The sequence below is a fragment of the Hydrogenophaga sp. SL48 genome, assembly GCF_021729865.1.
Taxonomy (GTDB): domain Bacteria; phylum Pseudomonadota; class Gammaproteobacteria; order Burkholderiales; family Burkholderiaceae_C; genus Hydrogenophaga.
On the sequence record NZ_CP063400.1, the window covers coordinates 1175064 to 1290406 of the forward strand.

The 115343-nt window shown below is 65.4% G+C and carries 98 protein-coding genes, 6 tRNA genes and 1 riboswitch (1 of these 105 only partly in view); of the genes, 59 read left to right on the plus strand and 45 right to left on the minus strand.

The genetic code is table 11. From position 1 onward, the window contains the following. Together dnaE and IM738_RS05670 are read left to right on the plus strand one after the other, a co-directional pair. Window positions 1-2363 carry the 3' portion of a DNA polymerase III subunit alpha gene (gene dnaE, locus IM738_RS05665; RefSeq protein ID WP_236964924.1) on the plus strand. 1204 nt of this gene lie to the left of the window's left edge, so the window shows 2363 of its 3567 coding nt (coding positions 1205-3567); the start codon falls outside the window, past its left edge; its stop codon occupies window positions 2361-2363. A 113-nt stretch (window positions 2364-2476) separates the two neighbouring features. Continuing rightward, window positions 2477-4705, plus strand: coding sequence for an ATP-binding protein (locus tag IM738_RS05670; protein ID WP_236964925.1), 2229 nt, complete (start codon window positions 2477-2479; stop codon window positions 4703-4705). A gap of 10 nt (window positions 4706-4715) precedes the next feature. Here the strand turns inward: IM738_RS05670 and tolA are convergent, their stop codons facing one another. The 19 genes from tolA to IM738_RS05765 all read right to left on the minus strand — a co-directional run bounded on the left by tolA (window position 4716) and on the right by IM738_RS05765 (window position 22961). Further along, window positions 4716-5645 carry a cell envelope integrity protein TolA gene (tolA, locus tag IM738_RS05675; RefSeq protein WP_236964926.1) on the minus strand — a complete coding sequence of 310 codons (930 nt, stop codon included), beginning with the start codon at window positions 5643-5645 and terminating at the stop codon, window positions 4716-4718. 3 nt (window positions 5646-5648) lie between these two features. Beyond that, the gene (locus IM738_RS05680; RefSeq protein WP_077335179.1) at window positions 5649-6092 is read right to left on the minus strand and encodes a biopolymer transporter ExbD; all 444 of its coding nucleotides are present in this window, start codon (window positions 6090-6092) and stop codon (window positions 5649-5651) included. A 4-nt stretch (window positions 6093-6096) separates the two neighbouring features. Then, window positions 6097-6801 carry a protein TolQ gene (gene tolQ, locus IM738_RS05685; RefSeq protein ID WP_236964927.1) on the minus strand — a complete coding sequence of 235 codons (705 nt, stop codon included), beginning with the start codon at window positions 6799-6801 and terminating at the stop codon, window positions 6097-6099. Between the two features lie 31 nt (window positions 6802-6832). Next, window positions 6833-7249: a tol-pal system-associated acyl-CoA thioesterase gene (ybgC, locus tag IM738_RS05690; protein WP_236966254.1), complete on the minus strand. Its 417-nt coding sequence runs from the start codon at window positions 7247-7249 to the stop codon at window positions 6833-6835. 104 nt (window positions 7250-7353) lie between these two features. Continuing rightward, on the minus strand, window positions 7354-8574 hold the full coding sequence (locus IM738_RS05695; protein ID WP_236964928.1) for a pyridoxal phosphate-dependent aminotransferase: 1221 nt from the start codon (window positions 8572-8574) through the stop codon (window positions 7354-7356). 15 nt (window positions 8575-8589) lie between these two features. After that, window positions 8590-9096 carry a transcription antitermination factor NusB gene (gene nusB, locus IM738_RS05700; RefSeq protein ID WP_236964929.1) on the minus strand — a complete coding sequence of 169 codons (507 nt, stop codon included), beginning with the start codon at window positions 9094-9096 and terminating at the stop codon, window positions 8590-8592. A gap of 2 nt (window positions 9097-9098) precedes the next feature. Continuing rightward, window positions 9099-9563, minus strand: coding sequence for a 6,7-dimethyl-8-ribityllumazine synthase (ribH, locus tag IM738_RS05705; RefSeq protein ID WP_236964930.1), 465 nt, complete (start codon window positions 9561-9563; stop codon window positions 9099-9101). 64 nt (window positions 9564-9627) lie between these two features. After that, window positions 9628-10269, minus strand: coding sequence for a riboflavin synthase (locus tag IM738_RS05710; RefSeq protein WP_236964931.1), 642 nt, complete (start codon window positions 10267-10269; stop codon window positions 9628-9630). A gap of 99 nt (window positions 10270-10368) precedes the next feature. Continuing rightward, complete coding sequence (gene ribD, locus IM738_RS05715; RefSeq protein WP_236964932.1) at window positions 10369-11514, minus strand: bifunctional diaminohydroxyphosphoribosylaminopyrimidine deaminase/5-amino-6-(5-phosphoribosylamino)uracil reductase RibD; 1146 nt, start codon at window positions 11512-11514, stop codon at window positions 10369-10371. Window positions 11515-11518: 4 nt separating this feature from the next. Beyond that, window positions 11519-12028 carry a type IV pilin protein gene (locus IM738_RS05720; RefSeq protein ID WP_236964933.1) on the minus strand — a complete coding sequence of 170 codons (510 nt, stop codon included), beginning with the start codon at window positions 12026-12028 and terminating at the stop codon, window positions 11519-11521. Window positions 12029-12038: 10 nt separating this feature from the next. Further along, a complete protein-coding gene (locus IM738_RS05725; RefSeq protein ID WP_236964934.1) occupies window positions 12039-16304 on the minus strand; it encodes a pilus assembly protein in 4266 nt (1421 codons plus the stop codon). A 17-nt stretch (window positions 16305-16321) separates the two neighbouring features. After that, window positions 16322-16858, minus strand: a complete 537-nt coding sequence (locus IM738_RS05730) for a pilus assembly PilX family protein (RefSeq protein ID WP_236964935.1) — start codon at window positions 16856-16858, stop codon at window positions 16322-16324. Between the two features lie 89 nt (window positions 16859-16947). After that, window positions 16948-17943: a PilW family protein gene (locus IM738_RS05735; protein WP_236964936.1), complete on the minus strand. Its 996-nt coding sequence runs from the start codon at window positions 17941-17943 to the stop codon at window positions 16948-16950. Between the two features lie 2 nt (window positions 17944-17945). Then, window positions 17946-18584, minus strand: a complete 639-nt coding sequence (gene pilV, locus IM738_RS05740; RefSeq protein WP_236964937.1) for a type IV pilus modification protein PilV — start codon at window positions 18582-18584, stop codon at window positions 17946-17948. Between the two features lie 13 nt (window positions 18585-18597). Further along, window positions 18598-19173: a GspH/FimT family pseudopilin gene (locus tag IM738_RS05745; RefSeq protein ID WP_236964938.1), complete on the minus strand. Its 576-nt coding sequence runs from the start codon at window positions 19171-19173 to the stop codon at window positions 18598-18600. Window positions 19174-19364: 191 nt separating this feature from the next. Further along, complete coding sequence (locus IM738_RS05750; protein ID WP_236964939.1) at window positions 19365-19910, minus strand: GspH/FimT family pseudopilin; 546 nt, start codon at window positions 19908-19910, stop codon at window positions 19365-19367. 148 nt (window positions 19911-20058) lie between these two features. Beyond that, window positions 20059-20508 (minus strand): transcriptional regulator NrdR, encoded by a 450-nt coding sequence (gene nrdR / locus IM738_RS05755; RefSeq protein WP_077335205.1) that lies wholly within the window; start codon window positions 20506-20508, stop codon window positions 20059-20061. A 22-nt stretch (window positions 20509-20530) separates the two neighbouring features. Continuing rightward, window positions 20531-21775, minus strand: a complete 1245-nt coding sequence (gene glyA / locus IM738_RS05760) for a serine hydroxymethyltransferase (protein ID WP_236964940.1) — start codon at window positions 21773-21775, stop codon at window positions 20531-20533. A 51-nt stretch (window positions 21776-21826) separates the two neighbouring features. Continuing rightward, window positions 21827-21982, minus strand: a riboswitch (ZMP/ZTP riboswitch). A 67-nt stretch (window positions 21983-22049) separates the two neighbouring features. After that, window positions 22050-22961 carry a transglycosylase SLT domain-containing protein gene (locus tag IM738_RS05765; RefSeq protein ID WP_236964941.1) on the minus strand — a complete coding sequence of 304 codons (912 nt, stop codon included), beginning with the start codon at window positions 22959-22961 and terminating at the stop codon, window positions 22050-22052. A gap of 724 nt (window positions 22962-23685) precedes the next feature. Between IM738_RS05765 and IM738_RS05770 the strand changes: the two genes are divergently transcribed. Continuing rightward, window positions 23686-26454: a DUF349 domain-containing protein gene (locus tag IM738_RS05770; RefSeq protein WP_236964942.1), complete on the plus strand. Its 2769-nt coding sequence runs from the start codon at window positions 23686-23688 to the stop codon at window positions 26452-26454. Window positions 26455-26525: 71 nt separating this feature from the next. Here IM738_RS05770 and IM738_RS05775 read toward each other — a convergent pair whose 3' ends face one another. From IM738_RS05775 to IM738_RS05800, 6 genes are all read right to left on the minus strand, one after another. Continuing rightward, window positions 26526-27386, minus strand: a complete 861-nt coding sequence (locus IM738_RS05775) for a zinc-dependent peptidase (RefSeq protein WP_236964943.1) — start codon at window positions 27384-27386, stop codon at window positions 26526-26528. Window positions 27387-27405: 19 nt separating this feature from the next. Beyond that, window positions 27406-28224 carry a UDP-2,3-diacylglucosamine diphosphatase gene (locus tag IM738_RS05780; protein ID WP_236964944.1) on the minus strand — a complete coding sequence of 273 codons (819 nt, stop codon included), beginning with the start codon at window positions 28222-28224 and terminating at the stop codon, window positions 27406-27408. Between the two features lie 29 nt (window positions 28225-28253). Continuing rightward, window positions 28254-28760 carry a peptidylprolyl isomerase gene (locus IM738_RS05785; RefSeq protein WP_236964945.1) on the minus strand — a complete coding sequence of 169 codons (507 nt, stop codon included), beginning with the start codon at window positions 28758-28760 and terminating at the stop codon, window positions 28254-28256. 2 nt (window positions 28761-28762) lie between these two features. Further along, window positions 28763-29488, minus strand: a complete 726-nt coding sequence (locus IM738_RS05790) for a peptidylprolyl isomerase (protein ID WP_236964946.1) — start codon at window positions 29486-29488, stop codon at window positions 28763-28765. Then, window positions 29488-30900 (minus strand): L,D-transpeptidase family protein, encoded by a 1413-nt coding sequence (locus IM738_RS05795; RefSeq protein ID WP_236964947.1) that lies wholly within the window; start codon window positions 30898-30900, stop codon window positions 29488-29490. The genes IM738_RS05790 and IM738_RS05795 overlap by 1 nt, the downstream gene beginning before the upstream one ends. Before the next feature lie 89 nt (window positions 30901-30989). Further along, a complete protein-coding gene (locus IM738_RS05800) occupies window positions 30990-31955 on the minus strand; it encodes a nuclear transport factor 2 family protein (protein ID WP_236964948.1) in 966 nt (321 codons plus the stop codon). Window positions 31956-32331: 376 nt separating this feature from the next. On the opposite strand from IM738_RS05800, the gene cysS reads away from it, so the two are divergent. The 8 genes from cysS (at window position 32332) to IM738_RS05840 (ending at window position 39513) form a co-directional block, all read left to right on the plus strand. Continuing rightward, the gene (cysS, locus tag IM738_RS05805; RefSeq protein ID WP_236964949.1) at window positions 32332-33717 is read left to right on the plus strand and encodes a cysteine--tRNA ligase; all 1386 of its coding nucleotides are present in this window, start codon (window positions 32332-32334) and stop codon (window positions 33715-33717) included. After that, window positions 33717-34367: a DNA-3-methyladenine glycosylase family protein gene (locus IM738_RS05810; RefSeq protein ID WP_236964950.1), complete on the plus strand. Its 651-nt coding sequence runs from the start codon at window positions 33717-33719 to the stop codon at window positions 34365-34367. The genes cysS and IM738_RS05810 overlap by 1 nt, the downstream gene beginning before the upstream one ends. A 44-nt stretch (window positions 34368-34411) precedes the next feature. Then, complete coding sequence (locus IM738_RS05815; RefSeq protein WP_236964951.1) at window positions 34412-35401, plus strand: acetyl-CoA carboxylase carboxyltransferase subunit alpha; 990 nt, start codon at window positions 34412-34414, stop codon at window positions 35399-35401. 43 nt (window positions 35402-35444) lie between these two features. Further along, window positions 35445-36395 (plus strand): tRNA lysidine(34) synthetase TilS, encoded by a 951-nt coding sequence (tilS, locus tag IM738_RS05820; protein WP_236964952.1) that lies wholly within the window; start codon window positions 35445-35447, stop codon window positions 36393-36395. 100 nt (window positions 36396-36495) lie between these two features. After that, window positions 36496-37776, plus strand: a complete 1281-nt coding sequence (locus IM738_RS05825; protein ID WP_236964953.1) for an aspartate kinase — start codon at window positions 36496-36498, stop codon at window positions 37774-37776. Between the two features lie 59 nt (window positions 37777-37835). Further along, a tRNA-Ser gene (locus tag IM738_RS05830) sits at window positions 37836-37928 on the plus strand. A gap of 347 nt (window positions 37929-38275) precedes the next feature. Next, window positions 38276-38839 (plus strand): peroxiredoxin family protein, encoded by a 564-nt coding sequence (locus tag IM738_RS05835; protein ID WP_236964954.1) that lies wholly within the window; start codon window positions 38276-38278, stop codon window positions 38837-38839. After that, window positions 38836-39513, plus strand: coding sequence for a TetR/AcrR family transcriptional regulator (locus IM738_RS05840; RefSeq protein WP_236964955.1), 678 nt, complete (start codon window positions 38836-38838; stop codon window positions 39511-39513). The genes IM738_RS05835 and IM738_RS05840 overlap by 4 nt, the downstream gene beginning before the upstream one ends. 231 nt (window positions 39514-39744) lie before the next feature. Here IM738_RS05840 and IM738_RS05845 read toward each other — a convergent pair whose 3' ends face one another. The 3 genes from IM738_RS05845 to IM738_RS05855 form a co-directional block, all read right to left on the minus strand. Then, window positions 39745-41277, minus strand: coding sequence for a methyl-accepting chemotaxis protein (locus tag IM738_RS05845; RefSeq protein ID WP_236964956.1), 1533 nt, complete (start codon window positions 41275-41277; stop codon window positions 39745-39747). Window positions 41278-41520: 243 nt separating this feature from the next. After that, entirely contained in the window at window positions 41521-43053 is a 1533-nt protein-coding gene (locus IM738_RS05850) for a CYTH and CHAD domain-containing protein (protein WP_236964957.1), read from the minus strand. Window positions 43054-43201: 148 nt separating this feature from the next. After that, on the minus strand, window positions 43202-43657 hold the full coding sequence (locus tag IM738_RS05855) for a hemerythrin domain-containing protein (RefSeq protein ID WP_236964958.1): 456 nt from the start codon (window positions 43655-43657) through the stop codon (window positions 43202-43204). A 255-nt stretch (window positions 43658-43912) separates the two neighbouring features. On the opposite strand from IM738_RS05855, the gene IM738_RS05860 reads away from it, so the two are divergent. Next, window positions 43913-44449, plus strand: a complete 537-nt coding sequence (locus IM738_RS05860) for a dihydrofolate reductase family protein (RefSeq protein WP_236964959.1) — start codon at window positions 43913-43915, stop codon at window positions 44447-44449. Window positions 44450-44502: 53 nt separating this feature from the next. Next, window positions 44503-45027 carry a TetR/AcrR family transcriptional regulator gene (locus tag IM738_RS05865; RefSeq protein WP_236964960.1) on the plus strand — a complete coding sequence of 175 codons (525 nt, stop codon included), beginning with the start codon at window positions 44503-44505 and terminating at the stop codon, window positions 45025-45027. 96 nt (window positions 45028-45123) lie between these two features. Here IM738_RS05865 and IM738_RS05870 read toward each other — a convergent pair whose 3' ends face one another. Then, window positions 45124-47436, minus strand: a complete 2313-nt coding sequence (locus IM738_RS05870; RefSeq protein WP_236964961.1) for a S8 family serine peptidase — start codon at window positions 47434-47436, stop codon at window positions 45124-45126. 632 nt (window positions 47437-48068) lie between these two features. Between IM738_RS05870 and IM738_RS05875 the strand changes: the two genes are divergently transcribed. The 5 genes from IM738_RS05875 to IM738_RS05895 all read left to right on the plus strand — a co-directional run bounded on the left by IM738_RS05875 (window position 48069) and on the right by IM738_RS05895 (window position 57353). Continuing rightward, window positions 48069-50000: an AsmA family protein gene (locus IM738_RS05875; protein ID WP_236964962.1), complete on the plus strand. Its 1932-nt coding sequence runs from the start codon at window positions 48069-48071 to the stop codon at window positions 49998-50000. Between the two features lie 308 nt (window positions 50001-50308). Beyond that, window positions 50309-51544, plus strand: a complete 1236-nt coding sequence (locus IM738_RS05880; protein WP_236964963.1) for an efflux RND transporter periplasmic adaptor subunit — start codon at window positions 50309-50311, stop codon at window positions 51542-51544. A gap of 72 nt (window positions 51545-51616) precedes the next feature. After that, complete coding sequence (locus IM738_RS05885; RefSeq protein WP_236964964.1) at window positions 51617-54799, plus strand: efflux RND transporter permease subunit; 3183 nt, start codon at window positions 51617-51619, stop codon at window positions 54797-54799. Continuing rightward, entirely contained in the window at window positions 54799-56247 is a 1449-nt protein-coding gene (locus IM738_RS05890; protein WP_236964965.1) for an efflux transporter outer membrane subunit, read from the plus strand. The genes IM738_RS05885 and IM738_RS05890 overlap by 1 nt, the downstream gene beginning before the upstream one ends. Window positions 56248-56444: 197 nt before the next feature. Then, entirely contained in the window at window positions 56445-57353 is a 909-nt protein-coding gene (locus tag IM738_RS05895; RefSeq protein WP_236964966.1) for a DMT family transporter, read from the plus strand. Between the two features lie 171 nt (window positions 57354-57524). Here the strand turns inward: IM738_RS05895 and IM738_RS05900 are convergent, their stop codons facing one another. The 3 genes from IM738_RS05900 to IM738_RS05910 all read right to left on the minus strand — a co-directional run bounded on the left by IM738_RS05900 (window position 57525) and on the right by IM738_RS05910 (window position 60232). Next, the gene (locus IM738_RS05900; protein WP_236964967.1) at window positions 57525-57977 is read right to left on the minus strand and encodes an RNA-binding S4 domain-containing protein; all 453 of its coding nucleotides are present in this window, start codon (window positions 57975-57977) and stop codon (window positions 57525-57527) included. After that, window positions 57964-59427 (minus strand): sensor histidine kinase, encoded by a 1464-nt coding sequence (locus IM738_RS05905; RefSeq protein ID WP_236964968.1) that lies wholly within the window; start codon window positions 59425-59427, stop codon window positions 57964-57966. Before IM738_RS05905 ends, IM738_RS05900 begins: the two co-directional genes overlap by 14 nt. A 115-nt stretch (window positions 59428-59542) precedes the next feature. Continuing rightward, complete coding sequence (locus IM738_RS05910; RefSeq protein WP_236964969.1) at window positions 59543-60232, minus strand: response regulator transcription factor; 690 nt, start codon at window positions 60230-60232, stop codon at window positions 59543-59545. Window positions 60233-60527: 295 nt separating this feature from the next. On the opposite strand from IM738_RS05910, the gene IM738_RS05915 reads away from it, so the two are divergent. From IM738_RS05915 to IM738_RS06000, 18 genes are all read left to right on the plus strand, one after another. Beyond that, window positions 60528-61490 (plus strand): Bug family tripartite tricarboxylate transporter substrate binding protein, encoded by a 963-nt coding sequence (locus IM738_RS05915; RefSeq protein WP_236964970.1) that lies wholly within the window; start codon window positions 60528-60530, stop codon window positions 61488-61490. Window positions 61491-61571: 81 nt separating this feature from the next. After that, window positions 61572-62108, plus strand: a complete 537-nt coding sequence (locus IM738_RS05920) for a tripartite tricarboxylate transporter TctB family protein (protein WP_236964971.1) — start codon at window positions 61572-61574, stop codon at window positions 62106-62108. Between the two features lie 30 nt (window positions 62109-62138). Beyond that, window positions 62139-63632 (plus strand): tripartite tricarboxylate transporter permease, encoded by a 1494-nt coding sequence (locus IM738_RS05925; RefSeq protein WP_442908487.1) that lies wholly within the window; start codon window positions 62139-62141, stop codon window positions 63630-63632. Window positions 63633-63844: 212 nt separating this feature from the next. Next, the gene (locus IM738_RS05930; protein ID WP_236964972.1) at window positions 63845-64528 is read left to right on the plus strand and encodes a response regulator transcription factor; all 684 of its coding nucleotides are present in this window, start codon (window positions 63845-63847) and stop codon (window positions 64526-64528) included. Window positions 64529-64535: 7 nt separating this feature from the next. Then, entirely contained in the window at window positions 64536-65600 is a 1065-nt protein-coding gene (locus tag IM738_RS05935; RefSeq protein ID WP_236964973.1) for a sensor histidine kinase, read from the plus strand. Beyond that, a complete protein-coding gene (locus IM738_RS05940) occupies window positions 65593-66654 on the plus strand; it encodes an ABC transporter ATP-binding protein (protein WP_236964974.1) in 1062 nt (353 codons plus the stop codon). Before IM738_RS05935 ends, IM738_RS05940 begins: the two co-directional genes overlap by 8 nt. A gap of 59 nt (window positions 66655-66713) precedes the next feature. Then, window positions 66714-67736, plus strand: a complete 1023-nt coding sequence (locus IM738_RS05945) for an ABC transporter substrate-binding protein (RefSeq protein ID WP_236964975.1) — start codon at window positions 66714-66716, stop codon at window positions 67734-67736. Window positions 67737-67760: 24 nt separating this feature from the next. Beyond that, entirely contained in the window at window positions 67761-69953 is a 2193-nt protein-coding gene (locus tag IM738_RS05950) for an ABC transporter permease (protein WP_236964976.1), read from the plus strand. A gap of 14 nt (window positions 69954-69967) precedes the next feature. Continuing rightward, a complete protein-coding gene (locus IM738_RS05955; RefSeq protein WP_236964977.1) occupies window positions 69968-71014 on the plus strand; it encodes an ABC transporter ATP-binding protein in 1047 nt (348 codons plus the stop codon). Between the two features lie 165 nt (window positions 71015-71179). Next, the gene (locus IM738_RS05960; protein WP_236964978.1) at window positions 71180-71821 is read left to right on the plus strand and encodes an HAD family hydrolase; all 642 of its coding nucleotides are present in this window, start codon (window positions 71180-71182) and stop codon (window positions 71819-71821) included. 107 nt (window positions 71822-71928) lie between these two features. After that, entirely contained in the window at window positions 71929-73413 is a 1485-nt protein-coding gene (locus tag IM738_RS05965) for a sigma-54 interaction domain-containing protein (RefSeq protein ID WP_236964979.1), read from the plus strand. A gap of 199 nt (window positions 73414-73612) precedes the next feature. After that, window positions 73613-74770 (plus strand): substrate-binding domain-containing protein, encoded by a 1158-nt coding sequence (locus IM738_RS05970; protein ID WP_442908514.1) that lies wholly within the window; start codon window positions 73613-73615, stop codon window positions 74768-74770. A 166-nt stretch (window positions 74771-74936) separates the two neighbouring features. Then, window positions 74937-75698, plus strand: a complete 762-nt coding sequence (locus tag IM738_RS05975; protein ID WP_236964981.1) for an ABC transporter ATP-binding protein — start codon at window positions 74937-74939, stop codon at window positions 75696-75698. Then, window positions 75695-76432 carry an ABC transporter ATP-binding protein gene (locus IM738_RS05980; RefSeq protein ID WP_236964982.1) on the plus strand — a complete coding sequence of 246 codons (738 nt, stop codon included), beginning with the start codon at window positions 75695-75697 and terminating at the stop codon, window positions 76430-76432. The genes IM738_RS05975 and IM738_RS05980 overlap by 4 nt, the downstream gene beginning before the upstream one ends. 85 nt (window positions 76433-76517) lie before the next feature. Further along, window positions 76518-77504, plus strand: a complete 987-nt coding sequence (locus tag IM738_RS05985) for a branched-chain amino acid ABC transporter permease (RefSeq protein WP_236964983.1) — start codon at window positions 76518-76520, stop codon at window positions 77502-77504. Between the two features lie 115 nt (window positions 77505-77619). Beyond that, a complete protein-coding gene (locus IM738_RS05990) occupies window positions 77620-78720 on the plus strand; it encodes a branched-chain amino acid ABC transporter permease (protein ID WP_236964984.1) in 1101 nt (366 codons plus the stop codon). After that, on the plus strand, window positions 78717-79631 hold the full coding sequence (locus IM738_RS05995) for an alpha/beta fold hydrolase (RefSeq protein WP_236964985.1): 915 nt from the start codon (window positions 78717-78719) through the stop codon (window positions 79629-79631). Before IM738_RS05990 ends, IM738_RS05995 begins: the two co-directional genes overlap by 4 nt. A 1016-nt stretch (window positions 79632-80647) precedes the next feature. Next, a complete protein-coding gene (locus IM738_RS06000) occupies window positions 80648-81637 on the plus strand; it encodes an IS5 family transposase (RefSeq protein ID WP_236961435.1) in 990 nt (329 codons plus the stop codon). 461 nt (window positions 81638-82098) lie between these two features. Here the strand turns inward: IM738_RS06000 and hemH are convergent, their stop codons facing one another. Beyond that, entirely contained in the window at window positions 82099-83190 is a 1092-nt protein-coding gene (gene hemH, locus IM738_RS06005; protein WP_236964986.1) for a ferrochelatase, read from the minus strand. A gap of 19 nt (window positions 83191-83209) precedes the next feature. Between hemH and IM738_RS06010 the strand changes: the two genes are divergently transcribed. Together IM738_RS06010 and IM738_RS06015 are read left to right on the plus strand one after the other, a co-directional pair. Continuing rightward, a complete protein-coding gene (locus IM738_RS06010; RefSeq protein WP_236964987.1) occupies window positions 83210-84013 on the plus strand; it encodes an HAD family hydrolase in 804 nt (267 codons plus the stop codon). 14 nt (window positions 84014-84027) lie between these two features. Continuing rightward, complete coding sequence (locus IM738_RS06015; RefSeq protein WP_236964988.1) at window positions 84028-84678, plus strand: glutathione S-transferase family protein; 651 nt, start codon at window positions 84028-84030, stop codon at window positions 84676-84678. A gap of 3 nt (window positions 84679-84681) precedes the next feature. Here IM738_RS06015 and IM738_RS06020 read toward each other — a convergent pair whose 3' ends face one another. The 4 genes from IM738_RS06020 to IM738_RS06035 all read right to left on the minus strand — a co-directional run bounded on the left by IM738_RS06020 (window position 84682) and on the right by IM738_RS06035 (window position 88540). Continuing rightward, a complete protein-coding gene (locus IM738_RS06020) occupies window positions 84682-85149 on the minus strand; it encodes an SH3 domain-containing protein (RefSeq protein WP_236964989.1) in 468 nt (155 codons plus the stop codon). A gap of 143 nt (window positions 85150-85292) precedes the next feature. Then, window positions 85293-86657 carry a hydroxysqualene dehydroxylase HpnE gene (gene hpnE, locus IM738_RS06025; RefSeq protein WP_236964990.1) on the minus strand — a complete coding sequence of 455 codons (1365 nt, stop codon included), beginning with the start codon at window positions 86655-86657 and terminating at the stop codon, window positions 85293-85295. Window positions 86658-86898: 241 nt separating this feature from the next. Then, window positions 86899-87765 (minus strand): presqualene diphosphate synthase HpnD, encoded by an 867-nt coding sequence (hpnD, locus tag IM738_RS06030; RefSeq protein ID WP_236964991.1) that lies wholly within the window; start codon window positions 87763-87765, stop codon window positions 86899-86901. A gap of 61 nt (window positions 87766-87826) precedes the next feature. Continuing rightward, window positions 87827-88540, minus strand: a complete 714-nt coding sequence (locus tag IM738_RS06035; RefSeq protein WP_236964992.1) for a Crp/Fnr family transcriptional regulator — start codon at window positions 88538-88540, stop codon at window positions 87827-87829. 400 nt (window positions 88541-88940) lie between these two features. Between IM738_RS06035 and IM738_RS06040 the strand changes: the two genes are divergently transcribed. Further along, a complete protein-coding gene (locus tag IM738_RS06040) occupies window positions 88941-89750 on the plus strand; it encodes a sensor histidine kinase (protein WP_236964993.1) in 810 nt (269 codons plus the stop codon). Here the strand turns inward: IM738_RS06040 and hpnC are convergent. After that, window positions 89725-90660: a squalene synthase HpnC gene (gene hpnC, locus IM738_RS06045; protein ID WP_236964994.1), complete on the minus strand. Its 936-nt coding sequence runs from the start codon at window positions 90658-90660 to the stop codon at window positions 89725-89727. The two genes, IM738_RS06040 and hpnC, sit on opposite strands and share 26 nt — an antisense overlap. Window positions 90661-90878: 218 nt before the next feature. Between hpnC and IM738_RS06050 the strand changes: the two genes are divergently transcribed. The 13 genes from IM738_RS06050 to IM738_RS06110 all read left to right on the plus strand — a co-directional run bounded on the left by IM738_RS06050 (window position 90879) and on the right by IM738_RS06110 (window position 104126). Next, entirely contained in the window at window positions 90879-91985 is a 1107-nt protein-coding gene (locus tag IM738_RS06050; protein ID WP_236964995.1) for an efflux RND transporter periplasmic adaptor subunit, read from the plus strand. An 8-nt stretch (window positions 91986-91993) separates the two neighbouring features. Next, window positions 91994-95149: an efflux RND transporter permease subunit gene (locus tag IM738_RS06055; protein WP_236964996.1), complete on the plus strand. Its 3156-nt coding sequence runs from the start codon at window positions 91994-91996 to the stop codon at window positions 95147-95149. A gap of 86 nt (window positions 95150-95235) precedes the next feature. Next, window positions 95236-95322 (plus strand) — tRNA-Leu (locus tag IM738_RS06060). Between the two features lie 68 nt (window positions 95323-95390). Further along, window positions 95391-96701, plus strand: coding sequence for a trigger factor (gene tig, locus IM738_RS06065; protein WP_236964997.1), 1311 nt, complete (start codon window positions 95391-95393; stop codon window positions 96699-96701). A gap of 192 nt (window positions 96702-96893) precedes the next feature. Further along, window positions 96894-97511 carry an ATP-dependent Clp endopeptidase proteolytic subunit ClpP gene (clpP, locus tag IM738_RS06070; protein WP_236964998.1) on the plus strand — a complete coding sequence of 206 codons (618 nt, stop codon included), beginning with the start codon at window positions 96894-96896 and terminating at the stop codon, window positions 97509-97511. Between the two features lie 152 nt (window positions 97512-97663). Then, on the plus strand, window positions 97664-98929 hold the full coding sequence (gene clpX, locus IM738_RS06075) for an ATP-dependent Clp protease ATP-binding subunit ClpX (RefSeq protein WP_236964999.1): 1266 nt from the start codon (window positions 97664-97666) through the stop codon (window positions 98927-98929). A gap of 82 nt (window positions 98930-99011) precedes the next feature. After that, the gene (gene lon / locus IM738_RS06080; RefSeq protein ID WP_236965000.1) at window positions 99012-101444 is read left to right on the plus strand and encodes an endopeptidase La; all 2433 of its coding nucleotides are present in this window, start codon (window positions 99012-99014) and stop codon (window positions 101442-101444) included. An 88-nt stretch (window positions 101445-101532) separates the two neighbouring features. Beyond that, window positions 101533-101608 (plus strand) — tRNA-Gly (locus tag IM738_RS06085). A gap of 73 nt (window positions 101609-101681) precedes the next feature. Then, window positions 101682-101755 (plus strand) — tRNA-Cys (locus IM738_RS06090). Between the two features lie 24 nt (window positions 101756-101779). Beyond that, window positions 101780-101855: transfer RNA gene (locus IM738_RS06095), tRNA-Gly, on the plus strand. Window positions 101856-101996: 141 nt separating this feature from the next. Then, window positions 101997-102085, plus strand: a tRNA-Leu gene (locus tag IM738_RS06100). A gap of 43 nt (window positions 102086-102128) precedes the next feature. After that, entirely contained in the window at window positions 102129-102752 is a 624-nt protein-coding gene (locus IM738_RS06105) for a DUF6806 family protein (protein WP_236965001.1), read from the plus strand. 75 nt (window positions 102753-102827) lie between these two features. After that, a complete protein-coding gene (locus IM738_RS06110) occupies window positions 102828-104126 on the plus strand; it encodes an MFS transporter (protein WP_236965002.1) in 1299 nt (432 codons plus the stop codon). 12 nt (window positions 104127-104138) lie between these two features. Here IM738_RS06110 and murI read toward each other — a convergent pair whose 3' ends face one another. Together murI and IM738_RS06120 are read right to left on the minus strand one after the other, a co-directional pair. Then, window positions 104139-104966 carry a glutamate racemase gene (murI, locus tag IM738_RS06115; protein ID WP_236965003.1) on the minus strand — a complete coding sequence of 276 codons (828 nt, stop codon included), beginning with the start codon at window positions 104964-104966 and terminating at the stop codon, window positions 104139-104141. Next, complete coding sequence (locus IM738_RS06120; RefSeq protein ID WP_236965004.1) at window positions 104963-106516, minus strand: fumarate hydratase; 1554 nt, start codon at window positions 106514-106516, stop codon at window positions 104963-104965. Before IM738_RS06120 ends, murI begins: the two co-directional genes overlap by 4 nt. A gap of 132 nt (window positions 106517-106648) precedes the next feature. Here IM738_RS06120 and fumC point away from each other — a divergent pair, with 132 nt between their 5' ends. Next, complete coding sequence (fumC, locus tag IM738_RS06125) at window positions 106649-108034, plus strand: class II fumarate hydratase (RefSeq protein WP_236965005.1); 1386 nt, start codon at window positions 106649-106651, stop codon at window positions 108032-108034. Window positions 108035-108097: 63 nt separating this feature from the next. Here fumC and IM738_RS06130 read toward each other — a convergent pair whose 3' ends face one another. Then, window positions 108098-108697: a TIGR00645 family protein gene (locus IM738_RS06130; RefSeq protein ID WP_236965006.1), complete on the minus strand. Its 600-nt coding sequence runs from the start codon at window positions 108695-108697 to the stop codon at window positions 108098-108100. Window positions 108698-108900: 203 nt separating this feature from the next. Between IM738_RS06130 and acs the strand changes: the two genes are divergently transcribed. Next, on the plus strand, window positions 108901-110895 hold the full coding sequence (gene acs / locus IM738_RS06135; RefSeq protein WP_236965007.1) for an acetate--CoA ligase: 1995 nt from the start codon (window positions 108901-108903) through the stop codon (window positions 110893-110895). A 124-nt stretch (window positions 110896-111019) separates the two neighbouring features. Here acs and IM738_RS06140 read toward each other — a convergent pair whose 3' ends face one another. Further along, window positions 111020-111247 carry a hypothetical protein gene (locus IM738_RS06140; RefSeq protein ID WP_236965008.1) on the minus strand — a complete coding sequence of 76 codons (228 nt, stop codon included), beginning with the start codon at window positions 111245-111247 and terminating at the stop codon, window positions 111020-111022. Window positions 111248-111554: 307 nt separating this feature from the next. Then, complete coding sequence (locus IM738_RS06145; protein WP_272907802.1) at window positions 111555-112382, minus strand: IS1595 family transposase; 828 nt, start codon at window positions 112380-112382, stop codon at window positions 111555-111557. Window positions 112383-112478: 96 nt separating this feature from the next. On the opposite strand from IM738_RS06145, the gene IM738_RS06150 reads away from it, so the two are divergent. The 5 genes from IM738_RS06150 (at window position 112479) to IM738_RS06170 (ending at window position 114492) form a co-directional block, all read left to right on the plus strand. Beyond that, on the plus strand, window positions 112479-112658 hold the full coding sequence (locus tag IM738_RS06150; protein ID WP_236965010.1) for a hypothetical protein: 180 nt from the start codon (window positions 112479-112481) through the stop codon (window positions 112656-112658). A gap of 471 nt (window positions 112659-113129) precedes the next feature. Beyond that, window positions 113130-113390: a type II toxin-antitoxin system prevent-host-death family antitoxin gene (locus IM738_RS06155; RefSeq protein ID WP_236965011.1), complete on the plus strand. Its 261-nt coding sequence runs from the start codon at window positions 113130-113132 to the stop codon at window positions 113388-113390. A gap of 9 nt (window positions 113391-113399) precedes the next feature. After that, window positions 113400-113816, plus strand: a complete 417-nt coding sequence (locus IM738_RS06160; RefSeq protein ID WP_236965012.1) for a type II toxin-antitoxin system VapC family toxin — start codon at window positions 113400-113402, stop codon at window positions 113814-113816. A 16-nt stretch (window positions 113817-113832) separates the two neighbouring features. After that, window positions 113833-114207 carry a helix-turn-helix domain-containing protein gene (locus IM738_RS06165; protein WP_236965013.1) on the plus strand — a complete coding sequence of 125 codons (375 nt, stop codon included), beginning with the start codon at window positions 113833-113835 and terminating at the stop codon, window positions 114205-114207. Then, on the plus strand, window positions 114208-114492 hold the full coding sequence (locus IM738_RS06170) for a hypothetical protein (RefSeq protein ID WP_236965014.1): 285 nt from the start codon (window positions 114208-114210) through the stop codon (window positions 114490-114492). A 12-nt stretch (window positions 114493-114504) separates the two neighbouring features. Here IM738_RS06170 and IM738_RS06175 read toward each other — a convergent pair whose 3' ends face one another. After that, a complete protein-coding gene (locus IM738_RS06175) occupies window positions 114505-114747 on the minus strand; it encodes an AbrB/MazE/SpoVT family DNA-binding domain-containing protein (RefSeq protein ID WP_236965015.1) in 243 nt (80 codons plus the stop codon). 282 nt (window positions 114748-115029) lie between these two features. Continuing rightward, complete coding sequence (locus IM738_RS06180) at window positions 115030-115335, minus strand: c-type cytochrome (RefSeq protein ID WP_272907803.1); 306 nt, start codon at window positions 115333-115335, stop codon at window positions 115030-115032. Between the last annotated feature and the right edge of the window lie 8 nt (window positions 115336-115343).

The window sequence follows — 115343 nt, forward strand, 5'->3', positions numbered from 1 at the left end:
TCCTGAACCCGGAACGCGTCTCGATGCCCGACTTCGACATCGACTTCTGCCAGTCCAACCGCGACCGCGTGATCGACTATGTGAAGGACCTCTACGGCAAGGACGCCGTGAGCCAGATCGCCACCTTCGGCACCATGGCCGCGCGCGCGGCGATCCGCGACGTGGGTCGCGTGCTCGATTTTTCCTACGGCTTCTGCGACGGCATCTCCAAGCTGATTCCCAACAAGCCGGGCATGTCGGTCACGCTGCAGTACCCGCCGGTTCCGAAGGTGGACGGCGACAAGAACAACTACGCCATCGAGATGGAGCCGGTGCTGGCCGAGCGCATCCAGAAGGAAGAAGACGTCAAGACCCTGATCGAGCTGGCGCAGAAGCTCGAAGGCATGACCCGCAACATCGGCATGCACGCCGGGGGCGTGCTGATCGCACCGGGCAAGCTCACCGACTTCTGCCCGCTCTACATGCAGCCCGGCAGCGATTCGGCCGTGAGCCAGTTCGACAAGGACGACGTGGAGGCCATCGGCCTGGTGAAGTTCGACTTTCTGGGCCTGGCCACGCTGACCATCCTGGAGATCGCGCGCGAGTTCATCATGCAGCGCCACAAGGGCCAGGAGAACTTCCGCTTCGAAGATATCCCGCTGGACGACCAGCGCGTCTACGCGCTGTTCTCCAAGGGGCAGACCGAGGCCGTGTTCCAGTTTGAAAGCCGCGGCATGCAGGGCATGCTGCGCGACGCCAAGCCCTCGCGGCTGGAAGACCTGATCGCGCTCAACGCCCTCTACCGACCCGGCCCGATGGACCTGATCCCCAGCTTCGTGGCGCGCAAGCACGGGCGTGAACCCATCGAGTACCCGCACCCGCTGGTGGCCGAGATGCTCTCCGAGACCTACGGCATCATGGTCTACCAGGAGCAGGTGATGCAGACCGCGCAGATCCTGGGCGGGTATTCGCTCGGTGGCGCCGACATGCTGCGCCGGGCCATGGGCAAGAAGAAGGCCGAGGAGATGGCCGAGCACCGCGCGATCTTCCGCGCCGGCGCGGCCAAGAACGACATCAGCGAAGAAAAGGCCGACGAGGTCTTTGACCTGATGGAGAAGTTCGCGGGCTACGGCTTCAACAAGTCGCACGCCGCCGCCTATTCGCTGCTGGCCTACCACACCGGCTGGCTCAAGGTGCACTACACCGCCGAGTTCTTCTGCGCCAACATGACGGTGGAAATGGACGACACCGACAAGCTCAAGGTGTTGTGGGAAGACGCGCAGAAGATGGGGCTCGCGTTCGAGCCGCCGGACGTCAACCGCGGCCGCTACCGCTTCGAGCCGGTGACCGACAAGCTCATCCGCTACGGCTTGGGCGCCGTCAAGGGCACGGGCCAGCAGGCCATCGAGGCCATCGTCGCGGCACGCGAAGGGCGGGGCGAAGGCCCGAACGGCGGCGAGTCAGGCCCGTTCACCAGCCTGTTCAATTTCTGCCTGCGCGTGGACCGCCAGCGCATGAACAAGCGCACCGTGGAGGCGCTGATCAAGGCCGGCGCTTTCGACGCCCTGCACCTCAACCGCGCCGAGCTGCTGGCCTCGGTGGACGTGGCGTTTGAATACGCCGCGGCCACCCAGGCCAACGCCAACCAGGGCGGTCTGTTCGACATGCTCGGCGGTGACGATCACGGCTCCAGCACGCAGGAACCCGATCTGGTGCCCACCACGCCCTGGGGTGTGAAGGAACGCCTGACGCTGGAGAAAACGGCCATCGGGTTTTATTTCTCGGGCCACCTGTTCGACGAGGTGCAGCGCGAGGTGCGGCGCTTCGCGCGCACCGCGCTGAGCGATGTGAAGGAGAGCCGCGACCCGGTGATCCTCGCCGGCATCGTGACCGACTTCCGCATCATCAACGGCCAGCGCGGCAAGCTCGCGCTGTTCAAGATCGACGACCGCACGGCGGTGCTGGAGGTCAGCGCCGACGAGAACCTGATCAACCTGCACCGCAACCTGCTGAAGGACGATGAGCTCATCGTGGTGCAGGCGGTGGCCCAGCCCGACCGGTTCTCGGGCGGCCTGCGCCTGAAGATCCAGCACATCTGGGACCTGGCCTCGGCGCGCTGTCGCTTTGGCAAGTACCTGCGGGTGGCGGTCAACGGGCACCCGCCCGCCGTGGCCGAGCTGGTCAAGGCCTTCCCGCCCAGGCGCGAGGTCACCGAGCTGGGCGAGGTGGCGCGCGGGTTGCCGGTGCGGCTGTCGCTGCTGCGGCCCAGCGCGCAGTGCGAGCTGCAACTGGACGACCGGGCGCTGTTTTTCCCCACCGACGCTGCCCTGGCGAGCTGGATGGCGCAAGCGCACGACCGCCGGGCCGAGATCGTGTTCGACTGAGCGCGCATGAGGTGGTTGGCCGCTCCAAATAGGCGGGATGCGCCAACCCTGTCACGCAAAGAGCGAGGTCCTCGTTCAAGGCGGGTGCCAGGATGCCGATGAAACTGACATCCATGAAACTCCAACACAAGGCTTGGGCGCTCGTGCTCGCCATCGTCGGCTTCGCGTCCCTGGGCGCGATGTTCGGTGCGCGCCACATCGTCGCCGACTCATTCAGTCAGCTGGAAACCGAGCGGGCCTCGCGAGAGGGCGAGCGTGCGCGCCGCCTGCTCCACCAGCAGTTGATCGGCCTGTCCTCGACCGTCAAGGACTACGCCCAGTGGGTGGAAGCGGTGCGTTTCGTTCAGGGTCAGGCCCCGGCCTTCATGGACGAGAACTTCGACGAGTCCAACATGGGTTACCTGCGCATTTCGGAACTGATGGTGTTCGACAAGCGGGGGGCGTTGAAGGCCAGCATCACGCTGAACGCCGACGGCGAACTGGGGACCGTGCCGGCCGAGCGGGCCTCGCGGTACTTCGAGTCGATCGCGCCGATGGTGGCCGATGCGAGTGGCCAGACCACGCTGCAAACCTACCAGGCCGAGGCAGGCCAGCTGGAGATGCTGGCCGCTGCCCCGATCCGAGACCCCGACAAGCCCGGGGATTCGCCACACGGGGCCATCCTGATGGTGCGCCATTTCGACGATGTCGAGCGCCAACGCTTCAGTGAGGTGCTGATGGTGCCTGTGACCCTGTCTTTTGATGCGCCCAATCACCACGGAACCACGGACGCCCACCTGGTGCCTGCCGAGGACAGCCGCGACGAGCTGCATGCCGTGGTGCAGGACGCGGAAGGCCGTGCGGTCGTCGAGCTCGTGCTGCGCCTGGACCGCGACCTGGAGCGGGTGGGCAGCGCCCTGGCGTGGAATGGCATGGTCCTGGCCGTGGCGGGTGGCTTGCTGGCCAGCGTGTTGCTGGTGGTGCTGCTGGACCACTTGATCCTGCGGCGTTTGCAGCGCCTTCTGGGCGAGGTGCAGGGGATCACCGAGCGAGGGCCGACGGCCGCCGGTCAGGTCGCGGTGGAAGGTCAGGACGAACTCAGTCGCCTGGGCGAGGGGGTGAACGAGCTGCTGGCGCGTGTGCGCAGCGACGCACAACACCAGCAAGACGCCCATGAGCGCCAGGAGGCGCTGCAGATCCAGCTGATGCAGAGCCAGAAGACCGAGGCACTGGGCCGGTTGACCGGCGGCATTGCGCACGATTTCAACAACTCGCTGGCCGCGATCACGGGCTGGGTGCGGCTCGCGGCCGAAGACGTGGGCCCGGACCACCCCAGCCAGGAGGCGTTGCAGCAGGCGCTCAAGGCCGCGCGTTACGCCGACGGCCTGATGCGCCAGCTGCTGGCGTTTGGCCGGCAGTCGGCGCCCAAGCTGCGGCGGCTGCGTTGGTCCAGCCTGATCGAGGACACCCGCCAGATGGTGGCGTCGGGGCTGACGCGCGATTGTGAACTGACGGTGGACTGTGCGCTGGACGACGACGAGGTCGATGCCGACCCGACGCAACTGCAGCAGGTGCTGGTGAACCTGCTGATCAACGCGGCGGACGCCATGAAGGGAAACGGGCGCATCGAGCTCGCGCTGAACGCGCTGGTGCTTCCGACCGACCCGGATCTGCCCCCGCCGCCGGGCGTCTCTGCGCTGGAGCCGGGGCGCTACATCGTGCTCAGCGTGCGCGATCACGGGCCGGGCATTGCGGCCGAGCACCTGGACCGTGTGTTCGAACCGTTTTTCACCACCAAGCCCAAGGGACGCGGCACCGGCCTGGGCCTTTCGGTGGCGCAGGGCATCATGGCGCGCCATCAGGGCGCCATCGGTCTGGTCAGCGGCGCCGACGGGACCTGCTTCTACCTGTACCTGCCCGCCAGCCGGCGCGACGAGGCGATCGCACCCGTGACCTCGCCCGGTGAGCCCGCGAAGGGGCGACAGCTGCTGTTTGTGGACGACGACCAGTCGGTGCGCCACGCCTGGAGCGCGCTGCTGGAGCGCAAGGGCTGGCACGTGACCCGCTCGCGCGACGGTGAAGAGGCGTGGGCGCAGTTCTCGCAGACCGGCAAACGGTGGGACGTGGTGCTCACCGACCAGTCCATGCCCAGGCTCGACGGCGTGGGGCTGGCCCTGCGCATCCATGCCACGCCCTCACCGCCCCCGGTGGTGCTGATGAGCGGTCATGTCGATGAAGTGAGCCCAGAGCATCTCAAGACGCTGTTCACCGCGGTGCTGCACAAGCCGGTGGACGCGGCCGAACTGGATAGGGTGTTGCAGGGGGTGGTGCAGAAATCGGACGTGGTGACGAGACCGGCCTGAACCGCGGGCCTCAGTCCGTGGGCCGGACCACCACGATGATGGGTGAGGGGACCCGGCCATCCACGTCGCGAGGCAGCGATCCGGTGCGGTCGATGGCCTTGAGGGCCGCATCGTCCCAGGCGGCGTTGCCGCTGCTGTCGACCACGCGTCGGCTGGTGATGGTGCCGTCGGACAGTGCCCGCACTTCGATCTCCGTCCTGAGTGAACGCGGGAAGTCTTCGGTGTAGCGGATGTTGGGGCGGATGCGGGCAGCGACCTTGGAGCCGTAACCTGACGACGGTCCGCTGGACTGCTGGGCAGAGCCGCGCGCCTCGGGGCCGCCGCTGGCGCCGGCCTGACCCATGATGCGGCGCATCTGGTCTTCGCGATCGGCCTTGGCGGCGGCTTCCGCTTTGCGCTCCCGCTCTGCCTGGAGTTTTTGCTCCTGCAGCTTCTTTTCGGCCTGCTTCTTGGCGTCTTCCTTCTTTTTCGCGTCGGCGAGCTTCTTCTCTTCCTGCTTGCGCTCCAGCGCCTCCTGCCTCTTTTCTTCGGCCTTCTTCTTCAGCTCTTCGGCCCTTTTCTCTTCGAGCTCGCGCTTCTTCTCTTCCTGCTTTTTCTTCTGCGCGGTCGCGATGTCGGCCTGCTTCACCACCGGTTCGGGAGGGGGCGGCGCGGGCTTGGGTTCGGGCCTGGGCGCTGGTTTCGGCTCGGGTTTGGCCTCTGGCTCGGGCGGCGGCGGCGGCGGCGGCGGGGGTTGCACGGCGCGCGGCGCGGCCTCGCGCGGCACGGCCGACCAGAGCTCGGCCTCGAAGCTGACCGGCTCTTCGTCCTTCTTCCAGTGCACGCCCCAGGTGAGCGCGGCCATCAGCAAGGCGTGCGCGACCAGCGCCAACCCCACGGGCACGGTCCAGCGGCCGGAGCGCGGCGGTTTGAGGTCGAGGGCGTCGGTGGTGACCTGCATGGTTCAGCGGCTGGACTGCACGGCCAGACCCACGCGCTCGACGCCCGCGCGCTTGAGCGTGTCCATGGTCTTGACCACGGTCTCGTACTTGATGCCCTTGTCGGCGCTGATCACCACCGGCACCTTGGCGGGCTCGGCGTCGCCAGCGGCCGAGCCTTGCAGGCGGCTCACCTCGCTGGCGAGTTGCGCCATCTTGATGCTGGGGCTGCTTTTGCTCGACGAACCCAGCCGCACCTGGATCGACTCGTCCTTGTCGATCACCACCTGCACGAAGCTCTTGGGCTGGACGTCGGCCTGGCCCACGCTGGGCAGGCTGATCTGGCTCGGTGAAATCAGCGGTGCGGTCACCATGAAGATGATCAGCAGCACCAGCATGACGTCGATGAACGGGACCATGTTGATCTCGTTCTTGGTGCGGCGCACGCGCCCGCGTGAGGTGGCGGCCATGGTGTCAGTGTCCCGATGCGGTGGCGTGGGGCGCCTGCTGGCCCAGGTTGCGCTGCAGGATGTTGGAGAACTCTTCCATGAAGGTCTCCATGCGGTTGGCCACGCGGTCGATGTCGGTGGCAAAACGGTTGTAGGCGACCACCGCCGGGATGGCGGCGAAGAGGCCGATGGCGGTGGCCACCAGCGCCTCGGCGATGCCGGGTGCGACGGTGGCCAGCGTCACCTGGGCCAGCGCGGCCAGGCCGGTGAAGGCGTGCATGATGCCCCAGACCGTGCCGAACAGACCCACATACGGCGCCACCGAGCCGACCGTGCCGAGGAAGGAGAGGTTGGTTTCCAGGGCGTCCAGTTCGCGCTGGAAACTCGCGCGCATGGCGCGGCGGGCGCCGTCGAGCAGCGAACCGTTGTCGGTGATGCGGCGCTCGCGCAGCTTCTGGTATTCGCGCATGCCGCTGGCGAAGATGCGTTCCATCGGGCCGCCGTGGCGCGCGCTCTGGGCGGCGGCCGCGTAGAGGTCGTTGAGGTTGGCGCCCGACCAGAACTCGCGCTCGAAGTCCTCGTTGTGCGAGTTCACGCGTTTGAGGGCGAACACTTTGCGGATGATGGCGGCCCAGCTGATGATGGACACCAGGCCGAGCAGGACGACCACGGCTTGAACCACCCAACTGGCGTTGAGCAGCAACTGGACAATGGAAAGTTCTTGGGGCATGTTGGCGTTGCGGTTGGGACTGGTTCAGGGGTCAATGGTTCCCGGCGGACAGCGCTTGGATGACGCTGGCGGGAATGCGCTGGGGTCGTAGGGTGGCGGCGTCCACCCAGCCGATGCGGATGCTGCCTTCGCAGAGCACCGTGGGGGCCGCGCCGTCCTGTTGCAGGACGGCGCTTTGTTCGATTGTGAGCGAGGCTTTGCCCGATTCGGTCACGCGCGCGGTAACCAGAAGCAAATCGTCGAGCCGGGCAGGGCGGTGGTAGCGCAGCTGGGTGCTGGTCACGACGAACATGCCGCCGACCTGCTCGCGCAGTGCGTGCTGCTCCACGCCCAGGTGGCGCAGCCACTCGGTGCGGGCGCGCTCGAAGAACTTGAGGTAGTTGGCGTAGAACACGATGCCGCCGGCATCGGTGTCTTCCCAGTAGATGCGCACCGGCCAGCTGAAGATCGCCCCCACGCTCCCCGCTGCGCTGGGGTCGCTGCCCCCCGAGGGGGCTGGCCCTGCCTTGGGGCGGCCCGGCGGCTGGGCCGGAGCTGCGAGCAATGGCTCGCTCACAGCGCAGCCTCCAGACGGGCCACGGCCTCCTGCAGCTGGGGCAGGGCGTTGGCGGTGGAAAAGCGCAAATAGCGGCCGGGGTCGGCGAGGCCGAAGTCGCGGCCGGGTGTGGTGGCCAGCTGGCAGCGGCGCATCAGCTCGAAGGCCAGCGCCCAGCTGCCGCCTTCGTCGGGCCGGCTGCCCTGCGGCGGGATGCTCCAGCGTTCGCACAGGCCGCGCACGTCGGCCCAGGCGTAAAACGCGCCGTCGGGCATCACCGGCACCGTGAGGCCGAGCCGGTTGAGCGCGGGGATGAAATGGTCCCGGCGCGCTTTGAACTCGGCGCGTCGCCGTTCGTATTCCGCCAGGCTCTCGGGCGCGAAGCAGGCCAGCGCCGCGTGCTGTGCGATGGTGCTGGCGCAGATGAACAGGTTTTGCGCGAGGCGCTCCACGGCAGGCACCAGCGCGGGTGGCAGCACCAGCCACCCCAGGCGCCAGCCGGTCATGTTGAAGTACTTGGAGAAGCTGTTGATGCTGATGACCTGATCGCCCAGCCCGTCGGGCAGGCCGAGCGCGCTGTGGCCATAGGCTTCTTCGTAGGACAGACCGAGGTAGATTTCATCGACCAGCGTGACCCCGCCTTGGTCGCGCACGAAGCGCGCGATGCGTTCGAGCTCGTCGCGGGCGATGGAGGTGCCGGTGGGGTTGGACGGCGAGGCGAGCAGCACACCGCGCGTGGCCGGCCGCCAGGCCGCTGCCACGTGCTCGGCGCTCAGCTGGAAGCGGTCTTCCGGCCCCGAAGGGATCAGCACCGGCGTGCCCTCGGCGGCCTGCACGAACTGGCGGTTGCAGGGGTAGCAAGGGTCGGGCATCAGCACCTCGTCGCCCGCTTCGATCAGCGCCAGGCAGGCCAGCTGCAGCGCTGCCGAGGCGCCGGCCGTGACCACGATGCGGCCGGGGTGAATGTCCAGCCCGAAGCGGCTGGCGTACCAGCCGCTGATCGCTTCACGCAGGGCGGGCAGGCCGGTGGCGGGGGTGTACTGGCTGCGCCCGTCGTGGATGGCGCGCTCGGCGGCGGCCTGCACCAGGGGGGGCGCGGTGAAGTCGGGCTCGCCGATGTTCAGGTAGATCATGGGCCGTTGCCCGGGCCGCGCCTCGCGGGCCATCTCGGCGGCGGCCTTGGCCAGCTCCATCACATAGAAGGGTTCGACGCGTTGGGCGCGTTGTGAAATCCGCATCGGTCTGGACCCGCCTCAGGCAGGTCGCGAGGCCGGCTTGCGCGCCGGCGCGGGCGACGCGGCCACCTCGTCGGGACGCAGCTGCGACGCGATCTTGTGCAGCACGCCATTGACGTACTTGTGACCGTCGGTGCCGCCGAAGGACTTGGCCAGTTCGACGCACTCGTTGATCACCACGCGCCACGGCACATCGAGGCAGTGCTGAAACTCGTAGGCGCCGATCCACAGCACCGCGCGTTCGATCGGGGAGAGTTCGACCAGCGGCCGGTCCAGCAGCGGCGTGATCAGCGCATCCAGTGCACCCGCCTGTTCCACGCAGCCGTGCAGCAGCGCGTCGTAATGCACGCTGTCGGCCTTGTGGAAGCCTGCGAGGTCGCGGGTGAACGCGTCGATGTCCCCCGCGTCGTTGCGGCCCACCATGTGCTGGTAGAGGGCCTGCAGGGCGAATTCGCGTGCGCGCGTGCGGGCCGATTTGTCGGCGGCCTTGCGCGGCTTGGGGGTCAGGGCGGTGGGTTCGGTCATGTTCATGCGATGGCGTCGAGCAGGTGGGCCATCTCGATGGCCACACGGGCAGCGTCGCGGCCCTTGTCCACCTGGCGGGCCACGGCCTGTTCCAGGTTCTCGGTGGTCAGGATGGCGTTGGCGATGGGCGTGTTGGTGTCCAGCGAGACGCGGGTGACGCCGGCCCCGGACTCGTTGGCCACGAGTTCGAAATGGTAGGTCTCGCCGCGGATGATGCAGCCCAGCGCGATCAGCGCGTCAAAGTCGTCGCGCTCGGCCAGCGCCTTGAGCGCGATCGGCACTTCCAGCGCGCCGGGCACGGTGACGTGGGTGATGTGCTTTTCCAGCACGCCCAGGGCCAGCAGCTCGGCATGGCAGGCCTCAAAGAGCGCGTTGGTGATGCCTTCGTTGAAGCGGGCCTGCACGATGCCAATGGACAGCTTCTTGCCGTCGAGCAGGTTGGAGGTGCCTTTGTCTGCGCCAAACATGGGTGGTTCTCTCGGTGGTCGGTGGGGTGAATGGGGGTGAGTGTTGGCGTGGCCGGTGCCGGGTTCAAGCCACGCTGGCCGGGGTGGCCGTGGCACCCAGCATGCGTTCCACGTAGCGCGCCACGGTGTCGATCTCGAGGTTCACGGCGCTGCCTGCCGTCAACTGCCCGAGCGAGGTGTTTTGCACCGTGTGGGGAATCAGGTTGATGCTGAACTCGCAGCCGGCGGCGCTGTCAACGAAGCTGTTGACGGTCAGGCTCACCCCGTTGACGGTGATCGAGCCCTTGTAGGCGAGGTACTTGCCCAGCGAGGCGGGTGCCATCACGCGCAGTTCCCAGCTTTCGCCCACCTGGGCAAACCGGGTGACCTGACCGACACCGTCCACATGGCCCGACACGATGTGGCCCCCGAGACGGTCGTTGGCGCGCAGGGCTTTTTCCAGGTTCACCTGGCGGCCTTGCTCGGACAGGCCGGCCGTGCGCGCGAGCGATTCCGCCGAGATGTCGATGGAGAACCGCCGTTCGGCGGGGTTCAGGGAGGTGACAGTCATGCATGCGCCGTTGAGCGCGATGCTGTCGCCAAGGGACACGTCGTCCAGGTAGCCCGGCGGCGCCTCGATCGAGAGACGCTTGCCGTGGTCCAAAGAACTGCCCTGGGCGTGGAGGTCGGCGATGCGCCCCACGCCGGTGATGATGCCGGTAAACATCGGCGTATTTTCGCAGGGTTTGGGCCGGCTTCCTCTGGGCCGCCCAACGAAAGGTGAAAAGCGCGCGGGGAAGCGCGGCCAGAGGGCCCGCGAAAGGGTTCAGGCGCGCAGAAAACCGTCCCGACCGCGCACCCGTGCCACGATGCGGAGGTCGTCCCCCACCGGGTCCACCGAGTGAAAGGCCAGCGCGAGGCCCTCGTTCAGCGCCTGCAGGGGCCCGAAGCCCGCGATGCCCATGCCGCCGATGCCCAGCAGGGTGGGGGCCAGGTAGAGCAACAACTCGTCCACCAGCCCTTCGCGCACCCACGACCCATTGAGCTTGTGACCGGCCTCCAGATGGAGTTCGTTCACCTCGCGGTGGGCCAGGTCGTGGAGCATGGCTTTCAGATCCACCTTGCCCTGGGGGTTGGGCAGGGCGATCACGGTGGCGCCCAAGGCCTCCAGCGCCCGCTGTCTGCCCGGCTCGGGCTCGGCGCAGTAGATGAAGATCTTCCGGGTCAGTCCGTGGGCGGGCGCCGCAAACAGGCGCGCGGTCAGCGGCGTTTCGAGCCGGCTGTCCACTATGACCAGGTGCGGCTGGCGCGGCGTGTCCACGAGTCGCACATCGAGCATGGGGTCGTCTTCCAGCACGGTGCCGATGCCGGTGAGCACCGCGCAGGCACGGGCCCGCCAGGCGTGTCCATCGGTTCGCGCGGCTTCGCCGGTGATCCATTGGCTGACGCCATTGCCCAGCGCCGTGGCGCCGTCCAGCGATGCCGCCACCTTCATGCGCACCCACGGGGATTTGCGGACCATGCGGCTGAAGAAGCCGATGTTGAGCTCGCGCGATGCCCGGGCGGCGTCGCTGTCGGCCGCGAGCACCTCCACCTCCATGCCCGCCGCCCTCAAGCGTGCAATGCCCTGGCCTGCCACCAGCGGGTTGGGGTCGAGCGTGGAGACCACCACCTTGCCGACCTTGGCGGCGATGAGGGCGTCGCAGCACGGCGGCGTGCGGCCATGGTGGGAGCAGGGCTCCAGTGTCACGTAGGCCGTGGCGCCAGCGGTGGACTCGCCGCGCGCTTGCGCATCGCGCAACGCCATCACCTCGGCGTGCGGGCCGCCGGCTTGCTGGGTGTGGCCGGCGCCGATGACTTCCCCGCGGGCACTCAGCAGCACACAACCCACACGAGGGTTGGGATTCGACAGGCTGATCGCCCTGCTCGCCAGGTTCAGGGCCACTTGAATGTGGCCTTCAGCCAAGCGCATGCGATCAGGAAGCCTTGAAGCAGTCGGCTTGCAGTGCGAGCAGTTCGGTGTCGCTGAGGCCGGTGAGTCCGGTGATCGACTTCACTCCCGTGTTGGTGACCCTCAGGTTGCCGCAACGGTCATTCGCCATGCTGCCAGTGCGCGTGGCTTGGAGAGTGAAGATGGACGCAGAGGTCGCTGTCGTGGTCGCCACCACGGCGTCGTCCTCGATCAGCTGGATGTTGTAGGCAGCGGTGCCAGATCCAGCACGTGGTGACGTGGCCAGACCAGCAGGAAGCGTGACACCCGTAAAGGTATCTCGCGCACTGAAGAACCGTCGCATGTACTGCTCCGCCTCCATCAAGGCGCGTTGCGCATCGGCCCGACGCGACTTGGCCACCGATTCCTGGTAAGAGGGAATGGCGATCGCGGCCAGGATGCCGATCACGGCCACCACGACCATGAGTTCGATCAGGGTGAAGCCACCTTGGGCCCGGCGTGGCGCCGGCGCACGGCGAGGAAAGGTCAGGGTCATGGTCAGGGTCTCAGTTTTCGGGCGGGGCACTCAGCTGGAACTGGGTGCGGCTCCAGCCCGTGGTCGGGCAGAACACCCCGGCGCCGAGCGGCGTTTCCCCGGTACCCAGAATGATGCCTCGCATGGTCCGGCACTTGGGGGCTCCCCCGGTGGAGCTCAGTGCGGATTCGCCAGCAGCTTCATCGGCGGCTTTCTGCATCCGGTCATTGACGGTTTCGGTCACCTGGGGGTCGCTGGGATCCCCATTGTCCGTTTGCGGTTCGTCGGGCAGTGCGGTGCCATCGGCCCGCGAGCGGAAACGGCTGACAGAGATACCGCGTGTGAAGCCCCCCTGGGGCGCGTAGGCCACGGCATAGGGATCCAGGCGGCCATCGCCGTCGACATCGAACGATTGGCTGAGTTCGGGCGAAGCCGACTGGGCATTCACGATGTAGACATAGTTTCCAGGCAGGTCGGCGACGCTGCACATTTCTCCCGAGGCAGGCGGCCGAAGAACGGTGGTGGTGATGATCACGCTTCTCCCGAAGTTCTGGACATCGGCGATGGACCGTTCCCCCGGCTGCAGCCCGGCATCAGTCTGGTAGACGTTTTGCATGCGGATGAACCAGCCGCGCTGGGTGTCCCAGTCGATTTGGGGTGTTGCGTCGCTCTGGATGCCGTAGTACAGGAAAGCAGCCCCCGCCGCCTGCGAACTCGGGTCAATGGTGCGTTCTTCCAGCTGCGTCAGGGTGACCGGGTTGAAGGGTTCGCCATTGAGCATGCTGCCGTCAAGGGTCTGTCGGTCCCAGATGCCGTAGATCGCCTGGCCGTCCAGATCCTGCAGATGGTCTTCTTCCAGCATGATGCCCGTGGCAAACACCACGATGAACCCGCCCTCCTCATGGGCCTGCCAGGCTGGGGAGCCGTAGATGGGGCGGTTGCCCGGCACCGTGAACAGCGGCCTGCCATGCTCCACATGCCAGGTGCTCGGATCGCCCGACAGGTTGAACTTCCACAACTGGCCGTTGGCGTCGCCGGCGTATGCAGCCACCACGCGCGTGTTGCTGCCGTAGCTGCGCAGCAGCGTCACGCCGCTGAGCCCGTCTCCAGCCGAATAGCCCGAGGGCAGGGGAATGGTGCGGATGACCTCGCCGCTCACGGCGTCCAGCACGACCAGCCCGGCCTTTTCACCATTGGGTTCACCGTTGTAGTGGCCGTTGTTGACCGCCACGATCCAGCGTCCACGCTGGGCGTTCGTTGCATCCGACAGGTCTTCGGTCTGACCGCTGCGGGCCGAATTGGACATGTAGCCGGCGGTGACATCGCTGCCATCGGCGCCATCGATCACGTCCGGACCGGTTTCCCAGAGGAAGTCTGCCCGATCAGGAATGCGGTTCGGCGTCACCCCGGGCTTGATGGGCGAGTTGACGGCGTACACCAGTCTTTCACCCCGACCACCCGTGCCAATACCCAGGTGGCGCCAGGCCCTCCATTCGGTGGATGCCGTGAGGCCGTCGCTGTCGGCTTTGCGGCGATCAAAGATGTCGTTTTCCGTGATCGGACCATCCAGCACGTACTCGAAGTTGTATGGCTCCGCAGCGAAGTTCAGCATGCGCCTGAGGCTGCGGCGCGGCATGACGGCGGCCAGTTCGGTGCCCGCAGCCGCAGAGAACGCGTGCATGGTGCCCGCGTTGGTGGCCACGTACAACGACTTGGGGTAACCGCGCTTGCGGTTGGTGTAGTCCACATAGCTGCCACGTCCGTCGACGCCGCCACTGCCGTCCTGGTCGTAGGCGTAGTCCCGGGCATCGCCCATGAAGACGGCCGGTGGGTTGACCATGGCCGCGACGCGTGAAGTCCGCTGACGGAACAGATGGCCTTGGGCATCGAGCGCCGTGTTGTCACCGCGCAGGTAGTTGATGAAACGGTCGTTGGTGGGAATCCGGCCAGCGTCGGGGCCGGTGGCGAGTGCATCGCGGACGTCGGTGGGCAGGCCGCTGAACGCTCCCATGAAATCGACGGGCTGGTTCAGGTCGTGCATGGTGAACACACGTCGAGCGGCGTGGCCCGGCATCAGCTGGTTCGCAGACCACACCGTCACACCGGTTTCGCTGCCATCGGCGGCCAGCTGACGCGCCTGAATGTCGCCCGAGTTGTCCATGGTGCGGTAGGACACCGTGTATTTGAGGCGACCCGCCAGCGTGCTGTTGTCTCCACCACCGGTGTTGACCGAGACGCCGGCGTCCCGGCCGGACGCGCTCAGGATCTCGGCCAGGATCGTGTTGAAGATGGATTTGACGTCGTCGGCCGAACGGGCGCTGAACGAGCGGGCACCACCGGTGTAGCCGGCATGAATGAAGTCGTCCACCCGCGTCTGGAGGTCGTTGTTGGAAATGAGGTCTCCCGTGGGGAATGGAGGGAACACCGTGGGCGCCCCTGACCCGTAAAGCGTGTAGTTTGTCTTGTACTGTTCGATCTGATTGAAAGTCAGGCCGGTGCCGGTCGCTTCGCCGGATGGCTCGATCAGGTAACCCACCGTGTAGGTGGTCATGTTCTGCCAGAACGTCGGTTGCCCGGGGCGGGTCTGGATGTTGTTGTCCAGTCCTGCCGGTTCTGCACCTGCTCTCATGTCCTCGTGCCAGTAATACCGGGCCGTGATGTCGGCCAAGCCGCCAGTGCCCGTGCTCGGGAAGGGCACATACTGAAGGCGACCGGCCAAGGTGTTGATGCCACTCTTCATGTACTGAAACGACTCGGTGGTTCCATCCGCTCGGGTCCGGGTGAACGTTTGGAGACCGTTGATGTTGTCGTAGTCAAGTCCCGCCGCTGTGGGGCCCCACGGCGTACCAGACGACCATCCGCCGTCAGAGAACAGCAGGTTGAAGGAGCGGCGGCAGTTCATTTCGGGGCTGCTGTTGGAGGTGGGGTCGGTCCGCCACGCGTATTCCGTCACACCGTTTCGCCGGCCGTAGTAGTCAGCCGCCCGCTCCACGGCATTGTGCAGTGGCGTTCCCCCCTGGGACACCATGCCGTTGAGCCAGTTGAACAGGTTGTTGTTGTCGGTCGAACCTCGGCTGAGCGGCCGCACACCACGCGACAGCGTGACCGGAGAAGTCGCCCCGGGCGGTGTGACCAGCGGGCTGCTGTGGGACTGGTTGATCGGCATGTAGCCGATGCGCAGCTCGTTGTCGAGTTTGGACGGGTTGTTCGGCGCACCATTCGCATCGGTGTCCGCGAGGGCCAGTCCGATGGCCGTGCTGGTGGCCAGCTGCCGGTTGCTGTAGTAGCGGTACCAGTTCAGGATGTTGGTGACTTCCTGGGCATTCGTGCATGTGTTGGCTGTGCAATCCGTTCGGGTATTGGGCGTGGGAATGACGTGGGTGGCGGTGCCACCGTAACTGACGTTCACCCGTGTTCGCGCCCCGCAACCGATGTCCTGCCCAGCCCCATCTTTGACGACCAGGGAACAGTAGGCGTAGGTGAATGCCGGCGAAGCCGCCGTGGCCGCTGTGTAGGCGATGTGCTCGGGAATGCGCCGTGTGTTGGACAAGGTGTACCGCGAGGTGAAGCCGGTTGGAGTGCTCGGGCTGTTGACCACACCCTGGAAGTTCCTCGTCGTGCCATCGTCGTCATACATCGAGTGATACACGCGGTAGTCGTTGGGTGCCACATCCCGCTGAAACACCTGGTAAGAAAAGGCAGCGCTGGCCACGTTGGACACCCACACCACATTGTCTGAGGGCACCAGGGCAACGCCACTGCCATTGACCCGCGGCAGGTATCTCGTTCGCGGGTTGTAATAGACCGGGTTGACGTCGGCCGAGCGCTGGGCGGACCAGTTCCAGTAGGTGCGAGCAGGCGAGGCGGCGACCGACCAGGTGGTGCGGGCTTCGATGCGCCAGCGGGACCCATCCCAGTACCTTCGGTAGCAGGTGTAGTTGCCCGCGTTGTAGATCGCGTCGCCACCGATGCCGGCGTTGAAATTTGTTGCGTTTGTCGAATTGACGTTCGAATAAGGGCTGGGGCATACCCGGGCCGGCACGTTTTCGAAATCATTCGTGACGTTGTAAGTCTCATGGTAGGTGTACGCCATGGACCCCGAGTTGTCCAGCGCGACCATCAGGTTGGGCTTGGCGCCCGACTGGTTGGTCAGCAGCGGACGGTTGGCAGGCTGGGCCCACGCTTGCGAACCCAGCAAGACCGCGCTGCAAAGGGCCACCGACAGGACCAACCGGTGGACGAAGGGCAATGTGAACAGGGTCTTCATGGGAACCTCGCTGATAAGTCTTTGTTTCATTCGGTCTTGACCAGGCGTCAATCGACACCACCGGTGGCAGACAGCACGGGAACGGTGGGGGTCAGGATCGATTGCAGCCACACCTCTGAGCCGGCGCTGAGGGTGCCGTCGCTGGCGATGGTGGCGTCGCTGGACAGCCCTCGGGTCGTGACCAGGAAGCGGTCGTTGACCAGGGCCTGGATGATGCAGGAAGGGCTGTTTTTCAGTTCTGCGTTGGACTGCACATTGGAGTTGTAGGTCGCGGTCAGGGTGATGAGGTTGGCAGCGCCGGTGGCCCAGTTGCTCTTGGTGTTCCATGCGCCCGACCTGATCGCGGTTTCGTCGTCGGCCGTGAGTTCTGTCGACACAATCTTGCCCGCGTCGGTGGCGTAGCTGGAGCCCCCGTTTTCCGCTGCGTCAATGGCCACCCGCTCGCAATAGCGCAGGGCGTCTTCGGCGGACGTGCGCGCCACCTGGTTGGTGCGCATGTTGTTCGAGAACTGCTCGAAGGTGGCGGAGTTGCGGGCGGCCAGCAGGCCGGCGAACGAGATGATCAGGAGCATGATCAGTGCCATGGGAAGCACGATCCCACGGGCACTGCCGGGACGGGGTGAAAGCAGGGTGCGACGCATGACAGTGTTTTTCCGTGGGTGAACGGTGGGATTCAGTTTTCGTACAAAAACGCCCATGGGTCTTCGCCGCTCACGTAGTCAGACGGCAGGCCGGGGCGCATGTTGCGCAGCTGGATGGTGGTCACGTAGGCACGGCGCAGGAAGCGGTCGGTGGCCGTCTGTTCGGTGCCATCGCAATCGATGTAGCTTCCGAGGTCGTTGATGCTGTTGTCGCCTGTGGGAGCGGGGCGGGCCGTGCGTGCCAGGATGCAAATGCGCAGGGCGGCGACCCGGGACCAGTTGGTTGCGGTCGCGCCGAGCACGGCATGGTCCGCACCGACGTAGCCGGCCACCTGATGGGGAAGGGGGTTGCCAGCCGTCGGCGCGGCGGTGACAGCGTATTGAACCTGCAGGTCTTCGATGTTGGGGATCAGGGCCGTGGCATTGCCGAACCCCGAGCCGGTTCGCCCCTGGCAAAAGAGAGAAGGCGTGCCGTCGGCGTCATTGGCAATGTAGTAACGGTTGTCGGCCAGGGAGAGGGGGGTTGCTGAGGCCGCGCCTTCTGCCGAAGCATCCCATGCCGTGATGCCTTCATGAGCGCAGTTGCCGGGTGACCGCACGCCAGTTGCGTCGGTGACGAACTGGCTGTTGAGCAGCGATGCTTCGTAGCGCACGGCAATGGCATCGGGCCCGGATCCGGTTGCATCACAGGCCAGCGCTTCAAATGCTGTACCCGCGGCATTGTCGGTGAAGCCTCCGTCACACCCGCGAACGGCCCGCCCGGGAAACAGCCTGGCTCCGCTGTTGTCCACATTGGAAAAGCCCGTCAGGCGAATCTGCTGCTGCAGCAACTCCAGCGCCAGAGCGGCGTCTTCGTTCATCTGTGATTCAAGCGTGCTGCTGCGCGAGGTGGTGGACGTGTTGACGTAGATGACGCCCACGGCCCCCATCAGGAAGAGGCCGATGGTCATCGCGACCATCAGTTCGACCAGACTCAGGCCGCGTTGGGCGCGTGCACCCGGCCGGCGTGATGTTGAGAGTTTTGTCATGATCACAGGCCCACCTTGAAGTACATGCAGCTGTATTCCAGCTTCTCGGACGTACTGAGGTTGTCGGGGCAGTTCTCTTTTGCCGCATCGAACAAGGAGAAGTTGCCTTTGTCGTCGTCCACATCCGCTGCGGCGGCTTGCGGCTCTTTCCAGATGAGCCAGACATCCAGGTTCCGGGTCGCAGCGGTCGGTGTGCTGATCACGACGGCGTCGCCCTGGGGAAGCCGGTTGCGAACGCTTCGAAGGAACTGGTCGATATCGGCTGCGGCGAGGGCATCGGCGACCGTGGCGGCATTGGTGGCATCAGCCGGGTCGAGGTCAAGGTTGGCGTCGAGGACCGTGACGGCCGTGCTCTCGAAGTCGTCGGTTTTGGCGATGTCGTAGTTCCCTCGGTCGTAGCCATAGACGTTGACCCGGGCCCGATCGGCGTAGTCGTTCACGAGCGCCAGGCCGGTGAGGCGCATCTGCGACACCTTGTTGTAGCTGAAGGTGGCGCCCGAGAGGCCTGCCACGCCCAGCAGCCCGACCGACACCAGCAGAATGGCGACCAGCACTTCCAGCAAGCTGGACCCGGACTGCCTGTGGGCGGACGTGACCCTGGCGCCCAACAGGGACTTTTTGACGGTGAATGTAGACATCATGGTGCTTTCAGGCTCACGGCAACTCGGTGGCGACACTGGCGCGGCCCACCGTGGACACACTCACGTTGTTGACCTTGGTGGCCGACGTTGCACCGCTGGGGGTGACGGTGAGGGTGGTTTGTCCTGTGGTGGCCCCGGCGGCGGCACCTGCAGCCATCAGGCCATTGGGCATGAATTGCAGGAACGTCACCCCTGCCGAACTCACCAGTGAGGCGATGCCGCTCTGGGCGGAGGTCACCTGGACGACTCGTTCGCCGGCATCGTAGGCTTGATCCGTGGCGCCGTCATCGACGAACACCATCCATCCGTTGCGCCACTCGGTGCTGTCGGTGCAACTGGTTCCGTTGGAGCTGGGGCAGAGCATGAGCTTTCGCGACGACTTGATGGCTTCCGATCGGGCGAGTTGCAGGCTGGTCGTCAAGGCGCGGGTCGCACTGTCACGTCGCCATTGACGGACCGTTTCGCTGAAGTCAGGGAAGGCCAGCGTCGCCAGCACGGCGACCAGTGCCACAGTCACAAGCAGCTCGATCAAGGTAAACCCTTGCTGGCCTGATTGAGACGATTGGATGGGGGAAGGCAGGTGTTTCAATTGGCGGCTCCGTACTGCAATGTAGCGGCCACCTGACGCCATTCCTGAGCCGTGCTGACGCGCGGTCGTTTTCCGCCTCCTGAGCGGTATAAAGCATTCACTTTCTCCGGGTGCCATGGTGAGTGGTTGCCGCGTGTCTTGGTGCGATTTTTTGCAGCATCCCGACCCCCTGAACGTCCCACCAAGGTCGCTCAAGAACCGGCCGTTGATTCAGATTGACTGATTCGGATCCGCCCAATTCGATTGACGATGATTTTCTGACTGGTCCCGATTCTTGGCGTCACCTCCAGTGTTGCCATGCCAGACGCCATCATTCCCGTCGGCAGGAATACAAAACGTTGTCTGGATGCATTTCCCTCAAGGCTTTTGATTCCCGTGAATCCTTGCGATTGGGCAATCAGCTTGTCGTTGGAGTCGAATTGACCATTGATGTCAATGTCTTGAAAAACCAGCCATCCGGACTTCCATTCTTTGTCAGACGCAGGGCTGCAGCTGAGCCCATTGCTGCTGTTGCACATGACCACCCGGCGAGACCATCGGATGGCCTCCGACCGGGCCAGGACCAAGTGGTCCGTGACGGAACGTGTGGCCATGTCTCTCTGCCAGACGGCGAGCAATTTTCCAAACTCAGGAATGGCGATCTGCAGCACAACCGCCAACAGGGCGGTGGTCACCATCAACTCAATCAGACTGACGCCTGATGAAGGACTTGTTGTCGCCAAACTTGAGTTTTTCATCCCTGGGTCCCGAATGTGATGTGTTCGGACCCATTATTTCCGGTTGCGCACGCCAAACAAGGTTGTGCTGCATGGCAGTCCGAGGATTCATCCCCAGGACGAAGGACGATATCAACAGGCGCGCGAGCGAACCTCGGCTGATGCAGATCTAACGCCGGACCTCATCCACCAATGCCCGGAACTCATCGATGTCTTCAAAGCTGCGGTAGACGCTGGCGAACCGGATATAGGCCACTTTGTCGAGCTTCTTGAGTTCGCGCATGACCATTTCACCCAGGCGGGCGGCGGGAATCTCCCTGACGCCCAGGTTCAGCAACTTTTCTTCGATGCGCTCGATGGCGGCGTCCACCTGCTCGGTGCTCACAGGGCGTTTGCGCAGCGCCAGCGCAAACGAGGCACGCAATTTGGCCGGCACATAGTCAACGCGTCGACCATCTTTTTTCACCACGGCCGGGAAGCTCACTTCCGGCCGTTCGTAGGTGGTGAAGCGCTTTTCGCAGTGACCGCACTGGCGCCGGCGGCGGATGAAATCCGCGTCTTCGGACACTCGGGTCTCGACGACCTGGGTTTCCAGATGACCGCAGAAGGGGCATTTCATCGCGCGACGTCGCCAGCCGCCATCACTTGTAGACCGGGAAGCGGGCGGTCAGCGCGTTCACCTTGGCGCGCACGGTCTCGATGTTCGCCGGATCGCGCGGATTGTCCAGCACGTCGGCAATCAGGTTGGCGGTCAGGCGGGCTTCTTCGTCCTTGAAGCCACGGGTGGTCATGGCGGGGGTGCCGATGCGCACACCGCTGGTGACCATGGGTTTTTCCGGATCGTTCGGGATGGCGTTTTTGTTGATTGTCATGTGGGCGTTGCCCAGCACGGCTTCGGCTTCCTTGCCGGTGATGCCTTTGGCGCGCAGATCAACCAGCATGACGTGGCTCTCGGTGCGGCCGCTGACGATGCGCAGACCGCGCGAAACCAGGGTTTCGGCAACGATGCGTGCATTGGTCAGCACCTGTTGTTGATAGGCCTTGAAGTCAGGCTGCAGCGCTTCCTTGAAGGCGACGGCCTTGGCCGCGATCACATGCATCAGCGGGCCGCCTTGCAGGCCGGGGAAGATGGCGCTGTTGATGGCTTTCTCGTGTTCGGCTTTCATCAGGATGATGCCGCCGCGCGGGCCGCGCAGGCTCTTGTGGGTGGTGGATGTCACCACGTCGGCGAATGGCACCGGGTTGGGGTACACGCCTGCAGCAATCAGGCCGGCGTAGTGGGCCATGTCGACCATGAAAATGGCGCCCACGTCTTTCGCCACCTTGGCAAAGCGCTCGAAGTCGATGCGCAGGCTGTAGGCCGATGCACCAGCGATGATGAGCTTGGGCTTGGTTTCGTGTGCCTTGCGCTCCATGGCTTCGTAGTCGATCTCTTCTTTGTCGTTGAGACCGTAGGAGACCACGTTGAACCACTTGCCGCTCATATTGAGCGCCATGCCGTGGGTGAGGTGGCCACCTTCGGCCAGGCTCATGCCCATGATGGTATCGCCGGGCTTCAGGAAAGCCAGAAAGACGGCCTCGTTCGCGGATGCGCCGCAATGCGGCTGCACGTTGGCCGCGTCGGCGCCAAAGATCTGTTTGACACGGTCGATCGCCAGTTGCTCGGCCACGTCCACGTATTCGCAACCACCGTAGTAGCGCTTGCCCGGGTAGCCTTCGGCGTACTTGTTGGTGAGCTGCGTGCCCTGGGCAGCCATCACGGCCGGCGAGGCGTAGTTTTCACTCGCGATCAGCTCGATGTGGTGTTCCTGGCGCGCGTTTTCCAGCTGGATGGCCTTGAACAGCTCAGGGTCGGTTTGCTCGATGAGGATGTTGCGGTCGTACATGGTGGCAGTCTTGGGTAACGTGGATCCCCATGGTCCGGTGTTTCCGGATGTGGGGGCTGCCCAGGCGAACGGCTGAACGCCCTTTGCCGGGCGGTACGCTTCCCAGTGGTTATCCCGGCCGCCGCGATGTCGCAGGGCAGGGGGGCCACGTCAGCACGTTGACTCCAAGAGCTTGGAGAGTGCCTATCGCCAGTTGCGTACGGCGCTAGTTTATCCGAGAGATGCCCAGCCTTGTACGCCGACCCAGCGGCAGGTATCGCTGGCGACTAGGTGATCAGGAGCTGGACAGATCGTTCGCGGCAGCGGGATCCGATGGAAGAACAATGGCCCCTTCCACCGGCACCGACTCCAGAAAACCGGTCTGCGTGGGCAGAGTGAGCTCGGGCTCGACCGGTGCCGGCGCCGGGATGGCGGAAAAGACCGGGAATGAGGTGGGCATGGGTTTCCCCAGCGCCACGCTCCGGATGCGCAGGTGTTCGGCCATCACCTTGTTGATGTAGCTGCTGCCGTCGGTGGTCACAGCCCCCACATACAAACGCAGGCCCCCTTCGATGGAACCGGCCTGCTTGATGCAGTCCTGCAAGACCTTGACGCCCACCCGCAGATTGGAAAGGGGGTCAAACGCCGCCATCTGACCGCCGAAGTCCTCGTATTTGTCCGAGTGCACCCGGGTCAGCACCTGCATCAGACCCTGAGCACCCACGGGGCTCTGGGCGTAGGGGTTGAAGCGTGATTCGATGGCCATGACGGCCAGGATGAGCGTCGGGTCCAGGCGAACCTTTTCACCCACCGTGAAGGCCTCAGCCACCAAGGCACTCAAGGGCTCAGGGGCCACCCGGTACTTCCGGCTGAGCCAGTGAGCCACATTGGCCTGCTGTCTCGGCAGCTGGTCAGGGGTGACCGCCGCAACGCGCTCGACCGTTTCCGGCTCAAGGGTTGGTTGCTCAATGACCATGCCTGTGTCTTGGCGCTGAAGCAGCCAGTCCAGGGCCTTTTGTTCCACGCTGTCACGCAGATCGCCGCGAGCGGCCAAAGCAATGATGCCGACGGCCAGTGCGCAGCCGAGCAGCGCCATGCCGTTGTGAGTGAACTCAACAAAACCGCGGTAGATGTCGGAAAGTGCGGTGCGGAGGGTGGCCGAGGCAACTGAGTTGCTCTTGGAGAGGCCGAAGGCTTGCGTTGTCATGTGTTCGCTCCTTGCAGGGCTGTGCCGACCGTGTGAGGTGGAGCAGCTGGATGGGGCGCCATCGATGGCAAGCCCTTGGGGCTTGCGGTCGCTTGTATCGGTGTCAATGGCGGTGCGGGTTTACCCTGAACGGGTAAGCGGAGCGAATGGTAGGTGCAGGCAAATACCAAGTCAATGTTTTAAACGTCGTTTAAAACAATTATTTGTTATATGAATGATTTTGTAGTGCACTTGGTCACAGTTTGCTAGCGCCAGCCTCAATCTGGCTGAGGTCTTGCCGATGGTCGGGAATAAAGTACCGTTGATCGGCTGTACGTCTGTGTGCTCGGGAGTGCCGGTCCTCACGGAGGCGACTTTCCCGGTGGGAGGAGAAACCCCATGTAACGACGTGGGTGAATGCTTGATGTGCGAGTGATTCGAGCGTAATCTGTGGCTGTCGGTCATCACGACCGGCATACAGCCAGCAAAGCGGTGCAGCCGCCCACTGGCCCCAACGGGAGCAATCTGTTGCTTCCAGGCTGGAGAGACATCCAACTCCCTCCGCCAAAACCGACGGCAAGTGCAATTTGCCCGCCGTCAACCCCGGTGGGCTTTGCCCGCCGGGGTTTCTTTTTTGGGGGCATACGGACAGAAAGGGCGTACCCAGCCACACCGGTGACAATAGGGTGGTTTGTCCATGACACCGGCATGGTGCTGGCATGTCCTCTTTCTTCGAACCACCTGTATGTCGCTGTTCTCCCTGCGCAAGAACCCTTTCCAGTCCAACACCCCCGAGCCCGCTGTGAACACGCCTGCCCCCTCCAAAAATTCTTCCGCTGCTCAGCCACATCCCCTTGATGCGGTGACCGGAGGGGCTTTTTCTGCACCCACATCGGGTGAGCGGGCTGCCCGTATCCGAGAGTGGTTGGCCACCGAGCCAGGGCTGGAGCAGATGAACGAGGTGTTCAAAGAACTGTCCCAGCGCGACCGCGGCGCGGCCAAGCCCCTGAAAGAGAAGCTGGATGAACACAAGCGGCAGAAGGCGCAAGAGCACATCGCGGTGGAATGGGCCCAGAAGGCCGAGAGCCTGATTGCTCAGCCCCGACTGAATCTCGCCGATGCCATGGCCTGGCAGCGAGATGCCGCCAGAGCGGGCGCGCCTTTGTCGCGTGAGCCCCTGGCCGGGCTGAAGGCATCGCTCGCCGAGCGGGTCAAAGCGATTGAGGACCTGCAACACCGGGTGCAAGTGGAGCGTGAGTCTGCGGTGTTGATGGCTCAGCGCATTGAGGTCCTTTCCACCAAGCCGTGGCGTGAAGCCCAGGCGAGCGCGACCGCCTTGCAAGCGGATGTCGTGGAGTGGCAGCGCCAGGCCAGCGGCTTGGCAGACGATGCCCAGTGGCCCAGCGTGGAGACCAAGTTCCCGCCGATGCTCGATGCCTCGCGCAGCCAGCTGCAACTGGTGTGGGACGCTTTTGAAGCCGCCCTGGCCCAGGCCGTGGCGGCTGACGCCGACGCCAAGGCCCCACTGCCCGCCGTGCCCGTGTGGGCCGATGAGCTGCGCCTGGCGCGCGGTGAGGCGGCTGCGGTGCCGGCCGAAAAGGCCGCACACGATGCGCAGGCCGCGCAGGAGCGGCGCGCCAAGGTGTTGTCCGAACTCGACCGCGCCCTGGGCGTGCTGGAGCGCGAACTGGCCGAAGGCCACGGCAAGGCCACGCCCAAGGCCGCGGCCGATGTGCGCGCGGTGCTCAAGTCGCACAGCCGCCTGATCGGTCCCGAACTCGAAGCCCGCGCCCATGCCGCGCTCACGCAGGCCGGCGATCTGGAAGACTGGCAGCGCTGGCGTGCCGACCAGCTGCGCGAAGAGCTGGTCAAGAAAGCCGAAGCCCTGCTGCAGGCGCCTGAAGGCCAGCGCATCGGTGGACGCAAGATGCAGGAGACCCTGCGCAGCCTGCGCGACCAGTGGAAATCCACCGACCAGGGCGGTCAGGCCAACCACGCGTTGTGGAAGCGGTTTGATGAAGCCTGCACCGAAGCCCACAAAGTGGTCGAAGCCTGGCTGACCCAGGTGCGCCAGCAGGCCGATGCGCACAAGGCGCAGCGCCTGGCCATCATCGAAGAACTCAAGGCTTGGACGTCCGCCCACGCCGGCAACACCGACTGGAAAGCCCAGGTGCGCGAGTTGCATGCCTTCTCCGAGCGCTGGCGCGAGGCCGGCCACCTGAGCGAAAAGGCGTTTGCCGAAATGCAGCCGCTCTGGAAAGACGCCATGCACGCGGCGCATGCCGGACTGGATGCTGCGCAGGCGCAGAGCATCGCGCGCCGCCGTGCGCTGATCGAAGAAGCCACCGCCCTGGGCGCTGCGCCGCAGCTGCGCATCGACGCTGTCAAAGCCCTGCAGCAGCGCTGGCAGGCCGAAGCCCACGCTGTGCCGCTGGAGCGCAAACAGGAACAGAAACTGTGGGAAGCCTTCCGTCAGCCGATCGACGATGCCTTTGCCCGCAAGAGCAGCGAACGCGAGAAGGCCGCGACTTCGTTGAACGCGCATGACCAGCGGGTTCTGGAGGCTTCGCAAGCGGTGGATGCCGCCATTGCCAGCGGCGACGCTCAGCAGATCCGTGCAGCGATGGCTGCGCTGGAGGCCGCATTGCGGGGTCAGGCGCTGGCTGCGGCTGCTGCACCGGCCTCCGAAGCGGCAACCCGGACCGTTGCAGGCGTTGTGTCCGTTGCTGCAGGGCCCGCTGCGGTTTCCGCAGACGAGTCGCCTGTGGCTGATGCAGGTGAGTCGGCATCTGCGGACGAACATGTCGAGGCTGCCGCCGTCGAAGCTCTGGTGCCAGCCAAACCCGCCGCGCCACCGAAGAAGATCGTGGCCGTGCGCGGCGACGACCGCCCGGGCATGAAGAAAACCGAGCCCGCTGGTCGGGATGACCGTCGGGGGCCTCCCGGCCGAGACAGCCGTGATGGTGGCCGGGGTGGTTTTGGCGCGCGTGGTGAGGGCCGTGATGGCCGTGGAAGTGACCGCTTCGAGCGTGAGCCCCGTGGCCCGGCCTTGCCTCGCTTGGGCGATGCCGCCTTCCGCGCTCAACGCAATGCCATTGAGCACGCCGAAGCCGCATTGCGCAAACTCGCCGCCCAGGCTCACGGCGAGGTGCTGACCCAGTTGATGACGGCCTGGGAACAACGCGATGCAGCCCAATTGCCTGCCGCACAGGCGCTGGGTTCGCGAGTGAACGCCGGTACCCGCAGTGCCTGGACGCAGAGTGTGTCGGCCGCAGCAGCCCCCGCGGTGCCGGCCGATGCCCTGTTGCGCCTGGAGATGGCAGCCGAGGTGCCCACGCCGGTCGAGCAGCTGGATGCACGCCGCATGCTGCAGCTGCAGCTGCTGACACGTCGTCACGACGCTCCGCCGGCCGAGACCTGGGCGCAAGACGTGGGTCGCGTGCTGGCAGGGCCGTTCGAGGCCGCTGCCGCACGCCGCCTTCAGAACACGCTCAAGGTGCTGTTGAAGAAGTAACTCTTCTGCTGTGCTGCTCGCGATCCTCTTTCAAGGGGCAGCGCGAGTGGCCCGGCAGAACCGGTTCGATCCTACCGGGCCGCTCTGAAGAACCCGTCGTAGAGAGGCAGCAGGGCGGGAAAGTCCTGCGCAAATCGCTCACGGCTGACGAAGTAGGCTTCGCAGGTCACGGCAAAAAACTCTGCTGGATGGGTGGCCGCATAGTCATCCAGCCAAGGTGCCTCGCCGCCGAATCGTTCGGCCATGGCCACAGCCTCGCGAAACTGTGAGTACGACGCTTGCATGACGCTGCGCCAGTGTTCTCGGGCTGCGGCAGCACTGGCTCTGCCCAAGAAGCGCTCTGGCAGAGGCGGAGCGCCGTCCGGGCTGTCGCCGCGCTGGATGCCATGCATGTCGAGTTTGTGGACGAACTCATGGATCACGACATTCTTGCCTTGGGATGCGAGCTCGGCGGCTCGGGCCACTTCTTGCCAGCTCAGCATGACGGGGCCGCGGTCCATGGCTTCGCCCGCCAGCACTTCGCTGTAACGGTGCACCACGCCCACCCCGTCGGTGACTTCGCGCTGTGCCACGGCGGCGCCGGGTTGCACGACGATGCCGACGAAATCGCTGTACCAGTCGAGGACCTGCAGCGGGTCTCGCACCGACTCCCCGGAGGGCAAGCCAATCTGCAGCAGTGGCAGGCAGGCTTGGGCGGCGATGTTCAAGGCCATGGCATCGGTGATCTTCAGTCCGTGCGCGCCATGAAACTCCTTTTCTTGCAGAAAGTGACCGCACAGGGTGCGCAGCCTTTCCTGCTCCGTTGACGAGAGTGCCGTCAGAAAGGGCAGGGCCTCGACGGTTTGGCGCCAGAGCAGGTCATCGATCGGTGGCGTGGGACGGATGCCCCGGGGCAGCCAGGACTGCAGTGAGCGAAGCAGGGTGTGGACCATCTTTCGCACATGGAGGCGCTCAGGCCGTCTTCAATGGCAGGCGCTGCAGGCCCGATGCGGTGAGCCGGAGCACTTCGCCACGTGGGGGTAGAGCTGCAGCGTCCCAGTCGCTGAGCACCACGCGTTGCAGGCCGTTGCCCAGATCATGGCTGGCGGGGCGGTGGGTGTGGCCGTGGATCAGTGTTGGCGCTCCAGCGCGCTGCAGCCACTGGCGCGCGGCCTCGGCGTCCACGTCGGCCCACAACGGGGGGTCGTGGGCGTTGCTGCGTTTGCGCGCCTCGCTTTGCTGGCGCAATCCACGCGCCACCGCTTCTCGTTGTGCCAGCGGCTGCGCGAGAAAAGCGGATTGCCACTCGGGGGTGCGCACCTGCGCTCTAAATCGCATGTAGTCGGTGTCATCCAGACACAAGGCATCTCCGTGGCTGAGCAGCCAACGCTGACCCTGAAAGTCCAGCACCGTGGGGTCGGGAAGCGCTTGCATGCCGCATGAGCTCAGTCCCGCCTGCCCTAGCAGGAAATCGCGGTTGCCGGCCATGAAATACACCGGGGTGTGCTGGCTGTGGGCTTGAAGCAGGGCAGCGCAATGGCGCCAGAATGCCGGGTCAGCCCTGTCGGCAGGCGCATCCAGCGCATCGTCGCCCACCCAGACTTCAAACAGGTCGCCCAGAATGAACAGGGCGTCTGCGCGCTCCACGGGAGACCGTTGTAGAAACCGCCGCCAGCAGGCGAAGGTGGTGGGGTCGGACGCCTGCAGGTGCAGGTCGGAAATGAAATCGACCGCCTGCCACTGCGCGGGCGCGCGCAGTTCGGCGAAGCGGTCGGTGAGCGGATTGGTCATGGAAAAGGGGGCCGAAGCCCCCGTGATGCTCAGAGCGCGACGGCCTTTTCGATGATCACGTCGTCCTTGGGCACGTCGTCGTGGAAGCCTTTGCGGCCCGTGGCCACGCCTTCGATCTTCTTCACGATGTCCGAACCCGAGATCACCTTGCCGAACACGGCATAGCCCCAGCCCTGCGCGCTGGGCGCGGTGTGGTTCAGGAAGCCGTTGTTGGCCACGTTGATGAAGAACTGGGCACTGGCGGAATGCGGGTCGTTCGTGCGGGCCATGGCGACGGTGTAGAGGTCGTTGCGCAGACCGTTGTTGGCTTCGTTGTTGATGGGGGCGTCCGACGGCTTCTGGTTCATGCCGGGTTCAAACCCGCCGCCTTGCACCATGAACCCCGGGATGACCCGGTGGAACACCGTGTTGTTGTAGTGACCCTTGTTCACGTACGACAGAAAGTTGGCGGTGGACAGCGGCGCTTTGTCGGCGTCGAGTTCGAGTGTGATGACGCCAAAGTTGGCGATGTGCAGTTCGACTTGGGGGTTGGCCATGTTCATTTCTCCAGAGTGGCTTTGAGGATGGTGACTTGTGTTTTGGGGACGTCGGTGGGAAAGGGTCCGCCTGAACCGGTGGGCACTTCCTTGATCTTGTTGACCACGTCCATGCCGCTCACCACCTTGGCGAACACCGTGTAGCCGAACAGCTGGCTTGCGCCCAGCAGGTTGGCCCGTGGCGTGTTTTCGTACACGCGCCCGCCGTATTCAAAGCGGGGTACCGGGTCGCCAGGGGGAATCGGTGTTGGGTCCAGGAAGGCGTTGTCCTTCACGTTGATGAAGAACTGCGAGGAGGCCGAGTTCGGGTCGTTGGTGCGTGCCATGGCCACGGTGCCGATCACGTTGCGAGGGCCTCCGCGTTCGATGGCGGCCTGTCCTTCGTGGACCACGGGAACGCGGGTGGGCTTCTGTCTGTAGCTGCCGTCGAATCCGCCGCCCTGGACCATGAAGTTGCTGATCACGCGGTGAAAGACCGTGCCATCGTAGTGTTTGTCGCGCACGTACTGCAGAAAGTTGTCGACGGTTTTGGGCGCCTTGTCAGGGTACAGCTCCATCACGATGTCGCCCATGGAGGTGGTCAGGCGCACTTTCGGATAGGTCGCTGGAGCAGGCGCTGAAACCGGGTTTTGTGCGTGGGCCGACAAAGACAGCAATGCGGCCACCACCGCCGATCCGACCAGGAGATGGCGGCGCGTGCCCGAGGTTGCCTTGCGGAAACGAGACATCAAGGAGTTCCTTCATAGAAAATTTTCCACTGGTCGCTTTCGCGTGCCCAGTATTGCCGACGGGTCACGCCTCGGCTCTGGCCTTGCGCCACCTCGCCGAACGTCACCACCATGGTGTCCTCACTGTCTTGCCAACGCAGCATGGACACGTCCTTGAGCTGCAGTTCGCGTGGCCCTTTGGCTCCACGCACCTCAGATTCCATGCGGCTCCACCATTCGGTGGGTTCTTTGCCAGGGTTCTGGAAGCGGCTTGAGTAAAAGTCCTTGAGTCGGTCGACTTGCCCGTCGCTTTTCGCCGTGCGCCACGATTCAAGAGAAGCTTCGAAGAGCTTCCTGTCGGCATCCAGCGCGTCAGGTTGCACCCACCGCAGTTCAGGGGCGATCACCACCGGGGTGGTTCGGATCTGAATGGTCGAAAGCAGTTTTTCCAGATCCGGATTCGACAACACCACGCAGCCATCCGACGCTTGTGGCGCGCGCACAAACTGCTCTTTGGGGGTCCCGTGCAACCAGATGCCGCTCCCCGTCTTGCCGCGCTGCATGTCGAGCGGATTGGGGTAGTTGATCGGCAGCGCACCCACCCCGTACAGGTCGGGCAGGTTGTCTGGGTTGAGGTTGCTGGTGATGTAGTACACGCCGAGCGGCGTGCGCTTGTCGCCTTCCACCACCTTCTCGATGCCCGACAGACCCACTGAAATGTAGAAGTCTCCCAGCAGTTTCAACCGAGGCGGGGGCGCAATCCTGCCTCCAGAGGCCGACGGCGTCTGGTTTTCAAACAGGTACAACCTGGATCGCGACGCGTCCACCGCAATGGCATGACGGCTCTGCGAAGACAGGGCAAGGAACTGGGTTGGCACGCTGCCCTCGGGTGGGCGCTCGGTGAGCGCGCTCAGCCGGCGGCGAGACTCCTCGCGAAGCACAGCCAGCTGTTGGGCCGCTGCCTGGGCTTTGGTGTCTGGCACATCGCCCAGTTGGCGAACTGGACGCATCTGCAGGCTCAACAGGTCGCCGTGAACCAGATGGGCGAGATGAAAGTTGGGGTGGTCACGCACCAGCTTGTCGGTCTTGACCAGCGCCTCCCGGTGCTTCCCTTGGCTGATCAGCCGATACACATCGATCAGCCGTGCTTCAGCCTGCCCCAGAAGTGGTGCAACTCTTGCGAGCCCTTCATTCGACAGGCTTTGGGTCTGAAGGCCTGAAGGCACAGGCGCTTGGCCGATCGACGGTGTCGCGCCTTGCACCTTGGCCAGCGTGCTGTCCAGCAAAGTGGGGGATGTGGTGGCAGAAGAGGACAGCGTGTCTGCGCTGAACTCCAGCGAGTCCAGGGCTGGGCTTGGGGACACATCGCGTGCCACGAAAGCCGAGAACAAGAGCCAAGCAGCCACCGTTGCGCCCAAGGCCACGGATCCCATGAACCACCGCGGGACACCGCTGGGGCCGTTGGTCAGGTAGGCGGTCGGGATGCTGGCGTACCCTCGCTGAAAAAACCGCCGACCGGCCATCAGGAGCCTGTGGATTCGCGCACGATCAGCCAGCGATTGCCACTCTTGACCATGTCCAATGTCTTGCGGCTGGTCACGCTGAGCGAATCGGATGTGTAGTCCTGTTTGAAGCGGGCAGAGGCGCGGTCTCCCGTGACCGACACAGTGACATCGCTCACGTCCACGTCGATGCGGTTGCGGGGCATGATGCGCGCCTTTCGGTCGGCTTCCCAGGCGCTGCGTGACTGACCACCAGGTGGTGTGAAGTTGCTGGCGTATGCGCCCAGATAACCGGTCATGTTCTTGCTGGCCCAGGCTTTGGCCCAGGCCTGAACAGCCGCTTCGACATCGGCCTGCTGGGCATTGCCACCTGCGGGTGCGGGTGTTGCAGCGGCTGGCGGCGTTGCAGCGGCTGGCGCTGCAACTGGCGCCTTGGTGGCAACGGTCGCCGGTGCCGTCACAGAGGTGGTGGGCTTGACCCCTTTGGGATCGACGGCAAAAAGGTTGCGGATCAAACTCAGCTTGGGAGCGACCGCAGGGTTTCCTGCGTCGAGCTGCAGTGCCTTGCTGTAGGCCTGGCTGGCCAGCTTGGCGTACACATCGCCCAGGTTCTCGTGGGCGGTGGCGTAGCTGGGATTGGTCCGGATGGCCATTTCCAGCGCTGCTCGTGCCTTGTCGAACTGACTCTGGCCCGCGTAGAGCACGGCCAAGTTGTTGTAAGGTTCGGGCAGCTCAGGGAAGTCTTCCGTCAGCTTGGAGAAGGTGGCGATGGCCTCGGTGGGCTTGCCTCCCTCGGTCTGGATCACACCCTTGATGAAGCGCATCTGCGGATCACGCGGTTTGCCCGCAAGGTACTGATCCACCTTGCTGAGCGCTTCGGTCAGTTGGCCGGCACGCATCAGGCGGTTGACCTCGGCATAGTCGTCCGCTTGCGCCATGACGACGGGCGAGGCCAAGGCGGCGGACACCGCCACCGACAGTGCCATCAGGCGAAGTGGAGCCGTGACCCGAAAGTGTGCAAGGCCACGGACGGACGGGGTCAGGGCAGAGGGTGTTTTCATGGGGTGGATCATGTGACCTCAGATGGCGAAACCAGCAAACCGAAGGCCCGAGAGGGTCTGTCGACAAGACTATAGCGCTCCAGCTGAAGCGGTTGAATTGCAACAGGCTGGCTATACTGACGCATTGTATCTGAGGGTACTTGCCCAATAGGTGGTCGCTGGCGCCACGGCGGGCCTCGTCTGAACACCCACTCCCCCTTGTTCTTCTGCTCCAGATTTCCTCGTTTGGGCGGTTTTTGAGCGCTCTGCTGGCTTCATTCGGTTGTGGTCGGTTCAACGTGTTTCTGGTGACGTTTTCTTCATGACTTTGCGTATTTTCAACACCCTGTCGCGCAGCATCGAGCCATTTGCGCCCTTGGAGCCCGGTCACGTCCGCATGTATGTGTGTGGCATGACCATCTACGACCTGTGCCACATCGGACACGCCCGGATGATGATGGCGTTTGACGTGGTGCAGCGCTGGCTCAGGGTCAGCGGTTACCGCGTGACCTATGTGCGCAACATCACCGACATCGACGACAAGATCATCAAGCGGGCGGTGGAGCGGGGCATCACGCTGCGCGCGCTGACCGACGAGATGACCCTCGCAATGCACGAAGACATCGCCCAGCTCGGAATCGAACCCCCCAGCCTCGAACCGAGGGCCACCGAATACGTGCCACAGATGCTCGCGTTGATCGAGCGGTTGAAAGCAAAGGGGCTGGCCTATCAGGCAGAGAACGGCGATGTGAATTACGCCGTTCGCAGGTTCGAGGGCTACGGCAAGTTGTCCGGCAAGTCCCTCGATGACCTGCGGGCGGGCGAACGCGTGGCGGTCGCCGGCGACAAGAGCGACCCTTTGGACTTTGTCTTGTGGAAGTCCTCCAAGCCGGATGAACCGGAAGAGGCGCGCTGGGCGAGTGCGTTCGGACCGGGTAGGCCGGGGTGGCACATCGAGTGCTCTGCCATGTGCAGCGCGACGCTCGGCGAGACGTTTGACATCCACGGCGGCGGTGCCGATCTCCAGTTTCCGCACCACGAGAACGAGATCGCTCAGTCGGAAGGCGCGACCGGTCAGCCGCTGGCCCGCTTCTGGATGCACAACGGCTTTGTAAGGGTGGACAACGAGAAGATGTCCAAGAGCCTGGGCAACTTTTTCACCATCCGCGAGGTGTTGGAAAAATACGATGCCGAGACGGTGCGGTTCTTCATTCTTCGTGCCCATTACCGCAGTGCGCTGAACTACAGCGATGTGCACCTTGACGACGCCCGGGGAGCGCTCAAGCGCCTTTACACCGCGCTGACTCAAGCCCCGACCGGCCCGCTTGCGCAGATCGATTGGGACCAGCCATTTGCCGCTCGTTTTCGCGCCGCCATGGACGAGGACTTTGGCACACCCGAGGCGGTGGCCGTGCTGTTCGATCTGGCGACCGAGGTCAACCGCAGCAAGGACGCACAGCTCGCTGGTCTGCTCAAGGCGCTGGGCGGTGTGCTGGGCCTGTTGCAGCAGGATCCGCAGGCTTACCTGAAATCGGGAGGTGCTTCCGAAGGGCTGGACGAAACCCGAATCCAGTCGCTTATGGTCGAACGTGCTGCGGCCAAGGCCACGAAGAATTTTGCAGAAGCCGACCGGATTCGCCAGGAGCTCCTGGTCCAGGGTGTGGTACTCAAAGATGGTCCTACGGGCACCACCTGGGAGCGCAGTTGATGGCTTCTTCCGTTTTGCCCGACGTCGGTCCGGAGGCGCCAGAGTACTGGCAAGAGGCCTGCCGCCACCTCATGAAGCGCGACCGGGTGATGAAAAAGCTCATCCCTTCACACGCCGGTGTGAGCCTGCAGTCGCGCGGTGATGCCTTCGTCACGCTCGCGCGGAGCATCGTCGGCCAGCAGATTTCGGTGAAAGCGGCGCAATCGGTCTGGGACCGCTTTGCCCTGTTGCCGAAAAAAATGGTGCCAGCCCAGGTGCTCAAGCTCAAGGTGGATGACATGCGCGCAGCCGGCCTCTCGGCGCGCAAGGTTGAGTACCTTGTGGATCTTGCGCTGCACTTCGCCAACGACCAGGTGCACGTGAGTGCATGGGCCGAAATGGACGATGAGGCCATCATCGCCGAGCTGGTCGCCATTCGGGGCATTGGTCGCTGGACGGCCGAGATGTTCCTGATCTTTCACCTGATGCGGCCCAATGTGCTGCCGCTGGACGACATCGGTCTGCAGAACGGCATCAGTCGTGCTTACTTTTCGGGTGAGCCCGTGAGCCGCAGCGAGATTCGCGAAGTGGCCGCTTCCTGGGCGCCTTTCTGCAGCGTCGCCACTTGGTATATTTGGCGCTCGCTGGACCCGCTGCCGGTCAGCTACTGAAACGTCACAGGACGTCGTTCGAACAAGACCAAAGGAGTCACACCTTGGCTAAAAGAAATTTTCTCGACTTCGAGCAACCCATTGCCGAACTCGAAAGCAAGATCGAAGAACTGCGTTATGTGCAAACCGAATCTGCGGTGGACATTTCGGCAGAAATTGAACAGCTGTCGGGCAAGAGCCTGCAGCTCACCAAAGACATCTACAGCAATCTCACGCCGTGGCAGATCACCAAGATCGCCCGGCACCAGGACAGGCCCTACACGCTGGACTATGTGCGCGAGATCTTCACGCACTTCCAGGAGCTGCATGGTGACAGGCACTTCTCCGATGACCTGAGCATCGTGGGTGGCCTGGCCCGGTTCAATGGCCAGCCCTGCATGGTGCTGGGGCACCAGAAAGGCCGAGACACCAAGGAGCGGGGTCTGCGCAACTTCGGCATGACCAAGCCTGAGGGCTACCGCAAGGCGCTGCGCCTGATGAAGCTGGCCGAAAAATTCAAGCTGCCCGTGTTCACCTTCGTGGACACGCCGGGCGCTTATCCCGGCATTGACGCCGAAGAGCGCGGCCAGTCCGAAGCCATCGGCCGCAACATCTTCGAGATGGCGCAGCTGGAAGTGCCCATCATCTCCACCATCATCGGTGAGGGCGGTTCGGGTGGAGCGCTGGCCATTTCGGTGGCCGATCAGGTGCTGATGCTGCAGTACTCGGTGTACTCGGTGATCAGCCCCGAGGGTTGCGCCTCCATTCTCTGGAAAACCAGCGACCGCGCCAGCGACGCCGCCGACGCGCTGGGCATCACCGCGCACCGCCTCAAGGCGCTGGGACTGGTGGACAAGATCGTGAACGAGCCGGTGGGCGGCGCTCACCGCGACCACGGTCAGATGGCGGCTTTTCTCAAACGCGCGCTGGGCGACGCCTGGCGCCAGCTGGCCGATCTCAAGGTCAAGGAACTGGTGGACCGCCGCTACGCGCGACTCAACAGCTACGGCCGCTACACCGACACCAAGGCCGACAGCAAGCCTGAAAAGCGCTGACGTGACCTCCGGCGGGCCGGTGCCCAATCCCTGCGGGCCGGCGTTGGCCCGATGGAGCGTCCGCTGGCAGCCCCTTTTTTCCGGCCCCATCGCAGTGGCCTACAGCGCGGGGCCCGACTCCACGGCTTTGCTGCTTGCCGCGCACGAGCGATGGCCTGGCCAGGTGATCGCCCTGCATGTTCACCACGGCCTGCAGGTCGCCGCCGACGATTTCGAATCGCGGGGCCGTGTTGTCTGTGAAAGGCTGGGCATTCCTTTTTCATCGAACCGCGTGCAGGCGGTGCACGAAGCAGGTCAGAGCCCCGAAGACGCTGCGCGTCAGAAGCGCTACCGTGCATTGGCCAGCATGGCGCAGGAGGTGGGTGCCGCATGCGTGCTGCTGGGGCAACACGCCGACGACCAGGCCGAGACGCTGATGCTGGCGTTGAGCCGCGGAGCCGGCTTGCCGGGGCTGGCGGCGATGGCCGAACGGTTTGAGAGGCACTCAGTGATGTTTGGCCGTCCCTTGCTCGGACTGCCGTCACGGGTGCTGCGCGAGTGGTTGCAGACCCATGGTCATGTCTTTGTGGACGACCCGAGCAACACCGACCAGCGCTACACCCGCAACCGCATTCGCGCGCTTCTGCTGCCGGCCTGGGAGGCCTGTTTTCCTGGTTTTCGCCCCATGCTGGCCCGCAGCGCCCGACATGCCGCTCAGGCGCAGAGTCTGCTGGACGATCTGGCACGCATCGACATGGTGCAGACCGGTGCGCCGCCTGCCATCCAGGGGCTGCAGGCTCTGAGCCGCGAGCGCCAGGCCAACGTGCTGCGCCACTGGTTGCGCAGCAGCTTCGGGGCGGCCGCCAGCACCGTTCAACTGGACGAACTGCTCGACCAGGTCGCCGATTGCACCACCCGCGGCCATCGCATCCGGATCAAGGTGGCCAGCGGATTTGTGACCCGCGAGGGCGAGTGCCTGGTGTTTGTCTCGCCCGACAACACCCCGCCGATATAATTCCAAGGCTTTGCCGGGTGGATCTGATGGTCCTCCGGTGACGTCCGCAAGGCCTCGCGTTGCGGTCATTTCAATCACTCTTCCAACCTCGTCCAAACCGATGGCTTTGATCGTTCACAAGTACGGCGGTACCTCCATGGGGTCCACCGAGCGCATCCGCAACGTGGCCAAGCGCGTGGCCAAGTGGCACAGGGCCGGACACCAGATGGTGGTGGTGCCAAGTGCCATGAGCGGCGAAACCAACCGCCTGCTGGGTCTGGCCAAGGAGCTGGCCCCGAGCAAGACCGACAGCGCTTACGGACGCGAACTCGACATGCTGGCCGCCACCGGCGAGCAGGCTTCTTCGGCCCTGCTGGCGATCGCGCTGCAGGCCGAAGGCATGCAGTCGGTGAGCTACGCCGGCTGGCAGGTGCCGATCAAGACCAACAGCGCGTTCACCAAGGCACGCATCGAATCGATCGACGACGTGCGGGTGCGCGCCGACCTGGACGCCGGCAAGGTGGTGATCGTCACCGGCTTCCAGGGCGTGGACCCGGACGGCAACATCACCACGCTCGGCCGTGGAGGCAGTGACACCTCCGCCGTGGCGGTGGCCGCAGCGCTGAAGGCGGCCGAATGCCTGATCTACACCGACGTGGACGGCGTTTACACGACCGACCCGCGTGTGGTGCCCGAAGCGCGCCGCCTCTTGCGCGTGAGCTTTGAAGAGATGCTGGAAATGGCCAGCATGGGCAGCAAGGTGCTGCAGATCCGCTCGGTGGAATTCGCCGGCAAGTACAAAGTGCCCCTGCGCGTGCTCTCCAGCTTCACGCCCTGGGACATCGACCTGAATGAAGAAGCCGCCTCCGGCACCCTGATCACTTTTGAGGAAGACGAACAAATGGAACAAGCCGTCGTTTCCGGCATTGCCTTCAACCGCGACGAAGCCAAGATCTCTGTGCTGGGCGTGCCCGACAAGCCCGGCATCGCCTACCAGATCCTGGGCGCGGTGGCCAACGCCAACATCGAAGTCGATGTGATCATCCAGAACCTGAGCAAGGACGGCAAGACCGACTTCAGCTTCACGGTGCACCGCAACGATTTCCAGAAGGCCATGGACATGCTCAAGAGCACGGTTGTGCCCGAGCTGGGCGCGGCCGACGTGGTGGGTGATGCGCGCATCTGCAAGGTGAGCATCGTCGGCATCGGGATGCGCAGCCATGTGGGCGTGGCCAGCCGCATGTTCAAGTGCCTGAGCGACGAAGGCATCAACATCCAGATGATCTCCACCTCGGAAATCAAGACCTCGGTCGTGATCGACGAGAAGTACATGGAGCTGGCTGTGCGCGCGCTGCACCGCGAGTTCGATCTGGACCAGATGGCCGACAGCATCGCTGGTTGATTTCTTGCCTGCTTGGCGTGTCCGAAAGGACTTCAAGTTGAGGCATAATAAGAGGCTCTGGAGTGATGACCGAGTGGCCGAAGGTGCTCCCCTGCTAAGGGAGTATGGGGTGTAGAGCCTCATCGAGGGTTCGAATCCCTCTCGCTCCGCCAGTATGACAAGGCTCCCACGCAAGTGGGGGCCTTTTGTCTTTCTGGGCCCAGTGTTTTCGCGGGATTGCGGCCGGGTGCTCTTTCTCAGTGGTCGCTCTTGCGGCGGCAATTTCGGCCCATGCCGCAGAACATTCTCAAACGGTAGTTTTCGGCGGGGTGAATCAGAGTGGCTCTTCCGTGGGATCGCTGGGAGGCCGTGTGAGAGGGGCTACCTCCGCCATCTTCAGGCAGGGACCGTCAGGTTGCTCTGTCGCTGAAGCCGGCACGGAGGGCCACAAGCGGCGCAACCACATCGCAAGGACAACCCTGCTATATTTGGTCGACCGTCCAAATATTTCGAGGTGCCCATGAAGCGTCTGCAAGCCAACGATCTCGCTCCTGACCTTGTTGCCAGGGACTTTCTCGGTGTCCCTGTGGATCTGCCATCGTTGCGTGGGCGCAAAGTCATGCTGTCGTTCTATCGTTATGCGTCCTGCCCCCTGTGCAATCTGCGGATGCGCGATCTCATCCGCGGTTATGACGCTTGGGCAGCGCAGGGACTCAGCATGATTGCCGTGTTCCAGTCGCCAGCCTCTTCCATTTCCGAGCATGTGGGGCGCCAGGATGCTCCGTTTCCCATCGTTGCGGACCCGGCCATGGCGCTCTATCGCCTCTACCGCGTGGAACAGCGCTGGTCAGCGATGTTCACACCGTCCGTGCTCCTGAATGCGGCGCGTGCAATAGCGGCTGGCATGCTTCCGGGCCGCGTGGAGGGGCCTGCCCATCGCGTACCAGCGGATTTCTTGATTCGCGAAGACGGGGTGATCGATCTTGCCTATTACGGCAGCGACGTGGGTGATCATTTGCCCCTGGATCAGCTTGAGCGCTGGCTTCATGCAGCGCCTGGGCCACTGCAGGGCACCGCAGCATGAAAGGAGCACAAAGTCGGGAGCGCGTTGTTACAACGGCTTTGCGTCTGTTCCATGAACGGGGTTATGCCAGCACGTCTCTGTCCGATGTTGCCAAGGAGGCCGGCCTCCTCAAAGGCAACCTGGCCTACTACTTCAAGACAAAACCTGACCTGCTGGCGGCGGTGACCGAGGCGCGCCAGCGGGCGCTGGGGCTGGCCCTGTCAGGTGAGGGAGATGCGGGTACACATCTCTCGGACGCATTGAACGCCCCCCCGCTGGAGGTCATTGGGCGACTGCTGGACCATGTAGAGGCCTCGGCAGAGGAACTGGCCATGAGGGGCTGCCCGCTGGGCAGCCTGAGCACGGAACTCGGAAAGCGCAGCGAAGACGACCTGCATCCCCAGGCAGCGGTTCTGCTCACTGGCTTGCTTGAGTGGCTGCAGGTGCAGTTTGAGCGTTCATGCACCGCAGTCGATGCGGCACGCCACGCGGAGCACGTGATGACCTGTCTTCAAGGCGCAGCCGTGGTGGCTCAGGCGACCCGAGATCCCGGGGTCGTCATGAGGCAGGTGGATGGTGTGCGCCAGTGGTTGGCTCGCGATGTGTTCGTGAATGGGCGCGCCACAGGGGCTGCGGCAGTTGCCCGGCCAGCGTCGGCCGGAGCGCTTGCTGCCCGTTCAAAGAATGGGAAGTAGCCAAGGGCAGCTGCGAGGGGCGTTGCCATCGCGGGCAGGTGAATTTTGAGGCGTTGATCAGAGATCTTGCCAACATGGGGCATGTCAAGTCCATGGCGAACGCCGGGAGATGGCGCACCGATCTCCCCTCCCACGTCAACGTCGAGCAGAAATCGGGGAGGCTGCTCAGGCCGTGGGCCGCGGCCCCTGTTCTTGTTGCCCTGGTTCGCTGCTTGGCCCGCCCGGGCCCGCTCACGAACTGGTGAGCCGGAAGATGGCCACTGCGCCCACCAGCTGCTGCGCCTGGGTCTTCAGGCTCGACGCAGCGGCCGCGCTTTCTTCAACCAGAGCCGCGTTTTGCTGCGTGGCCTGGTCCATCTGGGTGACGGCGTTGCCCACCTGAGCCACACCATCGCTCTGCTCGGTGGACGCGGCACTGATTTCGCCCATGATGTCCGTGACCCTGCGGATGGAGCCCACGATTTCGGACATGCGCTGGCCGGCTTCGTCGACCTGAACAGTGCCCTGCTCAACGCGCTCCACACTGTCGCCGATCAGGCGCTTGATTTCTTTGGCCGCTTCGGCGCTGCGTTGCGCAAGGTTGCGCACTTCACCGGCCACGACTGCAAAGCCGCGGCCCTGCTCGCCAGCGCGAGCGGCTTCCACCGCAGCGTTGAGCGCCAGGATATTGGTCTGGAATGAAATGCCGTCGATCACGCCGATGATGTCGGCGATCTTCTTGCTGCTGTCGTTGATGCCCTTCATGGTCTGGACCACCTGGCCCACCACGTCGCCGCCCTTGGTTGCCAGTTCGCTGGCGCCCTGGGCCAGCTGGTTGGCCTGGCGGGCGTTGTCCGCGTTCTGCCGCACGGTGGAGCTCAGCTCTTCCATGGAGGCCGCCGTTTCCTGCAACGCCGAGGCTTGCTGTTCGGTGCGCTGGCTGAGGTCCTGGTTGCCCTGCGCAATCTGTGCGCTGGCCGTTGCCACACTCTCAGAGTTCTCGCGCACCACGCGAACCACTGCCGAGAGCTTGTCCTGCATCACGTGCATGGCCTGCAGCAGTTGTGCAATCTCGTCCTTGCCTTGGATGTCGACCTGCGCAGTGAGATCACCCTCGGCAACTTGGCGAGCCAGGTGCACGGCACGGTCAATCGGCCTGACGATGCTGCGGCTGAACAGCACACCGCCCAGCACGCCGACAACACCCACCACTGCCATCAGCGCAAGGCTGATGGTGGTGGCGCGTTCGGCGCTGGCTTCGGCTGCCTGAGCCAGAGCCGCGCTGTCGTCGGCGATTTTTTTCACCGCAGCGTCGAGCAGGCGAGCGGGTTCGCGGTCCATGCCACTGACCGCTTTATCGCCCACGGCGTGGTCGAAATCCGAGGTCTTGAATGTCTCGAAGGCGGCACGGTAGCTCTGGCCCATGGTGAGGTGGGCCGCCGCAAACTGCTTCACCAGGTCCTGCGCTTCACCCGCCGGGAGCCCCTCGATGAGCTGCTTCGATCCTTTCGCCATTTCGCCCTCGATCTTGTTGAAGGCCGTCCAGTACCGGTCCAGCTGGGCCGGATCTTTACCGCGCAACAGCGAGTTTTTCCACTCCTGCACCTGGGTTTTGAACTGAATCAGCAGGTGGCTCACCGCAGCGGCATTCTGGTGGCTTTGGTGCACCTCTGTCTCGAAGGTCTTGATGGACTGGTTGAGGCTGTTGATACCAAACAGCGCGGCCCCGATCACGAGGGCCATGGCCGCAGCGAAGGCCAGGGGGAGTTTGAGCGAGAGTTTCATGGAAGAGGGGAGCGGGCTGGGCCGGTTCGGCACCAGGAGCGCTGTACAAAAAGGGCAAGATGACTTCCGGGGATATCGGCTGCAACAACAGCCAACTGAAGCATCAAATTTTCCCGACCAACCACTCGTTCTGGTGCTCCCGGTCGGCGATCACCACGCACCGCCGGCCCGTGATGAAGGTGGCCGGACATGCAGAGCCTGTGGGGTTTGCCCAGCCCGGTCACATCCTGTATGAGCAGGATTTCAATGTTTCCTGTTTTTTGAGGTGGTGTCTCGTGTCTGCTGGCCCACCGCCACCCCTCGCAGGAATTCCACCAATCGGGGGTCTGCACCCACCTCACCAGCCAGCGTGCTGGCGCGTGCGATATCGCGTGACGCGCCTAGGGCGGCTTGCCATCGGGTGCCTTCCTGGGCCCATCGCCACCCGCGTTGTTTGGGGAGGAAGCCCTGCAGAGCTTCGGCGCTGTACCTCAACCGCTTGGCGAGAATGCGCGCACTGTGCTGGCTTTCGAGATGGTCGAGATCATGGGTCGCGGTTTTCAGCCGCCTGCGCAGATGATCCAGTCGGCGGCGAGCCCAGTCCTGCAGGGGCCGCTGCGGTATGTTCGCCAACGGTGGCCAAGCTGTCACGGTCGACAAGTCGGTCAGCCATTCGAGGGTGGACAACAGCGCCTGACCGACTTCTGGGGTTTGAAGTGCAAGGCGTACGGCTCCTCGATGCTGGTGTGCCGCTTGCTCCATGGCTTGCAACATCGATGCCCAGTGTGCCTGGCGGTCCGCCTCGCCCTCCGTGAAAAGATGCTGGAGCCCTGGCAGGGTCTCGGTCAGGGCGACATCGCAGTCGCGCAGTTCCCCCAGAGAACGCAGCAGTGACGCAAGGGGTTTCCAGGACGGCGCCGAATCAGATGGCAGCACTGTCTTGAACAGTCGGACGCCACTTTTGAAACGCCGCCATCCGACACGTGCCTGATGGACCACCTCGGGGTCGTCTGAGCGCTGCAACAACACCAGGTTGGCGGTGAAGTGCCCCAGCATCTCGGTCAGCAAGACGCCGGCGGCCCGCCGCAAGGGCGTGCTTTTCTTGAGGCTGGGTGGTTGCGCTGTCCACGGTGTGTCACGGGAACCCTGGTCCAGAGCGTGACCCTGATCGCATTGGGTCATGGGTGATGGAAACAGCGCCAGCGTCCGCGCGATTTGCATGGCGAGTTCGAACAGCACCACCGGCAGGCCAGCCAGCAACTCCAGTTCCAGTTCGCACACAGGGATGCGCTGGTCACCCGCTGTGAGGTGGCCGATCTTCAGTGTCACTTCGATGTGGGTGCCATCTCGCCGGCGGATCGTCCAACGGGTTCTCTCCGTGCTCGTCGCACAGCAGGGAGTCAGCGCTTGCAACGTCATTCCATCAACGTCGATGCGGGAGCTCGGGAATGACGGGGGGAGGGCGCTGCGCTCCGGGGCGACGGTGCTGAGCGGTGACGCCCATGCCTCACAGTGGCTCAGCGCGCCGGACCCCGGTTTCTCCACCTCGAGGATCTGCTGCCACAGCACTTGCCCTCCGAGATCATTCCGCAGGGTCCGCCAAGTGATGCGCTGTTGGTGCAGGCGTCGATCAGGCGTGTCGTGAAAGACCTCATCCACCTGCAAACGAGCGGGCCTGCGGCGCACCAGCGGCGGCGTTCGGGCCAGCTTCTGGACCCAACCTGCCGGATCCTCGGTGGGCAGTGCGAGCCGGAGTGCCGTGCGGATCGAGTGGTGGTTGGGATCGTTGTGTTTCATGGGAAGCGGTCCCGGAATCAAACCATCAAGAACCAGATGCACAAAATGCGTGGGTGACATCTTCTGGTGGGCGCACCGTGACCTCACAGTCTGTGGCCAGTCGACGTCGTTCGAGCGACAGCGACCCTCGCAGTTGCTCGGTCCGGTTTCAGCTGGACAGCACGGTCCTCATGCGCTTCAGATCTCGCCGGTATTTGCCCGCCAGTGCGACTTTTTGCTTCTCTGTCAGGATTTTCCCCGCCTGCTGAAAAAAGCCGCGTTCTTCCTCCTTCAAGTGGTGGCGAACCACCCGGCTGAGTTCGACCGTTTTTCTTTGCCATTCGGCCGAGGATTTGTCATTGATCGACATGTCTTCCAACATCTCCTCGATCTCGTGATGCTCCGACAAGGCATGTCGAGAGGGCGTCAAACCGTTGTCGTCCATCAGGATGGGGCAGTAAAGGTAGCGCTCCTCAGCGGCCGCGTGGGCCTCCAGTTCCATCTTGAGCTCCATGAAGGCCGCCTCCTTGGCTGCCGTGCCCGACTTGGAACGGACCAGTCGGGTGCAAAGCTGGCGCTGGATGTCGTGGCTTTCCCGGAGGGCTTCAAAAATCGTGGTCGGCATAGGGGTCTCCTGGTTCAAGGGCTGTACCGTCTTGCTTCCTGATGGACCTTGACGCGCTGCGGTGGTTTGGTGTGGCGGCGGCCGAGGTCCGGCCGATCGTACTTCGGATGTACCGGTCGCAGCGGACCGTCGGCAAGCTCCGCCAGGCCCTGAGCCGCCGCTTCTTTCTCTGGTGCCCGTTCACGGCGGGAGTGCAGGTGGGCTCTGTCGACGGTCCATGCCTATAAAATATACGTTGTATATATGGAGATTTTGATGCCCACTGCACATGTATTCATCGCCACCAGCCTGGATGGCTTCATCGCCCGTGCCGATGGCGACATCGGCTGGCTTTTGGAGCGCGATGATCCGACGGAGGATCATGGTTACTCGGCCTTCATCGCCGACAAGGACCTGATCGTGATGGGGCGGGGGAGCTATGAAAAGGCGCTGACCTTTGGCGAATGGCCGTATGACCTGCCCGTGCTGGTGCTGTCCAAACAGTTGGCCGATGCGCCGGTGCCCGAAGCATTGAAGGACAAGCTGCGTTTCTCCAACCGCACACCCCAGGACACGATGGACGACCTGGCGAGGCAGGGCGTGCGTCGGGTCTATGTCGATGGCGGGCGACTGGTGCAGTCATTCCTGCGTGATGGGTTGATCGACGATCTGGTCATCACCAGTGTTCCCGTGCTGATCGGCTCGGGTCGGCCGCTCTTCGGGGCGTTGCTGCAGGACATCGATCTGAAATTGGTGTCCAGCCGCAGTTTCCCGTCGGGCCTGGTGCAGTCCAGCTATCGGCTCGTCCCATGACCCGCCCGCGTGGGCGTCCAGCCACGGGGGCGGGGGTGGCGCGGGACGATATCTTGACCACCGCGTTGGCTTTGCTGGATGAAGGCGGAGGGCAAGGGTTGACCATGCGTGCTCTGGCCGCCCGGCTGGGCGTGACCCCGATGAGCCTCTATCACCACGTGGGCGATCAGGTCGGGCTGCTGCGAGCGTTGTCCGACCGGGTCTACGCCGAGGTACTGGAGGGCCCTCGTGGTCCGGCGGACCCTCGGGCGGACATTCTGGCGCTGCTCATCCGCTATCACCAAGCCGTGGGCCGCCATCCCCAACTGACGCTGGCGATCTTTGCAATGCCCGAAGCTTTTGCAGGCGTGACGCGCCAGATCACCGATCGCCTCACCACACTGCTGACAGAGCTCACCGCGGAGCCCATCCTGTGGCGCGACATTCTGGTTGACCATGCCCACGGCAGCGGTCTGTCCCTTGCATCGGCGCGAGGTGATCGCATGCAGGTTCAGGTCATGTTGGAGCAGTATCAACAGGCGCTCGACCGTCTTCTGGGGCGTTTGTTCTCAGCCCGCAGGACGGATGCCGGTTTCTGACGAGGCACCTGCGGATCGGTTCACTGGCGACGAGGCGTCTGGTGTTTGCCGCAACGGACATCAGGAGGCCGCACGGGATGGACCGGACTTCCTGAATCAACCGTCGAGTGCATCGCGCGCCTTGCGCCGCATCGGGTCGAACACCCATGTCAGACGGCCGACCTCTTCCTTGCCTTCATACAGCTGGCGCGCGACGATCGAGTGCTTGCCGCGCGCCTTCGAGTTGAGCCGGACGAGGAGCTTCATGTCGTGGCGTGCCTTGGCGTCGATCAGGCCCGGGCCGAAGCGGACATCGCCGATCTGGGGGAGCTTGGCGATGCCGCGCCCCCGACGGTGGTCGATCTTGACCAGTTCCACCTGTGCGTCCAGCGCACGCAGGATGCCAAGCGGGAGGTCGAGCAGCACCTCGGCGCGGCGCGGCAGATCCAGCCGCAGGTGCAGGGCGAACCGGCGCGCCTTGTCGGGGGCGCCGGGCACCAGCCAGTTGAGCGTGATCTGGGCTTCTGGGTCGCCTGGGTCGTTGTCGACGACGTTGAAATTGCGCCATGTGACGTTGTTGTTCTCCCGGATGAAGGTCCGGAAATTGTCGAAGTTCAGGAAATCTGCGGGCCCGGGCGCGGGGTCGTTGACCGTTCCGATCAGCCCGACGAAGCAGTAGTGGCCGGGCGCCGGGATCGCCGCAGACGGCCATGTCACGGCGTTCGACACCGTGAGCTGGTTGCCGGTGGGTACGTTGGGCATGTTGGTCGAACCGACGAACGTCCAGAGATCGGGCGTGACCAGCGTCGAAGCAGGCGACCAGAACAGATCGGCCTGGACGTTGGCCGCCGCCGCTCCGCCTCGGTTGCGCACGCGGACATACAGGAAGTTGTCCTGGCCGGCCTCGGCCTCAAAGCCGAGCGACGAACTGTTCTCCGTGCCGCTGCCTTCGCCGAACGATGCCTGCGGGTCGGCCACCGCCACGGGCCGAAGGATGATGTCCGGCGAGGCCGAGATCGCACCGTTGTGCGGGTCTCCGGTGTCGGCGACATGGTCGCGGATGTAGATGTCCGGGACGATGCCGAGCACGTTGTCGATGATGCCGCGCAGGTTCGGCATGACGCCCATGGCGGTCGCCTCTGCGGGAGCGCGCGGCGTGTTGAAGGTCGGGTCCGACAGGATCTGCCGCATCTGGCGCGGGCTGAGCCGGCCACCGGTCGCCGCCTGGTAGATGCCCTGCACGCACAGCGCCGCACCCGCCACCATCGGCGAGGCGCCGGACGTGCCGCCAAAATTGTTCCGATAGATCGTCGTGGCGCCCGCCGCATCGGATGAACAGGTGGTGATGTTGTGTCCCCAGCCGTAGCAGTCGATGCGCTGTCCGTGCGTCGAGTAGACAAGGCGGGTGTGTGGAGCGGCCGACGTTGCCGCCGCCACAATGATGGCACCGGAATCGAAGAAGTCCGGATTGGCGTTGTTGCGGAACAGGACGAGGTTGCCACCGGCGTCGGTGAATGTGTCCAGATTGGTCGCGGGCGCGCTGCCGTTGTTGGTGCCATTGCCGCCTGCCGCGACGACAACGATGCCGAGCGCCGTGGCGAGCCGGCACGCCTCGCGAACCGCTTCGACGATCTCGCTCGGCCCGAGCATGGTCGGCACCGTGCCGGGCACGCCGTCCTGCGTTTCGAGCAGCATGACGTCGCCGAAATCAAGATTGTCGAGCACGTCGACGATCGAATTGGCGAGGCTCGGATTGCGGGAAGCAACGAACACCGAAGCGATGTTGGGCGCGAAGCCGGTGCAACCGAGCGTGTTGTCGATCGCGCAGAGTTCTCCGAGCACCGCGGTGCCGTGACCGCGCGAACCATCGACGAGGACGCCGTTCAACTGGGTGATGCCGTGACCGGCGAGATCCTCATGGTTGAACGTCCAGCCCTGCTCGATGTCGATGACGCGCTGGCCTGCGCCGTCTCCTCCGGTGAAGGTCCAGGCATAGCGGGCGTCGAGACCTCCAGGCGCCGCGTCGAGATAGGTCTGGTTGGCCGAGAGGGGATCGTCCGCGTCGTTGACCAGCGGGTCGGGACCGGGGATCTCCACATCCGCCGACCGGATCGCAGAGGACGAGGAGAGCATCTTCGCCAGCGCCAGCAGGTCGTCGGCCTTTTCCGCCTCGACATAGTGGAATGTGGTCAGGTCGGACGGGTTGTAGGACGGATCGCGCTCGACGGCGAGACGCTGCAGTTTCGGGAGCTTCTCGCGGGTCTTGTCGGAAAAGACCGGTTCGATGCGAACGGCACCGAAGGCGGCTTCGACGCGCTTCAGCGTGGCGGGATCGCGCTCCTTCAGGTAGCCGACGGCATCTTCGTGCCTGCGGCTGTCGAAGCCTTCGTGAAAGCGGATGACGACGCGGGGTCTGGGCAGTTCGGTCATGGCGGTGGTCCTTTGCAACAGGGTTTTGCGGACAGAAAAAGACCCCCGGCGTTCCACCCATCGCTGGAAGGATGGCCTGCGCCGGTGGCGGGTTCTCTATGTGGGTTCTCTGGTGGCCATGGGGCTCAATGTGGGTGCTGGCGCGGAATGACGCATCACCCAGGCAAATGATGTTCAGGCGAACAGTGCTGCTGACAGGACGCCAGGACGCCAGGCCGCCAGGCCGCCTGGGCGTGAGCAGGCGTCTCGGTGGCCTGGTCGGGCCGGCCTCGGTCGAGTGACGGTCCTGGACGACCAAGCGGGCGCTTGCGGTGTGTTTGAAGATCTGTGCGTTGGCGCACGAATATTTGAAGAGCCGACTTCTATGATGGAACTGGAACGGTGCTCTTTTGGCGTCGTTTCAAATCCACGTGAACACAGCGCCTCGCGATCCCCCTCCGCCGCCGTCCGCTCCCCTGCAAGATCGGTGGACAGGATCGCGTCGACCCGTCCTCTGGGCATCCGCGGGCGCGGTGGGTCTGCTGGTGGCCGTGATCGCATGGGGCGAGACGACCGGTTGGCCGTTCTTGCGACAGCCGCTGGAGCGCGCCCTGTCACGCGGTGCCGATGTGCCTGTTCGGTTGCAGGGCAGCGTGAAGCTGCATCTCATCTGGCGACCGCGCCTGGAAGTCGAACAGCTGCACATAGCATCCGATCCCCGCTTCAAGGCACCGCACCTGCTGGAAGCGCAGCGCGTCACCCTGGCCTGGCGCTGGGGCGATGTGTGGCGCTGGCGGCGGGGCGACACCCTGCACCTTCAAGCCCTGCGCGCCGACGTGCTCGATGCACATCTGGTGCGCACCGCTGACGGCACAACCAACTGGCCACTGGGGGCAGAAAAGGCGCCACGGCAAGAGACCGGTGCTCCCGCCGAGGCGGCACTGCCGAGCTTCGGTGAACTGACCGTTGGCCAAGGGCAGATCGCCTGGGTCGATGCCTTGCAGGACGCCGACGTGGCCGTGCAGTTGCGCGGCAGCGAAGGCAGCGCCGCGAGCACCCCAGGCACGGGCTACGCAGCTTCCATCACAGGGCGCTACCGCGCCTTGCCGCTCAAGCTCGACGTGCACGCCGGCAGCACGCTGCCTTTGCTGCAGGACCCGGACAGCGCTGCCGACGCCCCCTGGGTGCCGGTCAGGATCAAGGGCACGGTCGCGGCCACGCGCGTGCTGTTCGACGGCCAGGCCGCTTCGCTGCTGGGCACGCCGCGCATGCAGGGCAAGGTGGAGGTGGCCGGCCCCTCGCTGGCGGACGTGGCCAAACCCCTGGGCCTGACCCTGCCGCGAACACCGGCATTCGATCTGCGCGGCGAACTGCAGCAGGACGCCGGCGTCTGGCGACTCCAAACCACGCGCGCCCGCATCGGCAGCAGCCGCCTCCAGGGCGATCTGCAATACCAGCAACTCACACAGCCGCCGCGCCTCACGGGCACGCTCACCGGCCCCAAGCTCGCCCTGGCCGATCTGGGACCGGCCATCGGCGGGGACAGAAGGGCGGATCCCGCGACGCCCGATGGCAAGCCAGGAAACCGCGCGCTGCCGCAACGCCGCTTCGACCTGCCCTCGCTGAAGGCCATGGACGCTGATGTGCAGGTGGCCATCCAGGAACTGGACTTCGGTACCCAGACCATGGCGCCCTTGCGGCAGTTGAAGACCCGAGTGCTCCTGGATGAAGGGGTGCTTCGACTGGAGTCACTGCAAGCGGTGGTGTCGGGCGGGCAGGTCAAGGGCATGACCTCCCTTGACAGCAACGCCCGTTCCGCGAAATGGGAGGCCCGTCTGGCGTTCGAGGGCATCGACATGGCGGGCTGGATCAGGGGGCTGCGCCCCGATTCGGCCGAAGGCAAGGCCCCGCCGGCCACCGCAACGGCCGCGCTCCAACGTGAGCGCAAAGAAGCCCGTCAGGGCGGGGAGCAGTCGGTGCAGGCCTACCTCACCGGCGTTCTCTCCGGCAACCTGCACCTGCGGGGTGCCGGCCAGTCGACAGCGGAAATCCTGGGCTCGGCCGACGGCCCGCTCCACCTCACGCTGCGCGAAGGCACCCTGTCTCACCTGATCACCGAAGCCCTGGGCCTCGACCTCGCACAGGCCCTGGAGGTGGTGATCACCGGCGACCGCCCGCTGCCCCTGCGCTGCGCCCGTTTCGATCTGGTGGCACGCAACGGCCTCATCCAACCCACCCTGGCTGTGATGGACAACCGAGACAGCACGATGTGGATCACCGGTCAGGTCAGCCTGCGCGACGAATCGCTGAACCTGCACGTGGTCACGCGACCCAAAGACTGGTCTCTGCTGTCCCTGAGAACGCCCGTCACCATCACCGGAACGCTGGCAGACCCGGATGTGGGCATCGAGCCGAAAGGGCTGGTTGGGCGGGTGCTGGGAGCGCTGGCCCTGGGGACCGTGGCCGGTCCTGCCGCGGCCATCCTGCCGCTGCTCGAAACCGGCAGCGGCGAAGCCAAAGACCCCTGCAGCGCGCGCGCCTCCGTGGGCTCGCCTCCATCGCCTGCGCCTGCGGCCAAAAAGTGACATCGGTGCGCTCTTTCCTCGCGCCCGACCGCTGAGTTGCTGGCGAGGGTGCGGCACAAAGATGCAAGCCGGGCGGCAGCCGGCACAGGCACAGTGATGCCGTTGTCGCGGAACACGGCTGGGCTGTATAGGGGCATCTGGGGCGGTTTACATCACAGACACATTGCATGCGCAAAATGGCGCTCCCAGCGCTGCTCCACCACCGGCCGGCGCCCAGCCTCGCGTTCCCACCAGGCCCCGCGCCGAAGCCCATGCCACTGTCACCCGTTTCATCCCCCGTCCCGCGCCAAGCGACCACCCCGACCCAAGTGATTTCCGCCAGCCCCGTTCGGCCGGCCGGCGCACGGCGTTGGCCCTGGCTCCTGGCAGGGGTGGCGGCCCTCGGGCTGGCCGCCTGCGGTGACCAGAAAGCCCCCAGCGCTCCCCCCGCCGCGCCACCGGTCGGCTTCCTGACGGTCGTGTTGCAAACGCAGGGACTGCACACCGAGCTGGCGGGTCGCACCAGGGCTTCGCAAAGCGCGGAAGTGCGTCCCCAGGTGTCGGGCATCCTGCAGAAGCGCCTGTTCACCGAGGGTGCGACGGTCAGGGCCGGTCAGCCGCTCTACCAGATTGACGCGCGCACGCTGGGGGCCTCTGTCAAAAGTGCCGAGGCCGCACTGGCCAAGGCGAAGGCCTCCGCGCAGACCGCCCGCACCAACGCCGAGCGCAATGCCGAACTGGTGAAGATCGACGCCATCAGTCGCCAGGTGTTCGATGAAAGCCAAGCGCAGGTCGCACAGTCCGCAGCCGATGTCGCCGTGGCGCAGGCGGCGCTGGAGAACGCCCAGATCAACCTGCAGTTCAGTCGCATTGTCGCGCCCATCGACGGGCAGATCGACCTGTCCGCGGTGCTTCCCGGTTCGCTGGTCACCGCGAACCAGGCCCAGGCGTTGACGACCATCAGCCAGCTCGATCCCATCCATGTCGACATCACCCAGTCCAGCGCCGAATTGCTGGAGCTCCGGCGCCAGTGGCAGGCCGGGACCTTCGGCAAGGTCGGGGCCAGCGGCGCCCCGGTGCGCCTCACGCTGGAGGATGGCAGTGCGTATCCGCACGCCGGCCAACTGCAGTTCACAGGTGCCGCCGTCGGCCAGAGCACCGGGGCCATCACCCTGCGCGCGGTGTTCTCCAACCCCGATCGGTTGCTGATGCCCGGCATGTACGTGCGTGCGCGGCTGTCCACGGGTGAGTCGGGCGAAGCCATCGTGCTGCCCCAGCAGGCGCTGCAGCGGGACCCGGCAGGCAAACCCAGCGTGCAACTCATCAACGCCGACAACAAGATCGAAAAGCGCCCGATCCGGCTGGGCCAAGCCCTGGACGCCCAGTGGCTGGTGCTGGACGGCCTGAAGGCCGGAGACCGTGTGATGGTCGATGGTTTCCAGAAGGCCCGCGTGGGCCAGGCCGTGACGCCCGTGGCCATGCGCGTGGACGGCAACCGTGTGGTGGAGGCACAGGCTTCCGCGTCGGCCGGGCAGGCGCAGACCGCTGCAGCGCCCAAGCCCTGACCGACGCAATGGGGCCACGCCGACCCGGTGGACCCTGTCATTTTTTGAGCCAACCGAACACCCTGCTGCGCCATGGCCCATTTCTTCATCCACCGTCCCGTCTTCGCCTGGGTGCTGTCCATCGTCATCATGCTGGCGGGGGCGATGTCCATTTTCACCCTGCCGCTGGAGCAGTACCCCGACATCGCACCCCCTCGCGTGTCGATCAACGCCACCTACACCGGCGCCTCGGCCGAGACCGTGGCCGATTCCGTGACACAGGTGATCGAGCAGCAGCTCAAGGGCATCGACAACGTGCTCTACATGAACTCGACCAGCGACTCCGCGGGCCGCTCGCGCACGCAGCTGACCTTTGCCCCGGGCACCGACATCGACGTGGCGCAGGTGCAGGTGCAGAACAAGCTGCAGACCGCCATGAACCGGCTGCCCGAGGCGGTGAAGAGCCGTGGCGTGTTCGTCAACAAGGGCGGTCAGGACAACCTGATGACCTTCGTCTTCACCTCGCCCGACCCAACGGTCACGCAGGTGGCGATCGGCGACTACATCACGAGCAACGTGGTCGACGTGATCTCGCGGATCGACGGCGTGGGCGACGTGAGTGTGTTCGGCACCAACTACGCCATGCGCATCTGGATGGACCCGGGCAAGCTGGAGCAGTTCGCGCTGATGCCGGCGGACCTCATCTCCGCGCTGAGCTCGCAGAACGCCCAGGTGTCGGCCGGGCAACTGGGTGCCCTGCCGGCGGTGAAGGACCAGATGCTCAACGCCACCATCACCGCGCGCACCAAGCTCAGGACGGTCGAGGAGTTCCAGGGCGTCGTGCTCAAGGCGGCGGCCGATGGCTCGCTCGTCACCGTGGGAGACGTTGCCCGCGTGGAACTCGATGCCGACAACCTGACGGTGAAGTCGCGCTTGAACAACCAGCCGGGCGCCGGCCTGGGTGTGGTGCTGGCCGATGGCGCCAACGCCATGGCGGTGGCCAATGCGGTCAACGCCAAGATGGCCGAACTGGCGCCGTTCTTCCCCGACGGCATCACCGGCGTGATCAGCTCGGACAGCACGCCGTACGTGCGAGCGTCGATCAAGGAGGTGGTCATCACGCTGGCTGAAGCCATGCTGCTGGTGGTGATCGTCATCTACATCTTCCTGCAGAACCTGCGCGCCACGCTGATTCCCGCCATTGCCGTTCCGGTGGTGTTGCTCGGCACCTTCGGGGTGCTGTCGGTGATGGGGTACTCCATCAACATGCTCACCATGTTCGCCATGGTGCTGGCCATCGGCTTGCTGGTGGACGATGCGATCGTGGTGGTGGAGAACGTGGAACGGGTGATGCACCAGGAGGGGCTGCCCGCGAAGGAGGCAACGATCAAGTCCATGGCCGAGATCACGCCGGCGCTGGTGGGCATCGGTCTCACCTTGTCGGCCGTGTTCATTCCCATGGCCTTCTTCTCGGGCTCGGTGGGGGTGATCTACCGCCAGTTCTCCGTGGCCATCGTCTCGGCCATGGCGTTCTCCGTGCTGGTGGCGCTCACACTCACGCCAGCGCTCTGCGCCACGCTGCTCAAACCCACCGAATACGTCTATGCGGGAGCACCCGTCCGGCGAGGTTTTCTGGGCTGGATCGACCGGTTTTTCCAGGGCTTCAACGCCGGCTTCGATCGCAGCGCCACGCGCTACCAGGGGCTTGTCGGCAAGCTGCTGGTGCGCGGCAAGCGCGTGTTGCTCGTGTTCGCCCTGCTCATCGGTGGTGTGGTGCTGCTGTTCCAGAAGCTGCCCACCTCTTTCCTTCCGGTCGAAGACCAGGGTTTCATCACGGCGAGCGTGACCATGCCCGCCGGTTCGTCCGATGCGCAGCTGGAAGTCGTGCTGCAGGACATCACCCGCTACTTCATGGCCCAGCCTGATGTGTTGCGGGTCAACTCGCTGGCGGGCAACAGTGGCAACCAGAGCGCGGGCACGATCTTCGTTCGCCTCAAGCCCTGGGACGATCGGCCGAACGCGGAACAGAGCGCCGACTTCATCGCGCGCAAGGCCACGCGTGACCTGTCCCGCATCCGCGCGGCACGCATCTTCGTGTCCATGCCGCCCGCCGTGCGAGGCCTGGGTTCGGGTGCCGGCGTGAACTTCATGCTCAAGGACGTCAACGGCCTCGGCAACGATGCCTTGAGGGCTGCGAAGGACCGTGTGATCGATCTGGCCAACCAGCGGCCGGAGCTCGCCAACATGCGCACCACCGATTTCGACGTCACCTCCGAACTCAAGGTGGTGATCGACGACCGCAAGGCCGCCTCACTGGGCCTGTCCACCCAGGACATCAACAACGTGCTTTCCAGCGCGGTGGGCGGCTCGTACGTCAACGACTTCGTGCACAACGGCCGCGTCAAGCGTGTGTATGTGCAGGGTGATGCACCGTTCCGCATGCTGCCGCAGGACATCGGGCAGTGGACGGTGCGCAACCGCAGCGGCGAGATGGTGCCGCTCTCTGCGTTCACCACGACCAGCTGGACCAGCAGTGCGCCGCAGCTGCTGCGCTACAACGGCTCGCCCTCGATGGAGATGGTCGCCAACACCGCCGCTGGCGTGAGTTCGGGCGATGCGATGCGCGCCGTCGAGGAGATCATGGCGGAGATGCCCGTGGGCATCGGCCACGAGTGGACGGGTGCTTCGCTGCAGGAGCGGCAGTCCGGCGCGCAGGCGCCGCTGCTGTACGCCATCTCCATCCTGTTCGTGTTCCTGTGCCTGGCGGCGCTGTACGAAAGCTGGAGCGTGCCGTTCTCGGTCATCCTGGCCGTGCCACTGGGGGTGGTCGGTGCCTTGCTCGCCACCTATTTCCGCGGCATGTCCAACGACGTGTACTTCCAGGTCGGCTTGCTCACCACGGTGGGCCTCGCTTCCAAGAACGCGATCATGATCGTGGAGTTCGCGGTGCAGCTGATGGATCAGGGCAGGGGTGTGTTCGACGCCACGCTGGAGGCGGTGCGCCGGCGGCTGCGGCCGATCCTGATGACCTCGCTGGCTTTCGGTTTCGGCGTGCTGCCGCTGGCCCTGGGCACCGGCCCGGGCGCCGCCAGCCGCCAGGCCATCGGCACGGCCGTGCTCGGTGGCACCGTGCTGTCCACCCTGCTCGGTCTGTTCTTCGTGCCGGTGTTCTTCCTCCTGGTGCGCAGCTGGGTCATGAGGAAGCGGCCGAAAGACGCCGCCGCGCTCCCCAAGCCCACCGCCATGCCCACGCTGTCCCCTCAAGGAGAAGCCTGATGCCTCAAGCGATTGCTTCCTTCCAACAGGCAGCCGCCATCGGAGCTCTGATCACACTGCTTGCAGGCTGTGCCCAGCTCCCGCCCGCCAAGCCCGATGTGCAGGGCGTGCTTCCTCCCACGCTGGGCCGGCCACTGGCGGTCACCGATGCAAGCGCCACCGCCGTGCAGACCGCCGCGCGCCTGGCCTGGGTGCAGCACCCGGGCTTGCGCCAGGCGATTGCCCAGGCGCTCACGCACAACCGCGACCTGCGCGTGGCCTTGCTGAACATCGAGCGGGCGCGTGCGCAGTACGGGATTGCGAGTGCGGCTCAACTCCCCACGGTGGCCGCGACGGCACAGGGCAGCCGCGGCCGCACGTCGGCGGATCTGTCGAGCAACGGCCAGTCCGGTACCGCCAGCCAGTACACGGCGCAACTCGCCGTCACCAGTTTCGAGCTGGACCTGTGGGGTCGCGTGCGCAACCGCAATGACGCAGCGCTGCAGCAGTTTCTGCAGTCGGAGGCGAACCAGCACAACGTGCGCATCACGCTGGTGGCCGATGTCACCCATGCGTGGCTGAACCTGGCCGCCAACGAGGCCCGCCTCAGCTTGGCCCGGGACACCCTGACCGGCCGTGAGAAGGCTTACCAGCTCGTCGAGCGCATGCACCAGCTGGGCGGTACGTCCGGCCTGGTGCTGGCACAAAACCGGGTCACCGTCGAAACAGCCCGTGGCGACGTCGCCGCTTTCACCGCTCAGGTGGCCAAGGACCGCAATGCCCTCCACGCCCTGGTCGGCAGTGGCCTGAATCCCGACGGGCTCCCCACGGCCGAGACGCTCCGTGGCGGATCGGCGGCGCCCACGGCCCTGCTGGCGCTGCCCGCAGGGTTGCCGTCGAGTCTGTTGCTGGAGCGCCCCGACGTGCGCGCATCCGAACACAACCTGGAGGCCCTCTCGGCCAACGTGGCGGCGGCGCGCGCGGCGCTGTTCCCGACCATCAGCCTGAGCACCAGCATCGGTTTCGGCAGCCGCGAGTTGGACAACCTGCTCGGCAGTGGCAACAACACATGGAACTTCGTGCCCCAGATCCGTTGGCCCATCTTCGATGGCGGGGGGGCACGTGCGTCGGTGAACGTCGCGCAGGCCAACCGCGACATCGCCGTGACCCAGTACGAGAAAACCATCCAGACCGCCTTCCGGGAGGCCTCTGACGCCCTCGCCGAGCGCGCTCAGTGGCAGGAACGCCTGGCGGCGCAGCAGGCCGTGGTCGATGCCAGCGCGCGGGCTTTCGAGCTGTCGGAGGCGCGCTTCACCTCCGGCGTGGACAACTACCTCACGGTGCTCGATGCCCAGCGCAGCCTGTACGCCGCGCAGCAGACGCTGATCGGTCTGCGCCAGTCCGAGCAAGCCAACCGCGTGGCGCTCTGGAAGGTGCTGGGCGGGCAACTCGCCTCGCCAGCCGGATGACGTCGTTCCGTTCGCTTTTTTCAGGACCGTTGCGCACGCCCACTGGACAGTTTGAAAGACTTTCTGGGGTCTGAAACACCCGGAGGCTGACCACGGCAGCGGCCGCTGGAGGTGGCACGGGTTTGCTGCAAACCAGGTCCACCAGGCTGTTGCCCGCGTGACGCAGGGGCACGGCGGCGCACCGCGACAATGCCCGGATGTCCCGAAACACGTCCCCCACGCTGTCTGGCGCCGCCTTCGCCTCCTTGCTGCTCATCGCTTTCATGATGGGGGCCAACCACGTCGCGGCGCGTCTGGCGTTCAACGACGGCGTGGACGTGACCACGGCGGTGCTGTTTCGCAGTGGCATCACCGCGCTGGTGGTGCTGGCCCTGCTGCGCAGCACGCGCACCGCGCTGCGGCTCGATGCGCGCCAGCGCCGGGCGCTGCCGGCCATCGGGCTGCTGATCGGCGTGCAAAGCCTGTGCCTGTATTCCGCGGTGGCCCGGTTGCCGGTGGCGCTGGCCTTGTTGGCCTTCAATTCGTATCCGCTGTGGACCGCGCTGTGGGCGCGGGTGGTGTACGGCGAGCGGCCCGAGCCCCGCGTGCTGGCGGCGATGCCGGTGATGCTCGTCGGGCTGGCGCTGGCGCTCGATGTGTCCGGCGCGGCCTCGGGGCTGGGGGCGGCCGGGCACTGGGCCCGCATCGGGTCGGGCGTGGCCTTTGCGCTCGCGGCCTCGGCCACCTTTGGCCTGGCGCTGGTGCTCACGCAGCACGAGACGGTCGGCCTGGACGGTCGCCTGCGCACCGCCGCGACCATGGGCCTGGTGGCCGTGCTGGCGCTGGCGGGGGTGGTGGTCCAGGGGGGACCCAGCTTGCCGGCCACGGCCACCGGCTGGTGGGGCCTGCTGGGCCTGACGGCGCTCTACGGCACGGCGTTCACGCTCATGTTCACCCTGCTGCCGCGGCTGGGCGTGGTGGGCAACTCGGCCATCATGAACGTGGAGCCCATCTTTGCGCTGCTGCTGGCCTGGGCGGTGCTGGGTCAGGCGATCACGCCGGTGCAGGTGGCGGGCGGGCTGCTGGTGGTGGCCACGGTGATGTGGCTGGGGCTGCGGCGCCGCTGATCAGGGCCTGTTCACACCATTTTTCCAAGTGCGTTCCCTTCGGGTTGCGGCCAAAAAGGCCATGCGCGGCGTTGCGAAGCCTTGCCGGGGGGCGACCCCGGCCGCGTTTCGCGCCTTGCGCACGGCCTTTTTGATCCGCAACGCATCTTGGAAAAATGGTGTGAACAGGCCCTAGTCGTCCAGCGAGGCGCTCCAGCGCTGGTTCCACTCGCCCGGTGCGGCCCGGCCGCGCAAGGTGTCCATGTCGCGCCGGTCGCGTTTGCTGGGGCGACCCTGGGTGAGGCTCTGGGCGGGCTCGGGCGCGAGGCGGCGCTGCTCTGCGCTGGCCAGGCGCTGGGCCACCGAGGCCTCGGTTTCCTGGTACAGCAGCGCCGCCACGGGCGCTGGCCCGCGCACGCCGCTCAGGGCGCGAACCGTCACCGTGCGCACGACCGGGCCGGAACGCATCTCCACCGTGTCGCCCACCCGCAGCTCCCTGGCCGGTTTGACCGTGGCGCCATTCACGTGAACGCGTCCCTTGTCGATTTCCTCGGCGCTGAGCGAGCGCGTCTTGTAGAAGCGCGCGGCCCACAGCCATTTGTCCAGGCGGACCTTGCCGCTGCCTTGGGATTCAGTGTGGTTCATGGGGGGCAGGGCGTTCGGAGGACGCCAGGGGCAGGCGCACAGTGGCGTCGAGGCCGCGCACCACGCCGTGTTCGACGCGGTTGTCCAATTCGAGGCTGCCGCCCAGCGACTGCACGATGCCGTGGCAGATCGCCAGGCCAAGGCCCGAGCCGGCGCCGGAGGGGCGTGCGCCATGGTCGGTGGCGAAGGGCTGGAACAGGCGCTCCCGCAGCGAGGCCGAGATGCCGGGACCGCTGTCGCGGATGGAGAGCGCCACCGCCTGCGCGTCTTTCACCATCGCCACCGCCAGACGCGATCCGGGCGGGGTGTTCTTGATGGCGTTGTGCAGCAGGTTGCGCCCGAGTTCGCGCAAGGCCCACTCGTGCGAACGCACGCGGGCGGGCACCACGTCGAGGGAGAAGTCCAGCTCCCGCTCGGCGATCAGCGGGGCGAGGTCCAGCGCCACCGAACGCACCACCTCGGCCCAGTCGATCACGGGTGCGTCCTTGTCTTCGCGCAGTTGCTCGACCTTGGCGAGCGCGAGCATCTGGTTGGCCAGCTCGGTGGCGCGCTCCACGGTGTGGCCGATCTCGTCGAGTGCCTGCTGCGGTGGCACGTCGCCGCGGCGGGCCGATTGCACCTGGGTTTTCAGCACGGCCAGCGGCGTGCGCAGCTGGTGCGAGGTGTCACGCACGAAGCGCTTCTGATGCTCCAGCAGCTGCGACAGGCGCTGCATGTGCTGGTTGGCGGCTTCCAGCAGGGGCAGCAGCTCGCGTGGCGCGCTCAGCGTGGGCAGGGGCGACAGGTCGTTCTCGCTGCGATGGGCCAGCGCGTGGCTGAGCGCTCGCACCGGGCGCGTGGCACGCTGCACGACGAAGACCACCACCAGCACGATCACGACCACCAGGCCCGCCTGGCGCCAGAGGGTGTCGATGAGGATCTGGCGCGCCAGGGTTTGCCGCAGTTCGAGGGTTTCCGCGACCTGGATGGTGCTCATGCCTTGCCCCGCCACGCCCGCGACCGGTTGCAGCAGCACCGCCATGCGCACCGGCGCGCCCCGGTACTCGTCGTCGTAGAAGTGCACGAGGGCGGCGTAGATCTTCTGGTCGGGCAGCTGGCTGCGCGGCGCGGGCAGGTCCTCGAAGCCCGAGACCATCTCACCTTTGAAGCCACTGACGCGGTAGAAGAGCCGGCTGCGGTTGTCGGCCTCGAAGGCCTCCAGTGCGGAATAGAGCAGCGAAGACCGCACCACCGCCTGCTCGCCGGTCGCGACCACCTCCAGCTGTTCGCCGAGCGATTTGGCGGTGGCCAGCAGGGTGCGGTCGTAGGCCGTGTCGGCGGCGGCGAGCGCCTGGCGGTAGAGCACGACGGTGTTGATCAGCACAAAGCCGAACAGCGGCAGCAGGATGCCCAGCAAGAGCGTGCGCCGCAGCGAAGGCAACCTCGATGGCGCAAGGGCGGTGCGTTTCATTCCAGGGTGCATCGCACGGAGCAGCGCCAGCCCGGAGACACCGCGGAATCGGCTTTGCCGGGCCGCAGGTGTCGCCCCCTGGAGGGGGTGGCGCGAAGCGACGCGGGGGAGTGCGTCACGCTGTTGCCTTGAGCAGGTACCCCAGGCCGCGCAGGGTGACGAGTTGCGCGCCGGTGTGGGCGATCTTCTTGCGCAGCCGGTAGGCCACGACCTCGATGGCCTCGGGTTGCACGTGGCTTTCACCGGGGAACACGAGCTCGAACAGCCGCTCCTTGGTGATGGCCTGCCCGGGGTTGGCGAGCACGGCGCGCAGCAGGGCGAGCTCGCGGGGGGCCAGTTCCAGCGGCGAGCCGTCGTGGTAGACGGCCCCGCTGTCGCGGTCGGTCTGCATGCCGCACCAGATCGCGCTGCGCGAGGGCAGGGTGCTGGCGTGGTCGCTGCTGTTGGCCGAGCGGCGCACCAGCGCGCGCACACGGGCTTCGAGCTCGTCCAGATCGAAGGGCTTGGGCAGGTAGTCGTCGGCGCCGGTGTTCAGGCCGATGATGCGGTCGCCCACGGTGCCGCGCGCGGTGAGGATGATCACGGGGGTCTTGAGCCCGGCGGCGCGCGCATCGCCCAGCACCTGCAGGCCGTCGCGGCCCGGCAGGCTGAGGTCGAGCAGCACCGCGTCGGGCAGGCTGGCCTGCCAGAGCGCCAGCGCACGTTCGCCGTCGCCACAGGTCAGCACCTGCATGCCCCGGCGTTCGAGGGTGCGCTGCAGGGTGGCCTGCATGGTGGGGTTGTCTTCGATCAGGAGCAGTTTCATGCTGGCGAGATTATGAGCATGAGCCGCAACAGCGGCCAGCCGCCGGGCCGCCCCAAGGCTGGCCAGCCCCTTTGAGGGGCAGCGACCCGCGCAGCGGCGGAGTGTGGGGGCAACGGAATCCAGCGCCGGGCCGCCCCAAGCTGGATGTGCACCCCCTCGGGGGGCAGCGACCCGCGCAGCGGCGGAGCGTGGGGGGGCAACAGTACTAGGGTTTGTCCTGAGGGTGGCGACAGCCGAATGACAGCGCCAGGCAGCAAGATCACCACCGTCGATCAACCTCCCACGGAGACAACACATGCGTCGCGATACCTTCCTCAAATCCCTGGCCGCTCTGGCCGCCGCCGGTGCCTTGCCCAACGCCGCCTGGGCAGCCGCCAACGTCAAGATGATGATCCCCGCCAACCCGGGTGGTGGATGGGACGGCACGGGTCGTGCGCTGGGCGAAGCCCTGCGTGACGCCAAGGTGGCCGACTCCGTGACCTTCGAAAACAAGGGCGGCGCGGCCGGTGCCATCGGCCTGGCGCAGTTCTACAACTCGGCCAAGGGCGACCCGAACGCCATGATGGTCATGGGCGCCGTCATGCTCGGCGGCATCATCACCGGCAAGCCGCCGGTGTCGATCACTCAGCTGACCCCGATTGCCCGCCTGACGACCGAATACAACGTGTTCGTGCTGCCCGCCAGTTCGCCGTTCAACTCCATGAAGGACGTGGTCGAAGCGCTCAAGAAAGACCCCGGCAGCGTCAAGTGGGGTGGTGGTTCTCGCGGTTCCACCGAGCACATCGCCGCCTCGCAGATCGCCCAGGCCGTGGGCGTGCCCGCCTCCAAGATCAACTACGTGCCGTTCCGTGGGGGCGGTGAGGCCGTCGCCGCCATTCTGGGTGGCAACGTGACCGTCGGTGGCTCCGGCTACAGCGAGTTCCAGCAGTACATCGAGAGCGGCAAGATGAAGGCGATCGCCGTCACGTCCGGCCAGCGCGTCAAGGGCATCGACAAGATCCCGACGCTCAAGGAGCAGGGCATCGACGTGGAAATCGGCAACTGGCGCGGTGTCTACGGCGCGCCCGGCATCACCCCGGCCCAGCGCGACGCCCTGACCGACATGATCGTCAAGGCCACCAAGAGCAAGGCCTGGCAGGACGCCCTGGTCAAGAACAACTGGACCCCAGCCCTGCTGACCGGCAAGGCCTTCGACGAGTTCGTGGACAAGGACTTCTCCGGCCTGCGTGCGACCATGGTCCGTGCCGGCATGGTGTAAGCACCGGTCGTCCACCGTGTGAACCAGCGGCCGTGGCGTTTGCGTCGCGGCCGCATTTTTTTTTCAGGCAGGAGAGTGCCCATGCAAGCCCCCACCCCAGCGGCCAACGAGCCGCGCCCCGATCACCGCCCCGGCCAGCTGGCCCTGGGCATTGCCGCTGTGCTGCTGGCCGCCGGGCTGGCCTATGGCGCTGCCAACATCCCGTCGGACGCGGGTTACGCGGGCGTGGGCCCCGACTTCCTGCCCTGGGTGGTGTCGGCCGCCATGGGGCTGTGCGGCGTGCTGCTGATCTGGGAGGTGCGCACCGGTGGCTACCGCAACATGGAAGAGCCCTCGGGCGCGGCCCGTGGTGACTGGCACGCCATGGCCTGGGTGTCGGCCGGCATCCTGGGCAACGCGGCGCTCATCACCACCATCGGCTTCGTGCTCAGCTGCGCGCTGTGTTTCACGCTGGCGGTGCGCGGCCTGCGCATCAGCGAAGGCAAGCCCGCGGGCAACGGCATGCAGACGGTGAAAGACGCGGTGATCGGCATGCTGATCTCGGCGCCTACCTTCTGGCTGTTCACCAAATTCCTCGCCGTCAACCTGCCGGGCCTCACAGGCACCGGCTGGCTCTGATCCGCACGACGGACCTGAAAGGAATTCACCATGCTGGACCTCTGGAACAACCTGCTCGGCGGCTTCGCCACCGCCGGCACCCCCATCAACCTGCTGTGGGCGCTGGCCGGCTGCGCGCTGGGCACGGCCATTGGCGTGTTGCCCGGCCTGGGCCCGGCCGTGACCGTGGCCATGCTGCTGCCGATCACCGGCCAGGTGGAACCCACCGCCTCGATGATCTTCTTCGCGGGCATCTACTACGGCGCCATGTACGGCGGCTCGACCACCTCGATCCTGCTCAACACCCCGGGTGAAACCGGCACCATGGTGACCGCGCTCGAAGGTTTCAAGATGGCCAAGAACGGGCGCGCCGGCGCGGCCCTCGCCACCTCGGCCATCGGTTCTTTTGTGGCCGGCACGATCGCCACGATTCTGGTGACGCTGTTCGCGCCCTTCCTGGCCGAGTTTGCCGTGAAGCTCGGGCCGCCCGAGTATTTCTGCCTGATGCTGCTGGCCTTCACCACCGTGAGCGCGGTGCTGGGCCAGAGCACGTTGCGCGGCATCACGGCGCTGTTCTTCGGCCTGGCGCTGGGCCTGGTGGGCATGGACCAGATCACCGGCCAGGTGCGCTACACCGGCGGCATCATCGAGTTCATGGACGGCGTCGAGGTGGTGCTGGTGGCCGTGGGCCTGTTTGCCGTGACCGAGGCGCTCTACAACGCGCTGTACGAAGGCAAGAGCGAGGTCAGCCTGAACAAGATGAACAAGGCGCACATGACGAAGACGGAGTGGAAGCGCTCGTGGCCCGCCTGGCTGCGTGGCACCTTCATCGGCTTCCCCTTCGGCACCATCCCCGCCGGCGGCTCCGAGATCCCCACGTTCCTGAGCTACGCCACCGAGCGCAAGCTGGCCGACCCTGAGTACAAGAAGGAATTCGGCACCACCGGCGCCATCGAAGGCGTCGCCGGCCCCGAAGCCGCCAACAACGCGGCCGTGACGGCCACCCTGGTGCCGCTGCTCACGCTGGGCATCCCCACCTCGGTGACGGCCGCCATCCTGCTGAGTGCCTTGCAGAACTACGGCATCAACGCCGGCCCGCAGCTGTTCCAGACCTCGTCGGCCTTGGTCTGGGCGCTGATCGCCTCGCTCTACATCGGCAATGTGATGCTGCTGGTGCTCAACCTGCCCATGGTGGGCCTGTGGGTCAAGCTGCTGAAGATCCCCAAGGCGCCGCTGTACGCCGGCATCCTGATCTTCGCCACGGTGGGCGTGTACGGCATGCGCCAGAGCTCGTTCGACCTGTTCATCATGTTTGGTCTGGCCCTCGTGGGGGTGGCGCTGCGCCGCTTCGACTTCCCGACGGCGCCCGTGATCGTGGGCCTGATCCTGGGCCCGCTGGCCGAGGCGCAGTTCCGCAACGCCATGTCGATCGGCGAAGGCAGCCTCGCGGTGTTCTTCGAGCGCCCCATGTCGGCCACGCTGCTGACTGTCGTGGTGCTGGTGCTGGTGACGCCGCGCTTGCTGGCCTGGCACCGCCGGAGCTGAACAAGGGCCTCCACGCTCCGCCGCTGCGCGGGTCGCTGCCCCCCGAGGGGGCTGGGCCTGCCTTCGGGCGGCCCGGAGGCTGGCCCGTCGGCCCCCACGCTCCGCCGCTCTGAGCGGCGCCCGAAAGCCGGACGAAGATTTCGTCCGGCTTTCGCGTTTCTCTAAGGTTTCCTCTATGCGTTCCGGTGGGGGCGCCGGGCATGATCGTCGGCATGAAAGTGCTGATGGTGGAAGACGATCTGGCCCTGGGCGATGCGCTGGGGCGCGTGCTGCAGGGCCGGGGCTTCGAGGTCACGCGGTGTGCCGATGGCGTGGAGGCGCTGGCCATGTTCCGGCGCCGCAGCCCGGACGTGGTGCTGCTCGACCTGAGCCTGCCGGGCATGGACGGCATGGAGGTGTTGCGCCTGATGCGCGACGGCGGTTCGCAGGTGCCGGTGCTGGTCGTCACCGCCCGCAGCGCGGTGCAGGACCGGGTGCTCGGGCTCAACGAAGGTGCCGACGACTACCTCACCAAACCCTTCGACATCGAAGAACTGGCGGCCCGCCTCAAGGCGCTGGTGCGGCGCAGCCACGGCACGCAGGAACTGCGCTGCGCGATGCTGCGTGTGGATGAGCCGACCGGCGCGGTGTTCCGTGGGGCGACCCCGCTGGACGTGTCGACCCGTGAGCTGGCCCTGCTGCGGACCCTGCTCGCGCGACCGGGTCAGGCGATCGGCAAGGAAGACCTGCACCGGGCCGTGTTCGGCGACGAGGCGTTGGGCGCCGACGCGATCGAGGTGCTGGTGCACCGCCTGCGCAAGCGCATCCACGGCTCGGGCGCGCAGCTGGTGACGCTGCGTGGCGTCGGCTACCTGATGATCGACGAGGCGATGACGGAAGGGCCGGTCTCGGCCTGAGCAGCGCATGACGTCTTCAGCCCCTTCCTCCCGCCCGACCATGACCGGCTCCGATTCGCCACCGTCCGCACCCGCCGCGCGGCCCTGGTCGATCACGGTGCGGCTGCTGCTGTGCCTGGGGCTTTGCCTCCTGCTGGTCGAGCTGCTGCTGCAGGGGCTTCTGCCCGAGTTGGCGGGCACACCGCTCTGGGGTGGCCTGCTGCGCATCCTCGCCGTGCTGCCGCTGTTTGCCTGGTGCGCGGTGCGCGCGCTGGCGCCCCTGCGCTGGCTGGAAGACGCGTTGCAGCCCGGCGGAGGCATGGGCGCGGCCCGACCCGTACCGGCCGAACTGCGGCCGCTGTCCGACGCGGTCCACGCCGTGCTGGCGCAGCAGCGCGAGGCCACCGAGCAGCAGCGGCGCTTTCTGGCCGATGCCTCGCACCAGCTGCGCACGCCGTTTGCGGTGCTGCGCACCCAGCTGCAGGGCGCGATGTCGGGGCAGCTGGAAGCGAAGGACACCCTGCCCAAGATGCTCGCGACCGTCGACCGCTCCAGCGAGCTGGTGCGGCAGCTGCTCTCGCTGGCCAAGGTCGAGCAGCTGGTGGCGCAGGGGCACTGGCAGGAAGTGAACCTGGACGCCGTGGCGCAGGAGGTGTGCCTGGAATTCGGACCGCTGCTGGCGCGCAAGCGGCTGGATTTTTCTTTCGAGTCGGTGCCGGTGCGCCTCACCACCGACCCCTGGATGCTGGGTGAGCTGCTGCGCAACCTGCTCTCCAACGCCATCCACCACGCGCCGCGCGGGTCCGCGCTGGGTATGGTGGTGCGCGTGCTGCCGGACCAGGCCGAGCTGCTGATCTGGGACAACGGCGGCGGCATCGATGCCGCGGTGATGGACCGGCTGTTCGAGCCCTTCCAGTCGGCCGCGGGCGGCACCGGCATCGGTCTGGGGCTGTCGATCTGCCGCCAGATCGCGGAATCGATGCAGGCCCGGGTGCAGCTGTTCAACCGCGTGCAGGACGACCGCGTGGTCGGCGTCGATGCCGTGGTGCGCTGGAACCTGGCGCCGGCTTCGGAAGGTGGCTCACATGCCTGACGCGGTGCGCCTGGACGCGGTGGAGAAGACCTTTGCCGACGGCACGCGCGCGCTGCGCGGCGTGCAACTGCGGTTCGCGCGGCGCCAGCTCACCACGCTGCTCGGGCCCTCGGGCTGCGGCAAGTCGACGCTGCTGCGCCTGGTGGCCGGGCTGGACCAGCCCAGCGCGGGCCGGGTCTTCATCGGCGAGCGCGACGTGACCGGCACCGGCCCCGAGCAGCGGCCGATCAGCATGGTGTTTCAGAGCTACGCGCTGTTTCCGCACCTGGACGTGCAGGGCAACGTGGGCTACGGCCTGGGGCTGGACAGCGCTGCCGCGGCGCGCGACTCGCGGGTGCAGTCCGCGCTGGAACAGGTGGGGCTGGGGGCGCTGGCCGCCCGTGGCACCGCCTCGCTCTCGGGCGGCCAGCAGCAGCGGGTGGCGCTGGCGCGCGCCCTGGCCCTGGCGCCCGAGGTGCTGCTGCTCGATGAGCCGTTGTCCAACCTCGACGCCGGCCTGCGGCGACAGATCCGGGAAGAGATCCGCAGCCTGCAGCAGTCGCTGGGGCTGACGGTGATCTACGTGACCCACGACCAGAACGAAGCCATGGCGGTCAGCGACCACATCGTGGTGCTGCGCGACGGCCAGGTGCAGCAGGTCGGCAGCCCGCGCGAGATCTACGAGCGGCCGCGGTCCGAATTCGTGGCCGGCTTCATGGGCGACGCGGCGGTGTTCGATGCCGAGGCGGACGGGCAGGGTGGCCTGCGGCTGGGGCCGCTGAGCGTGGGCACCGGCCTGGCCCGACGCCGCGGTGCCACCCGCGTGGTGGTGCGGCCCGAGGCCTGGCGGCTGGCGCCGGCCAGTGGCCAGGGCATGGCCGGTCGCATCGAATCGCACGCCTACGAAGGGCGCCAGTCGCATTACCGCGTGCGCACCGCGCTCGGCCTGCTGCAGGTGCACCGCCACCACGAGCGCCAGACGCTGCAGGTCGGCGCGCCGGTCAGCGTGTTCCTGGACGGTCCCGGTGTCAGCGTGCTGCTGGCCGGGGCCAGCGCCATGCCGGAAGGCCCTTGAAGCCACCACGAACGTCCCGATTCCCCTCAACCGCATCCGTGTCCATCCAAGGAAAGACCATGAAAAAGAACCTCTGGCTCGCCGCTCCCTTCCTGCTGTTGCCCGCGCTGCCCGCACAGGCGCAGAGCAGCGAGTTCAACCTGATCTGCTCGGCCCAGGCCGCCTGGTGCAACATGCTCGCCGTCACCTTTGAGAAGACCCAGGGTGTCAAGGTGAACATGACGCTCAAGGGCTCGGGCGAGGCGATCGCGCAGATCATGGCCGAGCGCGCCAACCCCAAGACCGACCTCTGGTTCGGCGGCACCGGCGACCCGCACCTGCAGGCGGCCGAGCAGGGCCTGTCGATGGAGTACAAGTCGCCCACGCTGCCTAAGTTGCACGACTGGGCGCAGAAGCAGGCGCAGCAGTCGGGCTACAAGACGGTGGGCATCTATTCCGGCCCGCTGGGTTTTGGCTACAACACCGAGCTGCTGGCCAAGAAAAAACTGGCCGTGCCCAAGACCTGGGCCGACCTGCTCAAGCCCGAGTACAAGGGCGAGATCCAGTCGGCCAACCCGGCCTCCAGCGGCACGGCCTACACCATGATCGCGACGCTGGTGCAACTCATGGGCGAAGAGCCGGCGTATGAGTACTTGAAGAAGCTGCACGGCAACATCGGCGCCTACACCCGCTCGGGCACCGGCCCGATCAAGGCGGTGGCGCGCGGTGAGGCCACCATCTCGATCAGCTTCGTGCACGACGGCCCGGGCGAGAAGGCGCAGGGCTTCCCGCTCGAAACCGTCACGCCGTCGGACGGCACGGGCGCCGAGATCGGCTCGATGTCGATCATCAAAGGCTCGCGCAACCTGGACGCGGCCAAGAAGTTCTACGAATGGGCGCTCACGCCCTCGGCCCAGGCGCTGGGCGCGGCCACGCTGCAATTCCAGCTGCCGTCGAACAAGGAAACCAAGGTCGACCCTCGCGTGCCCGACTTCCGCAAGATCAAGCTGATCAACTACGACTACGCGAAATACGGCCAGACCGCCGAGCGCCGCCGCCTGATCCAGCGCTGGGAAAAAGACGTGAACAGCCTGCCGCGCTGACCCCCACACCCTCCGGAAACTGGCATGAACACCTTGACCTCGCGGTCCGGGCGGGCGTTGGCCGCCTGGACATTGCTGGGGCTGGCCGCTTACGCGCTGCTGCCCTGGTACTTCCTCCAACAACAATCGCTCTGGGCGGCACTGCCCGGCGTCTGGGGCGGTGATGCCACCGCCAGCGGCGTGGTGCAGGCGGCCCTGCACGGGCGGCCCTGGCTCTGGACCGGTCTGGCCGGTCTGCTGATCGCCGGCGCCGGCCTGCTGCTGCCCGTGGGGCGGGCGCAGGGCGGGGTGCTGGTGGGCGGCGCGCTGCTGGGCCTGGCCGGCCTGCTGGCGAGCGGCTTCGCCATCGGTGCGCCGGGCTGGAGCTTCCAGACCCTGGAGGCCTGGTTCGGCCCGCTGGAGCACGGCCAGTTTGGCATGGGCTGGGGCGGCTTCGTCGCCATCGCCTGTCTCGTGATGTTGCTCGGCGCTGGCGTGGCACGGCTGGGGTTCTTTCGCGGCGACGTGTTCGTCGCGGGCGCGGTGGTCGGCTGCGTGAGCCTGCTGGTGCTGTTCGTGGTCTACCCCGTGCTGCGCTCGATGGCCTCGGGCCTGTACGACGACATGGGCCTGTGGGCGCCGGGCGCGCTGGTGGACCGGCTGGCCACCGAGCGCATCTGGGGCCTGGGCTGCGTCACCGCCGACACGCGCTGCGGCGTGGCCTGGAATACCCTGTTCCTGGCCCTGCTGACGGCGGCCGGCACGACCGTGATGGGCACGCTGATGGCGCTGTGGGCCGAGCGCGGTGGCACAAGGCTGCAGAAGCCGCTGAACGTGCTGGCCATGCTGCCCATCATCACGCCACCTTTCGTGGTCGGCCTGGGCCTGATCCTGCTGTTCGGCCGTGCCGGGCTCTACAACCAGTTCATGGAATGGGCCTTCGGCGTGGCGCCCTCGCGCTGGTTCTATGGCGTGTTCGGCGTCTGGCTGGCGCAGATGTTCGCCTTCACGCCCATCGCCTTCATGATCATGCGCGGCGTGGTGCAGGGCGTGAGCCCCTCGCTGGAAGAGGCCGCGCAGACGCTGCGCGCCGACCGGCTGCGCACCTTCATGACGGTGACGCTGCCGCTGCTCAAGCCGGGCCTGGCCAACGCCTTCCTGGTCGGATTCATCGAGAGCATGGCCGACTTCGGCAACCCCATCATCCTGGGCGGCTCCTACGCCGTGTTGTCGACCGAGATCTTCTTTGCCATCGTCGGCGCCTCGCTGGACCCGGGCATGGCAGCGGCGCTGGCCTTGGTGCTAACGCTGTTTGCGCTGGTGGTGTTCTTCATCCAGCGCGGGGTGTTGGGCAGCACCAGCTTCACCACCGTGACCGGCAAGGGCGACGCAGGCCTGCCGATGCCGTTGCCCGATGCGGTGCGTCGTCTGTGTTTCGGTGTGGCCGGGCCCTGGCTGCTGTTCACCGTGGTGGTCTACCTGTTTGCCTTCGCGGGCGGCTTCGTGAAGACGTGGGGCCGCGACTACACGCTCACGCTGGACCACTTCCGTGGCGCCTTCGATCTGCAGTGGGGCGAGCACGGCCTGGTCTGGGCCGGCACGGCCTGGAATTCGCTGTTCACCACCGCCTCGCTGGCGGCGATGGCCGCGCCGGTCTGTGCCTTCCTGGGCCTGCTGATCGCCTGGCTGCTGGCGCGCACCGAGTTCCGCGGCAAGGCGGGCTTCGAGTTCGCGGCACTGTTGACCTTTGCGATTCCCGGCACGGTGCTGGGCGTGAGCTACATCCTGGCCTTCAACGTGCCGCCGATCGAGCTGACCGGCACCGGGCTGATCATCGTGCTGTGTTACGTGTTCCGGAATCTGCCGGTGGGCGTGCGCGCCGGCACGGCGGCGTTCAAGCAGCTGGACCGCTCACTGGACGAGGCCTCGTTCATGCTGCGCGCGGGCACGCTGACCACGCTGCGCCGCGTGGTGCTGCCGCTGCTCAAGCCGGCGCTGACGGCAGCGCTGATCTACAGCTTCGTGCGTTCGATGACCACGGTCTCGGCCGTGATCTTCCTGGTCTCGGCCAAGTACGAGCTGTCGACCACCTACATCATCGGCCGCGTGGGCAACGGCGAGTACGGGCTTGCGCTCGCCTACTGCACCGTGCTGATCGTCTTCATGTCCCTCATCACCGCGCTGGTGCAGCGCCTGGTCGGTGAGCGGCAACTCGGCCGCCGCTCGGGCGGCCACTGAAACGGGAGAACCTCATGACCACACACGGCATCCAGTTCCGCCAGGTGACCAAGCGCTACGGCGGCGCCAACGCGCCCCTGATCGTCAAGGGCATCGACTTCACCGTGCCCAAGGGCACGCTGACCACCATCCTCGGCCCCTCGGGCTGCGGCAAGACCACCACGCTGCGCATGATCGCGGGGCTGGAGTCACCCTCCGGCGGCCAGATCCTGATCGACGGCCGCGACGTCACCTCGCTCGGTCCCAGTGAACGCAACGTCAGCATGGTGTTCCAGAGCTACGCGCTGTTTCCGCACATGAGCGTGCTCGACAACGTGGGCTACGGCCTGAGCGTGAGCGGCCTGCCCAAGGCGGAAATCGCCGAGCGGGCGCGGACGGCGATGGCGACCGTGGGCCTGGTCGGCATGGACACGCGCCTGCCCAGCGAACTCTCCGGCGGCCAGCAGCAGCGCGTGGCGCTGGCGCGGGCGCTGGTGATCGAGCCGGCGGTGCTGCTGTTCGACGAGCCCCTGTCCAACCTCGATGCGCGGCTGCGCCGCAGCATGCGCGAGGAGATCCGCAGCCTGCAGCAGCGGCTGGGCCTGACCGTGGCCTATGTGACGCACGACCAGAGCGAGGCGCTGGCGGTGAGCGACCAGATCATCGTGATGGACGCGGGCCAGATCGCCCAGGCCGGCGCGCCGCAAGACCTCTACGAACGCCCGGCGACCGCCTTCGTGGCCGGCTTCATGGGCGAGGCCATGCTGTTCGACGGTGTGAGCGAGCCCGATGGCTCGGTGCGCTTCGGCCCGATCCGCCTGCAGCCACGCCACCGCCTGCCGGCGGGGCCTGTGAAGGCGGCAATCCGGCCCGAGGCCTGGTCCATCGGCCCGCGCGAAGCGGGCGGTCTGGGCGGCGAATTGCTCAAACAGGCCTACCTGGGCTCGTTCCAGGAACTGACGGTGCAGACCGAGCTGGGGCCGATCTTCGTGGTCAGCCCGCAGGTCGACCGCGAATGGCGGCTGGGCGAAGAGCTGGGGCTGACGCTCAAGGACCATGGCGTGACCGTGGTGGCTGCTTGAACAGGTACACCCCCGCGCCGCTGCGCGTCACCCCCCTCAAGGGGGACGGCACGGGCCGTCTGGCAAAGCCAGCCCGGCGGTGCCTCTGGGTTGGGCCCTTTCATGCGTTGCGGATCTCGCTTCTGCGACGCGGACAACTGTGATTCTTTTCAAATGAATTCGACAATGACGACAGAGACGGTGGTGTTCGACCTCGGTGGGGTGGTGTTCAATTGGCAGCCGACCGTGCTGCTGCGGCAGGTGCTGCCCGGGCGCGCGGCAGACGAGGCCGGCGCGGTGCACTGGGTGCGCGAAATTTTCCAGGCCTTCGATCCCGACGGCGACTGGGCGCAGTTCGACCTCGGCAACGCGGAGCCCGAGGTGCTGGCGCAACGCATCGCGCGGCGCACCGGGCTGGCGGTCGGCGAGGTGATGGCGGTGATTCACGGGCTGGCGCCGCACATGCGGGTGAAGGACGACACGGTCGAGCTGATCCACGACCTCAAGGCGTGTGGCCACCGGCTGGTCTACCTCTCGAACATGCCGCACGGCCTGGCGCGCTGGATCGAGGACGACCACCCGTTCGCCGACTGGTTCGAGGACGGCATCTTTTCGGCCCGCGTGGCGCTGATGAAACCCGACCCGGCCATCTTCCACGCGGTGACCGAGAAACTGGCGCTGAGCGATACGTCGCCGGTGTTCATCGACGACGCGCAGCGCAACATCGACGCGGCCCACGCCGTCGGCTGGCGCGGCGTGCGCTTCGAGACGGCGGCGCAGGTGCGTGCGCAGCTGGTGGACCACGGACTGTTGAACCCTGCGGCCTGAGGGGTCTTGACCCAGGATGCGGTGGAACTGGCTTTGCCGGGCCACTTGCATTGCCCCCTTGAGGGGGTTGCGCGCAACGCTGCAGGGGTGACCTCTATCATGCGGGCATGAGCCCCGACAACCGACTTCCCCGCGACGCACAAAGCATCCTGGAGCTGGCCGCGCGCTCCATGTTCGACCTGTTCGCCAACGCCAGCGAGGGCATGATGCTGGTGGACCGCAAAGGGCGGGTGGTGTGGATCAACGACCAGTACCGCCGCTTCCTGCCGGCCCTGGGCTTCGAGCGTGAGGAAGACTTCGTCGGCCACCCGGTCTCCAGCGTGGTGCAGAACACCCAGATGCACCAGGTGCTGGAAACCGGCAAGCCGATCCTGATCGACCTGCTGACCAACCGCGCCGGCACCTTCGTGGTCAGCCGCATCCCGCTGCGCGACGACGCGGGCGAGGTGATCGGCGTGCTGGGCATCGTGTTGTTCGACCACCCCGAGACCACGCTGCAGCCGCTGATCGCCAAGTTCGCGCGGCTGGAGCAGGACCTGAGCGACGCGCGGCGCGAGCTGGCCAGCCAGCGCCGCACCAAGTACACCTTCGCCAGCTTCGTGGGGACCAGCCCGGGTGCGCTGGAGGTGAAGCGCCAGGCGCGGCGCGCGGCCGCGTCGACCAGCCCGGTGCTGCTGCTGGGTGAAACCGGCACCGGCAAGGAACTGCTGGCGCACGCCATCCACGCGTCGTCGCCGCGCGCGGGGCGGCCGTTCGTGAGCGTGAACATGGCGGCCGTGCCCGAGGCGCTGCTGGAGGCCGAGTTCTTCGGCGTCGCGCCCGGCGCCTACACCGGGGCCGACAAGAAGGGCCGCGACGGCAAGTTCAAGCTGGCCGACGGTGGCACGCTGTTCCTCGACGAGCTGGGCGACATGCCGATGGCCGTGCAGGTCAAGCTGCTGCGCGCGCTGCAGGAGGGCGAGATCGAGCCGCTGGGCTCCAACAAGCTGCTGCGCTTCGACGTGCGCGTGGTGGCCGCCACCTCGCGCGACCTGCAGCAGATGGTGCGCAACGGCCAGTTCCGCGAAGACCTGTACTACCGCCTCAATGTGCTGCCCATCCGCGTGCCACCGCTGCGCGAGCGGCGCGACGACCTGGCGCTGCTGGTGGAGGCGCTGTGCGAAGACATCGCCGCGCGAGGCGCCACGGCCCACCTGGAGATCGAGCCTGCCGCGCTCGATCTGCTGGCTGCCCAGCCCTGGCGCGGCAACATCCGCGAACTGCGCAACGTGCTGGAACAGCTGGCCCTGCGCAGCGACTCGCCGCAGATCGACGCGCCGCAGGTGGAGCAGGTGCTGCGCGAGTCGGGCCTGGAGCGCATCGAGCCGCCAAGGGCGCCGGCCGTGCGGGCCGCGAACGCACCGCCACCACAGCCGTCGGTGGACGAGCGGCCCCTGCCGGAGCAGATCGCCGAGCTGGAGCAGCGGGCCATCGCCGCCGCCCTGGCCCGCACCGGCGGCAACCGGGCGGCGGCGGCGCGGCTGTTGGGCATCTCGCGCGCCAGCCTGTATGACAAGCTGGGCGGGGTGTCTGAAATTCAGACGATTGACTGAAATTCAGACATTCCTTGATGTTGACGTTTGTCTGAAATTCAGACGCTTCAAACGGCGATGGGTGGCAAGTCCTTGATTTCATTGGCCTGAGACCCCTGGCACGCTACGTGCAAAACAGGAGAGCGGACACCGCCCGGGTGCCCCGGAAAAACCTCAGGAGACACACAACATGATTCACACGACCCGCCGCCTTGCGGTGATGGCCCTGGCCTGCAGCGCCACCCTCGGTTTCGCTCAGTCCGGCGGTGAAATCCGCATCGCCCACGTCTACAGCAAGACCGGCCCCCTGGAGGCCTACGGCAAGCAGACCCAGACCGGCCTGATGATGGGCCTGCAGTACGCCACCGGCGGCACCATGATGGTGGGCGGCAAGAAGATCGTGGTGATCGAGAAAGACGACCAGGGCAAGCCCGACCTGGGCAAGAGCCTGTTGGCCGCGGCCTACGCCGACGACAAGGCCGACCTGGCCATCGGCCCGACCAGCTCGGGCGTGGCGCTGGCCATGCTGCCGGTCGCCGAGGAATACCAGAAGGTGCTGCTGGTCGAGCCGGCGGTGGCCGACTCCATCACCGGCGACAAGTGGAACAAGTACATCTTCCGCACCGGCCGCAACAGCAGCCAGGACGCCATCTCCAACGCCGTGGCGCTGGACAAGGCCGGCACGACCATCGCCACGCTGGCGCAGGACTACGCCTTCGGCCGCGACGGTGTCAAGGCCTTCAAGGACGCCATCAAGACCGCCAAGATCGCGCACGAGGAATACCTGCCCACCAGCACCACCGATTTCACCGCCGGTGCGCAGCGCATCATCGACAAGCTGAAGGACGCGCCCGGCCGCAAGGTGATCTTCATCATCTGGGCCGGCGCGGGCAACCCGTTCAAGATCGCCGATCTGGACCTGAAGCGCTACGGCATCGAGATCGCCACCGGCGGCAACATCCTGCCGGCCATGGCCGCCTACAAGAACTTCCCCGGCATGGAAGGCGCGACGTATTACTACTTCGGCATCCCCAAGAACCCGGTGAATGAGGCCATGGTGGCCCAGCACTACACCCAGTTCAAGAGCCCGCCCGACTTCTTCACCGCCGGTGGTTTCAGCTCGGCCATGGCCGTGGTGACGGCACTGAAGAAGACCAACGGTGATACCAAGGCCGCCACGCTGATCAAGACCATGGAAGGCATGAGCTTCGAGACGCCCAAGGGCACGATGACCTTCCGCAAGGAAGACCACCAGGCGATGCAGAGCATGTACCACTTCAAGATCAAGGTCGACCCCGCGTTCCCGTGGGGCGTGCCGGAGCTGGTCCGCGAGATCAAGCCGGCGGACATGAACGTGCCGATCAGGAACAAGCGCTGAACATTTGCCACCCCCGCGCCGCGCCTAAGGGCGCGTCACCCCCTCAAGGGGGCAACACGAGCGGCCCGGCGAAGCCGGTTCCGCCGTGTTCTGGAAGGTCGCCGCACTGGCGGCGACTGCTCGCTCACTTGCGCTGCGCCTCTGCTGTGTGGCGCTTGGAGACCCCATGCTCGAAACCTCTGATCTCACGGTCCGCTTCGGTGGGCACGTGGCGGTGAGTGCCGTGTCCTGCGCGTTCGCGCCGGGCACGCTGACCGCAATCGTCGGCCCCAACGGGGCGGGCAAGACGACCTATTTCAATCTGATTTCTGGCCAGATCAAGGCTTCGGCTGGACAGGTCAAGCTCAACGGCGTGGACATCTCCTCGCTGGGCGCGCCGGCGCGAGCGCAGGCCGGGCTGGGTCGCGCGTTCCAGCTGACCAACCTGTTCCCCAACCTGACCGTGCGCGAGAACGTGCGGCTGGCGGTGCAGGCGAGGGCGGGCGCGGGGCTGAACCTCTGGCGCATCTGGAGCGATCGCAAGGACCTGGTGGTGCGGGCCGACGAGGTGCTGGAGACCGTGGCGCTGGCCGACAAGGGCGATGCGCTCGCATCGAGCCTGCCGCACGGCGACCAGCGCAAGCTGGAGGTCGGCATCCTGATGGCGCTGGAGCCTCAGGTCTTCATGTTCGACGAACCCACGGCCGGCATGAGCGTGGACGAGGTGCCGGTGATCCTGAACCTGATCCGCCAGCTCAAGGCCGACAAGACCAAGACCATCCTGCTGGTCGAACACAAGATGGACGTGGTGCGCGAACTCTCGGACCGCATCATCGTGCTGCACAACGGCGAACTCGTGGCCGACGGCGACCCGGCGACCGTGATCGCCTCGCCGGTGGTGCAGCAGGCCTACCTCGGCATCAACCCGGAAGAGAAGGAGGCCGCATGAGCGAGGTGCTGCTGAAACTGGAGGGGGTGCACACCCACATCGGCGCGTACCACATCCTGCACGGGGTGGACCTCGCCGTGCCCAAGGGCCAGCTCACCATGCTGCTGGGCCGCAACGGCGCCGGCAAGACCACCACGCTGCGCACCATCATGGGCCTGTGGCACGCGAGCCAGGGCAGGGTGGTGCTCGGCGGACAGGACATCACGCAGAAGCCCACGCCCGACATCGCCCACAGCGGCGTGGCCTACGTGCCCGAGAGCATGGGCATCTTCTCGGACCTCTCGGTGCGCGAGAACATGCTGCTGGCCGCGCGCGGTGCGCGCACGCTGGACGACATCGACACCACGCGGCTGGAATGGATCTTCGGCCTGTTCCCGGCCATGAAGAAGTTCTGGAACCACCCGGCCGGCAAGCTCTCGGGCGGGCAGAAGCAGATGCTCGCGGTCTCGCGCGCCATCGTCGAGCCGCGCCAGCTGCTGCTGATCGACGAGCCCAGCAAGGGCCTGGCGCCCGCGATCATCCAGAACATGATCGAGGCCTTCCGCCAGCTCAAGGCGGCGCAGACCACGATCCTGCTGGTCGAGCAGAACTTCAACTTCGCGAGACAGCTGGGCGACACCGTGGCGGTGATGGACGACGGGCGCGTGGTGCACAGCGGTTCCATGGCCGAACTGGCTGCGGACGAATCGCTGCAATCGAAACTGCTCGGCCTGAGCCTGGGAGCGCACCAATGACACCCCACGCTCATCACTGCGTGTATTCACTGCCCCTCCAGGAGGGGTTGGCCTCCCTTGGGGCGGCCCGGCGGGAGGCCGTTCTATGACCACATTCAAAGACATGGACTGGAAGCCCATGGCCCTGGTGCCGGTGCTGGCGCTGGCCGCCTTGCCCGCCATCGGCAGCCCTTCGACCTGGCTCACGCTCACGGTGGCCGGGCTGGCCATGGGCATGATCGTCTTCATCATCGCCTCGGGCCTCACGCTGGTGTTCGGCCTGATGGACGTGCTCAACTTCGGCCACGGCGTGTTCATTGCGCTGGGCGCCTTCGTGGCCACCACGGTGCTGGCGAGCATGGGCAGCTACACGACCTCGCCGAGCCTGTGGATGAACATGCTCGCGTTGCTGCCCGCGATGCTGGTGGCGATGGCGGTGGCCGGCGCGCTGGGCCTGGTGTTCGAGCGCTTCATCATCCGCCCGGTCTACGGCATGCACCTCAAGCAGATCCTGATCACCATGGGCGGCATGATCATCGGCGAGGAGATGATCAAGGTCATCTGGGGCCCCGAGCAGATTCCGCTGCCGCTGCCCGAAGGCCTGCGCGGCTCGCTGCTGCTGGGCGACGCGGCGGTGGAGAAGTACCGCATCGTCGCGGTGCTGGTCGGCGCGGCCGTGTTCGCCGCCATGGTCTGGACGCTCAACCGCACCAAGGTCGGCCTGCTCATCCGCGCCGGCGTGCAGGACCGCGAGATGGTCGAGTCGCTGGGTTACCGCATCAAGCGCCTGTTCGTCGGCGTGTTCGTCGCGGGCAGCGCGCTGGCCGGCTTGGGCGGTGTGATGTGGGGGCTGTACCAGCAGACGGTGACGCCGCAGATGGGCGCACAGGTCAACGTGCTGATCTTCATCGTCATCATCATCGGCGGCCTGGGCTCCACGCTGGGCGCGCTGATCGGCGCGCTGCTGGTGGGGCTGATGGCCAACTACACCGGCTTTTTGGTCCCCAAGGTGGCGCTGTTTTCCAACATCGCGCTGATGGTGGCCATCCTGCTCTGGCGCCCGCAAGGTGTCTACCCAGTGACCAGCCGATGATGAGCTCCCCCCGCGCCGCCTTTGGCGTCACCCCCCAGGGGGCGCAGCCTGGGCCCGGCAAAGCCGGTTCCGCAGCTGCCCTGGGCACAGCTTTCCCGATCTCCGAGGTTTGCCCATGTTGAACCGACTTCTATCCAAAGACCTGCCGCGCAGCCCCTGGCTGGCGGCCCTGCTGGTGATCCTGTTCTTCGGCCTGGCGTTCGCGCCATTCCTGTTCCCGGGCGTGAAGGCGCTCAACGTCGCGGCCAAGATCCTGATCTTCGTCGCGCTGGTGGCGAGCTTCGACCTGCTGCTGGGCTACACCGGCATCGTGAGCTTTGCGCACACCATGTTCTTCGGCATCGGCGCCTACGGCGTGGCGATCGCGCTGAGTTCGGTGGAAGAGGCCTCGTGGGGCGTGCTGGTGCTGGGGGTGCTGGGGGCGCTGGTGGTGTCGAGCGTGCTGTCGCTGCTGATCGGGCTGTTCTCGTTGCGGGTGCGTGCGATCTTCTTCGCGATGATCACGCTGGCCGTGGCCTCGGCCTTCCTCACACTGGCCTCGCAGCTGTCGGACTTCACGGGTGGTGAAGACGGCCTGACGTTCAGCGTGCCCGAGCTGCTGACACCCGGTTTCGCGCTGAGCGAAGAACCGCTGGTCACGCCCTTCGGCGAGGTCAACCTCAACGGCAAGCTGCTCACCTACTACCTGATCTTCGCCAGCGTCTGCGCCATCTTCCTCACCATCCTGCGCATCGTGAACTCGCCCTTCGGCCGGGTGCTTCAAGCCATCCGCGAGAACGACTTCCGTGCCGAAGCACTGGGCTACCGCACGGTGATCTACCGCACGCTGTCCAACGTGCTCTCGGCCCTGTTCGCCACGCTGGCCGGCTGCCTGCTCGCGATCTGGCTGCGCTACAACGGGCCGGACACCTCGCTGTCGTTCGAGATCATGCTGGACATCCTGCTCATCGTCGTGATCGGCGGCATGGGCACGCTGTATGGCGCGCTCATCGGCAGCGTGCTCTTCGTGCTCGCGCAGAGCTATCTGCAGGACCTGCTGCGTCTGGCCGGCGAAGCGACCGAAGGCATCCCGCTGCTGCCTGCGCTGCTCACCCCCGACCGCTGGTTGCTCTGGCTGGGTGTGCTGTTCGTGCTGTCTGTGTACTACTTCCCGACGGGCATCGTGGGGAGATTGCGCGAGCGCGCGGTGCTCGGAAAACTCAAGGGGCTGAAATGAACGCCGTCGTCACCCACACGCCCCAATCGCGCTACCTGAGTTGCGAAGGCCGCGAGATCCATTTCATGGACTGGGCGCCGGCCCCCGGCGCGGCCGACCATGGCACGGTGATCGCCTGGCACGGCCTCGCGCGCACCGGGCGCGACATGGACGCCCTGGCCGCGCACCTGAGCGCCCTGGGTTACCGCGTGATCTGCCCCGACACCATTGGGCGCGGCCTCTCGCAATGGAGCCCCGAGCCCAAGACCGAGTACTGCCTTGATTTCTACGCCAAGCTGGCGCGCTCGCTGGTGAACCAGCTCGGGCTGGAGCGCTTCCACTGGGTCGGTACTTCGATGGGCGGCGCCATCGGCATGGTGTGTGCCGACGGGCTGTTGCGCGGGCGCATCCAGCGCCTGGTGCTCAACGACAACGGCCCCCAGCTGGCGGAGGCGGCCATTCAGCGCATCCGCAGCTACGCCGGCAACCCGGCGAGTTTTTCCACCGTGGGCGAACTCGAACGGTACTTCCGCACCGTCTACAAACCCTATGGTCACCTCACCGACGCGCAGTGGACGCTGCTGACCGAAAGCTCGGTGCGCCGTTTGCCCGACGGCCGCGTGACGCCGCACTACGACCCGGCGATGGTGATGCAGTTCACCGAGCACCCGGGCGACTACGACCGCTGGCCCGAATACGACCGCATCGACATCCCGGTGCTGTGCCTGCGCGGCGCGGACTCCGACCTGCTGCTGGCCGACACGGCGGAACAGATGCGCGACCGCGGACCGAGGGCGCTGGTGGTGAACATTGCCGGGTGTGGGCATGCCCCGGCTCTGAATGTGCCGGATCAGCTGGAGCTGGTTAGTCGGTTTTTTGGGGGTAGCGAGGCTTGGCAGCCTACCGTTGGCACTCTGCTTGAGCGTTTTTAGCCGTTAAGTGCGAGTGACATAGAGCGTCTTTCCCATATGGGATTGAACGGGTCAGACCTGTCGACAGCGATTTTGTATGAAACCTCCAGCACATCATTCTCTAGCGCAACTTGGTGCACTGGAATGCCAACAAGAATAGGCCCGTAGCCCAAATGAATCGTTTGACTGTACGTATCAATGATTGGCTTTATAGAAAAGCCCTTGCGCGACTTTTTGTAGGCAATTCGGGTCTCGATTGAACAGAACCGATCTACATAAAGCTGCTCCATAAATCGCACGACGTCGCTCGTGCTCTTGCGAGCAGGGAGAAGCGAAAGCAATGACCGCCCGCTCTTCGGGTAGTGCTCCTGAAAGATTACCCAAGCAGGACCGTGATTCATCGAAAGCTAACGATCTAATTCAGTGGGCCAGGTAGCGCACCTGACGCAGGTCCACTGCAATACATGGTTGAACAGGCTGTGGGTTCAGGCAACGTATTCGTTCCCCACACTCTTAATATGTCTCGTAGTTTCTCAAGCGCTTCCGTTTGTGTGTGCACCCGAACATTAGCAAGCTGCTCCCCTCGAAAATCGCCTTGAAACACCAATATAGCGAACTCATGGTCGTACCACCCCAGGTCGACAAGCCGATCAAGGGCGGCATGGCGCAGCTGCAAAAGATCTTCCTTTCGCTCCCAGCGGCCTGAATTTATTGTCGGATCCTCGTATTCGACCGACCATCCTTCGGGAATCAGAAGCATTGCCTTCGCTGTTCAACGATTAAGGCCGGCGGAGGCCGTAGGCCGTCCGTGCTGAGCCGATTTGTTAACGATGACCGCACTCCTTACGGTCGTACCAGGAACGCGCAGCGCCCAGTGCCTTTGCCGTGCAAATTGCGCACAGTGCCTCTGGAAGCCCATCAGCAAATGCAGGTGCCCCGCCGCAATACGCACACGTGGCACCAGCAGATATCCGGCCTTCATCTAGGGAAGGTCTGCAAAACCGCGGCGCCGTGGGCCGATGTGAGACAGTGACGTCATGAAGCAAATGAGCCTGGGCGAGAGCGGATTCGAGCGCAAGACCAAGAGAACGCGCAAGCGCGAGTTCCTCGACGAGATGAACCTGGTAGTGCCGTGGACCGAGCTGGTGTCGCTGATTGCACAGCATGCACCAACGCCTGGCGCCAAGGGTGGTCGTCCGCCGTTTGCCGTGCGAACCATGCTTCGCATTCACTTCCTGCAGCAGTGGTTCAACCTGTCCGACCCGGCGATGGAGGAGGCGCTGTACGACACGCCCATGTTTCGAGAGTTTGCGGGGCTGGACCAGGGTGAGGAGAACTTGCCTGACGAGAGCACCATCCTGCGCTTTCGCCATCTGCTCGAACAACACAACTTGAGCCTGCAATTGCTTGCCACGGTCAACGCCACCCTGGCCGACAAAGGCCTGCTGCTCAAGAGCGGTACGGTCGTCGACGCCACGCTCATTGCCGCCCCCAGCTCGACCAAGAACAACAGCGGCGAACGCGACCCCGAGATGCATCAGACCAAGAAGGGCAACCAGTGGCACTTCGGGATGAAAGCGCATATTGGGGTCGATGCCGAATCGGGCCTGGTGCACACCGTCAAGGCCACAGCGGCCAACGCGCACGACATCACCCAGGCCAGCGAACTGCTGCACGGCGACGAAACCGATGTCTTTGCCGACTCTGGCTACCGGGGCGTTCACAAGCGCGATGAGGTGATCAAGGACCATCCCGAGGTCCACTGGTACGTGGCCATGATGCCCAGCCATCGCAAGGCGCTGGACAAGGAAACGCCCATGGGCTCGATCATGGAAGCGCTGGAGAAAACCAAGGCGCGCATCCGAGCCAAGGTCGAACACCCGTTCCGGGTGATCAAGCGCCAGTTCGGATATGTGAAGGTGCGCTACCGGGGATTGGCCAAGAACACGGCGCAGCTGCACACCCTGTTTGCGTTGTCCAACATCTGGATGGTGCGCCGAACGCTTTTGAAGGAGACCCGAGGATGAGTGCGTCCGAATGCGGCCAACGGCCACGAATCAGGGCGAAATCGGCCAACAAAGCGCCCTCGTGAGCCTGAAATCGCCATCATTTGAAATTGCATGCATCACCTCGCGCCGTAGCGGGTGTTGTGCAGACCTTCCCTAGCTCCTTCAACACTTTCGAGAGACACCGTTCGCAAGCATAGCCATGCAAGCCGCTAGCGGTTGGCCCTGAGCATTCAGAAATGCGATACGCACAAGGGCGCTCGCACGCTTCAGCGAAGGAAACAGGGCGTCGCTGCATAGGCATGGTTAACTTTGATTAAAACGGCAAAACGCCGGATGCCCACAACCGCTGCCGCCAAACAAAGTCTCTTCGAATCCAGAAAAACTCTTTGAAATCAATCGACTCGGCAACTCCGCTGCGGGCAGGAGCAGGTATAAAAATAAAACATTCGACAAATCCGGCAACAGGATTCCGAGCTGCCTCAATCCTTCGCACCCAGCGCCAGCGCTCGTTCGCGACTGGCCTGGAGCTGCATCGGATCGTCCGCCTGTTTCGTCGGCCAGCCCTGCAGGTGCTGCTCGGTCAGGTGGGTCAACGCGCGGATCCAGTCGGGGCTGTCGTTGAGGCAGTCGATGTAAGCGAAGCGCTCGCCGCCCGCGTGCTTGAAGGCCTCCTGCGCCTCCATGCGGATTTCTTCCAGCGTTTCCAGGCAGTCGCTGGTGAAACCGGGGCACACCAGGTCCACGCTCTTGATTCCCTTCTGCGCCATGGCGACCAGGGTCGGCTCGGTGTAGGGCTCCAGCCACTTGGCCTTGCCGAAGCGCGACTGGAAGGTGACGGTGTAGCGGTCTTTGCTCAGGCCCAGTTTCTCGGCCAGCATGCGCGCCGTTTTCAGGCATTCGCAGTGGTACGGGTCGCCGAGCATGAGGGTGCGCTCGGGCACGCCGTGAAAGCTCATCACCAGGTGCTCGGCCTGGCCGTGGTGCATCCAGTGCGCGCGCACCTTGCGGTGCAGCGCGTCGATGTAACCCAGGTCGTCGTGGTAGCGGTTGATGAACCGGAACTCGGGCAGGTGGCGGACTTTCAGGCCCCAGTTCGCCACCGCGTCGAACACGCTGGCCGTGGTGGTGCCGCTGTACTGCGGGTAGGCCGACAGGATGAGCACGCGGGTCACGCCGTCGGCCTTGAGTTCATCGAGCACCGAGGGGATCGACGGGTTGCCGTAGCGCATGGCGTAGCGCACCGTGACCTGGTGGCCGCGCTCGCCCAGGTAACCGCGCAGCAGCGTGGCCTGTTTCTCCGTCCAGACCTTGAGCGGTGATCCCTCGGGCGTCCAGATGCTTGCGTACTTGGCGGCCGACTTCTTGGGCCGCACCCGCAGGATGATGCCGTGCAGGATCAGCATCCACACGGCCCTGGGGATCTCGACCACGCGGCCGTCGCCGAGAAACTCGGCGAGGTAGCGGCGCAGCGCGGGGGCGGTGGGCTCGTCGGGGGTGCCGAGGTTGCACAGCACGACCGCCGTGCGCGGCGCCTGGCCATGGGAGAAAGCGGGTTCGGGTTGGAAGGGCATGCGCTATTCTCACGCAGACATGAATACCCCCCATTCCCCGCGCTGCGAGGCGCCCGACCACAGCCTCACCGGCGGTGACAACCCCTGCAACGCCAAGGGGCATGATGCCGATCCGGTCGCGGACCTCGGTCTGGACGTGTCGCGCATCCGCGCCATCACGATCGACCTGGACGACACGCTCTGGCCGATCTGGCCGATCATCGCCCGCGCAGAAAACGCCTTGCAGGCCTGGCTGACCCAGCACGCCCCCGCCACCGCTGCGCTCTGTGCCGCGCCGGGCACGCTGCGCGAGCTGCGCAACCAGATGAACACCACCCGCCCCGATCTCGCGCACGACATGAGCGGGCTGCGCCGAGAGTCGATCCGCCTGGTGCTGCAGCGCGCGGGCGACGACCCGTCGCTGGCGGAGCCGGCGTTCGAGGTTTTTTTTGCCGAGCGGCACCGCGTGGATCTGTTTGACGATGCGCTGCCCGCGCTCGAATGGCTCAGCGGCCGCTACCCGGTGGTGGCGGTGTCCAACGGCAACGCGGACGTGGACCGCGTCGGCATCGGCGCGCACTTCACGGCCTCGCTCAACGCCCACGGGTTTGGTGCCGCCAAGCCACACCCGAGCATCTTCCTCGCCGCTGCGCAGGCGGCGGGCGTGGACGCGTCGCAGGTGCTGCACGTGGGCGACGACGCCCACCTCGATGGCGTGGGCGCGCTCAACGCCGGCATGCAGCTGGCCTGGGTGAACCGCGCGGGCCATGCCTGGGAACACGCGCCGCTGGCGCCGCACATCACGGTGAGCGAACTGCTCGCGCTGTGCCGCGCGCTGGGCTGAGCCCGTCTCCCGCGATGCCACTCACCATCCACGGGATTCCGGCCTCGCGCGCCATCCGACCGCTGTGGGCCGCGACGGAGCTGGGTCTGGCCTTCACCCACGTGCCCACGCCCTACCTGGGTGGCGCCACGCGCACCCCAGCGTTTCTGTCGCTCAACCCCAATGGCCACATCCCGGTGCTGGTGGACGCGCGGCCCGAGGGCGAGGTGGTGGTGTGGGAAAGCATGGCCTGCGCGTTGTACCTCGCGCGCCACCACGGCCAGCCCGATGGCGCGAGCATCACGCCCGTGAACCCGAGCGAAGACGCCGAGGCGCTGCGCTGGAGCTTCTGGGCCGTGACCGAGTGCGAGGCCGACGCGCTGACGGTGCTCATGCACCGCGAGGCCATGCCGGCCGAGCGCCGCAAGCCCGAGCTGGCCCAGGCCGCCGAGAAGCGGCTGGCGGTGCGCCTGCGCGTGCTGGAGCAGCACCTGGCGGTGCAGCGGGCCGCCGGTTGGGCCTACCTGGCGGCCGAGCGCTTCACCGTGGCCGACCTGTGTGTGGCCAGTGTTCTGAACTGGGCGCGGCCGGCGCGTGAGTTGATGAGAGCCCACCCGCTGACGCACGACTGGATCGTCCGCTGCGTGGAACGCCCGGCCCACGAAGCGGCCAGGGCGCTGGGTTGAGGATCACCAGCCCCAGAGCAGGCGCCTGGCGATCCAGCCCTTCTTGCCGCTGTCGCGCTCCACACGCACCCAGTCGGCACGTTTTTCGCGCGTGCGCAGCACCTCACCGTATTCCACCTTGCCCACGATGCTGTGCTGGGTGCCGGGGCCGGAGCGCATGTTGGCGACCCGCGACTTCACGATGTGGTGTGGTGCGCTGCCGGTGAGCGAGCGAGCCACCCAGCCGCGATCGTTCTCGAAATCGCTGACCTGCAGCCAGCGGCCTTTGCGTGCGGTCACCTTGAGCGGGTAGCCCCTGTTCAGTTCCCACAGCACCTCGGTGTGGGTGCCGGGGCCGGAGCGCATGTTCAATGTGGAGCCTTTGACGCTCACCATCTGTTGCGCGGCGGCCGATGCGGCGGTGGTGGTGAGTGCCGCCAGGCACAAGATGGTGGTGCCGATGGCGTGACGGGTGGTGTTGTTCCAGTTCATCCGCAGATGCTCCTTTCCTCGGGGTTGAAATGCCTCTGAGCCAGTGGGAACGCTGTTGGCCGCAGAGGTTCCCGTGAAGGCGCCCGCGCAAGGCACACGGTGTGACCAGGGTCTGCGGATGGGGCGCTGCAGCAGCGCGGACGTCAAACCCGCGCCACCGCCGCCAGACCGCTGCGCACCGCGCCTTCCAGCGTGGCCGGGTACGGCCCGTCCACGTAGTCGCCCGCCGCCCACAGGCCCGGCGCAATGGCCTGCGCGGGGCGCCGCAGGCCGGGGGTGCAGGCGAAGGTCGCGCGCTTTTCCACCACGGTCTGGATCGGTTGCAGCCCGCTCAAACCGAGCTGGCGCGCTGCCTGCTGCAACACGCGCGCCTGCAGCGCGTCGCGTTCACCCTCGCTGGCGCTGATCACGAACGCCAGCACGCCTTGCGCCGCCGGGTCCTGCGGGGCGAGCTGGCCACGGTCGAACACGAACTGCGCCGGGGCGGCGTGGGCATCGGGCTCGGCCCGCAGCGCGAGCATGGGCGCGGCCAGGCGGGCGCCCGGTGCCCAGGCGTAAACGGTGGTGATGGCGGTGAATTCCAGCGCCGCGGTGTCGCCGGCCCAGGCGCGGAGCCGCTCGCCGGTGTCGGCGTCTGCCGTCTGGGCGGCCTGTGCCATGGCCTGTGCGGCCGGGCCGGCGGCGGTGGCCCAGATCACGTGGTCAAAGGCCTCGTCAAACCCTTCGCCCTGGCGCTGGCCGCTCAGGCACCAGCCAGAGTCCTGCGGGTGCAGCCCCACGACACGGGCACCCTCAGCGACCCTGGAAGTCATCGCGTGTCGGGTCTGCAGCCAGTGCGCGGCGGCCTGCGGAAACAGGGCGCCGAGATCGGTGCGCGGCAGCAGCAGGCTCGACGCGGCCCAGCCGCCAAAGCCGCGGCCGAACAGGGCGTCGCGCATGACCCGCAGGAACACCTGCGCGCTGGCGTCGCGGGCCGGCAGGTTCAGGGCCGAGACGCACAGGGGTTCGATCAGCTCGTCCATCACGCGCGCGGGCAGCCGGGCGCACAACTCGGCCACGGTCTGCTCGGGTGGGCAGGCGAAACCCGCTGCTTGCCAGCCCAGCGAGGCGCGGACCAGCGCCAGCCGTTCGCTCCAGCGCCAGCCACGCGCGGTGGCGATGGCGGCCAGGGCATCGAGGGGCGCGGGCCAGCGTGCGGCCCAGGCGGGGGTTTGCAAGCCGCTGCCGTCGGGGTAGGGCAGGGCCAGTGGCAAGCCGAGCAGCACCTCGGCCGGACGCACCCCCACACGTTGCATGAGCGCGAGCGATTCGCTGTAGGCCCCGATCAGGATGTGCTGCCCGTTGTCCAGGGTCAGCCGCAGGCCGTCAGGCCGCTGTGTCTGCAGCGCCCGGGCCCGTCCGCCCAGCACGCGGCTGGCCTCGAACACGGTCACGTCCGCGCCAGCGTCGGCGGCAGCCACGGCTGCCGCCATGCCGGCCCAGCCTGCGCCGACGATGGCAATTTTCACGACGCGCCACCCTCGAAGCGGCGGGGTGTGGAAACAGAAACGGTCCGGCGCCGGGCCACCCCCAGCCGGACCAGCCCCCCTTGGGGGGCAGCGACCCGCGCAGCGGCGGAGCCCCGGGTTCCCGCCGTTGGCGGGAGCACGCTTGGGGGGGCAACGGTCCGGCGCCGGGCCGCCCCAAGCCGGACCAGCCCCCCTTGGGGGGGCAGCGACCCGCGCAGCGGCGGAGCGTGGGGGGCAACCTTCACAACCGTCCCAGCGCCTGCACCTTCCACGCCAGCCAGAACTTGCGCAGCGGGGTGAGGCTCACGCGCTGGGTGAGCACGGGCAGGGGGTCGACGGCGATTTCCCGCAGCAGGGTGCGGTAGATGTTGGCCATCATCAGGCCCGGCTTCTGGGCGCGCCGGTCGGCCTCGGGCAGCAGGGCCAGGGCCTCGTCGTAGGTCTTCAGCGCGCGGTCGCACTGGAAGCGCATCAGCGCCAGGAAGCGCTGGTGAAAATCGGCGGTGTCCATGCCGGGCGCCGCGCCGCGCTTGATCAGCTCGTGCGCCTTCACGTCGAAGCGTTGCAGCTCGTTCACCGGCAGGTAGATGCGGCCACGCGCCGCGTCTTCGCCCACGTCACGGATGATGTTGGTGAGCTGGAACGCCAGGCCCAGGTGGTGGGCGTAGTCGGTGGTCTGCGACTGGGTCTGACCGAAGATGCGCGCGGCCACCTCGCCCACCACCCCGGCCACCAGGTGGCAGTACTGCTGCAGGTTGGGGAAGTCGAGGTAACGGCTCTGGTCCAGGTCCATCTGGCAGCCGTCGATCACGGCCAGCAGGTGCCGCGCCTCGATGCCGAAGCGGGCGGTGTGCGGCATCAGCGCCTGCATCACCGGGTGGTTCCTTTCGCCCGCAAAGGCCTGCGCCACCTCGCGGCGCCACCAGGCCAGCTTGGTCTGCGCGACCCCGAGGTCGCTGATTTCGTCGACCACATCGTCCACCTCGCGGCAGAACGCATAGAACGCCGTGATCGCGGCACGTCGTTCGGCAGGCAGGAACAGGAAGGCGTAGTAGAAGCTGCTGCCAGAGGCGGCGGCTTTTTGCTGGACGTAGTCTTGTGGATTCATGGACTCAGGCGGGTTGCCTGAGTGTAAACAGCCGTTTCACGGCAGCCCGTTGCCGGCGGGGTCAGGGCGGGGTCAGGTCGTTTTCGAAGACCTCGCGGTGGCTGCGGCTGAGCTCCGCGTGCCAGCGGTCGATGCGCCGCAGATGTCCGCCGGTTTCGAGCTGGCGCAGGGTCCGGGCCACCGATTCGCGCGTGGTGTTCAGCACCGCCGCGAGCGCCACATGGCTGGGCAGGCGCACCGCGCTGGCGCCCTGCGCTTCGCCGAGCAGCACCAGCGTGGCCACCAGCTGGCGGGGCAGGCCGCGCAGGCGCACGACCTGGCTCCAGTCCGCCAGCCGGGCGAAGGTGTGGGCCATGCCGGTGTGCAGCATGTTCAGGAACACCGGGTCCTGCAGCAGCGTTCCGCCCAGCGAGGCGACGGGCAATTCACAAGCCCGGCCGCTCGACAAGGCCAGGGCGCCGACCTGGGTGGGCTGATCGAGCAGGCGCCACTGGCCGAGCAAGTGGCCCCGGCCCATGATGGCCACCGGGCGTGCCACGCCGTCCAGCCCCCGGCGGGTGAGCATGACGGTGCCGAGCTTGATGGTGCGAACCACCTCGGTGGCCGCGCCTTCGACCTGCAGGGTGTCGCCTTTGCGGAAGTCGACCTCGCTGATCCAGGGGTCCAGGCGCACCTGGCGTGCGCGCGGCAAACCGCCGATCAGGCAGTTCAGGCGTGCCGCGCACACCTGACAGCGGGCGGCGGGTGCGGTGCTGGGGGCCGGGGTTCGGGTCATGGGGGCGTGGTCGTGGGCATCGCGGGGTGCGGAGATCGCGCCTGGGCCAGGGTGGCAAGGCGGCCGGGAACGTCCGGCTGTTCCTGTTGTATCGGCCGCCGAGCGCGCGATTGAAGGACCGACGGCGTGCCGTGCATCACGGGGACGGGCCGCTATGGGCGGTTCCGGCCCGCTTCGGTGCCGTTGGGCGGTTGCGTTCAGGGGTTGTCCAGTGGGTGTCCATCCCGGAGGTATGCCGCAGCCCAGGGGTGCTGTGGGCCGGAAAATGCGATGTCCGTCACATTGGGTGTTGAAAAGGCAACGGACGGCGGCGCGCGGCGTGGCGCACGAAGGTTTGTTTGCCGTAAGGCGTTAGTGTTGTGTCTCTGGGTGTTCAGCCCAGCGTTTTGCCACCTTTTCATTGACCCATGACGTCCCACCGCGATTCCCCCACCCGCTGGCCCTGCGTTCCGTCTCGATGGAACCCGATTCGGGCTCGGGGCCGTCGCACGCCGCGTCGGCGGCGGCGCTGGCGGCGCGCCTGGATTCGGCCGAGCAGACCTTGCGCGACATCGCACAGGCCCTGGCCCACGACCTGCGGACCTCCTTGCGCCATGTCATCAGCTACGCGCAGTTGCTGGGCGACCCGGCCTACGCCGACCAGCCCGAGGCGGCCAAGCGCATTTCGCTCAAGGTGCTCGACTCCAGCCGCCGGCTTCAGCGGCTGATGGAGTCCATGGCCGCGCTGGCCCGGCTGCAGGTGGCCGACGTGCAGCTGGAAACGGTGGACACCACCGCGCTGTTGCGCCGTTTGATCCGGGAGCTGGACGAGCGCACCCACGGTCACCGTGTGGCGTGTGTGCTGGCGCCCGACCTGCCGCCCGCCGTGGCCGACGCCGGTTTGCTGCGGCGCGTCTGGCAGGAGCTGCTGGACAACGCCTGGCGCCACGCGCGCAGCCACGTGTCGCCGCGCATCGAGGTGAGTTACGAGGCGGTGCCCGGCGGACACGCCTACTTCGTTCACGACAACGGGCTGGGCTTCGAGCCTGAAAAAGCGGCCGAGCTGTTCGGCCTGTTCCAGCGCGCACAGGGTGCGCCCGACCCGGGCCTGGGACTGGGCCTGGCCATGGTGCGGCGCATCGTCGAATGCCACGGCGGGCGGGTCTGGGCCACAGCTCGCCCGGGCGAAGGCGCCCGCTTCGGCTTCAGCCTGCCCGAGCGCGCCGTCTGAGGCCCATCCCGAACGCGGCGCGCCACAGCAGCAGCGGCACGTCCGCCTTGCCCAGCGTGGGGCGCGTCTGCCAGCTGCGGTGCTGGATGGCGTCGATCTTGTCGAGGATGCGCAGACCCCCTTGCACGACCAGCCGCAGTTCCCATCCCGCGCGCCCGGGAAGGCTCAACGCCAGCGGGGCGCCCCGGTTCATGAGCGTGCGGGCCCGGTCACACCGTTCGGCCACCAGCGCCTGGCAGCGGGCCGTGCGGTCGGCATCGACGGGGCCGGAGAAGTCCGCCAGGCTCAGCCCGTGGCGGTTCAGCGCGTCGGCCGGCAGGTAGTTCCGCTGGCGCGGCAGGTCCACGCTGATGTCCTGCCAGAAGTTGATGAGCTGCAAGGCGCTGCAGATGGCGTCGCTTTGCTGGAGCGAGACCTCGTCGTCAATGCCATACAGGTGCAGCAGCAAGCGCCCCACCGGGTTGGCCGACAGCCTGCAATAGGCCAGCAGCTCGGTCTCGTCGGCGTAGCGGTGGCCGATGGCGGTGTGGCGCACATCTTGCTCGAAGGCGCTGATCAGGTCGTGCAGCAGCGGACCGGGCAGGCCGTGTTGCCGGATGGCCCGGGCCAGCGGGCCGAAGACGTGTTCCCAGGGCGTGTCCTGCCCGGCGGGGAGGCTGTCGCTCAGCGCGTGCGCCAGGGCCAGCCGGTAGCTGGCCAGTTCGGCCAGGCGCTGCCTGGGCGAGGCGTCACCTTCGTCGGCGATGTCGTCGGCCGTGCGGGCAAAGTGGTAGATCGCCATGACCGCCGGACGCAGGGCTGGCGGGCACAGCAGCGAGGCCACCGGAAAGTTTTCGTAGTGGCCCACACCCGCCGACAGGGGCGCCGGAGCGGCGGCGGTGGCAGGAGAGGGCGGGGCGGGCGGGGTCATGCGGGCGGGACTTCGGTGGTTGCAGGGTTTGGCAGTGAACGGCGCTGGCCGCCGTCTGCGTCGGGCAGAGTGGCGCGCCGTTGAACGGGTGCACACCTGCGAAGATTGCACTACAATTTTGGTTACTAACCGGTCAGTCATTAATATGATTCACCGGTTTTCTTCCGATTTTCGGCGCAAACCGTGGTGGTGGGCGCCGCCATCAGCCGACCGACACCATGAACATCCGCCCGCTCATCCTTGTTTCGACGGCCGCCCTGCTGCTGACCGCGTGTTCCAAGCCCGAGGCACCGCAAGAGCCGATCCGTGCGGTCAAGCTGCTCAAGGTGAGCAGCGGCACTGTGCGCGGGCAGAGCGAGTACGCGGGTGAGGTCAGGGCGCGCACCGAATCGCGCCTGGGGTTCCGGGTGGGCGGCAAAGTGACGCAGCGTCCGGTCGAGGTGGGCCAGCGGGTGGTCGCGGGTCAGTTGCTGGCGCAACTGGATGCGCAGGACCTCGCCCTGTCCAGCCAGGCGGCGCAGGCCCAGGTCAGCGCGGCGCAGACCCAGCGCGATCTGGCAGCAGCCGACCTGAAACGGTACATGGATCTGAAAAACCAGGGCTTTGTGAGCGGCGCCGAGATCGAGCGCCGGCAGGCCACCCTGCAGGCGGCCGACGCGAGCTTGCGTCAGGCCCGCGCGCAAGGCTCGGTGCAGGGCAACCAGGCCGGTTACGCGCGGCTGCTGGCCGATGGCGCCGGCGTGGTGCTGTCGGTGGAAGCCGAGGTGGGGCAGGTGGTCGCCGCCGGCACGCCGGTGGTGCGCCTGGCCAGAGACGGCGCACGCGATGTGGTCATCGCCGTGCCCGAGGACAAGCTGGCCCAGGTGCGCATCGGGCAGGAGGCTCAGGTGCGGCTGTGGGGCAACGGGGTGCCCGGGCAGGCGCCGCTGGAGGGCACCGTGCGGGAGGTCGCGGCCAGTGCCGACCCGGTCACCCGCACTTTCCAGGTCAAGCTGGCCCTGCCGGCGGGTGCGAGCGCGCCGCTGGGCGCCACCGCCACGGTGTCGCTGCCGGCGACCGGCGGCGTGGCCGTCGCGGCCATCAAGCTGCCCACTAGCGCGCTGATGAGCGCACCCGGTGGCGCGAAAGGCGAGACCGCCGTGTGGGTCTTTGACCCCGCCAGCCACACGGTGGTGCTGCGTCCGGTGGTCGTCGGTGGTGCCGAAGGCAATGACCTGTTGATCGCGAAGGGTTTGAAAGACGGTGAGGAGGTGGTCGCGGCGGGCGTGCATGTGTTGTCGCCGGGCCAGAAGGTCACGCGCTTCGCCGCTCCCGCCACCGAGTGAGGTCGCGCATGAATCCGCAAACCCACAACGCCCATCCCGAACCCACTTCCTGGGTGTCGCGATTCAACCTCTCGCAGTGGGCCCTGGACCACCAGGCCTTCACGCGCTACCTGATGATCGTGCTGATGCTGCTGGGCGTGGCTGCCTATTTCCAGCTTGGCCAGGACGAGGACCCACCTTTCACCTTCCGCGCCATGGTCGTTCGCGCCTACTGGCCGGGTGCCACCGCACAGGAAGTGGCCGAGCAGGTGGCCGACCGCCTGGAGAAGACGCTGCAGGAAGTGCCTTACGCCGACAAGATCCGCAGCTACTCCAAGCCGGGCGAAACGCTGATCATCTTTCAACTCAAAGACAACTCGCCTGCAGCTGAGGTGCAGCAGGTCTGGTACACGGCGCGCAAGAAGATCGGCGACATGCGGGCGACGCTGCCACAGGGCGTGGTGGGTCCGTTCTTCAATGACGAGTTCGGCGATGTGTACGGTGTCATCTACGCGCTGCAGGGCGACGGCTTCTCCCCAGCCGACAAGAAGCAGGTCGCCGACACCGTGCGCCAGCGGCTGCTGCGGGTGAAGGATGTGAACAAGGTCGAGCTGTTCGGCGTGCAGGACGAGAAGCTCTACATCGAGATTTCCCACCAGCGCCTGGCCACGCTGGGTCTGGACATGCAGCAGGTGCTGGCCGCCCTGGGCCAGCAGAATGTGCTGGAGTCGGCCGGCGCGGTGCAGGCGCCGCACGACGTGGTGCAGGTGCGCGTGGGCGGGGCGTTCAATTCGGTCGAACAACTGCGTGCGATGCCGGTGCGGGCCGCCAACGGCACCCAGCTGCGCCTCGGCGACTTCGCCGACATCCGCCTGGGCTACGTCGATCCCGAGCAGGTCAAGGTGCGCCACAACGGCAAGGACAGCGTGGCCCTGGGCATCTCCATGGCCAAGGGTGGCGACATCATCGCCCTGGGCGAGGCGCTGAAGACGGCGGTGGCCGACATCGAGCGCAACCTGCCCGCCGGCATGCAGCTGGTGCAGGTGCAGGACCAGCCCAGCGCGGTGACCCGGTCGGTGAACGAGTTCGTGAAGGTGCTGATCGAGGCCGTGCTGATCGTGCTGGCGGTCAGCTTCCTGAGCCTGGGCCTGCACCGGCGCGAGGGCGGGACCGGATGGCGCCGCTACCGGCTTGATGCGCGCCCCGGCCTGGTTGTTCTCATCACGATTCCCCTGGTGCTCTCGATCACGTTTCTGGCCATGCAGTACTGGGGCATCGGGCTGCACAAGATTTCGCTCGGTTCGCTGATCATCGCTCTGGGCCTGCTGGTGGACGACGCGATCATTGCGGTCGAGATGATGGTGCGCAAGCTGGAAGAGGGCTATTCGATGATGAAGGCCGCGACCTTCACCTGGGACGCCACCGCCATGCCGATGCTCACCGGCACCCTGATCACCGCCGCGGGCTTCCTGCCCATCGGCATGGCGAACTCGACGGTGGGCGAATACACCTTCGCCATTTTCGCGGTCACCGTGATCGCGCTGGTGCTGTCGTGGATCGTCGCAGTGATGTTCGTGCCCTACCTGGGCGTCCGGCTGCTCAAGGTGAAACCACACGTCGGCCCCGCCCACGAGGTGTTCGACGGACCGTTTTATGTGCGTTTCCGGGCGCTGGTGAACTGGTGCGTGCAACACCGCTGGATCACCATCGGTCTCACCATCGCCACCTTCGTGCTGGGCATCGTCGGCATGGGCAAGGTGCAGCAGCAGTTTTTCCCCGATTCGAGCCGACCCGAGATCATGGTCGATCTCTGGCTGCCTGAAGGCGCGAGCCTCACGGCCAACGACGCGATCACGCGCCGGGTCGAGGCGCGCATGGCGAAGGAGCCAGGCGTGAGCAGCGTGAGCACCTGGGTGGGATCGGGCGTGCCGCGCTTCTATCTGCCCCTGGACCAGGTGTTCCCGCAAAGCAACGTGTCGCAGCTGATCGTGTTGCCCAAAGACCTTGAGGCACGTGAACGCATCCGCAAGGCATTGCCGGCCCTGCTGGCCACCGAGTTCCCCGAGATCCGGGGTCGTGTGAAACTGCTGCCCAACGGGCCACCGGTGCCGTACCCGGTGCAGTTCCGCGTGGTCGGCACGGACCCCGCGGTGCTGCGCGGCCTGGCCGACGAGGTCAAGGCGGTCCTGCGTGAGAACCCGAACATGCGCGGCGTGAACGACAACTGGAACGAGTCGGTCAAGGTGCTTCGCCTGGACGTGGACCAGAGCAAGGCGCGTGCGCTGGGCGTGTCCAGCCAGTCGATCGCACAGGCCGCCCGCACCATCCTGAGCGGCAGCACCGTCGGGCAGTACCGCGATGGCGACAAGCTGATCGATATCGTGCTGCGACAGCCGCTGTCCGAGCGCGACGCCATCTCCAGCCTGGCCAACGCCTACCTGCCCACGGTCAGCGGCAAGAGCATCCCGCTGTCCCAGATCGCGAGACCGGTGTTCGACTGGGAGCCTGGCGTGATCTGGCGCGAAAACCGCGATTTCGCCATCACCGTGCAGGGCGATGTGGTCGAGGGGCTTCAGGGCGCAACCGTCACGGCCGAGTTGCTGCCGGCGCTGCACAAGATCGAGGCGGGATGGATCGAACGCGGGCTGGGCGCTTACCGGGTGCAGGTCGCGGGCGCGGTGGAGGAGAGCAGCAAAGGCTCATCGTCCATCGCGGCGGGCGTTCCCCTGATGCTGTTCATCACGTTCACGCTGCTGATGCTGCAGTTGCAGAGCTTCAGCCGCTCGCTGCTGGTGTTCCTGACCGGCCCGCTGGGCATGGCCGGTGTCGCGGGTGCGTTGCTCTTGCTGAACCGTCCGTTCGGCTTTGTGGCGCTGCTCGGCGTGATCGCGCTGATGGGCATGATCCAGCGCAACTCGGTGATCCTCATCGACCAGATCGAGCAGGACCGTGCCCGCGGCGTGCCGGCCTGGGACGCGGTCGTCGAGGCGGCGGTGCGCCGCATGCGCCCCATCGTGCTGACGGCCGCCGCCGCTGTGCTGGCCATGATCCCGCTCTCGCGCAGCGTGTTCTGGGGCCCAATGGCGGTGGCCATCATGGGCGGTCTGATTGTCGCGACCGTGCTCACGCTCCTGGCCCTGCCGGCCATGTACGCGGCCTGGTTCAGGGTGAAAAAGGAAGCTTGAACCCAGCGGCTAGAATAGAAGGTTGCCGAAAAGCGGAAAGCATGCTTTGCAGTGTCAGTGCTGCGGGGCTTGATCACCGTGCAGGCGCGCGGGTGGCGAAATTGGTAGACGCACCAGGTTTAGGTCCTGACGCCAGCAATGGTGTGGGGGTTCGAGTCCCCCCCCGCGCACCACCTCAGATACAGCGATTTCCTGCGGCAGGCAGCACCTTCTGACCCGCCGTCCCTATTTGGAGAAAACCATGACCGTGACCGTAGAAACCCTGGAAAAACTGGAACGCAAGATCACGCTCACGCTGCCGGCCGACGTGATCCAGAACGAAGTCGCCAAGCGCCTCAAGCGCCTGGCCCGTGACGTCAAGATGGACGGTTTCCGTCCCGGCAAGGTGCCGATGAACGTGGTGGCCCAGCGCTACGGGTACTCCGTGCACTACGAGGTGATGAACGACAAGGTGGGCGAGGCCTTTGCCACCGCCGCCGACGAGGCCAAGCTGCGCGTGGCCGGTCAGCCCAAGATCACCGAGAAGGAAGAGTCGCCCGAAGGCCAGCTGGCTTTCGACGCCGTGTTCGAGGTGTACCCCGAAGTCAAGATTGGCGACCTGGGCACCGCCGAGGTCGAGAGGGTGTCGTCGGAAGTGACCGACGCCGCCATCGACCGCACGCTGGACATCCTTCGCAAGCAGCGCCGCACCTTCGCACAGCGCGCGCAAGACCAGGCCGCCACCGACGGTGACCGCGTCACCATCGATTTCGCCGGCAAGATCGACGGCGAAGCCTTTGACGGTGGCAAGGCAGAAGCCTTCCAGTTCATCGTGGGCGATGGCCAGATGCTCAAGGAATTCGAAGACGCGGTGCGCGGCATGAAGTCGGGCGAGTCCAAGACCTTCCCGCTGCCGTTCCCCGCCGATTACCACGGCAAAGATGTGGCCGGCAAGACGGCCGACTTCCTGGTCACCGTCAACAAGATCGAAGCCGCCCACCTGCCCGAAGTGGATGAGGCCCTGGCCAAATCCCTCGGCATTGCCGAAGGCACGGTGGAAGGTCTGCGCGCCGACATCAAGAAAAACCTGGAGCGCGAGGTCAAGCACCGCCTGCAGGCCCGCAACAAGCAAGCCGCCATGGATGCCCTGGCGGCCAAGGCCGAGCTGGACCTGCCGAAGTCGGTGGTGCAGTCCGAACTCGACCGTCTGGTGGAAGGCGCGCGCGCCGACCTCAAGCAACGCGGTGTGAAAGATGCCGACAAGGCGCCGATCCCTGACGACCTGTTCCGCCCGCAAGCCGAGCGCCGCGTGCGCCTGGGCCTGGTGGTGGCCGAGCTGGTGCGTGCCAACGAGTTGCACGCCAAGCCCGAGCAGATCAAGTCCCACATCGAAGATCTGGCTGCGTCCTACGAAAAGCCGGCCGACGTCGTGCGCTGGTACACCAGTGACAACCGCCGCATGGCCGAAGTGGAAGCGATCGTGATCGAAAACAACGTTACCGAATTCCTGTTCGCCAACGCCAAGGTCACCGACAAGGCGATCGGTTTTGACGAGCTGATGGGTCAGGCCTGATCGGCAAGGCCTGACGCAGGCAGCCGACGCGAGCGACAAGGGCGGAGGAATCCGCCCTTTTTTTTGCGGCGCGGCTTGTCTTTTGTGGTCGGCACGCCATATGCAAGCCTCTGACAAAGCCGCTGCGGGGTTGCGGCTTTGTCGGGTTGGTTACAGTAGTGACATGGTCTCAAACACACACCGGAGAAACGCATGAGCGCAATGGACATTCAGGGTTTGGGCATGGTGCCCATGGTCATCGAAACCTCGGGCCGCGGTGAGCGTGCCTACGACATTTATTCCCGTCTGCTCAAGGAACGGGTGATCTTCCTGGTCGGTGAAGTCAATGACCATTCGGCCAACCTGGTGGTGGCGCAGTTGCTGTTTCTGGAAAGTGAAAATCCCGACAAGGACATTTCGTTCTACATCAACTCGCCCGGCGGCTCGGTGAGCGCGGGCATGGCGATTTTCGACACGATGAACTTCATCAAGCCCGATGTGTCCACCCTGTGCTGCGGCTTCGCTGCCAGCATGGGTGCCTTCCTTTTGGCGGCCGGCACCAAAGGCAAGCGGTTTTCACTGCCCAACTCGAAAATCATGATTCACCAGCCTTCGGGCGGCAGCCGCGGCCAGGCGACCGAGATCGAAATCCAGGCCCGCGAGATCCTCAAGACCCGCGAGCAGCTCAACAAGATCCTGGCAGAACGCACCGGCCAGCCGCTGGACCGCATCGCTCGAGACACCGAGCGCGACTATTACATGTCCGCCGCCGAGTCTGCCGAGTACGGTCTGATCGACAAGGTGATTGAAAAGCGCCCCACCGCCGCCTGACCACGGAAGCCGTGGTTGGTCGCTAGAAAAAAAGGCCTGTTCTGGCAGCGGAATGGGCCTGATTGGCCCTCTTTTCCCTCGTTTGAGCCTGTGTGGGCTTGAACTATCATTGATTCCACCGCTCCCAACAGGCATTCCGGACCTCCAGACCCATGGCCGACAAAAAATCCGCCTCCAGCGAAAAAGCGCTCTACTGCTCGTTTTGTGGCAAGAGCCAGCACGAGGTCAAGAAACTGATCGCCGGCCCATCGGTGTTCATCTGCGACGAGTGCATTGACCTGTGCAATGACATCATTCGCGACGAACTGCCTGGCCTGGAGTCGGTCAAGTCGTCCAGCGACGATGTGCCGACGCCTGCCGATCTCAAAGGCAATCTGGACAACTATGTCATCGGACAGGAAGCGGCCAAACGCGCGCTGGCTGTGGCGGTCTACAACCACTACAAGCGCCTGCGCCACAAGCAGAACGCCCGCAAGGATGATGTCGAACTGGCCAAGAGCAACATCCTGCTGATCGGCCCGACGGGTTCGGGCAAGACCCTGCTGGCCCAGACCATGGCACGGATGCTCAACGTGCCGTTCGTCATGGCCGATGCCACCACGCTGACCGAGGCCGGTTATGTGGGAGAAGACGTCGAGAACATCGTGGCCAAGCTGCTGCAAAGCTGCAACTACGACGTCGAACGCGCGCAGCAGGGCATCGTCTACATCGACGAGATCGACAAGATCACCCGCAAGTCCGACAACCCCTCGATCACCCGCGACGTCTCGGGCGAGGGCGTGCAGCAGGCGCTGCTCAAGCTGGTCGAAGGCACCATGGCCAGCGTGCCGCCCCAGGGTGGCCGCAAGCACCCGAATCAGGATTTCCTTCAGGTGGACACGACCAATATCCTGTTCATCTGCGGTGGCGCGTTTGCCGGGCTGGAAAAGATCATCGAGAACCGCACCGAGGCCTCTGGCATGGGGTTCAGCGCGGTGGTCAAGAGCAAGCAGCAGCGCAGCCTGACCGATGCCTTCAAGGAAATCGAGCCCGAGGACCTGATCAAGTTCGGGCTGATCCCCGAGCTGGTCGGTCGCGTGCCCGTGATCGCCGCGCTGTCGGAGCTCAGCGAGGATGCGCTGGTGGAGATCCTCACCGAGCCTAAGAACGCGGTGGTCAAGCAGTTTTCGCGTTTGCTCGCCATGGAGGGCGCGGAGTTGGAAGTGCGTCCCGCGGCGCTGAAGGCGATCGCGCGAAAGGCACTGGCTCGCAAGACCGGTGCGCGCGGACTGCGTTCCATCCTGGAAAACGCGCTGATCGACACCATGTTCGATCTGCCCGGCATGAGCAATGTTGAAAAAGTCGTGGTCGATGAGTCCACGATTGAAGAGAACAAACCCCCCCTGCTGGTGTACCGAGAGGCGGCCAAGCAGGCTTGAGCGCGTGCGCTGTGTGGTGCGCAACGCGCTGGCTGTTGCGAGGCCATCGCGTTGTTTCACCGAAACCTTGTAGAGGTTAGATATGTCCGGACAAATTCCCCTGCCCAGCACGCCCGTGGACCTGCCTTTGTTGCCGCTGCGCGACGTGGTGGTCTTCCCGCACATGGTGATTCCGCTGTTTGTGGGGCGCCCCAAGAGCATCAAGGCCTTGGAAGCGGCCATGGAGGCAGAGCGCCGCATCATGCTGGTGGCGCAAAAGGCCGCAGCCAAAGATGAACCTTCGGTGGACGACATGTTCGAGATGGGCTGCGTCGCCACCATCCTGCAGATGCTGAAGCTCCCCGATGGCACGGTGAAGGTGCTGGTCGAGGGTGTGCAGCGCGCGAAGGTGCTGGCGATCCAAGAGGGTGAAAGCCATTTCGTGGCGAACGTGACCCCGGTTGATCCCAGCCAGGAAAAGCTGGCCACGCAGTCGAACGAGCTGGAAGCGTTGCGCCGTGCGGTGATGCAGCAGTTCGACCAGTACGTCAAACTGAACAAGAAGATTCCGTCGGAAATCCTGACGTCAATCTCCAGCATTGATGACCCGGGCCGCCTGGCCGACACCATCGCGGCGCATCTGCCGTTGAAGCTGGAGTCCAAGCAGGTGGTGCTGGACCTCGATCCGGTCAACAAGCGCCTGGAGAACCTCTTTGAGCAGCTGGAGCGCGAGGTCGACATCCTCAATGTGGACAAGAAGATCCGTGGCCGCGTCAAACGCCAGATGGAGAAGAACCAGCGCGACTTCTACCTGAACGAGCAGGTCAAGGCGATCCAGAAAGAGCTCGGCGAAGGCGAAGAAGGCGCTGACATCGAAGAGATTGAGAAGAAGATCAAGGCCGCCAAGATGCCCGCCGAGGCGCGCAAGAAGGCCGATGCCGAGTTCAAGAAGCTCAAACTGATGTCGCCCATGTCGGCCGAAGCCACCGTGGTGCGCAACTACATCGATGCACTCGTCGCACTGCCCTGGAGCAAGAAGACCAAGATCAAGCACAACCTCGCGCACGCCGAAGAAGTGCTCAACGAGGATCACTACGGACTGGACAAGGTCAAGGATCGAATCCTCGAATACCTCGCGGTGCAGCAACGCGTGGACAAGGTCAAAGCGCCTATCCTGTGTCTGGTCGGTCCTCCGGGCGTGGGCAAGACCTCATTGGGGCAGTCGGTGGCCAAGGCCACTGGTCGCAAGTACGTGCGCATGGCGCTGGGTGGCATGCGCGACGAGGCCGAAATCCGTGGCCATCGCCGCACCTACATCGGTGCCATGCCCGGCAAGGTGCTGCAGAGCCTCTCCAAGGTCGGTACGCGCAACCCACTGTTCCTGCTCGACGAGATCGACAAGCTGGGCACCGATTTCCGCGGTGATCCGTCCAGCGCTCTGTTGGAGGTCCTTGATCCCGAGCAGAACCACACCTTCGGTGATCACTACGTTGAGGTCGATTTTGACCTGTCGGACGTGATGTTCGTGGCTACCTCGAACTCGATGAACATCCCGCCAGCCTTGCTGGACCGCATGGAAGTGATTCGCCTGTCGGGTTATACGGAAGACGAAAAAACCAACATCGCGATTCGTTACCTGTTGCCCAAGCAGTTGAAGAACAACGGCATCCGAGAAGGCGAGTTGACCGTCAAAGACGAAGCGGTGCGGGACATCGTTCGTTACTACACCCGCGAGGCGGGCGTGCGCTCGTTGGAGCGAGAACTCGGCAAGATATGTCGGAAGGTGGTCAAGGGTCTTCTGCTCAAGAAATACACCCCGACAGTGGTCGTGGATGCGGAAAATCTCAACGACTTCCTGGGGGTGCGCAAGTACAACTACGGTCGCGCCGAAGCACAGAACCAGGTCGGTCAGGTGGTCGGGTTGGCGTGGACGGAGGTGGGTGGAGATTTGCTGACGATTGAAGTCGCGATCATGCCTGGCAAGGGCGTGATCACTCGCACCGGGTCACTGGGTGACGTCATGAAAGAGTCGGTGGAAGCGGCGCGTACCGTGGTACGCAGCCGCGCGCGCTCCCTCGGCATCAAGGACGAACAATTCGACAAACGCGACATCCACATTCACGTACCCGACGGCGCGACGCCAAAAGACGGCCCAAGTGCAGGCGCTGCCATGACCACGGCACTGGTGTCTTCGCTCACGGGGATTCCCGTGCGCGCCGATGTCGCCATGACCGGTGAGATCACGTTGCGTGGCGAGGTGACAGCGATCGGTGGATTGAAAGAGAAGCTTCTGGCGGCGCTGCGCGGCGGGATCAAGACCGTGATCATTCCGGAAGAGAACGTGAAAGATCTGGCCGAAATACCGGACAACGTGAAGCAGGGGCTGGAGATTGTTCCGGTGAAGTGGATCGACAAGGTGTTGTCCATCGCGCTCGAACGCATGCCGGTTCCATTGACCGACGAAGAAGTGGCAGCGCAACTGGCTGCGGCTGCCGTGCGCGCTCCCGCGACGGCGCCCGATGCCGTGAAGCACTGACTCAAAAAATTTGAGGGGGCTTGAAAAGAGTGCGTTTTCTGAGCTAGAATTTCAGCTTCCGACGAACATCACCAAACGTCGGAAGTTTGCGGGAATAGCTCAGTTGGTAGAGCGCAACCTTGCCAAGGTTGAGGTCGCGAGTTCGAGTCTCGTTTCCCGCTCCAGTATCAAAAAGGGAAGCAGGGCTTCCCTTTTTGTCGATGGCGGTGGAGAGGGGTTTCCCGATCCGGCGTTTTGGGCGCGATAGCAAATCGGTTATGCAACGGATTGCAAATCCGTCTAGCCCGGTTCGACTCCGGGTCGCGCCTCCAAGTCTACAGCTGGTGTCAGACAATGCGGGAATAGCTCAGTTGGTAGAGCGCAACCTTGCCAAGGTTGAGGTCGCGAGTTCGAGTCTCGTTTCCCGCTCCAATATCAAAAAGGGAAGCAGTGCTTCCCTTTTTTATTGCTCCTGCGCTGGCGTGTCTTCAGCAGTCCAAGCCTCCTTTGCGGGCGCCTTGGCCGCAACGGCGGCCAACGGTGCTGCGAGTGAACCTGCGACAATCACCAGTGGCCTCGATGGTGAAATTGGTAGACACAGCGGACTTAAAATCCGCCGGCTTTAACAGGCCGTACCGGTTCGATTCCGGTTCGAGGCACCACACCTCTAGGCTTTTGCGGTTTTCGTCGCTACAGTGAGTTTCCATGACCCGATACAACGCGCCTTTTGAAATCCATGTGCATGGGGACGTGCCCCTGCGCGAGGACGTGGCCTACAGCCAGATTCAGGATGCGCTCAAGCCGCTGTGGCAGTACGCTGGCGCGCGTTCGCTCGCCGCTGCCGCCGAGAGCACCTACGAGGACGAGCCCGGCATCCGGTTCGATGCCGAGGCTCACCTGCTTCAGATGTGCTGGACAGTGCCAGGCGACGAAGATTTCCGGCAGGTGATCGAAGAAGCATGCATGGGGCTTAACGACATTGCGGCCTCTGGGGCTCCCCTGGAGGTGTCGTTTTACGACACCGAGTTCGACGAAGAGGATGGGTCGTCGGAAGAAGAGGCGCGTGACGACTTCATGATGTGTTTTGTCGGTCCGACGCCGGCGGCAATCATGCAGGCTCAGCGCGACCTGCTGGTGGAAGATGTCGTGCACGTCATGGAGCGGCACTTCGACGCCTCGGAGCTGGGCAGTGTGGTGACGGCCATCGACGGGTTGTTCACGGAGCGCTTCGATGCGCTCGTGAGTTCCATGCAGTTGGGGAAGCCACCCCGCGGGCATGGGGGATCGTCCGGTCATGGTGGCGGGCGCAAGCCTCGACACCTCCATTGAAGCTCAGGCTTCGTTTGTTCGCGGTGCGCCTTCGTCTGGGCGGGCGCGTTCCAGCAATCTCCGAATAGGATCCGGATGAAGGTGTTTTCTAACGACGCCCTCAACCCGGGCGTCCGCAAGCGTGAGCTGTTGGGGTGGGCGATGTACGACTTCGCCAACTCGGGTTACACCACGGTCGTTCTCACGGCCGTTTTTGCCGCTTACTTCGTGGGTGCCGTGGCAGGTGGTGCTCCGTGGGCAACGTTTGCGTGGACGGCTGCGCTCAGTACCTCGCACGCGATCGTCATGTTGAGCATGCCGGCCATCGGTGCCTGGGCCGACCGACATGGCGCCAAGAAGCGCTTGCTCGTGCTCACGACCTTGGGTTGCGTGGTGACCACGGCGGCGCTCTCGCTGGTGGCACCTGGCGGCGTGGCACTGGCCATCGGGTTGGTCATCTTGTCCAATGTCTTCTTCTCCTGGGGCGAGTCGCTGATCGCCGCCTTTCTGCCTGAACTGGCTCGACCCGACTCCATGGGCCGTGTCAGTGGTTGGGGCTGGAGTTTTGGCTACCTGGGTGGCATGTTGGCGTTGGGCTTGAGTTTGGTGATCGTGCTGCAGTCCCAGGCCGCAGGAAAGACCGCTGAACAATTTGTGCCGCTGACCATGCTGCTCACAGCCGGGCTGTTCGCAGTGGCCTCCCTGTTCACATTTGCGCTGCTGCGAGAGCGCACGATGCCCAGCCAAAGCCAGCCAGTGGCCAACGCGGTGTCGTCATGGCGGAACTTGCTTGACACGTACCGGCGTGCCAAACGCTACAAGGACTACATGTGGTTGTTGGCCTGCGCGGTGGCTTACCAAGGCGGGGTGGCGGTCACGATCGCCCTTGCGGCCATCTACGCTGAACAGGTCATTGGCTTCGCGCAGCAGGAAACGATGGTGCTGATCTTCGTGCTGAACATCGCCGCTGCGCTGGGGGCCTTTGCGTTCGGGTACTGGCAGGACCGTATCGGTCACAAGCTGGCCCTGGGCATCACGCTGGTCGGGTGGATGGCGACCTGCCTCATTGCGGCGCTCACCACCACCAAAGGCGGTTTCTGGTACGCCGCCGTCATCGCCGGACTGTGCATGGGATCCAGCCAGTCGTCCGGGCGCGCCATGGCCGGGCTCTTTGCGCCGCCAGCCCAACTGGCCGAGTTCTATGGCCTCTGGACATTTGCGACGCGCCTGGCCAGCATCATCGGACCCTTGACCTACGGTGCTATCACCTGGGCCACCGATGGCAATCAACGCCTGGCCATCGCATCGACCGCGGTGTTGTTCGCCGTGGGGCTGGTGTTGCTCCAGCCGGTGAACATGGCGCGGGGTCGTCAGGCCGCCCTGGCGACCGATTGAGGGGAGCGCCCGTCAGCAAGCCAGATGCTGACCCGGAATTTTCAAGCCCAACCAGCGCTGGGCCGCCCGTGCCAGTGGTTCCGGATCACCCGTGGACAGCAGGGTGACCCCTGGAACGACGACCGGCCGGGTTTCCGGACGGGGCAAGGCTTCCAGCACCTGGCGCGTGCGTCGTGCCACGGGCGCACCGGTTTCCACCATCGTGACGTTCGGACCGCAGAGCGCCTGCAAGATCTCTGAGGCGAAAGGGTAGTGGGTGCAACCCAGCACCAGCGTGTCCATCGGGGCCAAGGTGCTGGTCTGGGAAAGCAGCGCTCCGATGTAGCGTTGACTCAGCGCTCGGATGGCGGGTTGGTCGTCCCGCTCGATGGCGTCGGCAAGACCGTCGCATGCCTGGAGGCTGAAGTGCAGGGGCGTGCGGGCCTCACTCTGGAGCCGATCGCGCAATCGGGCGACACGGGCGCTCTCCACGGTGCCCCGCGTCCCGATCACACCCACATGGCCGGTGTGCGTGAGGGCCGCTGCCGGCTTGAGCGCCGGCTCCACCCCGACGATGGGCCAGCCCAGGTGTTGCTCGCGCAGGCCTTCAATGGCCAGGGCTGTGGCGGTGTTGCAGGCCACGACCAGCGCGTCGATGTGAAACGTTTCGCGCAGGCGCCGGGTGATGCGGTGCGCGCGCTCGGCCACTTGCTCGGCACTGCGTTCTCCGTAAGGGGCGTGAGCGCCATCGGCGAGGTAGACAAAGTGCGCCTGCGGCATTTCGGCGAGCAGGGCCTGGAGCACGCTCAGGCCCCCGACCCCGCTGTCGAATACCCCGACCGTGAAGCTGCTGGAATTCAAGCGCTGGCGACCGAAATGCCCTTGAACTCGCCCGAGGCGATGCGCTGGCTCCACTCGGCCGGGCCGGTGATGTGGGCGCTGGTGCCGCCCGCGTCCACCGCCACGGTGACAGGCATATCCACCACGTCGAACTCGTAAATGGCTTCCATGCCGAGGTCGGCAAAGCCCACCACCTTCGCCGTCTTGATGGCTTTGGAGACGAGGTAAGCTGCGCCGCCCACGGCCATCAGGTAGGCGCTCTTGTGCTTCTTGATGGCTTCGATCGCAACGGGGCCGCGCTCGGCCTTGCCGACCATGGCGATCAGACCCGTCTGGGCCAGCATCATTTCGGTGAAGCCGTCCATGCGCGTGGCGGTGGTGGGGCCGGCGGGGCCGACGGCCTCGCCCTTGACCGGATCGACCGGGCCCACGTAGTAGATGACGCGGTTGGTGAAGTCCACCGGCAGCTTCTCGTCCTTGGCCAGCATGTCCTGGATGCGCTTGTGCGCGGCATCGCGGCCGGTGAGCATCTTGCCGTTGAGCAGCAGGGTGTCGCCCGGCTTCCAGCTCGCCACTTCGGCGGCGGTGAGCCCGTTGAGGTCCACCTTTTTGCTCTTGACGTAGTCGGGCGTCCATGCCACGTCGGGCCACAGGTCCAGGCTCGGCGGGTCGATGTAGACCGGACCGCTGCCGTCGAGCACGAAGTGCGCATGGCGCGTGGCGGCGCAGTTGGGGATCATGGCCACGGGCTTGCTGGCCGCGTGCGTGGGGTACATCTTGATCTTGACGTCGAGCACGGTGGTGAGGCCACCGAGGCCCTGCGCGCCGATGCCCAGCGCGTTGACCTTCTCGAACAGCTCCAGGCGCATTTCTTCGACCTTGCTGAGCTTCTCGCCTTTGGAGGCCTTGGCCTGCAGCTCGTACATGTCCAGGTCGTCCATCAGGCTTTCCTTGGCCATGAGAACCGCCTTCTCGGCGGTGCCGCCAATGCCGATGCCCAGCATGCCGGGCGGGCACCAGCCGGCGCCCATGGTGGGCACGGTCTTGAGCACCCAGTCGACCACGTTGTCACCCGGGTTGAGCATGACCATCTTGGACTTGTTCTCGGAGCCACCGCCCTTGGCGGCCACGGTCACCTCCACCGTGTTGCCGGGCACGATCTCGGTGAAGATCACAGCGGGCGTGTTGTCCTTGGTGTTCTTGCGGTCGAACTGCGGGTCGGCCACCACGCTGGCGCGCAGCGTGTTGTCGGGGTGGTTGTAGCCCTGGCGCACGCCTTCGTTGATGGCGTCGTCCAGGCTGCCCGTGAAACCGTCCCAGCGCACGTCCATGCCCACCTTGAGGAACACGTTGACGATGCCGGTGTCCTGGCAGATCGGGCGGTGGCCGGTGGCGCTCATCTTGCTGTTGGTCAGGATCTGCGCGATGGCGTCCTTGGCGGCGGCACTCTGCTCGCGTTCGTAGGCGCGGGCCAGGTGGGCGATGTAGTCGGCCGGGTGGTAGTAGCTGATGTACTGCAGGGCGGCGGCGACGGATTCGATCAGGTCGTTCTGGCGGATGCTCGTGGTCATGGCGTGGGGCAATGGTGTGGACGTGGACAAGGCGCGCCGCGCTGGTGGCACGGCTCAAGGTCTGCTACGGTGGGATCAGCCCGTTATTTTGACAGGCCCAGCCTTTCGCCGGCTGACGACTGGAGCCAAGCCATGAACACCCGGACCGAACGCGACAGCATGGGGCCCATCGATGTGCCCGCAGACCGCTTGTGGGGCGCGCAAACCCAGCGCTCGCTCGAACACTTCGACATCTCGGGCGAGCACCTGCCTGTGGAGCTGATCCGCGCGCTGGCGCAGGTCAAGCGCGCCTGCGCGGTGGTGAACCAATCGCTGGCCGGGTTGGACAGTCGCACAGCGCAGGCCATCGTGGCGGCCGCCGACGAGGTGATCGCCGGGCAGCACAGCGCCGAGTTCCCGCTGGTGGTCTGGCAGACCGGCTCGGGCACCCAGAGCAACATGAACCTGAACGAGGTGCTGGCCAACCGCGCGAGTGAGCTTCTGGGTGGCGCTCGGGGAGGCGGACGGCTGGTGCACCCGAACGACGACGTGAACCGCAGCCAGTCGTCCAACGACGTGTTCCCCACGGCCATGCACCTGGCGGCGGTGGAGGGGCTGACCCAGCGCCTGCTGCCGGCCTTGGCGGGTTTGCGCGAGACCCTGGCTGCCAAGGCGGTGGCCTTTGACGACATCGTGAAGATCGGCCGCACCCACCTGCAGGACGCCACACCTCTTACGCTGGGGCAGGAGATCTCGGGCTGGGTGGCGCAGCTGTCACACGCCGAACGTCATGTGCGCGCCGCGCTGCCGCACCTGTGCGAGCTGGCGCTGGGCGGCACCGCCGTGGGGACCGGGCTCAATGCGCCGCCCGGTTTCTCCGTTCAGGTGGCGGCCGAGCTGGCCCGCCACACCGGGCTGCCGCTGGTGAGCGCGCCCAACAAATTCGAAGCGCTCGCCAGTTGTGATGCGCTGGTGCATGCACACGGCGCCTTGAAAGGCCTGGCAGCCAGCCTGATGAAGATCGCCAACGACGTGCGCTGGCTCGCCAGCGGACCACGCAGCGGGCTGGGCGAGCTGTCGATTCCGGAGAACGAACCCGGCTCGTCCATCATGCCGGGCAAGGTCAACCCCACGCAGTGCGAAGCGCTCACCATGCTGTGCTGCCAGGTGATGGGCAACGACGTGGCGATCAACATGGGTGGTGCCTCGGGCAACTTCGAGCTCAACGTGTTCCGCCCGATGGTGGCGCACAACTTTCTGCAGAGCGTGCGCTTGCTGGCCGACGGCATGCGGAGCTTTGACCACCACTGCGCCGTGGGGATTGAACCGAACCGTGAACGCATCAATGAACTGCTGGCGCGATCGCTGATGCTGGTGACCGCGCTGAACCCGTACATCGGCTACGACCGGGCGGCACAGATTGCGAAAAAGGCGCATCGGGAGGGGCTGAGCCTGCGCGAGGCTGCGTTGGCGCTGGGTCTTGTCTCGGGTGAAGACTTTGACCGCTGGGTGGTGCCAGCCCGGATGGTGGGCCGCTGAGCGCCGGGCGAAAAGAATGCGGCCCGAGGGCCGCATTCTTTTCATCAGTGCGCTGAGTGGCGCTCAATGAGCGTCACCGGCGGGCTTGCTCATCAGCCGGTCGGTGTACGCGATCGCCATGGCACTGAGCAGGAACACCACGTGGATGATGGTTTGCCACATGAGCACCTTCTCGTCGTAGTTCGCCGCGTTGATGAAGGTCTTCAGCAGGTGGATTGACGAGATGCCGATGATGGCCGTGGCCAGTTTGACCTTCAGCACCGACGCGTTCACGTGGCTGAGCCACTCGGGCTGGTCCGGGTGACTCTCCAGATTCATGCGGCTCACGAAGGTTTCGTAGCCGCCCACGATCACCATGATCAGCAGGTTGGAGATCATGACGACATCGATCAGCGCCAGCACCACCAGCATGATGATGGTCTCGTTGAGTGCCGTAACCTCGAACGACTCCTTGTAGCCGATGCTCTTGACCAGGGCTGCCAAGGCGTCTTTGTTGCCGAAGGCGGCCTCGATCAGGTGGACCAGTTCGACCCAGAAATGGAACACATAGATGGCCTGGGCCAGAATCAGGCCCAGGTAGAGCGGGAGCTGCAGCCAGCGGCTGGCAAAGATGATGTTGGGCAGGGCCTGCAGATGACCCGTCGTTTTGGGAGGTTGACTCATGGAATGGCTGTCTGAAGAGGGGAGCCGCCGGGGCGGAAAAACTTGAGCGCCATTGTAGGTCTCCCTCACAATGCCCTCAGGGTTTGCTCGAACTCGCCGAGCCTTTCCGGCGATGTTCGCCGTTCCCGAGTAAGCGGCTCGTAAGAGCCTTTGCGCACATTCGCCAAGTTCACTGTTACCACATCCCAAGAGGAGACTTGCCCATGTCAACGCCGTCGTCGTCCATTGAATCGACCCTGGTTGAAAACCGTGTTTTCGAACCCAGCGAAGCTTTCCGCAAGGGGGCTCGCATTTCCGGCATGGACGCGTACAACGCGCTGTGCGCCGAGGCGGAGAGCGACTTTGAAGGCTTCTGGGCCCAACGCGCCCGTGAAACCCTGACCTGGAGCAAGCCCTTCACCAAGGTGCTCGACGAATCCAACAAGCCTTTCTACAAGTGGTTCGAAGACGGCGAGCTGAATGCCTCTTACAACTGCCTGGACCGCCACATGGGCACGCCGGTCGAGAACAAAACCGCGATCATTTTCGAGGCCGACGGTGGTGAAGTGACCAAGGTCACCTACAAGGAACTGCTGGCCAAGGTGTCGCAATTTGCGAATGCTTTGAAGGCGCGTGGCGTGAAGAAGGGCGACCGCGTTGTCATCTACATGCCCATGACCATTGAAGGCGTGGTGGCCATGCAGGCCTGTGCCCGCATCGGCGCAACGCACAGCGTGGTGTTCGGCGGCTTCTCAGCCAAGGCCTTGCAGGAACGCATTCAAAACGCCAGCGCCGTGGCGGTCATCACCGCCAACTACCAGCTGCGCGGTGGCAAGGAACTGCCACTGAAGTCCATCGTGGACGAAGGCATCGCCATGGGTGGTTGTGAGTGCGTGAAAGACGTGATCGTGTTCCAGCGCACGTCCACCGCCGTCAACATGGTGGCCGGTCGCGACAGTTTCATGCACGAGGTGATGGACGCCGAATCCACCGACTGCCCCGCCGAAATGGTGAGCGCCGAACATCCGCTGTTTGTGCTCTACACCTCAGGCTCCACCGGTACCCCCAAGGGCGTGCAACACAGCACCGGTGGCTACCTGCTGTGGGCCAACCTCACGATGAACTGGACCTTCGACCTGAAGGACTCCGACATTTTCTGGTGTACGGCCGACATCGGCTGGATCACCGGCCACACCTATGTGGCCTATGGCCCGCTGGCCGCCGGCGCCACACAGATCGTCTTTGAAGGCGTGCCGACCTACCCGAACGCCGGCCGCTTCTGGCAGATGATCGAGAAGCACAAATGCACGATCTTCTACACGGCGCCCACGGCGATCCGCTCGCTGATCAAGGCCGCCGAGGGTGACGAAAAGGTGCACCCGGCGCGCTCGGATCTGAGCAGCCTGCGCCTGCTGGGTTCGGTGGGCGAGCCCATCAACCCCGAAGCCTGGATGTGGTACTACAAACACGTGGGAGGAGAGCGTTGCCCCATCGTGGACACCTTCTGGCAGACAGAGACCGGTGGGCACATGATCACCCCGCTGCCGGGCGCCACGCCGCTGGTGCCGGGCTCCTGCACGCTGCCGCTGCCGGGCATCACCACCGCCATCGTCGATGAAACCGGCAACGATGTGCCCAATGGCGCGGGCGGCATCCTGGTCGTCAAGAAGCCCTGGCCGTCGATGATCCGCACCATCTGGGGTGACCCCGAGCGTTTCAAGAAGAGCTACTTCCCAGACGAACTCAAGGGCTACTACCTGGCCGGTGACGGCGCGGTGCGCAGTGTGGACCGCGGCTATTTCCGAATCACGGGCCGCATCGACGACGTGCTGAACGTGTCAGGGCACCGCATGGGCACGATGGAAATCGAGTCGGCGCTGGTGAGCAAGACCGATCTGGTGGCGGAGGCCGCCGTGGTGGGTCGTCCTGATGACCTGACCGGTGAAGCCATCGTGGCCTTCGTGGTGCTCAAGCGCTCACGCCCCACGGGTGACGAAGCCAAGGCGATTGCCAAGGTGCTGCGGGATTGGGTGGGCAAGGAGATCGGACCGATCGCCAAGCCGAAAGACATCCGCTTCGGTGACAACCTGCCCAAGACCCGCTCGGGCAAGATCATGCGCCGCCTGCTGCGCTCGATCGCGAAGGGCGAGGCCATCACCCAGGACACCTCCACCCTGGAGAACCCAGCCATCCTCGATCAACTGTCTGAGAACAACTGATCCTGTCGCGCGCACCTGGTGTCGAAAGATGCCAGGCAACGCTATTAGGTAGCAGTCGCCCATTGTGACGAGGGGAGGTGGGTTGTAGTCTCGGTGTCCCATGTACGTACCGAAGACCCCCTCCTCATTGAAATGGTTGCTTGATCGGCGAGCCCGCATCGCGGGCGAGATTGCAAAATCGCAAGACGCAGAGGGCGAGCGACTTGAAGCGCTCCAAGCCGAACTTGCGCGAATCGACACCCAGCGGGCAAAGCTTGTGCTGGCCGGCGATCGCATAGCTTCTGCGCACACGAGCTTGTGCGAAGCCTTGTGCCGCGACCTCGCGGCCATTGACCAAGTACTTCAGCTTCACGAGGTCTCAATCGACCTCAGTCTTCTCCCGCCAGTGCGTGGGCACAATAGGATCGCAGCGACGGACCACGGTCAGATGACCCGGCTCATCTTCGCGTGTTTGCGGTCTAGCTGTGGCAAGGCTTGCACCACCACGCAGGTGGCGTTGTATGTCGCATCCAAGCTGGGTTCGACAGGTCGCACGGAGAACTTTGACGACCTGCGCTATCGAGTGCGTTACCGGCTCAAGAAGCTCGTTTCCGAGCAGCGGTTGGAACGCCTGCATGAAGTCAAGGGCCGGATCGAAGGCTCCTGGCGACTACCCCTGGTCAGCTCTCGACCCGAAACTCGCCTGCTCGATGGTGCCCTTGCCAGTACCCTCGCCACCACCGCGATAGACCACAACTGAAAACCCGTTTGATCAGGTCCTTCAGCTTCTCCGATTCGGTTCTGGTTCGCACGTCTTCCCGCCATGCAAACTCCTGAGCGTAGTCCAGCAGGTACTTGGGACGGTAACCATGGAAGGTGCCGTACTCGGCCCGCCGCATGCGCGAGAAGAAGCTCTCGGCCTGGTTCTCGTTGACACCATCGATGGTGCTGAACTCAACGGAGTGTTCAACGCAGTGGTGGTCGAACCAAATCGACAGCGGCGTGTACGCGGCGTTCTCGTCGGTCATGACCGTTGATCCTGGTTCGATCAGGGTTGTCGCCAGACGAGTAGCTGCACGCTCGTTCTCGGTGTAGGCCACGGCCACGCGCGTTTTGTAGGCCCCCTTGCCGCCTTCGGGATACACCTCGCGCAACACCATCACGATGCGCTTGAGTGCTCGGCGCTCCCAGTTCTTCGCCTCGGCTTTGTTGCGAGGACGGCGCTTCTTGACGGGCTCTCCGCGCATCCTTGCCTCAATGGCCGCCGCTACGTCTTCCGGGCGCTGTTTGAAGCGTATGCGTCCCTTTCTGGGCTTGCCGCAAAAATGGCCTCCGTCGATTTCCACGAGACCAGTAAGCATCTCGGTGTCGCGATCACGGAAGAGGCACTCCCTGAGCTTGCCCGTCAACACCGTGGCCGTCTTGTTCTGCACATCCAGGATTCTGCTCAGCAGAAGGGCTGGCACACCTTTGGCAGAGGCTGCGTACAAGCTGAACGCCATTAGCAACTTCTTGAACCGGTTGATACCTGGCAGAAAAACATCACTGAGCGCTTAGTAACGGACTACCTGGCCGATCTTCTGCAGTCGCAGGCACGCACTGTCATGGCATTGCGGCAGCGCACGCAGGTCGTGGAACTCTTGGCGGCCAAGCAGCAGCGCATCGAAGCCCATCCGATGCGCTGGTTTCTGCGGAAACTGTATCACCAGTACGTCGGTATTGTGGTCAGCGCCACAGTAATTGGGGTGCTCGGAGTGCTTGTGGCGTTTACTTGGTTCAAGTAAACGTCCAGCGGAAATCGGACGCAGATAGTTCTTCAGCCATTACGCCGAGTTGAAGACCATTCGTTGAGTATTTGAGTGGATGAATCCGACGCGCTTTCGCTCCGCCGGTACAGTGGCACTCACAGTGTCCATGCTCATGCGCTACCACCATTCTTGACACTTGAGCTTGAGGGTGGCGTTCGCCTGAACGCCCACGCGCCGACCAGTCTGCACGCCTGGAGTCGGAACTGCGTGACGCACGCGCGGCTCTGGCCAAGAGCGAGCAGCAGGCCACAGACCTTCAGGCGCAGTTGGCCACAGCGGCTGATGTCCAAGCTGCTGGCAGGCCTGGAGGCTCGCCTGGCGCCTGCTGTTGCCGCAACCAAGGGCAAGAGGTAGGCAATTGCCTCGCTCGTGCCCCATCTTGGCCGAATTGACCCGAAAGCGAGTATGTCGTAACATACAAACATTCTCAAAATCGTGGAGGTCAACATGAGCATCCATACGTTCTCCAGCCGTGACTTCACACGCGATGTGTCGGCGGCCAAACGCGCAACGGCTGACGGCCCGGTGTTTATCACTGACCGTGGTCGCCCTGCTTTTGCGCTGCTCAAAATCGACGACTACTTCCGCATCGCAGGTCAGACCGAGCTGTCGCTCCTGGACATCATGGATGGCATTCCTGCTGGGGATGGCATTGAGTTCGATCCCCCTCGTTTGAATGTCCAGATCTCTGGTGCTTCCTTCGACTGAGGGGGCTCAATGTTCGTGCTGGATACCAACGTCATTTCCGAGCTGCGCCATGGCAAGCCCAACCAGTCTGCGCAGGTGAGGAGCTGGGCCGCTGGTCAACCGAGCAGTCGGCTTTTCCTGTCGGCCATTTCCATCCTAGAACTGGAGATTGGCATCCGGGCACTTGAACGTCGAACGCCTCCTCAGGGCAGCGCGCTGCGCACCTGGCTTTCTGGAGTGCGCGAGGCGTTCGCGGGCCGCATCTTGCCGTTCACAGAGACAACCGCGCCCGTGTGCGCTTCGCTGCACGTTCCAGATCCGCGCTCAGAGCGTGACGCGATGATCGCGGCCACGGCTATTGAGCACGGTTTTACCGTGGTGACACGCAACGTGTCGGATTTTGTCGATACGGGCGTTGCTCTGGTCAACCCTTGGAACAGCCCATGAAGACTCTCGCCCCTGCGTGGAACGCGTTTCAAAGCGCACTGCCGGTGCGATTCACGCCCAGGCTGAATATGATCGAGCTGTTGAGTTCATGAACCAGCTTCTCGACGTGGTGGGTGACGATGAAGAACACGAACTGGCTGGCATGCTCGAACTGCTGGGGCAACTGGTCGAAGACTTTGAGCACTCCCACTACTCGTTGCCCGATGCCGAGCCTGGCCAAGTGCTACGCTTCCTCATGGACCAGCATGAGCTGAAGCGGGCCGACCTGGCTCACGAGATCGGATTCCAGTCGGTGATCAGCGAGATGCTGAATGGGCACCGGCAAATCAACGCCCACCAGGCAGACTCACTGGCCCAACGCTTCGGCGTTTCCCCTTCGGTGTTCATCTGAATGGCCATTCGCAGCACCCCTCTTGGTTCGGTAACGGTCTCCGGTGATGAGGCGAAAGCTCTCACGCGCCAGCTCGTTTACGGCCGTAGCACTCGCGCGGCGATGGCTGCTGCAAAGAACGGGCGGCAACTGGTGCGCAGCTTCGATGTGCGCGGCTCAGTGCTCATCCACCTGTCACGAACCGATCAGGAGTGCGTTGCCCGGGCGCTGGAATCGCAGCCAACACCCGCAGCAGCCTTGAAACGAGCCTGCGATCGACGCAACAAGCTCTTGCCCGCCGAGTGAGCTGCGCGCCATTCATCGTTCTTCCATTCCGCGTGCCGCCACGGCCTGGTTCATCTCCTGAACTGACATGACCTTGGTGGGCTTGCCGAACATGCCCTTCAGCTCAGTCACTGAGTGGTTCGCTGCAATGAGCAGAAATTGGCCGGTCTCGATCTGCACGAACTCAATCCGGTCCCCTGCGCCCACTGCGAGCGCTTGACGCACATTCACCGGGATGGTGATCCGTCCTCTAGATGTGATGGTTGCAGTGGGCATTGGATGTGCTTCTTATGCGTTTCACTCTAGCGTAAATGATCGGCCTGTTGTTGCTCAGAGCTTGCGGATCGCGACCCGCTCGGACTCGGTGAGCTGGTGAAGACCTGAGGCCTTCAGCGAATCAACATGGTGCGTATGCACCTGAAAACTGCTACAAAGCCGCAGCTTTTCATCTCGCGATCACCGGTAGCCGGCCTTATGGGCGACAGCTACCTAATAGCGCCAGGCAACAAAAAACCCGCTGGGATCCAGCGGGTTTTTTGTTTTGAGCACGAACCGTGGTTACTTCAGGCTCAGCACCCAGGCTGCCAACTTCTTGGCATCTGCGTCATTGACTTGCGCATTGGCTGGCATGGGAATCGCACCCCAGACGCCCACGCCACCCTTCATGATCTTCGTGGCCAGCATGTCGGCGGCCTTGGCATCGCCCGCGTATTTCTTGGCGACGTCCTTGTAGGCTGGCCCCACCAGCTTTTTGTCTGCGGCGTGGCAAGCCATGCAGTTCTTGGCAGTGGCCAGGGCTTGGTCAGCCATCGCGGGGGCGGAAATGGCGGCCATCGCAGCCATAATCATCAAAGCACGTTTCATGGTGTTGT

Coding starts and splice junctions, on each gene's coding strand:
- cysS (WP_236964949.1), top strand. CDS start 32,332: ATGACTTTGCGTATTTTCAACACCCTGTCGCGCAGCATCGAGCCATTT.
- IM738_RS05910 (WP_236964969.1), bottom strand. CDS start 60,232: ATGAAACTGCTCCTGATCGAAGACAACCCCACCATGCAGGCCACCCTG.
- IM738_RS05680 (WP_077335179.1), bottom strand. CDS start 6,092: ATGGCCGCCACCTCACGCGGGCGCGTGCGCCGCACCAAGAACGAGATC.
- IM738_RS05935 (WP_236964973.1), top strand. CDS start 64,536: ATGACGTCTTCAGCCCCTTCCTCCCGCCCGACCATGACCGGCTCCGAT.
- IM738_RS05720 (WP_236964933.1), bottom strand. CDS start 12,028: ATGACCCTGACCTTTCCTCGCCGTGCGCCGGCGCCACGCCGGGCCCAA.
- IM738_RS05970 (WP_442908514.1), top strand. CDS start 73,613: ATGGCCCTGGCCTGCAGCGCCACCCTCGGTTTCGCTCAGTCCGGCGGT.
- IM738_RS05940 (WP_236964974.1), top strand. CDS start 65,593: ATGCCTGACGCGGTGCGCCTGGACGCGGTGGAGAAGACCTTTGCCGAC.
- IM738_RS05770 (WP_236964942.1), top strand. CDS start 23,686: ATGTCGCTGTTCTCCCTGCGCAAGAACCCTTTCCAGTCCAACACCCCC.
- IM738_RS05765 (WP_236964941.1), bottom strand. CDS start 22,961: ATGACAACGCAAGCCTTCGGCCTCTCCAAGAGCAACTCAGTTGCCTCG.
- IM738_RS05785 (WP_236964945.1), bottom strand. CDS start 28,760: ATGGCCAACCCCCAAGTCGAACTGCACATCGCCAACTTTGGCGTCATC.
- lon (WP_236965000.1), top strand. CDS start 99,012: ATGTCCGGACAAATTCCCCTGCCCAGCACGCCCGTGGACCTGCCTTTG.
- clpX (WP_236964999.1), top strand. CDS start 97,664: ATGGCCGACAAAAAATCCGCCTCCAGCGAAAAAGCGCTCTACTGCTCG.
- IM738_RS05900 (WP_236964967.1), bottom strand. CDS start 57,977: ATGAACCACACTGAATCCCAAGGCAGCGGCAAGGTCCGCCTGGACAAA.
- IM738_RS05975 (WP_236964981.1), top strand. CDS start 74,937: ATGCTCGAAACCTCTGATCTCACGGTCCGCTTCGGTGGGCACGTGGCG.
- tig (WP_236964997.1), top strand. CDS start 95,391: ATGACCGTGACCGTAGAAACCCTGGAAAAACTGGAACGCAAGATCACG.
- IM738_RS06120 (WP_236965004.1), bottom strand. CDS start 106,516: ATGACCACGAGCATCCGCCAGAACGACCTGATCGAATCCGTCGCCGCC.
- IM738_RS06000 (WP_236961435.1), top strand. CDS start 80,648: ATGAAGCAAATGAGCCTGGGCGAGAGCGGATTCGAGCGCAAGACCAAG.
- ribD (WP_236964932.1), bottom strand. CDS start 11,514: ATGCGCTTGGCTGAAGGCCACATTCAAGTGGCCCTGAACCTGGCGAGC.
- IM738_RS05980 (WP_236964982.1), top strand. CDS start 75,695: ATGAGCGAGGTGCTGCTGAAACTGGAGGGGGTGCACACCCACATCGGC.
- IM738_RS05905 (WP_236964968.1), bottom strand. CDS start 59,427: ATGAAACGCACCGCCCTTGCGCCATCGAGGTTGCCTTCGCTGCGGCGC.
- IM738_RS05800 (WP_236964948.1), bottom strand. CDS start 31,955: ATGGCACTGTCGGTGGCGGTGTCCGCCGCCTTGGCCTCGCCCGTCGTC.
- IM738_RS06150 (WP_236965010.1), top strand. CDS start 112,479: ATGGCATTGCGGCAGCGCACGCAGGTCGTGGAACTCTTGGCGGCCAAG.
- IM738_RS05810 (WP_236964950.1), top strand. CDS start 33,717: ATGGCTTCTTCCGTTTTGCCCGACGTCGGTCCGGAGGCGCCAGAGTAC.
- IM738_RS05925 (WP_442908487.1), top strand. CDS start 62,139: ATGCTGGACCTCTGGAACAACCTGCTCGGCGGCTTCGCCACCGCCGGC.
- IM738_RS05695 (WP_236964928.1), bottom strand. CDS start 8,574: ATGCGGATTTCACAACGCGCCCAACGCGTCGAACCCTTCTATGTGATG.
- IM738_RS05930 (WP_236964972.1), top strand. CDS start 63,845: ATGAAAGTGCTGATGGTGGAAGACGATCTGGCCCTGGGCGATGCGCTG.
- IM738_RS05780 (WP_236964944.1), bottom strand. CDS start 28,224: ATGACCAATCCGCTCACCGACCGCTTCGCCGAACTGCGCGCGCCCGCG.
- IM738_RS05995 (WP_236964985.1), top strand. CDS start 78,717: ATGAACGCCGTCGTCACCCACACGCCCCAATCGCGCTACCTGAGTTGC.
- IM738_RS05850 (WP_236964957.1), bottom strand. CDS start 43,053: ATGAAACACAACGATCCCAACCACCACTCGATCCGCACGGCACTCCGG.
- pilV (WP_236964937.1), bottom strand. CDS start 18,584: ATGATGTCTACATTCACCGTCAAAAAGTCCCTGTTGGGCGCCAGGGTC.
- IM738_RS05710 (WP_236964931.1), bottom strand. CDS start 10,269: ATGTTTACCGGCATCATCACCGGCGTGGGGCGCATCGCCGACCTCCAC.
- IM738_RS05775 (WP_236964943.1), bottom strand. CDS start 27,386: ATGGTCCACACCCTGCTTCGCTCACTGCAGTCCTGGCTGCCCCGGGGC.
- fumC (WP_236965005.1), top strand. CDS start 106,649: ATGAACACCCGGACCGAACGCGACAGCATGGGGCCCATCGATGTGCCC.
- IM738_RS06155 (WP_236965011.1), top strand. CDS start 113,130: ATGAGCATCCATACGTTCTCCAGCCGTGACTTCACACGCGATGTGTCG.
- IM738_RS05915 (WP_236964970.1), top strand. CDS start 60,528: ATGCGTCGCGATACCTTCCTCAAATCCCTGGCCGCTCTGGCCGCCGCC.
- IM738_RS06130 (WP_236965006.1), bottom strand. CDS start 108,697: ATGAGTCAACCTCCCAAAACGACGGGTCATCTGCAGGCCCTGCCCAAC.
- IM738_RS05750 (WP_236964939.1), bottom strand. CDS start 19,910: ATGAAAAACTCAAGTTTGGCGACAACAAGTCCTTCATCAGGCGTCAGT.
- nrdR (WP_077335205.1), bottom strand. CDS start 20,508: ATGAAATGCCCCTTCTGCGGTCATCTGGAAACCCAGGTCGTCGAGACC.
- IM738_RS06110 (WP_236965002.1), top strand. CDS start 102,828: ATGAAGGTGTTTTCTAACGACGCCCTCAACCCGGGCGTCCGCAAGCGT.
- IM738_RS05795 (WP_236964947.1), bottom strand. CDS start 30,900: ATGGGATCCGTGGCCTTGGGCGCAACGGTGGCTGCTTGGCTCTTGTTC.
- IM738_RS05965 (WP_236964979.1), top strand. CDS start 71,929: ATGAGCCCCGACAACCGACTTCCCCGCGACGCACAAAGCATCCTGGAG.
- IM738_RS05860 (WP_236964959.1), top strand. CDS start 43,913: ATGCCCACTGCACATGTATTCATCGCCACCAGCCTGGATGGCTTCATC.
- IM738_RS05790 (WP_236964946.1), bottom strand. CDS start 29,488: ATGTCTCGTTTCCGCAAGGCAACCTCGGGCACGCGCCGCCATCTCCTG.
- IM738_RS05985 (WP_236964983.1), top strand. CDS start 76,518: ATGACCACATTCAAAGACATGGACTGGAAGCCCATGGCCCTGGTGCCG.
- IM738_RS06015 (WP_236964988.1), top strand. CDS start 84,028: ATGCCACTCACCATCCACGGGATTCCGGCCTCGCGCGCCATCCGACCG.
- tolQ (WP_236964927.1), bottom strand. CDS start 6,801: ATGCCCCAAGAACTTTCCATTGTCCAGTTGCTGCTCAACGCCAGTTGG.
- hpnC (WP_236964994.1), bottom strand. CDS start 90,660: ATGACCCCGCCCGCCCCGCCCTCTCCTGCCACCGCCGCCGCTCCGGCG.
- hemH (WP_236964986.1), bottom strand. CDS start 83,190: ATGCCCTTCCAACCCGAACCCGCTTTCTCCCATGGCCAGGCGCCGCGC.
- tolA (WP_236964926.1), bottom strand. CDS start 5,645: ATGCAGGTCACCACCGACGCCCTCGACCTCAAACCGCCGCGCTCCGGC.
- IM738_RS06105 (WP_236965001.1), top strand. CDS start 102,129: ATGACCCGATACAACGCGCCTTTTGAAATCCATGTGCATGGGGACGTG.
- IM738_RS05920 (WP_236964971.1), top strand. CDS start 61,572: ATGCAAGCCCCCACCCCAGCGGCCAACGAGCCGCGCCCCGATCACCGC.
- IM738_RS06010 (WP_236964987.1), top strand. CDS start 83,210: ATGAATACCCCCCATTCCCCGCGCTGCGAGGCGCCCGACCACAGCCTC.
- hpnD (WP_236964991.1), bottom strand. CDS start 87,765: ATGAATCCACAAGACTACGTCCAGCAAAAAGCCGCCGCCTCTGGCAGC.
- IM738_RS05960 (WP_236964978.1), top strand. CDS start 71,180: ATGACGACAGAGACGGTGGTGTTCGACCTCGGTGGGGTGGTGTTCAAT.
- IM738_RS05955 (WP_236964977.1), top strand. CDS start 69,968: ATGACCACACACGGCATCCAGTTCCGCCAGGTGACCAAGCGCTACGGC.
- IM738_RS05835 (WP_236964954.1), top strand. CDS start 38,276: ATGAAGCGTCTGCAAGCCAACGATCTCGCTCCTGACCTTGTTGCCAGG.
- IM738_RS06020 (WP_236964989.1), bottom strand. CDS start 85,149: ATGAACTGGAACAACACCACCCGTCACGCCATCGGCACCACCATCTTG.
- IM738_RS05895 (WP_236964966.1), top strand. CDS start 56,445: ATGTCCCGAAACACGTCCCCCACGCTGTCTGGCGCCGCCTTCGCCTCC.
- IM738_RS05670 (WP_236964925.1), top strand. CDS start 2,477: ATGAAACTCCAACACAAGGCTTGGGCGCTCGTGCTCGCCATCGTCGGC.
- IM738_RS05990 (WP_236964984.1), top strand. CDS start 77,620: ATGTTGAACCGACTTCTATCCAAAGACCTGCCGCGCAGCCCCTGGCTG.
- IM738_RS05825 (WP_236964953.1), top strand. CDS start 36,496: ATGGCTTTGATCGTTCACAAGTACGGCGGTACCTCCATGGGGTCCACC.
- IM738_RS06055 (WP_236964996.1), top strand. CDS start 91,994: ATGAATCCGCAAACCCACAACGCCCATCCCGAACCCACTTCCTGGGTG.
- IM738_RS05730 (WP_236964935.1), bottom strand. CDS start 16,858: ATGGCACTGATCATGCTCCTGATCATCTCGTTCGCCGGCCTGCTGGCC.
- IM738_RS05855 (WP_236964958.1), bottom strand. CDS start 43,657: ATGCCGACCACGATTTTTGAAGCCCTCCGGGAAAGCCACGACATCCAG.
- IM738_RS06170 (WP_236965014.1), top strand. CDS start 114,208: ATGGCCATTCGCAGCACCCCTCTTGGTTCGGTAACGGTCTCCGGTGAT.
- IM738_RS05870 (WP_236964961.1), bottom strand. CDS start 47,436: ATGACCGAACTGCCCAGACCCCGCGTCGTCATCCGCTTTCACGAAGGC.
- IM738_RS06160 (WP_236965012.1), top strand. CDS start 113,400: ATGTTCGTGCTGGATACCAACGTCATTTCCGAGCTGCGCCATGGCAAG.
- IM738_RS05950 (WP_236964976.1), top strand. CDS start 67,761: ATGAACACCTTGACCTCGCGGTCCGGGCGGGCGTTGGCCGCCTGGACA.
- IM738_RS05845 (WP_236964956.1), bottom strand. CDS start 41,277: ATGAAACTCTCGCTCAAACTCCCCCTGGCCTTCGCTGCGGCCATGGCC.
- clpP (WP_236964998.1), top strand. CDS start 96,894: ATGAGCGCAATGGACATTCAGGGTTTGGGCATGGTGCCCATGGTCATC.
- IM738_RS05890 (WP_236964965.1), top strand. CDS start 54,799: ATGCCTCAAGCGATTGCTTCCTTCCAACAGGCAGCCGCCATCGGAGCT.
- IM738_RS06050 (WP_236964995.1), top strand. CDS start 90,879: ATGAACATCCGCCCGCTCATCCTTGTTTCGACGGCCGCCCTGCTGCTG.
- nusB (WP_236964929.1), bottom strand. CDS start 9,096: ATGACCGAACCCACCGCCCTGACCCCCAAGCCGCGCAAGGCCGCCGAC.
- IM738_RS06035 (WP_236964992.1), bottom strand. CDS start 88,540: ATGACCCGAACCCCGGCCCCCAGCACCGCACCCGCCGCCCGCTGTCAG.
- IM738_RS05885 (WP_236964964.1), top strand. CDS start 51,617: ATGGCCCATTTCTTCATCCACCGTCCCGTCTTCGCCTGGGTGCTGTCC.
- IM738_RS06180 (WP_272907803.1), bottom strand. CDS start 115,335: ATGAAACGTGCTTTGATGATTATGGCTGCGATGGCCGCCATTTCCGCC.
- glyA (WP_236964940.1), bottom strand. CDS start 21,775: ATGTACGACCGCAACATCCTCATCGAGCAAACCGACCCTGAGCTGTTC.
- ribH (WP_236964930.1), bottom strand. CDS start 9,563: ATGTTTGGCGCAGACAAAGGCACCTCCAACCTGCTCGACGGCAAGAAG.
- IM738_RS05945 (WP_236964975.1), top strand. CDS start 66,714: ATGAAAAAGAACCTCTGGCTCGCCGCTCCCTTCCTGCTGTTGCCCGCG.
- IM738_RS06175 (WP_236965015.1), bottom strand. CDS start 114,747: ATGCCCACTGCAACCATCACATCTAGAGGACGGATCACCATCCCGGTG.
- IM738_RS05840 (WP_236964955.1), top strand. CDS start 38,836: ATGAAAGGAGCACAAAGTCGGGAGCGCGTTGTTACAACGGCTTTGCGT.
- IM738_RS05725 (WP_236964934.1), bottom strand. CDS start 16,304: ATGAAACAAAGACTTATCAGCGAGGTTCCCATGAAGACCCTGTTCACA.
- acs (WP_236965007.1), top strand. CDS start 108,901: ATGTCAACGCCGTCGTCGTCCATTGAATCGACCCTGGTTGAAAACCGT.
- IM738_RS05735 (WP_236964936.1), bottom strand. CDS start 17,943: ATGACAAAACTCTCAACATCACGCCGGCCGGGTGCACGCGCCCAACGC.